Here is an 83,394-nt window from a genome sequence, read left to right as displayed (position 1 = left end):
GTTCGGCTCCTACTAGGACCTTCGGAACTTACCGGGTCCGATGGGATGATCTCGGACCCAATGTTCCGTTTTCGGAACCAAAGTTCGGTTTCATTCTAACCTAGAGTTTAACGAGGCCGCCTTGGAAACGAGGCGGCCTCGTTTACGTTTAAATGGTCCTCCTCGTTATTCCTCGGAGTCCCATCCCGTCGGCTCAGTGACCCGCGCCCAGGCACTCGCCGTGATCGGACAGGACCTCAATGACCCGGCACTCGCCGACGTGCCCGTGGCCGCATTCGCCGACCATCCGCGAAAGCTCGGTCCTCAAGGCGGTCAGGCGCTCAATCCGGGCGTCTACCTCGGAAAGATGCCGCCTCGCGATCACGTCGACCTCCGCGCAGGGAAGGTCCGGCCGGGCGGTGAGCGTGAGCAACTCGCGGATGGCGTCGACCTCGAAGCCGAGTTCGCGGGAGTGGCGAATGAAGTTCAGCCGCGCGACATCGGCCTGGCCGTAGCGGCGCTGCGCGCCGGCGGACCGGGGCGGCACCGGCATCAGCCCGACCTGCTCGTAGTAGCGGATCGTCGGCACCTTCACCCCCGTCCGCCGGGATAGCTCCCCGATTGCGATGTCCATGATTTTTCCGCTTGCACCTCTAGCCGCTAGAGGTTGTAGCGTCGCCTCCGACCGATGGGAAGGAGACGTGATGAGCGAGCATTGCTGCGGGACGACCAAGGCCGACGCCTGTTGCGCACCTTCAGGGCTCGCGCTCCCCGGCCCCCCCGTGCAGACGCCGACGCACGAACACGCCGGCGGCTCATGCTGCTCGGGCGGGGTGCCGGTCTTCGATGGCGTCGATCCGCGCTACAAGGCCGTCCTCTGGACTGTCATCGGCATCAACGGTGCGATGTTCGTGACCGAGATGGCGGCCGGCCAACTCGCCGGCTCCCAGGCCCTCAAGGCCGACGCCCTCGACTTCCTCGCCGACACCGTGACTTACGGCCTGAGCCTCGCGGTGATCGGCGCGTCCCTAGCCGTCCGCTCCAAGGCCGCCCTGTTCAAGGGGCTGTCCTTGTTCCTGATGGCGCTCTGGGTGTTCGGCAGCACCGTCTACGAGACGATGGTCCTCGGCGTGCCCAGTGCAGAGGTCATGGGCGTGATCGGCGTGATGGCGCTGGCCGCGAACCTCGGATCGGTCTTCCTCCTCCGGCGCTACAAGGACGGTGACGCCAACGTGCGCTCGGTCTGGCTGTGCTCGCGCAATGACGCCATCGGCAACGTCGTCGTGATGGTCGCCGCGCTCGGGGTCTGGGGCTCCTCCAGTGCATGGCCCGACCTCGCGGTGGCGGCGGTCATGGCCGGGATCTTCCTGACCTCCTCCGTCCAGATCCTTCGGCAGGCTTGGGCCGAGCATCGGGAAGGCACCGTCGCAACGCATCCCGCACCGGCCGAATGAGGCCTGCGCCAATCGGTCGAGGCCCGGCGGACCGGACCCCGGCCCTCGTTTTGCCGTATCCCCTCCGGGAGGATAGGATGCGCGGATGGAACACGCCTCGCACCCGGACATCGTCAAGCGCCTGAAGCGCGCCCACGGCCATCTGGCCGGCGTCATCGCCATGATCGAGGAGGGTCGGCCCTGCGTGGACCTCGCCCAGCAACTCCATGCGGTCGAAAGCGCGATCACCAACGCCAAGCGCGTCCTGATCCAGGACCACATGGAGCACTGCCTCGGCCATGGGATGGAGAACGGCGCCAAGGGTGCGACCGAGGCCCTGGCCGAGTTCAAGGCCATGGCGAAGTACCTGTGAGCCCCCGATGCTGAGCGTTCTCTCGAACCGTACCTACCGTCACCTGTTCGCCGCTCAGGTCATCGCCCTGATCGGCACGGGCCTGCTCACGGTCGCCCTCGGGCTTCTGGCATTCCGGATCGCGGGTGATCGCGCCGGTACCGTCCTCGGGACGGCGCTGGCCATCAAGATGGTGGCCTACGTCCTCGTCGCCCCGGTGGCCCAGGCCTTCACCGCCCGGCTGCCCCGACGCGCCTTCCTGGTGGCCACGGACCTCGCTCGGGCCGCCATCGCCCTGGCGTTGCCCTTCGTTGACCAGACCTGGCAGGTCTACGTCCTGATCTTCATCCTGCAGTCGGCCTCGGCGGCATTCACGCCGACCTTCCAGGCGACCATCCCCGACATCCTGCCGGACGAGCGCGACTACACCCGCGCCCTGTCGCTCTCGCGGTTCGCCTATGACCTGGAGAACCTCCTCAGCCCGACCCTGGCCGCCCTTCTCCTCACGGTGGTGCCCTACAATGCCCTGTTCGGCGGCACCGTCGTCGGCTTCCTGTTCTCGGCGGCCTTGGTGGTGTCCGTGACACTGCCGATCGCCACCCGGACCGACAGGGAGGGCGGCATCTACGACCGGACCACGCGCGGCCTCAGGATCTACCTGTCGACGCCGCGCCTTCGGGGCCTGCTCGCCCTGAACCTCGCGGTCGCCGCGGCCGGGGCCATGGTCATCGTCAACACCGTGGTGATCGTGCAGGGCCTTTTGGACCGACCACAGACGGACGTGGCGCTGGCCCTCGGCATGTTCGGCGGAGGGTCGATGATCGCCGCCCTGACGCTGCCCCGTGTGCTCGACCGGCTGTCCGACCGGGCCGTGATGATCCCGGCGGCGGCCCTGTTGGGCGGGGTCCTTCTGAGCGTTGCCGCCATGACATGCGGAGGCACCATCGGCTGGCCGCTGCTCCTCGAAACCTGGTTGGTGCTCGGCATCGCCTACTCTGCCGTCCAGACCCCCACGGGCAGACTCCTTCGCAGGTCGGCGACCCCGGGGGACCGTCCGGCCGTGTTCGCGGCGCAGTTCGCCCTGTCCCATGCCGCCTGGCTCATTACCTACCCGTTGGCCGGCTGGCTCGGCGCCTCCCTCGGGATGCCCGCCACGTTGACCATCCTCGGGGGCCTGACGCTGGCAGGCGTCGCCGCGGCGGCTTGGCTATGGCCGGCGTCCGATCCCGACGTGATCGAGCATTCCCATGCCGACCTCGATCCCGGGCATGCGCACATGCACGGAGACCTGCAGCACGCCCACGCCTTCGTCATCGACGACCTTCACCATCGATGGCCGGCCCGGGTGGGGTGAGCTTCCCGGCTTGACATCGTGGACGCGAACCCGGCGTATGACCCTATCGGGATGCGATCTCCCGACGAGGCCTCGGCCGAAGCATCGCGTCCAATCTGCATCGTTTGCAAGGACGCGCCGTGGCCTCACCCAACACCATCTCCCAAGAGAAGCTCGCCCGTCTGATCGGCACCTCCGCGTGCCCGATCCTGATCGACGTGAGACCCATGTCCGACATTCGGTCCGACCCACGCCTGGTCCCGGGGTCGCGCCCCCGCCCGTGGGAAGCGGTCGCCGAATGGGGCGGCGCTCTTCGCGGACGAACCGTGATCGCGATCTGCGGCGACGGGCGACAGCATAGCCATGGCGTCGCCGCCTGGCTCAGGGCCATGGGCGTGTCCGCCGAAGCGCTGGAAGGCGGGACATCGGATTGGGCCGCCGCCGAGCGGCCGATGATCCCCATCGACAGGCTGAGGAACCGCGACCCGCAGGGCCGGACGGTCTGGGTGACCCGCTCGCGGCCCAAGGTCGACCGCATTGCCTGCCCCTGGCTCATCCGCCGCTTCGTCGACCCGGATGCGGTCTTCCTCTTCGTGCCGCCCTCCGAGGTCATGGAAGTCGCCAAGCGCTTCGACGGCGAGGCCTTCGACATCGACGATGCCGGGGTGTTTTGGAGCCACCGCGGCGAACTCTGTACCTTCGACGTCATGGTGCAGGAACTGGGCCTGGCGACCGACCAGCTCTTGCGCCTCGCGACGCTGGTCCGAGGTGCAGACACCGGCCGTCCCGACCTCGCTCCCGAGGCGGCCGGGCTCCTCGCCGCCTCCCTTGGCCTCTCACGGATCCATGCGGACGATCTGGAGCAGCTCGACGCCGGGATGGTGCTGTACGACGCCTTCTATCGTTGGTGCCGGGACGCTTCGGAGGAAACCCACAACTGGCCGACCAATAGGCCCAAGGGAAGGTCCTGACATGGCCGGCGCAACGCTCACCCGGTCCGCCGTCTCCCCTGCGCCAACCGCCGCCCCGGTCCCCGTGACCCTGCGCGAGGCCATTCCGGTCTGGGCGCGGATCGCGTCGCTCTCGTTCGGGGGACCGGCGGGCCAGATCGCGGTGATGCACCGCATCCTCGTCGACGAGCGACGCTGGATCTCCGAGAACCGCTTCCTGCACGCCCTGAACTTCTGCACCCTCCTGCCGGGTCCTGAGGCGCAGCAACTCGCGACCTACGTCGGCTGGCTCATGCACGGCACCCGCGGCGGCATCGTCGCCGGCGGCCTTTTCGTACTCCCGGGCGTGATCGCGATCATGGCCCTGAGCTGGATCTACGCGCTCTACGGCAACGTCGGGGTCGTCGCCGGCCTGTTCTTCGGGCTCAAGGCGGCGGTGCTGGCCATCGTCGCCCAGGCCGTCCTGCGGATCGGGCGGAGGGCGTTGAAGAGCCAAGCCATGATCGCACTGGCGGCTGCGTCCTTCGTGGCGATTTTCCTGCTCGACGTGCCCTTCCCGGTCATCGTCCTGACCGCCGGGGCCATAGGCTATGTCGGCGGCAAGGCGGGCCTGCCCCAGTTTCGGGTCGGTGGCGGGCACGGCGCCTCGGGCAAGGTCGACACCGGTCCCTACCTGCTCGGTGACGATGAGCTTTTGCGCGAACACGCGACCCTCGGCCAGACGCTCAGCGTCCTTGCCGTCTGGGCGGCGCTCTGGCTGGTACCGGTGGCCCTCGTCCTCGCCCTCGTCGGCCCCGCGAGCGTCTACGGTCTGATCGCCGTGTTCTTCTCGAAGATGGCTATGGTGACGTTCGGCGGCGCCTATGCGGTGCTGGCCTATGTCGCGCAGCAGGCAGTTGAGCACTACGGCTGGCTCCGGCCCGGCGAGATGCTGGACGGCCTCGGCCTGGCCGAGACGACCCCCGGGCCGCTGATCATGGTGACTCAGTTCGTAGGCTTCATGGCGGCCTTCCGTAATCCTGGGGGCCTGCCTCCGCTGCTGGCCGGGACGCTCGGGGGCCTGCTCACCACCTGGGTGACGTTCGCGCCCTGCTTCCTCTGGATCTTCGTCGGGGCGCCGTACGTCGAGCGCCTGCGCGGCAACCGGCCGCTCGCCGGGGCGCTCTCGGCCATCACCGCGGCGGTGGTCGGCGTGATCCTGAACCTCGCGGTCTGGTTCGCGCTCCACACTATCTTCGCAGAGGTCCGCCCGGTGTCGGTCGGCCCGCTCCGGCTCGACCTGCCCGTCCTCTCCAGCCTCGACCCGTGGGCGCTGCTGCAGGCGGTGGCGGCGTTGATCGCGGTCTTCCGGTTCAGGGCGGGGGTCGTACCGACGCTGATCGCCTGCTCCGCCGCAGGCGTCCTCCTCCACCTCACGGGAATCGTCGCATGACCAAATTTTTCGGTCTTGCGCTGGCGGTGCTTGCGGTCGCCGGTGGGTGGCAGGTCCTCGCGGTCGCACAGACCCTCGACCTTTCGGATGCCGCTATGGGCTCGATCCCCGCCGGCTTCTCCGCCATGCAGACCGGCCCCGGCGATCCGGGTCGTTGGGAGGTCATCCCGGATGTGGAAGCCGCTGGTGGTCGTGCGGTCGTGCAATCGAGCGTGGACCCGACGGACGGACGCTTCCCGCTCCTGATCCGGATGGCGACCGCGCCCGCGGACGTCTCGGCCCGAACCCGGTTCAAGGCGATCTCGGGTAAGGTCGACCAGGCCGGCGGCCTCGCGGTCCGGCTCCTCGACACGAACAACTACTATCTGGTCCGTGCCAACGCCCTTGAGGGCAACGTCCGTCTCTACAAGGTCATCGCAGGACGGCGCGAGCAAATCGCCGGTGCCGACATGCCGGTGACGGCCGGGATCTGGCACGAGCTCGGCCTGAGCGTCCGGGGCCACCGGCTCATCGCGACGTTCGACGGGCACGAGCTCTTCTCGGTGAACGACGGCGCGATCACCACCCCCGGCAAGGTCGCGTTCTGGACCAAGGCCGACAGCGTCACCCGCTTCGACGGTCTCGACGTCCGGTCCCTGGAATGACGCGACCCGGCGTACCGGCCGTCCCCCCCAAGAAACCCATCTCGGAGCGACCTGCGATGAATACCGACCTGGACCGACGTCACCTGTTCCTGGCCGGCGCGGGCCTCGCCGCCATCGGCCTGGGTGCCGGACCTGCATCCGCGGTGGACGGGCCCGCACAACCGGCGCTCAAGCTGCCGCCCTATACGGCAAAACCCCTGCCGCTGGACCCGCAGAAGATCGCCGGGATGAGCGAGCGCATCATGATCAGCCACTACGAAAACAACTATCTCGGGGCGGTCAAGCGGCTCAACTCCATCGCCGATCAGCTCGCGACGATGGACTACGAGAAGACGCCCGGGTTCGTGGTCAACGGGCTCAAGCGCGAGGAGCTGATCGCGACGAACTCGATGATCCTGCACGAGCTGTTCTTCTCCAACCTCGGCGACCAGAGCAAGCCGGGTCCCGACCTGGAGGCGGCGATGATCCGCGACTTCGGCGGCGTCGAGCGGTGGCGGTCGCAGTTCACCGCCATGGGCCGCGCCGAAGGGGGCGGGTCGGGCTGGGTGCTGCTGACCTACAGCCCGAGGGACAAGCGACTGGTGAATGCCTGGGCGGCCGATCACACCACGACGCTGGCCGGTGGCACGCCCATCCTGGCAATGGACATGTACGAGCACGCCTACCAGATGGACTTCGGGGCGAAGGCCGCGAACTACGTCGACGTCTTCATGAAGGTCATCCGTTGGGAGACGGCCGACCGGCTCTACGGCGATCTCACTCGTGCCTGATCGAGGGCGGCTCGGTTTCGGGGCTGCCTCGGCCCGGCAGGTCGGCGACGGGCGATCCCGCCATCCTCGCGAGGATCTCCCCCAGGGTGACCGGCCGCCAATCCCAGCAATCGACGCCGACGTCGAGGCTCGTTCGGGTCGGCGGAATGCTGCCATGGGAATGGCCGTAGACGTGAAGGTCGCCGTGCCAGGCGTGGGGCCACGTCACGTGCGCGTAGTGGCTCAGCCAGAGTGCCTGCGGCTGGGGCATTCCCGGGTCCTGGACGAACACGCGCTTCACGTCGACGATGGGCCCCGCCCAGGTCAGGCGCTCCGCCAGTTCATCGTGGTTGCCACGGCAGAGGTAGATGCGACCGTTGAGGCGAGCCTGGACGGATGCGGCGTATTCCAGGTCGCACTTGTAGGCGAAATCCCCCAGGTGCCAGACGATATCATCCGGTCGGACGGCCTTGTTCCAGGCGGCGATCAGGGCCTCGTCATGAGCCTCGATGGTCTCGAACGGACGCGGTCGAGGCATGCGAGGGCTGAGTATGCTCTTATGCCCGAAATGGGTGTCGGCCGTAACAAGGGTTCTTGGCATTTCAGCCTCCGTAATGACGGAGGCCTTCTCGCGGTACGCGGCGCTCCGGGGTCAGGGGTGAGGGTGGGAGTCCCTGGCTTTCATCGGTCGCGCGCTCCTGGTGACGGTGGTGATCGCATCGACCCGCCCCGTCCGGCAACGGGCGGGCGCACGGGATCCACCGTAACGCCAACGCTTGGGCCGGTCCCGCATACGGTGACGGGTACCTTGCCGACGGCCCCGATGGAAAAATGGTCAAGGATTCCTTAATTCAAGGGAAGCGGACAAGGGGGAGCGCATCCCGCATTCCGTGTTCCTGCGGGTCGCATTCCATGCACCTCGACAGGGGTTCCCAGACCCTCCGGGCCAACCTGGTCCGCCCGAAACAAATGCGCTCCGTCGAGCGGCACTCCCATTCAGGTGATTGCCGACGGTTCCGCGTCCAAGGTGTGTGTCCGCGCAACGGTTCTGAGGACAACGGCGTTCTGGCTTCCGACCCGCGCCATCCTGGGTCCTAGGAGCACATCATGCTGGTTCGCCTTGGGTTTGGTCTCCTTCTCGCCACTGCCGCAACCAATGCCGCCATGGCCGCGCCGATGTCCGACGAGGACAAGGCCGTACTGCAGCAGCAGTGCGCCGGCGACTTCACAACCTTCTGCGCGGGTCTGCCGCCCGAGGACGGCCCCGAGACCCAGGCTTGTTTCCAGAAGAACATGTCAAAGCTGTCGCCGGGCTGCCAGAATGCCATTCAGGCCTACAAGAAGAAGGGCTGATCCCCAGGGGGCGACCCGCTGCGCGCGCCAGTCATTCCGTGGCGCGTCAAGGCCCTGAAGGGGGCTCCTTCCTCAAGCCCAAGCCGAACCTTCGCGCCGCCCGGACCGTAACCGGTTCGAGTCGCGAGGCTCCTGAAACCCGAAGGAAAAGACCATGTTTCGCAGATCGACGCTTATCCTGTTCTCCGCCCTGACGCTCACCGGGGGCATCCTCGGGACGTCGACGGCCGCCATGGCCGATCCGCCCTGGGCTCGCGGCGGCCGTGGCTTCGAACGGGGCGGTCCCCCGTCCTGGGCCCCCGCCCACGGGTATCGTCGCCATCGCGAGTTCGGCGGATACGAGCGGTCCTATCGCGGGACGCGCTACGACGAGGGCCGGCGCTACGGCGGGTACCGCAGCTACGACCGCTACGGCTACTGAGCCTTCCGATCCCGAAAACGACGTGAAGCCCGCCGGGACATCCCCCGGCGGGCTTCACGTCGAATAGGGTATCCGCATTCCGCTTTCGCCCTTTCAGGCAACCGGCCAACCGCCCGAAAAACCGGGCTCGGGCCGTCCATGTGTGCCGGCGGGAACCATGTCTGCCAAAACCGCTTCCGGCAGCCCTTGTGCCGACGCGATGAGCTAACCTCCTCGCGTCGGACAGATCGGATAGATCGGCGCTATTGCCCGACGGCGGAGTTGGTCGTGGTCGTGGACTTCACGGGCTTCGAACCGGGCTCATGCGTCATCGTCCTCGTGCGGGACCCCACGCTCTCGCCGTCCCGGACCTTTGTCTTGGTCTGCGACTTCGAGAAGGTCCCCCCGTCATGGGCCATGGCCTTCGCCTGCCCGTTCAGGCCGCCGTTGCCCGTCTCGCTGACGTGGGAACGGTCCATCGTCTTGCCGCCGGCCGCGCTTCCGCCGGTCGCGAGCGAGGAACCTGTTGTGCCATTGGCGCCCGTCGAGGTCCCGCCGGTGCCGACGGTCGAGGCGGATGTTCCGCCCACCGCGGCCGAACCCGCGGTGCCCCCGGTCGCGCTGCCCTTGGACTGAGCCAGGGCGAGGCCCGGCGAGAGCATCAGGCCGAGGACCGCAAAGGCGGAAAGCATCTTCTTCGTCGTCATGGGGACCTCACTTCCTGTCCTTGGGAACGGTGACGACGCAATCGCCGTCGCCCGTGGTGGTCATCGTGGTGCCGGAACCCGAGCTCGCCGTGGAACTGCTGGTCGCGCCATTGTTCGACCGGGTGGTGACCGAGTTGCCGCCGGTGGAGGAACTGTGAACGCCGTCAGGTCCGGCCGTGACGGAACTGGACACCGATCCGTTCCCCTTGCCGGCGTCCGAGTGGACGACCTTGCAAGGCTTGCCGTTCGCCCCCGTGGTGACCGTCGAGCTGCCGGAAACGCCATTCGGTCCTGCGGTCACGGTGCTGGTCTGGGCTTGGCTCACGACCACTCCGGGAAAAGCGAGGACGCCGACGAGAAACGGCAGGAAAAGGCGCGCCATGGCATGAGTCTCCTCGGAAGGGGATCGGGGGCGGCTCATCGAGCCGCCCCCGAGGGACCTTGGACCTGGCTGGGTTCAGCGCTTGTTGTGGCCGGGCGCGTTCTCCGAGTTGCCCGGGCCCTTCTTGTCGTGGCCGGCCGAGCCGGCGGATTTGCCGGCACCGTCGGACATGCCAGAGGACGAACCGCCGGTGCCAACGGTCGAGCCGGAGCCGCTACCCGTCCCGGCCGACGAACCGCCGGTTCCGACGGTCGAGGAACTCTTGCCGCCGCCAGCGGACGAACCGCCGGTGCCGACCGTCGAGGAGGTGCCCGAACCAGTCCCGGCGCCCGCCGACGAACCGCCGGTGCCCACGGTGGAGGAGCTGGTGCCGCCGCCTGCGGACGAGCCGCCGGTGCCGACGGTCGAGGAGGACTGGGCGAACGCCATGGCGGCTCCGCCGAGGACGAACGTCGTGGCGAGGGCGGCGACGCGAACGTGCTTCAACATGGTATTCTCCGGCTGCATCAGGCTGTACGAGGCGATAAACGGATGTTGTGGGAATACCGTTCCCAGGAAATTCAAGTTCTATCGGCAATCTGATGAAATGAACGTCAGATTAACAGGGTTGTCATTATTGACTTGTTGCGAAAACCAAAAAAGAGGCCTTGCAGGGGTAATGCTGCAAGGCCTCGCCTCTCAGTTTCTGAATTGATCGTCCGGGCCTTGCGAGCCGCGCGAGGGCAGCAGGATACCCGCTCCCCGGAGGCACTCAGTCCTTGCCGGCGACCTTGTCGGCGACGTGCTTGGCGCCGTCCTTCACGTCCCCGGTCGCCTTTTGGGCGTCGCCCTTGAGTTCCTGGGCCTTGCCCTCGGCCTTCAGCTTGTCGTTGTCCGTGACGTTGCCGATGCCCTGCTTGACGTTGCCGACGGCCTCGTTGGCGAGGCCCTTGATCTTGTCCGTCGTGCTGCTCATGGCGAGGTTCCTTAGTCGCGACCGGAGCGGTCCCGGGGCCCAGGAACGGCGGCCTGCCCGATTTCGTTGCAGCTCGGATATCCAGGGTAATCGCGGAACGGTTTGCAGACGCTGGCCATTCCAGAGCCCCGTTCCAAGACCAAAGGAGTTCCCCGATGCGTCGCCTCGTTCTCGCCCTCGCCGCCGTCACCGCCCTGACGGGACCCGTCCTCGCCAAGGACGAGGCGCCCACCCCGCCGGCCACCGTGAAGTTCGCCCCCGTTCCGCAGGATGCGGTCCTGAGCTACAACCTCATCGGCCTGAACGTGGTCGACGGCACCAACAGCAACGTCGGCGAGATCAAGGATCTCGTCATCGAGAAGGGCAAGCTCACCGGCTACATCATGTCGGTCGGCGGCTTCCTCGGCATGGGAGAGCGCTACGTCGTGGTGGATCCGTCCTCGGTGGCGCTGACCTACGACACCGGCGCCAAGAAGTGGAAGGCCTCCGTGAACGCCAGTAAGGACGCCCTGAAGGCGGCCCCCGAGTTCAAGTACGACGGCAAGTTCAAGCGCTGAATTCGGACACGGGAGCGCCTCGCGCTCCCGTCGCCTCAGGCCGTTTCGAGTTCGAGGGCGACGTCGTTGAGGTAGAAGGCGATCCGGGCCCCTGCGGCCTTGTCAGGTCCCGCAACGCTGAAGCCGACCGCCATGGTCCGGCGCTCGAACCGACGCAGCACGGACTCCGCCATCAAGGCGACCTCCCGCTCCGTCGATGCCCGCAAGGCGCGACGACCGTCCGGCGTCACCAACATCACGCAAAATGACCTGTCGTTCAGCATGGGCCCGTCCCCGGGAACGATTTGCCCGAGACCCGCTGGTTCGCGCAAGGCAAGGCAACGCCGGACCTGCGAAAAGCGATCCACGCAAATCCAGGACAAGATTTCATTCACTCGTGACCGAGCGGAGGCCAACGTCTCGTCGAGTGAGGACGGGGAGTGGCGCCCACTCTTCGTATCAACATGCCCGACGTCGTCTTTCGGCGCCATGGATCACGACCGAGAGGTTCCTGAAGTCGCCATGCCTCACTGTAGAACAGCGAATGAAAGCCGCGCAATAATCAACACGATTGCGTGATTACAGTTTAACTATCAATTTTTGTTTGGATTGTCTGATCGAAAGTAGGAGCATATGCTGGGTAGTAAGTCGATTTGACCGTTCGTTCCGTCGATGACTTGATGCTTGTCTCGTCCAGGGAATTCATCGACCTTCGGACGATTGACGGAGGCGACACCGTCGTCATCAACCTTGCGAGGGCCGACAGCCTGGTGGTCTCCCTCCTGATCCCACGCTCCGCGGTCGTCGGGATGATGCAGGCCTTCAGCGATTTGCCGGACGTCTCCAGAGCCTCGACGCCACCCTCCAAGGTGTAGGTGGCTCGCCTCGGTCCCGGTCACCCCCCGTCTGATCCCCGATAAGGGCGGCCCGGCCGTGAACACATCCTTCGAATTGGCTTCACGCCGGACCGGATTTTACGAGTTGTCCCGTCACGCCACCGCGATATCTGCGCGCTTCGCGGCGGGGTCACCGCGCTTCGGGAAGGCACGGCAAACACCGCTGCGGGGTCTTCGACGCCCGGATGCCGGGACAGTCGCAGGATGGGCGTTTGAACCCTTTTCCCGACTTTCGAATTACGTTTGTCCCGACCGAGCCGGAGGGGCGAGCCCGCATACGAGGGCGGCGAACGGACCGAGGAAACGCATGACCTTGCCCAGACTGGCGGCTTCCGCCCTGATGACGACCCTTTTCGCCATCCCCGCCGGCGCCTGGGCTGGTGAGGCTCCAAAGGCCATGCTGCACGGCAACTACTGCGGTCCTGGCAACAACGCTCCGCTCACGCCAATCGACGCCCTGGACGCGGCTTGCGCACGGCACGATGCCTGTACCCCGGACGACGGACCCGCCTCGAAGGCGTGCAACCTTCGCCTCCAGGCCGAGGCCGAGGGCGTGGCACAGGATGCAGGGCAGCCGGCTGACCTGAGGACGATGGCCGGAGTAGTCGCCTCGGGTGCCGCGATGATGCCGTCCGCCCCCGTCCCGCGGTCCGTCGCCCCTGTCGCGGCTCGTCCCGTCGATGACACCGCCACGGTGAGGCCGAACGGCGGCGCGGGCGACGACGTGGGCGAGGATGGGGAACCGCCCGAGTAACGCATGCCAATGTCGCATGCGGGTGAAGCCCGGACGAGAGCCTGGCCCGTTTCGAAAAATTTCGGCGCAACCGATTCCGGGGTTCCGGGTTCCTTCGGCGGAAAACCGGCGGCCAACCGTCGAAACGGAGGGGTTCGCCGTCCCTAAGGAAGGCCGCTTCCCGGCGGCAGAGGTTCTTTCAGGCGCATCAGGAGACGACACCATGTCCAACAAGCTTCTCTTCGCCATCGCCGCCGCGGGGCTGTTCGCCCTTCCGATGACCGCCCAGGCCCAGGGCACGCTTCGCGGTGCGGCCGAGGGCGCAGAGCGCGGAGCCGATGCGGCCGGTCCCATCGGCGGCATCGTCGGTGGCGCGGTCGGCGCCGCCGCCGGTACCGTGGGTGGCATCCTCGGCGTCGAGGACCGTCCGCGCTTCCGCTCCTACGTCCGCGAGCGCGGCGTCCGTTCGTACAGCTGGGGCGGCCCGGTCCAGGTCGGTACCGTGCTCCCCGACGACGAGGTCACCTACTACGACGTGCCCGAGGAGTACCGGGCTCGCCCTGGTTACCGCTACACCATCGTGAACGAGCGTCCGGTTCTGGTGGACCGCAGCCGCCGCATCGTCGAGGTCATCGACTGACGAGACCGGCTCCGGCGAGGCTCCGAGCCGACCTGTAAGGGGCCCGACCGGTCATGGCCGGTCGGGCCCCTGTCGTTTCGGTCCTTGGCGTTCCTCAGGTCGCAGCCGCATGGCGCGGCTCCATCCCGAGGCTACCGGCCAGGAAGGAGCGCGCCCGGCTGACACGGCTCTTCATGGTGCCGACCTGGCAGCCAATCAGTTCCGCTGCGGCCTCGTAGGTCATGCCCTGCGCCGCCACGAGCATGAGCGCCTCGCGCTGGGCGGCGGGCAGCTTGCCGAGATGCTCCCAGACCCTCCGCAGGTCGCTGCTGGCCTCCTGCGCCGCCGGCGCTAAGATCTTGCCGGCCAATACGCCGTCGGCATCCTCCACCTCGCGTTTCCGCTTGCGGCAGACGGTGTAGAACTGGTTGCGCAGGATGGTGCAGAGCCACGCCATCAGGTTGCTGCCTGACTCGAAGCGGTGTCGGTTGGCCCAGGCCTTCAACAGGGTCTCCTGCACGAGGTCGTCGGCCGCGGTCGGGTTGATGGTCAGCGATACCGCGAAGGCCCGCAGGCCCGGAAGGGCGTCGAGAAGCCCTGCACGGAAGGCATCCGGCACGGCCGGGGTGGCTGGGGTCGAGCCAACATCCAATTGAGCTATCAGTCCGAGGAGGGTCGGTGGCTGATCCTCATCGAGGATCGACGCATAAAGTGCCTTGAGCTCCATACCGAGATGAACCCTGACTGCCTCGGGTATCCCGCTCATGGACGCGACCTTGGTGGACGGCTTCGCCGGATCGTTTCCGGTGCGGTACGATACCCGTCCAAGGTTGCCAGCGATCATGCCTATTCCCCACCTCCACTTGACGGTGCGCAGCCCGGTCAATCCGGCAATGCGGTCGGGAGGTTCTGGCAAAATCTGCATGAATGCTGACTAACAAAGCCTTCATCCGATTGTCGGGAGAGCTTGGCCGCAACTGCCGCCACCGGTTGCGAAGTCGGGGTTCGGACCGATCACGCATCTTCGCGAAGCGGCGGATACGCTCCCCGTCCCTGCTCCATCAATGGGTTCCGTGATGTCCGTGAACCGGCCAGGGCTTTCGTAACCCTGGGTACCGATGGCTACGTCTCGCTTGGGGATGGCCGACCCGACCGTTACGAATAGGCTTCGCGTCCCATGTCGGTGGCGCAACGATGGGGCGACCTCATGGCCAAGGACGATCAGCCGGACCGGGTATAGCGGGAAACGACAGAAACGAACGGCAGGATCGCCGATGCCTTCGAAAAGCTGGCGACCAAGCTCCGGGGAAAATCCCGGAAGGCGGACGAGAAAGCACAGGCCGCCGCGAAGAAGGGAAAGCAAGAGGCCCTTCGCAGGCGTTCCGAGCTTTTCGCGCAGACGGCCAAGGAGCTTGAGGACAAGGGTGCCAAGCTGCGCAGGACCGCCGCCTGACGATATCGGTGGGTTAGAGGCCTGGGCGAGGCCGAAAACTTCCCGCGAGGCTCGGCGTCAGGTCATCGCGCCCGTTGCGCCGCCGTCGAGCCAAGATCCAACTCGGGGAGCGCCCGTAAGGTATCGGTATGCGGGTCTGAGACGAGAGCGGACGCTGAGCGGTCGCTCCCCTTGGAAATTTCGATAAGGAATCCGTTAACCATGATTCCATCATCTCGAACGCTTGGATAGGTTCGGCTTACCGCCGACCCATGATGACGCGCAGCTTGTCGGCGAGATCCTCGCGCCGGTAGGGCTTGCTGAGGAGCGGCAGGTCGGCCGGCACCCCGTCTGACCCGAGCGCTGAGGCGGTATACCCCGAAGCCAGCAGCACCCTAAGGTCCGGTCGCAGGCGCCGCGCCTCCACGGAAAGCTGTACTCCGTTCATCCCGCCCGGCATCACCACGTCCGAGAACATGATGTCGATGCGCTCCGGGCCTCGTAACCGCTCCAGCGCCGCCGCGGCGTGGGACGCGGTGACGGTCCTGTAGCCGAGTTCCCCCAGGCTCTCGACTGCCATGTCGAGTACGGCCGGCTCATCTTCAACAACAAGGATCACCTCGCCCTCCGTGGCGCGCCGCAAGGGCATGGGTCCTTCAGGACGAGCCGCTGCTGGTACGTCGGTGGAATGTGGCAAGTAGATCGAGATGGTGGTCCCGATGCCGACCTCGCTGGAAAGGACGACCTGGCCGCCGCCCTGTCGAGCGAAGCCGTAGACCTGGGACAGGCCGAGACCGGTTCCCTTGCCGACGTCCTTAGTGGTGAAGAACGGTTCGAAGGCCCGCGCCGCCGTGGCCGCATCCATGCCGAGCCCGGTGTCCGTCACGGAGACGCGCACATACTTCCCGGGGGCGAGATCCGGGAGTTCGGCATCGCGTTCCGTGGTGGTAGCGAGATTGTCGGTCCTGATGCGCAGCGTGCCGCCGGACGGCATGGCATCGCGGGCGTTCACGCCGAGGTTGAGGATCGCGCTCTCGAACTGGCCGGGGTCGAGGCGGACCGGGTCGAGGCCGGCATCGAGGTCGAACTCGACGGTGATGCTCTCGCCGACCGCGCGCTCCAGCAGCGTCCGGAAGTCCTTCAGCAGGCGGTTCGGGTTCACGGTCTCGGGCCGGAGCACCTGCCGGCGCGAGAACGCCAGCAGTTTTTCGGTCACCTCGGCACCACGGCGGGCGGCGGTCATCGCGGAGGTGGCGAGGCGTTCGACCCGCTGGGCGTTGTCCGGCCGCCGGACGATCATGTCTAGGTTGCCGACGATGATCGTCAGGAGGTTGTTGAAGTCGTGCGCCACGCCCCCGGTGAGCTGGCCGATGGCTTCCATCTTCTGCGCCTGGTTCAGACGCTCGTCCGCGTCGTGCCGGGCGGTCGTGTCCATGACGATGCCGGTCATTCCGGTCGCCGTGCCGGCCTCGTCGCGGTATGCCCTGCCCTTGAGGGAGATCCGGCGGACCGCCGCGTCGCCGGCCCGGACGATGCGGCATTCGAGGTCGAGGTCGCGGGTCGCGAGAGCCTGCGCGAACGCGATCTCGACGTCCGGCCGGTCCTCGGGCACCACATGGGCCAGGAACTCGTCCTTGCCCCACCGGGGCTGAAGGACGGCGTAGCCGAAGATGCGGTCGTGCCTGAGGCTGCGTCGGGATACGCCGGAAACGAGGTCGAACTCCCAATCCCCCATGTCGGCGGCGTCGAGGGCTATGGCGAGGTTGTCCTGCGCCAGCTTGAGCTCCGAACGCTGGCGCTCGCGCTCCTCGGCGGTCCGCTCCGCCCGCCGGTAGAGGTGGTCGACCTCGCGCAGGTAGACGCACAGGATGATGATCCCGGCGACGAGCGCCTCGATCCGGCCGGCGAACCATCCGAACGTCCCGCGGGCGGCTCCGGTCAGGGTTACCATGTTGTCGAGGAGGAGCAGGAACAGCGAGACGGCGAGCCAGAGCTGGAGCACGGTTCGCAAGCGGGTGGTCCAGCACACAGTCGCCAGAGCTGCGAGGGTGAGGACCACCACGGCAGGGCCGGTACCGGAGGTGGTGAGCGGCCAGTAGCTGTCGCCGTCGACGCTGGTTGGCAGCATATCGACGTATGCGACGACTCCCACCGTTATCGCCGCTACGGCCACGAAGGTCGCGACCGTGGTAGCGATGCCGATGGGGACGACCCTGTCGGGTGCAACGGGTGGATACCGGCCATCGCCTTCCAGGATCGCGTAGGGAATGGCGAAAAGCGGGGGGCCGATATGCCAAAGGGTCCAGAGCCACGTGGTGGTGGCCGGCCCGCTCCCAAGGATGCGGCCGACGCCGAAGACGTTCGGGAAGGTCAGCAACTGCGTCGCGACGATCAGGGTCGTGTAGAGGCTGCCGGCTCCGAGGATCAGCAGGGGCGCCGACCGGGTTCGCCGGTATTGCGAGAAGAACAGGTAGGTCGTGACCGCGTAGGTGACAATGAGGGCGGCTTGGTAGCTCGGGACGAAGCCAGGCATCGGCGCCATCGCAAGCGAGGCGAACGGGAGCATCGCGACGGACAGGACGGCGAACGCGAGGCAGACCACGACCGCGAAACGGCGCTGGCTCGATCCGGGGGCGGTGGTCGCGAAGGTTGTCGGTCGGGCGGTGAGGTCGTCCTGTCTCAACGTCGGCTCCAGACCATGCGGAGCCGAGGCGAGGTCGCTTCGGCGTCGAGGCGTATCTTGAATACTACAACTTCGCGTCACATCACACGTGAACCCTTCGGATCGCCGAGCCGAGGCCGGTCCGCGCCTATCTGGAAGCCCTTGTCACGAGGCGGATCGATCCATTTCGCCCATCTCGGCTCGCCCCCCTCCCGCAACAAGCAGGGGCGATCCGCTCATCCGATCCGGTTGCTTCCTCCGGTCGAAGCCCGATCTCGAACCGACGCGTCGAGACGAGTGCCTATGCCTGGGCGTGTCCGAAGTCCGATGTCTCCCTCCCGGGGCCCGTGCGTGCGCCGCGCCGAAGCGCCGACTGTATCCGGTCGATCATCTCGCTGCGCCGGTACGGCTTGCCGAGGACGTCCATCGCATGTGGCTGCGGACCGTCGATGGCCATCTCGTCATTGTAGCCGGTCGTCAGCACCACCGGCACGGCCGGATCGCGTTCCCTGACCTGCTCGGCGAGCGTGATGCCGTTGGCGCCGCCGGGCATGATCACGTCCGTGAACACGAGCTTGAACCCGTCGCCCGACGCCGCGGCTTCCTCGAAACGCTCCAACGCCTCCTCGGCGCTGGAGGCGATTACCACCCGGTAGCCGATGTCCTGCAAGGCCTCGCCCGCCATGTCCGCCGCCTCGCGGCTGTCGTCGACGACTAGGATCAGCGACGGTGCCGTCGTGGCATCGAGCGGCCTGGTCCGGTAGCCGGGCGCCACGCCCGTCCGGTCGCGGCGCTCGCCCTTATTCGCGTCCCGCGGGAGGATCATGCGGACCGTGGTACCGCGACCCACCTCGCTCTCGATCTCCAGCCGACCGCCGGACTGCTGCACGAAGCCGTGGGCCATCGCCAGGCCGAGCCCGGTACCCTGACCGTGCGCCTTGGTGGTGAAGAATGGCTCGATGGCCCGCGCCTGGATGTGCGCGGGCATGCCGACGCCCTCGTCGGAGACGCAGAGCACGACATAGTCTCCCGGCTCCAAGTGCCTTGCCGCGGCATTCCCGTTGAGGTGGATCTCGCGCGTGGTGATGGTGACCGCCCCGCCCTTGGGGGAGGCGTCCCGCGCGTTCACGACGACGTTGAGCAGGGCCATCTCCAGGTGCGTCGGGTCGACCTTCACCGTCGGGAGCCGGCGTTGCAGGTTCAGGTGCAATGTCGCCTTGTTGCCGACCGAGCTCTCCAGCAACTCAGCGACCGAGTTCACGAGCTCGCTGAGATCGACGCCCTTCGGCTCAAGCCGGCCCCGCCGGGCGAAGGCGAGCAATTGCTGGGTGAGCTTGGCGCCGCGCTCGGCTGCCGTCGTAGCAGCCGAGAGGTATCGCTCGAAGGCGCGGTCGTCCTGCCGTTTCGCGCGGAGCTGGTCCAGGCTGCCGGTGATGACGTGAAGCAGGTTGTTGAAGTCGTGCGCCATACCGGCCGTAAGCTGGCCGATGGACTCCATCTTCTGGGCCTGCCGGAACTGCTGCTCGGACTCCCGCCTCTGGGTCACGTCGAGCTGGCTTGCGAAGTAGTAGATCACCTCACCCTCGGGGCTGAGCACCGGGCCCATGAACACCGCGTTCCAGAACGGGGTGCCGTCGCGCCTGTAGTTCAGGATCTCGATGGCGACCGCCTCGCGCCGGTCGACTGCCTCGCGCAGCACCCGGACGTGTTCGGGGTCGGTCCGGGCCCCCTGCAGGAAGCGGCAGTTCCGGCCCACGACCTCGTTCTCCTCGTAGCCGGTGAGGTCGAGGAAGGCGTTGTTGGCAAACACGATGGGGATGTCGTCCTGGCGCGGATCTGCCAGGATCATCGGCATGCGGGTCATCTCGACGGCCGCGAAGAAGATGCTCCCGCGTTCGTCCAGGCTCTGGTCGGTGATCGTGCTCTGCCGCCAATGGTGCAGGCCTGACCGTCCCAGGGGCTCCGAGGCGCCCCTGTCCATGGTGCCCTGGGCCGGAATGCCCGTCGCCTCGTCCTCGACGCCGTGATGCCGGGGGTTATGATCCTCGTCCTTCATGGATGCCTCAACGCACAAGCTTCACGAATGGTCCGGATCACCACGGTCACAAGTCAGGGGGCGTGAGCCCTTCAGGGCCGAACCTCCGACGTGCCGACGTCGAGCGAGCCCTGAGTGCGTTCCAGCGACGGAACATCGAGGCTAAGGGCCAAGCCGCCTCACACCGGAATGTGCGTCCCCCGGCAAGCGTAGCCGCTATACGGAACCCGCCGAACGTGTTCTGCTTTTGTTCCTGGATTCGCGGAGGAGCATCATGCAGATCAGCGGCGTCACCATCGGCTTTCCCATGCCGGTGCCCCTTCTCGCCAAGCCCGTCCGGGCCGGCTTCCCCAGCCCTGCCGACGACTTCATCGAGGAGGAGATCGACCTCCAGCGCCTGCTGATTGTCAATCGCCCGGCCACCTTCCTGGTCCGGGTCGCCGGCGACAGCATGATCCTCGCCCGCCTGTTCGATGGCGACCTCGCGGTGGTCGACCGCTCGCTCACCCCGCGCAACGGCGACATCGTTGTGGTCGACATCGACGGCGAGCGCTCGTTTAAGGTCTGGAAGCGCCAGGGGCCGCGCGTCAGCCTCCATTTCGCCAACCCGCGCTTCCCGGAGTTCCAGCTCTCCCCCGACGCCGTCATCGAGGTCTGGGGCGTCGTCTCCGGGTCCGTCTGCGCAAAGCGCCGCTGCGAATGAGCGCCCGGGCCTACGCCCTCTCCGACGGAAACTCCTTCTACTGCTCGTGCGAGCGGGTCTTCGACGCGCGTCTGGCCAAGGTGCCGGTCATCGTGCTGTCCAACAACGACGGCTGCGCCATCGCCCGCACCAGTGAGGCCAAGGCGCTCGGCATCAGGATGGGCGAGCCCTGGTTCAAGATCCGTGACATGTGCAAGGCCCAGGGCGTCCGGGTCTACTCCTCGAACTACGCCCTCTACGGCGACATGTCGGCCCGGGTGAACGCCGTCTACCGGGACTTCTCCCCCCGCATCGAAATCTACTCCATCGACGAGAGTTTTCTCGATATCTCCGACGTGCGCGAGAAGGATCGGGAGTCCCTGGCCCGCGACATGCGGGAGACCGTGCGGGCCTGGACGGGCATCCCCACCTGCGTCGGCATCGGCCCCACCAAGACGCTGGCCAAGCTCGCCAATCACGTGGCGAAGAAGAACCCGGAGCTCGGTGGGGTCTGCGACCTGACTGATCCGGAGCAGTACGACCACTGGATCATCCGGGTACCGGTCCCCGACATCTGGGGCGTCGGGCCGGCCAACGCCCGGCGGCTGGAGGCGCTAGGATGCGACAGCGCCGCCGATGTCCGAGACCTCGATCCGAAGGTCGCCCGCAAGACGATGACCGTGGTCGGCGAGCGCCTCGTGCACGAGCTCCGCGGCACCCCCTGCCTCGACTTGGAGACGGTCGCCGCGACCCGGAAGGGATGCGCCGTTACCCGGTCGTTCTCGGAGCGGGTCGAGGATCGCCCGACCATGGAGCAGGCGATTGCCACCCATGCCTCCAGACTTGGCGAGAAGCTTCGGCGCGAGGGGTTGGCGACCAACCACGTCACGGTCTTCTTCCACACCTCGGAGCATGACCGCGACCGGCCGCAGCGATCGGTCTCGACCGTAGTCACGCTTCCCGAGGCGACCAACGACACCCTCGTGTTGGTCAAGGCCGCCACACACGGCGTCCGGAAAACCTGGCGGGACGGGTACCGCTACTCCAAGGCCGGCGTCGTCACCACCGACCTGATGTCGTTGGCCACGTCTCAGCGCGCCATGCCCGGCCTCGGCCAGCTCGACCGGGAGATGGGGGCCGCCCTGATGGAGGCTCTCGACACCTGCAACCGCCGCTTCGGGCGCGGGGCCGTCGTCCCGGGCGCAGCCGGGTTCGCCCCCAAGCGCGACTGGTCGACCAAGTTCGAGATGAGGTCGCCCCGGTACACCACCAGGCTCGACGAACTGCCTGTCGTGGCCGCGGCATGACGCGGCCTGAAGACAAGTCGCCCCGCCTTACCTGCCGGCACCGGCCATAAGAGGGGCGCGGCCAATGCTTTGCACTTTGCCGTTAATCAGGCGCGTCGGGACGTATCCCTATCGCCGAGCATCTTCGGATCGATCAACAGCAGCACGGTCATGACCTCGATGTTCGGCAGGGCGTAGGATTGCTCCAGTAGTTCATATCGTTGGGCTTCCATGCGGTCGAACCAGGCGTCCGCCCCGATCCGACGCGGGAAACTTTCTTCCGGACCCGCACCGAACAGAAGTGCGAAGGCACAGCTTTCGGGGTCGAGATCGTCCTTGGGGAACCACCGCGCGGGGACGCTGGCCGAGGCCTGGAACCAACGCCTGCCCTTAGGGCCATGGCACACCATCATCATGGGGTAACGGTCCGACTCGATGATCTTGATGAGGGTCGCGGTGAGGCTGGCATCGAACGCTATGGCGACTTCGCGAACGGCTTTCAGCGTCGGCTTCGGCACGCCTCGAAGCATCGGATCGAGCAGGTAGCGAGGCAACAGTAGGTCGGACGCATAGTCGTTCGCGACACGCTCCGGATCCGTCGATTGTCGACGGGAGGTCCCGATGTCCTCCGTGCGACAGATCAGGCACCTTCCGCGATGGTGGTGCCAGTGGCCAAGTTCGTGCGCCACCGAGAAACGTTGGCGCCTTGGGGTGACGCGGGTGTCGACTGTGATGATCGCTCGATCCTCGCGGCCGACGATGCGAGCCTCGCAGGAGTGAAGTTCCCGATATTTCACCTTGGCGCCGAGCATCCAGGCGATGGCTTCGACGTCGATCTCGCCGGGTCGTTCGACGCCACACCGTTGCAGGAGCCGCTCGGGAAGGGTCAGGCGGCGGCTCACCGTTCGCCCCGGTCCTCGTCGTCCCAGGCTTCGAGTTCTGCGAGATCCTCCTCAATGCCGGGACGGTCCGCCTCGTAGTCGGCGCCCCCGCTGCGGGCGGCCATCGTCAGCTTCTGGTCGAGTGTCCGGTCCTGCGCGCGTGCGGCCTTCAAGGCCGCCGCCCCACGTGCCTGATCGAGGGAGACGACTACGGGCCGGGCGCGGTCGATCACGAGGGAAGCCTTCGCATCCGCCATCCTGCTCTTGCCGGCCTTGATGCTCGCGGTGGTGATTTCCTGTCTCAGGGCATCGATCTTTCCGGGCGCGATCCCAGCGAGGATGACGTCGTCCGGCGTCGAGAGGATCTCGGCGAGTAAGAGATCGTCGAGGCGCGAAAGCTTTTCCCGGTCGTCCATGCCGCCGCCCCAGCTCATACCGACACCCCGTTCGGGAATGAGGCGGCCAGCCGTCGGGCCAACCGCTTCCTAACCGCCGCGAGTCCCTTGGTATCCTTGTCCAACAAGTCTTCGAGTTCCTTACCGCGTAATCCGTCGAACACCCCCTCGGCGAGGAGCTGCAACTCTTCGTCGCCGTCTATGCAGGCAAGGGCCTTCGCCAACGCGTCCCCGTGGTAGCGACGAGAGAGGGCTGCCTCCTCGGGTGAAGGCGCTTCGAAGGCCGGCTCCGGAACGCCGTTTGCGCCGAAGGCCTCCACGTAGACGACTTCTAAAGCTCCGTCCTCCCGCGCCTTCTTACGGGACCGGTAACCATCCGAGGCAATGCTTTTCATGATGCCGGCGAGGAAGTCGACCATTCCCGTGCCGACCTTGCAGGAGCGCGTCCCGAATGCACGCGCATAGGCCTCCTGGCGAAGATCCTCCGGCTGCATCGCACATCTTGGCGCGAAGTAGCGGGAGATGTCTTCGATCCGCGCCAACTCGGCGGGAGAGAGATGCCCAACGGCGTCGATGATCTCGTCCGGCGCGTAGCGGGGTACGTCCGCCCCGTCGTCGGCCTGCGCCTCCGGTCCCATCAGCCCCCCCCTGGGCCTTCCTTATCCTATGCGCGTGCCCGGCGATTCTCGGACGCAAAAAACTTTCTGCGTCCGAATCCGTCGCGGGCCCCGCAGATCCAAGCATGGCAGCTTCCCTGGCCGGTGCCAATCAAGGCGGCAGGTCATCGGAGGCGACGACAGCACGGCAATGGAAACGCGCCACCCGGTCACGGAAGGCCATGAGGAGTGGCACATGTTCGACACCCGCTCGATCATCGAGGCAGCTATCGCCAAGGAGCGCACGCGCTCTTCCTGGAACGACCGGCTTTGGCATTGGGAGCGGCCCCCGAGCGACAGCGAGGAGACGAAGATCCAGAGGGCCGCCGATGCGGCGAGGCTGGTCGTCGACGGCAATGCGACCTTGCGCGCGGAAAGCGTCCAGATCCGGCCGCAGGGAAGCTACTACAACAACACGAACGTGCGCCTGGAAGCTGACATGGACCTGAGGGTCCAACTTCCCGGGATCATCACCGTCTATGCGGAGGGGGTGGACCCTCAGCGGGCTGCTGGCGCCATGGGCTATAGCTCGACGGGCCGGTCGGCCTTCCAAATCGCAGGTTCGGTGAGGGATGCGCTGGCGTCGGATTGCCGTCGTCGGTTCGGTGCCGGGAACGTCACAGTTGGCAAGAAAGCCGTCACGGTCGACGGCCTGAGTGGCAGCCGAGCTGACGTGGATCTCGTTCCCGCTTTCCGTCTGCACCACGTCAGCGACGACGGATACGGGGGCTACGACTATTGCGAGGGCGTCGCGATCCTCTCCGCCGATGGCACGCGGACCTTCAATTTTCCGGAGCAGCACCATGAGAACGGGAAGGCGAAGCGCAGCCGCACGCAGCACCGCTTCAAGAAGGTCGTGCGGATGCTCAAGCGACTGAACTACGAGTTGTGCGAGCAGGGGGCGATCCCGAAGCGGGTCCCCTCGTTCCTCGTGGAATGCCTCGTCTACGTCGTGGAGGACACGCACTTCCTCTTCGACGAGGACCGCTACACCCGCTTGGTGCGCGTACTCCGTCGTCTTCAGGTGCAGCTGGGTGATGCCACCTGGACGGAAACTGCCACCGAGGTGAACGGGATCAAGTTTCTTTTCCGTCAGGCCCAGGCCTGGAGCCTCGGAGATGCGAAGGACTTCGTGGATGCTGCGCTCGTGCGTCTGGGAGCTTGAGATGTGGGCCCTTCTGACACGAGCCAGACAGGTTCAGGTCCTCGTCGCACTCACCATCCTTGCCGTCCTCGCGGTCCAGGGCTTCAGCGAGTGGTGGACCGGAAGTACCACGTCGCTGCCCAAGTCCATCTCGACGGTGACATTCATCGTCGGCACGGTCTTCGTTCTCGTCGCGAACTGGACATGGCGCACGGTGTGGCGCTGGCTGCCCTTCCTCGACAAGGTTTTTTTCCCGGACCTGAACGGCACTTGGACCGGAACCCTCCAGACGACCTGGAAAGACCCCACCACCGGGGTGACGCCGGGTCCAATCCCGACCACCGTGACGATCCGGCAGGGGCTCTTCGACATCACCATCAAGCAGGTGACGGGTGAGTCGACCTCCCATTCCAAGAGGGTCATCGCCGAGGCCGATCCGAACGCGGACCGATACAGGTTGTGGTACAGCTACGATAACATGCCGAAGGCCGAGTTCCACTATCGCTCAACCCAGCACGAAGGCGTCGCGTGGCTGGAGATCAGCCTGGCTGATGCTCCTGATACCTTGAGTGGGCAATACTTCACCGCCCGTCGCACAAATGGCGACATGACCCTGACGCGTACGCGGCCATGAACCGCATGCCGTCGCTTCGATGCGCCGAACCCAACCGGCTAGGGTTCGAGGCGTGATTGAGGGTTTCCGGGCCTGGAAATTTCGCGATCCGCGATGTTCGAGGCCTGGCACCGCAACCCGGGCCAGGCTCGCTCGTTGAGGTTTCACGAGCCTGTTTTGTTCTCATGCCTACCCTGTGCCCAAACGCCCATCACGTGCCATCGCCGATGCGCTCGGCCGCTTCGTCCGACGACCTTCCTTGGCCCCTGGTCGAGGGGCGTCACGACCCAAGAGAAGTCCCGAAGCCGTGCATCAGTCGATCATCCTGAAGGTCCAGTCCGATGCGCACGACCGCACTGTTCCGCTGGCCAGCATCCTGAGCCGGGCGCGTATCGCGGCTAGGCGCTTGGCGCTCCCGGGCGTGCCGGATTGGTTGGACAACGAAAGCGATGGCTACTCGGACGGCGTCGGATTGCCGTCCTATCGTATCGTCTCGGGCCATCACGAGTTCTTCAATTCCGCGCATGGTTGCTGGCGCCCGCTGATCCACGAGGACGGGCCACCGCTCCTTCCCCTCAGGCAGTCGGTCTACGATCTGGAGGAGCTCGTGCTGAATTCGCCGGCCGGCTTCCTGAGCAGTCCGTCAGGCCCCGTCGGTCTTTCGTCCTACGGAAGCACCCTGACTTTTCCATCCCGGTATCGCATTCAGAACATGGATGTCCTGCGTGCGCTCGGCTGCGTCCGTCGCCTGATCCTCGATTGGACGATAGCCCTCGAAAGTGCCGGCGTACTTGGGGACGGAACGTCATTTACAGCGTCGGAACGCATGGAGGCTTATTCGGTGACCCAGAATTTCATCGCCCAGAACCAGTCAATCGGCGTCGCCGGCAACATCACGGGCGGGACGAACACGATTGCCGTCAGCCAGGTGTCCGAGGGCGGCATGGACGTGCGCAAGGTTCGTGACTTCCTCTCGGAGACCTGGGGCCTGCTGGGACACCTGCCCGCGTCGGTCCGGGAGGAGATGCAGGAGGCGGTCTCCGAGGCTCAGGCCGAGGCTGGCAAGCCGAACCCCGACGAGCGCAAGGTCGGGAAGGCGCTAACCATCATCAAGGATTTGGGCATGCGCGCGGGCGGAAGCGTGATCGCGAGCGGGATCGTCGCGGGTGCACAGGCCTTGCTGGGCTGAGGTCGAGGCCCGTGCGTCGGCAGGAGCTCGGAACTGCGTTGGTTCGCCCGTGATCCCCCTTGGACATGTCGGCATTGCCTCGGCTAAGGCTCAGCTTAAGCGTTCGCGAATCGCGCATGTCGTGAAAAAATAAGCCCCGGGAGAGGCACTGCCTGTCCCAGGGCTTGGGGTGCCGGGAGCGCGTGTCCCAAGACCGGACAGAGGGGCTACACCGGCTGCTAGAGGGCCATATTGGTAGGGTTAGAATGGCCGAGAGTCAAGTTCCGTTCCCGTACACGCCTGCAGAGATGGCGGCCATCCGAGCTTCGGTTTCTGCCGATCGCTTCGCTACGTACCTGAAGGAGGCCAAGGGAAACGAGCGCTATGCCGTGGAGCTCTACCTCTACAATGCCCGCTTGGCCAAGGCGTTCCTGTACCCCCTCCACGTGACCGAGGTCACCCTCCGGAACGCCATCGACGACATGCTCGTCGCCCTGCATGGTCCGGATTGGCCCACGAACGCCGGGTTCCGGACCATCCTGACACCTGAGAGCCTGACGTCCCTCGACAGGGCCAGGTCGAGGGCCCGCGAGAAGCAACCCAACCCGCCGCGTGGCCAAGTCGTGGCGACGCTGACATTCGATTTCTGGTCCAATCTCTTCAGGCACGATTACGACCGCAGCCTGTGGCAGGTGAACCTTCCCCGGGTCCTCACGAACGCCCCCAAAGGCACGACGCGGGCCGGGGTGCAGGTGCTGGTGCGGGACATCAACCACCTGCGCAACCGGATCGCCCATCACGAACCGCTTCTGCACCAGCCCGTACGTGCACGTCATGCCGAAATTGTCGACCTTACCGGGCTGATCTCCCCCGTCATGTCGCGCTGGCTAAAGCACTTCTCGACCGTCGCGGCGGTCACGCGCAACAAGCCGGGCCCGAACCTCGTCGGCCAGACCGTCTTAAGCCGGTGCGATCCGAACTTCCAACCCGTGCGCCCTGAGGACACGCTCCGAGACGTCCTGGCAGCCTACAAGGCAGACCTGCCGTCGCTGGTCTGCGTCGATGCGGATGGATGCCCTATCAGCCTTCTCAGCGCCGCCGATCTCCTCGCATACACGGCTTCGGAAGCAGCGGCTCAAGGAGGGATCATCGACTTCAACGACCATACGGTCGGGTCGGTGCTCGACGCAGGCACGCTTAAGGGGCGCTGGGTTCAACTCGCGGGGGATGCGCCCCTGGCCGAACTCGTCGATGCCTTGAAAGCGCCAGCCGTGCGCGGTGTCGTCTCGGTGGACACCGTCGCCGGCAGGACCGTACCCCGCGGCGTACTGCTCCGGGCCCATCGACGCTACTGAATGCCGAGGGGGCCGACCCCGGGAGAGGCGCTGCCTAGTCCCGGGGTCACGATGCCGAGGACGCTTGCCCATGGAGGGACAGAGGGGCCGCATCGGCTGCTGGCTGACCTAGAGTGCCGCCGGGCCGGGAAAGTGTCAAAGGCCGTCGCCGACCCATCGGAATGGAGGCGGGCGATGGGATGGCAAAGGCATTGCCGCGTTGTCGTATCGGCCCAACACCACGCATGTTGCGGCCTGACGCGATCCAGTCGATTCGGTGCACATCACCGGGATCGAGAGACAGTGCACCGTGAAAAACTGGGCCGCGAACCAAGGCATCACCCGAACGGATCACCGATGGACGAAGGCACCGTGACCAACGAACCCGAGACCGACGTCCCCTCGCCACTGCCGACGACCCGGGAGGAGTACAGGGCCGCCTTGAAGGCGTTCGACGCATGCGTGTGCGAGGCTCTCGCGGTCGGGCAGGCCATAGGCCAGCAGGTAGCGGCGCCGCACCATGGTTACGGCACCCACGTCTTCACGAGGATCTGCGCCAATGCCGTCGCGCTCGTACGCGCGGCGCCGAAATCGAGATGGGTCCGATCCGACGCCGATTTCTGGGACCTGACCGCCGTTGCAGGCCACGCTCGCTCGCTCATGGAAGGACTGCTCCTCCTCCACTACGTGCTGAAGACACCGACTGATCAGGACGAATGGTCCGCGCGGATCAATCTCATGCACCTGAACGATTGCTGCCGCAGGTCCAAGATCCTAGGCGCAACGAGTAGCGAGGCTCAGGTCAAGGAATTTGCCGATGTGGCGGAAGGACTTCGTGACCGGCTCCGGGGAAACGCCTACTTCCAGGGCCTCGACCACAGGGTCAGGGAGCGGCTCCTGAAGGGCGATGCCCTGACAATTCCTACGCGAAACGAACTGCTCGACGAGCTCGAAATCGATAAGGAACCGTTCCACATGGTTTGGAACCTCCTGTCGCAGTATGCCCACGTGCTGCCGATGTCTTTCTATCGCATTGAGGCGAACGGGCGAGGCAGCGGCTTGGAGAACGATACGGACCGGTCTTACATCCGACTGGCGCTGGAGGTCGGGGCGACCTACGTGGCGACCGCCGTCGACCTCATCGTCGAGGCCTTCCCCGATGCCGCCGAGGCCCGCAAGGGACTGGACTCGAAGTTCTCGCCCGGCCCAGCGCGGAACGTGCCCCGGGAACGCCATCGACGACGGTCATGAGACGTCCGTCCCTCCTTGCGCAGGAAGCGGTCATCCATTCCGCACCGGGTCGCCGCCGCCTCGGTCGCGACGCAGGCGCGCAACGAAATCCGATGGGAGCCACTGTGGCCTTACCCTTGGAGAAGCCCCCTTCGAGCTCCCTCCTCCAACACACGGTAGTCCGACCGCGGCAAGCCGGCGGACCGGCTCATCCTTTGTCCCGATTGACGCTGTCCTAGTCACCTCGATCAACCAAGGGGGGCGTGAATGGTGCACCGTCACCCAGCCCTGCGACGGTACCACCGGCTCCCGTCCTCGCGGTCCTCGCTCTCGAAGTATTTCGTGTGCGTCACGCGGATGCCCATCTTCTTGTTGAGGCGCCCCCGTGTCAGGTCGTCCCCGCGTGTGATGGCCTCCCGGGCGAGCGACGGGGGCAGCAGCTTCAACACCTGCCTGTCGGCCACCCAGCCACCCTCGGGGAGAACGTCTGCGATCTCGCGCATCACCCGGTCCCAGAACTCCTCGGCCACCAGGTCGCTAACCCGCTCGCGTAAGGCCGCCGTCTCGACCTCCATCGCCGCCATGCGTGACTTCAGGGTTTCGTTCTCCCGGACGGCGATCTGCGTGTTGACGAAGGCCTCGTCCATCAGCTCGCGCGCCGCCCGGCCCTCGATCTCGACCTTCAGCCGGTCGTTCTCGTAGCGGAGCGAGGCCTCGACCAGAGCCACCTCCCAGACCCGCTCGACGAAGCCGACGAGCTCGCCCTGGAGACGCTCCGGCAACCCCTTCACCTCCAGCCGGGGCCGGTAGTTCCGAGCAACCTTCCAGGACAGAAGGTGCGGCCCGACCTGACGCGTCGACCCGCCCCGTCCCCGCTTCTGTAGGGCCGCGATCACCCGATCCTGCGTGACCCTCTCCCCCGTCTGGTGGACCTCGTCGGCCGCCAGCCAGACCTGCTTCTCAGATGGCATTCCGGCCCCCGCTCTTCGGGGGAACCATGCGGAATCATGGTCAAGGATTTCTTAATTCGAGGGAAGCGGACGGAGGGAAGCGCATCCCGCTTTCCGCGTTCCTGCGAGTCGCATTTCATGCGCCTCGACCGGGTTTCCCAGCCCCATCCGGACGGGGCGAGACCGGCCCTTTCGATGCGAGCTAAGCCTCGAACCGTCGCATCCCTTCAGGCGGTCCCGTGCAGGTCGGCGTCCACCGGATCCACAGCCCGGCGTTCTGATGGCTTTAGGCGATCAGTTTAAGCTTGCCCGAACACTTGCGCGTTCTTATGTTGTTCTCGCCCTCACAAGGGGGGTGGCCCGAAGCTCATTGTGGCCCTGCCCATGAGCCAACCTGAGGAGGACGCGTTCATGCACACCGAACGTCGCCTCATAGCCATGACGCGCGCGCCCTTCCTGGGCAGCCACCCGCTTCCCTACTCCGTCGACGAGGCCTGAACGGCGCACCTGCGCCCGCTCGCCTCCGTCCCGAGGCGACCGTCATGTCTTCCGATACCCCGACCGGACCTCTCAAGCCCTACCCCTCGTTCGAAGACCCGCCTCCGCGCGCGGTCAGCACAGACGCCCTGCTCGGCAGGGTGGTGCGACGGCTGTTCGAGGTCGGCGCACGCCACGAGGATGGCCTCGCCGGCACCCTGCACGCCATCCTTGCTACGCTTGATCACCGCATGACCGCGGCCGGCAAGCCGTCGCTCTGACGACCGGGAAAACCATTCCCACCACGACGCCCCCCACTCAGGAGACTCCCGGTGAAACCACGAAAACCAACCCGCGCACCCCTTTCCCGACACCCCCACGAGGCCTGACCGGCGCGCTCGATTGAGCCCGGCTGCCTCGAAATGGAGGCAGCCATGACGAACTTCCCAAAGCCCAACACCAAGTCCGCCGCCAAGGCCCCCGCTACCAAGGCCACCCCCGCCCCGAAGGCGAAGCGAGACCTGAAGGCGAGGCTCGCCCCAGGGATGCTGAAGCCCTCTGCCGACAGCTTCGACGATTTCCTCAACGACCTCCCGGACAACCGGGCGCCAATCGACCAGATGGAGTCCGAGATCCGGTCTTCGCGCTTCTACCTCGCCCTGCATTCGTTGAACGAGGTCGTCACGAACCAGGACCGCATGCGCATGCTGCGCTTCGGCGGGGCCGGGGTCGTGATCCAGGTGCCGAGCGCGGACTGGGTGCCGGCGATGCGCATGGCGGCGGAGAAGCTGACCCGCTTCAATCACGTCATCTTCAGAACTGGAAGTTCCCGCAACTCCGACAAGCCCGACCAGGGAAATGCCGAGGTGGCCGACTTCCTCGGGGCCTCTGGCCGCGTCCTCGGGATCTCGCAGGCACCCGACCTTTACCTTCCATCGGCCCTGGTCTCGGCCGCCGACGTGAGGATCAGGATCGGCACCCCTTCGAACGCGGTCATTCGCCGGGCCATTCTCAGCATCACCGGCAACAGGGCCGGCCGCATGCCCAAGACCATCGCCCAGGGCCTCTCCTTCGACGTCCTCGCCGCATGCCTGCGGAAGGGAACGTCCGCCGGGGCGTGCGTCCGCCGACTCGTCGCGGCCTCGAAGGCCAATGCCGCCATCGATCCAACCCTCGCCGACGTACCCCTCCTGAAGGACATTCATGGCTACGGGCGTGCAGGCGAGTACGCCCGGACGCTCGCCGAGGATTTTTCGGAGTGGAAGGCAGGGAGACGCGAGTGGAAGTCGCTCGAACGATCCGTACTTTTCGCCGGTGAACCTGGTACAGGCAAGACTACGCTGGTCAGAAGCATCGCAAAGACACTCAACATTCCGCTGATCAACACTTCTGTCGCCGGGTGGTTCGGGTCAACGAATGGCTATCTCAACGAGATTATCAAGGAGATCGACCGCGTATTCCTGGCAGCAGAACAGATTTCACCCGTTCTACTGTTCGTGGACGAATGTGACGCAATTCCTAACCGTGCCAATCTCGGTTCTCGCAACCGCGATTACTGGATGCCGCTGATTAATTACTGTCTTACGACTTTTGAGGCGGCGATTTCCGGAAGCCGAGGCAAGATCATTCTCATCGGTGCAACCAACTTCGCGGAGCTGATCGATCCGGCGCTGCTGCGACCGGGCCGGCTCGGCCGGGTCATCACCATCGAGAAGCCGGACGCCGCAGGCATGGCCGGTATCCTGCGCCAGCACCTCGGGCCCGATGCCCTCGACGGCGTCGACCTGACCGTACCGGCGACCCTGGGCGTCGGGGCGACAGGCGCGCAGGCCACCGCCTGGGTGGCGGGAGCCCAGCGGCGGGCTCGGGATGCGGGGCGAGCCATGAAGCTCGACGACCTCATCCGCCAGATCGCACCGCCCGATCCGCGTTCCGACGCAGAGATCCTCGCCGCCTCGTATCACGAGGCATCGCACGCGGTCGCAGTTCTGGGGCTCGGCGTCGGCGAGATCGTCTCCTTGTCTAACGTCCTGATTGCCGGCCAGGGCGGGCTGACCAGGACCAAGCTCAACCAGGCCACCACCATGACGCGGGGGTTCGTCGAAGCCTACGTGGTCTCCATTCTCGCGGGCAGGGCCGGGGACCAGGTCTTCGGCGAGGTCAACTCGGGATCGGGCGGCGCCTATGCCAGCGACCTCGGCATGGCCACGACGATGCTGGCCGCGATGCACTGCTCCCTCGGCCTGGGCGGAACGCTCCTGCATCTCGCAGCGGAAAGCGAGGCCCGGGACTTCCTCCGGAACGATCTCGATCTGAGGCGTCGGGTGGAGAGCGACCTGACCCGTTTGTTCAAGGTCGCCGTCGCCTTCGTCGAGGCCCGGCGGGAGACCATCGAGACCCTGGCCCGGCGGCTCGTGGAAGCCCGCATCATGCCCGGCGACGAGGTCCGGCGCGTGATCGGCTCGGGCTCGCCGAGCGACATTCGCGTCACCCTGGGAGGCCACGATGTCTAAGGTCGATCTGGATGAACTCACCGCGGAGATCTTCAAGAGGATCCTTCGGATGCGCAGTACCCTAGACGAGGAGGAGTTCGACCACCTCGCCGGCGAGATCATGATCTCCATGGGGGTCGCCGCCATGCGCAAGGCTGAGGGGCAGGCCCTGCGGAGGCAGGCCTTCCGCAGGGCTGATCGATCCGGGAAGGTGATTACGTTTCCTGACCGGGGGTCGCAGGACTCCCGCTGAAACGGTCTTCGAAAACAATCGAGGTCGGAATCGGAAATAGCGAAATGCCGACCGTTTCGACCCTGGCCCGTAAGCCTCCGTTAGGAGATCCCGGGCTAAAAGGATCCTGCGCAGAGTTTTGCGCGATGGCCGCCAGGCGGCCACAGACAGAGGAGGCCGCGATGATCAACGAGTTCGCAAACGCCCCTCTCGGCCTCGGCGCCGCGACGCTTTCGATATTACCGATAGCCTCGACCGCTCGCTGAGCACCGGCGCCAGGCGCGCCCGAACGACCCTCCCAAGAACCTAGCCCAGACCTTTCTGAAGCCCCCCCTGACGACGACAGGAGGAGGCCACCCTCGAACGGCGGGGACGCTCATCCCCTCCGACCCGGCGGCGCTTCCATAGCGATGCCTCCACGCCGGAACCGACCCTGGGCCCCTCAGCGGTGTCCCAACCTTCGCAATCATCCGAAGGCCCGCCCCTTCACGGGGCGCGGTGTCCCATGCCCGATCCCAGGGAGGTCCCCATGTCGTCCAAGAGCAGCCTCATCGCGTCCCGCCTCGCCGACCGTCGCGCCGAGCGCCTGACCGGAGCGGTCGTCGCCCCCAAAGGGTGACAGGCTGACCCTTGCCAAAGGGAGAGACCGGGCAAGCCGTACAAGCGGCCACCGGGCTCGTCGGCTACGACTGTTCGGAAACGGACCCGGACCGCACCCCCACCCCCAAGTGGCGCGGCCCCTCCGTCGGCACCATCGTCGATCCCTTCCGGGGCACGGTCTACTTCTACGAGAGCGAGGTCGAGCGGGCGGTCATGACCGTCCTGATCTCGCTCCCGGGGGTCCTCCGCATCCGCGAGCAGCGGTCGGTCCGGTATCGCCTCAACGGCGTCCCGCGCATCTACACCTTCGACATCCTCGTCGATTGGGTCGGCGGCGTGAAGGCGGCCTTCGCGGTCCGGCAATCGACCAAGGCCCTGCACTCGGACGAGACGGTCGAGATCATCCAGGCGATCTGTGCCCAGCACGGGGTCGAGTTCGCCCATGATTATCGCGCCGTCACCTACGAGACGCTGGACCCCGTCGCGGTGCTGAACGGGCGCCTCATCCTTCGGTGCGGTCGCGATCACGACCACCCCGCCATGGATGCGGTCCGCAAGGCGCTCGCCCGCCTCGGCCCGGCGACGAGCCTTCGACAGGTCGCCCTCGCGACCGGCATCGGACAACGAGGGGTCAGGGCCGCGGTGGCCCTCCTCCAATCCGGCATCCTGATGAACCCGCGCGGCAAGAGGATCACCCTCGACCTGCCGCTGGAGAACCGGGCAGCGACCGGAACCACCCCAGAACAATAACCATCCCTCTTAATCGGAACGCCAACTCCAGGCGGGAAGGTGACCTCAGTCGAGACCTTCCCGCCGAAGTGGCGATGGAGATCATTCATGTCCATTCAACCATACAAGCTCGGACGTCACGACCGGGTAACCATCGACGGTGTGCATTTTCGGCCTGAAGGCAGGAAGGGTCGCGTCAATCTACTGCGCCAAGTCGTCAACGATGCCGTGCTGGACACGATCCTCAAGCCGCTCAGCGACGAGGAGTTCACGCACCTCAATGCCAGCAAGCTCATCCGCATCGAGGAGGGCTACTACTCCCTGGCCTACCAGCTTCTCCGCAAGCGCGCGGACGGGACCGACCTCTCGGACCTGTCGGACCTGACGGACGAGCAACTGCGCACCATCGCCTGGAAGGTCGAGTGGTGCACCCGGTTCCGGCACGCCCAGAAGGGCCTCGCCGGCCACGAGGTGCGCAGGAATAAGACCCCCGACGATCTCGCGGCCTTCATCGCCGCGGAGCGGGAGGCCATGCACCAATGGTTCGTCGACACCTTCGGCAAGGCGCGCCCGCCCGGCAAGAACATCCCCGGCCTTCGTCGCAAGCCCTACGACTATCCCGGCTCCACAACGCTCCGCGGATGGCTCGCGCTCCTCGATGCGGGCGAGGACGAACCGGGCGTGTTCCGGCCGAACTACGACAAGAGCGGGAACCGAAATCAGCTGGACCCCCGGGTCCGGGGCATCGTCGAGAAGCACGTTCGGGGATACGCCACGGGTGCCCGCCTCAAGCCGGCGGATGTCTACGGCAGGGTCGAGGCCGACCTGCTCATCCTCAACCGCTCGCTCTCGCCCGAGAGCCAGGCCTCGGTCAGCGAGCCGGCCATCCGGCGACGGATCAAGAAGCTGCAGCCCATCCTCGTCGACATGGCCCATCTCGGCGAGAAGCGCACCTTCCTGAAGTACGCCCCCATCGGCAAGGGACTCGACTCCCTCGACGGCCTCACGCCGCTGGAGCGCATGGACCGCGTCGAGATGGACGACTGGGAGATGGACCTGTTCGTCGTCCTGAAGAACAAGAAGGTCCGCGAGGGCCTCGGCCGGAAGGCGAAGGACGAGGCCCGACGGCTCCAGAAGAACCGCGTCACCGTCCGGTGCACGGTCACGGTCGCCATCGACGTCGTGACCAAGTGCATCGTCGGCCTGCACGTGACCCCGTTCGCACCGTCCGCCGCCGGATCGAGGTCCGCGCTCCGCAGCATCGTCGTCGACAAGAACCCCTTGGCGCTGCTGGCCGGCGCCAAGAGCGATTGGCCGATGACGGCCCGGCCGCTTGAGATCGCCACCGATGGCGGCCCGGCGTTCCGCGGGGATTTCCATACCTGCCTTGGCAAGATGCGGGTCGAGCACCGCCTCCCCGGAGGCGACCCGCGCTCGCGCGGCACCATCGAGTCGTTCTTCCGCAACCTGAAGACCCTGTGCCGGATGTTCACCGGCCAGTGCTTCTCCAACGTGGTGGAACGTGGCGAGTACCAGTCGCAGGAACTCGCCAGCCTCCTCGCCGAGGACGTCCATCTCCGCCTCGTGCGGTACCTCGTCGACATCTACCACCACACACCCCATTCCGGCCTGGGCGGCATGCGGCCCTACGAGGCATGGAGGCGTGCGAAGAACGAGCTCGACCCGCCACCGGACTACATCAACAGGCACCTCGCCTTCGGCCTGGCGGTCCCCAACCGGACGCTCGCCGCCGACGGCGTCACCTATCTCCACACGCCCTACAAGCACCCGGACATGGGAACACTGCGGGCCCTGATCGGCGACCGGCGCATCGGCATCGTCACCGACCCGAACGACATGGGCAGCATCCTGGTGCGGGTCCCCCCCGATGCCAGGTCGCACTTCCCCGGCGCCGGCGCGTACCTCGTGTTCAAGGCGCCCGACCTCGATGGCGTCCCCCTGGCGGAATACCTGCGCGAGAACCGGGCCATGCTCCGCTTCGCCAAGCAGGAACGCCTCGCCGGCAATGCCTTCAGGCTCACCGCGATCCGGGACCTGATGAAGGAGGCCGACGACGCCCGCCGTCGCGCAGGCGTCCCGTCCGACATCGTCTCGGAAGACCAGCTCAACCGGATGCTCAAGTTCGTCGAGCGCAAGGGCGCGCAGGTGACCTCGACGCGGCCGGCTCCCTCCGGACCCGCCGCGAACGGAGACGACGCCCCTGACCGGTTCGGCACATCCATCGCCACGCCGCCCGGCGGTCGCCGGCCCACCCGACTGGTCATCGACGTCGTCCCCGGCGCCGAAGACCTGATGGATCCCACCGACGACGACTTCGGAGACCTCGAATGACCTACGACGCCGCGCTCGCCGAATCGGCCTTTCCCGACGTCCTCATGGACGACGACGAGGCCTACCTGCGCTCCCTCCGGGCGGACATGCCCCTGAAGAGCCAGGACATCATGGCCCGCATGGACAAGGTATACTCCGTCTACGTCGACCGGCGCCGCGACAAGATCCTCAAGGAGGCGTTCGACACCTTCATGGAGGATACCCTCGCGACCCGGGACGGTCAGCGGAAGGAGGCCAACATCTTCTTCGTCACCGGCGAGAGCGGGGCGGGCAAGACCGAGGCAATCGCGCGCGTGCTGGCGGGGCATCCTTCGCTCCAGCCGCGCAAGGCCTCCTTCGGCGTCATTCGCCCCTACGTCTCCATCAAGCTGGCGGGTTACATCCTGCCTCGGATCGCAGCCCTGCAGATCATCACCGCCTCCGGCCACCCCATCAACGCCAAGACGGGTCAAGGCGATGCATGGAGCGCAATGCCCGCAGCCCTCAGGAAGCGACGCGTCGTCCTCGTCCACATCGACGAGGTCCAGCACCTCATCGGCGGTAGTGGCTCCGCCAATGACGGCCAGCAACTCGCCGACGCAATCAAGGGCGTGTCCATCTCGACGCCCTGGCCCATCGCCTTCGTCCTTTCCGGATTGCCTTGCATCAAGGTCCTGGCGCAGAAGGACGAGCAGTTCGAGCGTCGCAGCCGATGGGTGCATTTCCCGGACGTGGACATCCAAACGCAGCGCGAGCTGGTGACCGACATCCTGAACAAGTTGTCGGAAGCGGCCGGCCTCGGCCTCGGTTCAATGCCGGAAACCGACATGCCGGAGCGCATCGCCCGCGCGGCCAACTACCGGTACGGCCGTATCTGCCAACTCGTCGTCGCGGCCATTCACCAGGCGCTCCGCGCAAAGAAGCCCCAGACGGAACTGCTCCGCGGCCACTTCGCACTTGCCTACGCCAACAGCTCCCGTGCCCGCGACGACAACCGGATGAACATCTTCATGGTGGACGGCTGGCAAGGCCTCGAACCTGGGGCCTTCCTCGATGCCGAGAAGCGCGGGGGACCGGACGGGGGCGAGGAAGCCAACGCATGACGGCCGGGATGGACATCGCCCTTCTCGAATGGCGCCGGCCACCCCGGCCTCGGGAGACTTCCGGAGGGTACGCATCAAGGCTGGCGGCCTTGAACGGCATGCAGCTCTGGGACCTGGCGTTCGCCTACGGTCTCTCGGCGCAGGCGATCAATGCCGGCTCCGACACCGCCGTACGGGTCGTGGCGAAGTTCGCAGGACTCGACGATGACCAGGAAAGGGCGATGGCCCTGGCCACCCCACGCCTCCGCGGGCGACTGGATGCCGAGCTCTGAGGCCAGAGGCTCGTCCATGGCGGCATCCACACGAGGTTCTTCCGGTACTGCCCCCACTGCATCGCGGCGGATCTCGAAGCCGGTCCTTCCGATATCCCGATGGCGGCACGTCCCTGGCTGCGCCTCGAATGGCTCGTCGAACAGATCCGCTCCTGCCGTGAGCACGGTGTCTTCCTGGAGCAAAGCAATCGCACCGAGCCCGGGCAGGTCCTGGATTTCTCCCGAACTGTGTCTGCCGAGATCCTGCCTCACCTCGCTCGCCTGAGGTCGGAGTCCGTTCCCGCGGGACCCAACCCCTTCGAGGAATGGGTGATGCGTCGCCTGGCGTGCCGGGACGGCGATACGTCATGGCTCGATGCCATGCCCGTGCATGCCGCCATCTCCACCTGCGAGGGCCTCGGCGTCTCCGCACTCCACGATGCGGGCGTGTCCATGCGGGGGCTCACCCTCAAGGACTGGTCCGATGCCTCCCTGGAAGGATTTCGCATCGCGTCCGGCGGTAGGGAGAGCGTGCATGGGTTTCTCACCACCCTGGTCGGGCGGGCCCGAGACCGCGGTCGCATCGGCCTGAAGGAGACGTACGGATACCTGATCCTGAGCCTCGGGCGTAGCGTGACGGACCCGGCCTTCAAGCCGATCAGGGACGTGGTCCGGGAGCACGCGTTCGCCCACCTTCCCCTGGAAGCCGGGATCAAGGTGCTGGGCGAGATCTTGGACCGGAAGCGCGTGCATACCGTCTTCTCGGCAGCGGTGGCGTCCAACACGACGTGGCCGACCATGAGGAAGTTGATGGCGCGCCGTGGCCTCGGACCGTCGTCCGACCTTGCGGAGCCCAAGGGTCGCTCCCGCGCCGCAGTCGACGTCGACAGGATTTCCAGCCTGATCGCGGATCATGCCGGATCGATCGGCAGCACCGAGGTGATGGGGCGCATCGGCATCACCCGGAAGCATCTCCTCGAACTCGTCGCCCGAGGGCTCGTCCCGACCCTGGCTGGTCCCGACAAGGCCGCCCGTGCCAAGAACCGCTTCCGTCCGGCCGACATCGACGCATTCATTGAAAACCTCTTCACCGGAGCGGTGGACATCGAGGTGCCGAATGCCCGCCAAGTCCCGCTCGGCGCGGCACGGGCGAGCGCAGCCGCGAACATCGGCGACCTGTTCGACGCCATCGTTGGCGGGAAGCTTGCCTGGAAGGGTTCCCTGCGCGGAGGTCGCCGCTTCACGGACCTGCTCGTGGATGCGGACGAGGTCATGCGCGTGATGCGAACCGAGGCGCCGAAGGCCGGACTCCAGAAGAACGAGGTTGGGTCGGTCGTTCCGGGATTGCGGACGGAGGTTGTGGCCGCCCTCATCGCAACGGGGCAACTGTCCGTGGTGGAGGAATTCTGCCCACGGAACCGCCGTCGCATCCCGGTCGTCACCCGCGAGAGCGTGGATGCCTTCCGGGACAGGTACGTGACCGTCGCCGAGGTCGGCAAGGTCATGGACGTCCCGGCGCGTATGGCGCTGCGCATCCTCAGGCAGGCCGGACGGAAGGCTGCCTTCGACGTTGATACTGCCAAGGCCTGGATCTTCGCGCGCTCCGAAGTCCTCGGCACCGGGTGGCCGGGCATCGCCTGACCGTTGGGGCGCTGACGATGCCGGACGGGCCGACTACATCATGCCGGGGGCGGTCGGCATGAAGTCGGCCCAGGTGCCGTCTTCGACCGAGAACTGCGTCCGGCCAAGCGCCATGGCGATGTGGCAGGCGATGACCAAGCGGGTGCGCGTCTCGTGGTCGGCCTCGGCGACGTTGTCCGCGTTGAGCGGCTCGTCGCCCGAGATGACGTGCCGGAGATACGCCAGACGGCCCTCGGCCTTCTCGACCGTGTAGCCCTCGCGGGCGAGCTTCGCCCGGGTCTCCGGAAGTTCGTCGGGGTCGACCGGGATCTCGATGTCGTCGATTACGAAGTACAGCATCGGGCTGTCGTTCCCGGCCAGGGGCACCTTCTCGCGCTCGACGCAAAGGGATAGCTGCCTGATGGCGCTCTCCAATGCCTCCTTCCGTGACCTCACCGGGACCGCGTTGCCCATGAGCGCCGGCACGCCAAACGGAAGGTTCTTGAACGCCACGTCGGCGTTCCACCCCTGCGCGACCTCGTAGACATGCACGCCGGCCACGTTTGAGATCCGCCAATGCGGTGACGCGGTCATCGCCTGCATCGTCATGGAATGCTCGACGGCGCCGCTCGCATCCACCAGCCGGCCCTTCAAGGCATCCAGCAGGGTGGCCGCCCGACGCCGGTTGGGCCTGCTTCCGTGATCGTAGTCCATCGGTCCATCCTCGCACGACGCCCCGGGGCGCCGGCTCGAATGTCATCCCAAGGCTTGCAAGCCACAAACCGAGGTCCTCGGTTTTGCCGCATCACGCCTATGGCGAAACGGAACTATGGCCCTGCCACGTCCAGAACTATGCGACGAAACCGGGGTTTTCCCTAAGGATGGAGAACGGAACTATGAGACGCGGTGCATGGGACTTCCGGGTTCGGCCTGAGCGTCCCCAGCCCCGATCACCTGGCCGCTCGAGTCGAGGCGACACCCCGAGGAGAAATCCTCGGGGTGTCGCTGTTTGTGCGATGGCGATGTCCCGACCGGTCCGCCATTCCGGACATGACCTGGGACGCGTGCTGGAACTGCGCCAGGTGTTGCTCAGAATGTCGGGCGGCTGTCCCCGGGTGCGCGTTCGGCCCCGGATCCCGATTCGAAGGTCTCGAGCTTGAGGGCGACGAAGATGGCGCGCCCCTTGCCACCGGCCAATCGGTCAGGGTGCCATAGCCTCAACAGCCGTGACCGGCGCATTGTCCATAATGGGACTCGCGCGTTCGGGGAGGGGGCGTTCCCCGAAATGAGGTCCGGCCCTCGGCCGCTGGCGTCTCGTCGAAGCCGTCCCGGCGTACCTTGGAGAACGCCCGCTGAGCCGTCCTGCTCAAAGCGGCCCCCCGCCGGGCCCCAGCGTTTCATGAGAGAGGCTTCGTATCTCTCACAAAACTCTCCGCCGCGGCGCCATGCTCTGAGCGGGAATCAGCGGGAATCGAGACTTTTGTAAAATGCACTTAGATGCCCCCGCCGGCCACCTCGCGGGCGACGGCACGGCGACCGATGTCCCTGCGGCAGAAGCCCTCCGGCCAATCGATGCGGGCGATCGCCGCGTAGGCGCGGGCCTGGGCTTCCATCATCGACGTGCCGAGGGCCGTCACCGTGAGCACCCGGCCGCCATCGGCGAGGAGCCTCCCGTCCTCCGCCCGCGTGCCGGCCTGGAACACGATCACGTTCTCGTCCGCCTCGGCCTCGGCGACGCCGCGAATCACCGAGCCGCGCATCACCGCGCCGGGATAACCCGCCGCCGCCATCACCACGGTCAGGGCCGCGCGGCTCTCGTCGAACGGGATCGCGATGCCCGAAACGTCGCCGTCGCAGGCCGCCAGGAGGGCCGGGACGAGGTCCCCGGCGAGGCGCGGCATGAGCACCTGGGCCTCCGGATCGCCGAAGCGGGTGTTGTATTCGATGAGCTTGGGGCCCTCGGCCGTGAGCATGAGGCCGGCATAGAGGATGCCGGTGAACGGTGTGCCGCGCGCGCGCATGCCGGCGAGGGTCGGCGCGATGATGGTCTCCATCACCGTGCGCTCGAGGGCGGGGGTCAGGATCGTGGCGGGAGAATAGGCCCCCATGCCGCCGGTGTTGGGACCGCGATCCCCGTCGAACACGCGCTTATGGTCCTGGGCCGTCCCCACGGGCACGGCGCGGGTGCCGTCGCACAGGGCGAAGAAGCTCGCCTCTTCGCCGAACAGGCATTCCTCGATGACGATCTCGGCGCCGGGTTCGCTCAACATCGCCCGAACCGCAACCTGCGCTTGGTCCAGGGTCTCGGCGACGACCACGCCCTTGCCGGCGGCGAGACCGTCGGCTTTCACCACGATGGGCGCGCCGCGGTCCGCGAGATAGGCGAGAGCGGCCTCGCGATCTGTGAAGCGCGCAAAGGCGGCCGTGGGGATGCCGTACTCGGCGCAGAGATCCTTGGTGAAGCCTTTCGAGCCCTCGAGCTGAGCTGCAGCCTTCGTCGGCCCGAAGGCACGGATCCCCGCCGCCGCGAGGCTGTCCACGAGGCCGGCCACCAGCGGCACTTCGGGCCCGATCACCACGAGGCCGATGGCCTGCTCCGCACAGAAGTTCAGAACCGCCCCGTGGTCGGCCACATCGAGGTCCGGACGGTTCTGCCCGAACGCCGCCGTGCCGGGATTGCCCGGCGCGGAAAACAAGCGCTCGCACAGGGGGCTCTTGGCAAGGGCAGAGGCGAGGGCATGTTCGCGCCCCCCGGAACCGATGAGGAGGATGTTCATAGGCTCAAGCTCTTCCCCAAAAGCAGGCTCTTGAAAAGAAGGATTCGGATGCCACACCCGGCTTTGCTTGGGACGAAACACGTTCCGTCGCCGGGACGGAGGATTTCTTTGCGGCTGGCGGGAACCGAATGGCCGGAGCGTTGTTTGAAAGGGATCATGCCAGGCTGTCGCAAATCCCTTCCGTATTCGATGGCCCGGCCCAGGCTTCGGGGCGTGAGCGCCGGGCAGTATGTGGTGCACGGCCGGATGCCCATGCGGGCATCGAACGACAACCGGCGCTCTCAGAATGCACCCGGCTGGTACTGGGCCCTCGCCGTTGGCGTCCTGCCCACCATGTGCGTCGCCTTGCTTCTCTCGGTTTTCCTCTAGAACGACCGGCCTGCGTCACCTCGGCGCAGCTTTACCCGCCCGGCGGCCTTCACTAGCGTCCGCCGCCATGGCCGTTCCTCCCCCGCCTCCCGCCGCAAAGGCCGGCGCTCCCCTGGTTTCGAACGTTGCCGAATGGTCCGTGGGCGATCTCGCCTCGGCTCTGAAGCGCACCCTCGAGGATGCGTTCGGTCACGTGCGCCTGCGCGGCGAAATCTCGGGCTTTCGCGGCCAGCACGGCTCCGGCCATGCCTATTTTTCCCTCAAGGACGGCACCGCCCGCATCGACGCCGTGGTGTGGAAGGGGACCTTCGCCCGCCTGCGCCAGAAGCCGCAGGAGGGGCTGGAGGTCGTCGCCACGGGGCGGATCACCACGTTTCCGGGCAAGTCCTCCTACCAGATCGTCATCGAGACCCTGGAGCCCGCCGGCATCGGCGCCTGGATGGCCCTGCTGGAAGAGCGCAAGAGGGTGCTTGCCGCCGAGGGCCTGTTCGCTCCCGAACGCAAGCGGCCGATCCCCTACCTGCCGCGTGTGGTCGGGGTCGTGACCTCGCCCACGGGAGCGGTGATCCGCGATATCCTGCACCGCCTCGCCGACCGCTTTCCCCGGCCGGTCCTCGTCTGGCCCGTGCGGGTCCAGGGGGAGGGGGCGGCCGAGGAGATCGCCGCCGCCATCCGGGGCTTCAACGCCCTTCCTCCCGGCGGAGCGATCCCACGCCCCGACGTGCTCCTGGTGGCGCGCGGCGGCGGCTCCATTGAGGATCTGTGGGCCTTCAACGAGGAAACGGTGGTGCGCGCCGCCGCCGAATCCACGATTCCCCTGATCTCGGCGGTGGGGCACGAGACCGACACCACCCTCATCGATTTCGTCTCCGACCGGCGGGCGCCGACCCCCACGGGCGCGGCCGAGATGGCGGTTCCGGTGCGCGCCGACCTCCTCGCCGAGGTGGCCGACCTCGGCCGGCGCCAGCGCGAGGCCGTGGAGCGCAAGCTCGACCGGGAGGGCAGCGACCTGCGCGCCCTCGTCCGGGCAATGCCGGGCGTCGATGCCTTCCTGGCCGGCAAGCGCCAGCGCCTCGACCTCGCGGAAGCCCGCCTCGGGCCGGCGCTCGCCGGCAATGCCCGCGTCCATCGCCTCAGGGTCTCGCGCCTCGTGGAACGCTTCGTGCGCCACCCGCCGACCCTGGCGCTGGCCAACGCCCGCGGTCGCCTCGCCCGCCTCGGCGACAGGCCGGCGGCCGCCCTCGGCCACGGCACCCGCCGCAGGGCCGAGGCCCTGGCCAATCTCGGCCGTCGCCTCGTCGTTGCCCGGGACGCCACCCTGGCGCGAGCCGGCGCCGAGGGCGCGCGCAGCCGCGTCCGCCTCGAGGCCCTCCAGGGCCGCCTCGACCGGGCCGGCGCCCGCCTCACGGAGCGGCGGCGCGACCGCCTCGAGACCCTCGGGAGCCTGCTGGGCTCCCTCAGCTACCGCGCGATCCTCGCCCGGGGCTTCGCCCTCGTGCGCGACGATGCGGGTGCGGCCATCCGCACCGCCGCCGCCGCGACGGCGGCCGAACGCCTGACCCTCGAATTCGCCGACGGGGTCCTCTCGGCCCGGGTCGGGCCGGCCGATGCCGGGCCGGACGGGGAGGGGGCCGCGCCGCCCGCCCCGGCCCGGCCCCGGCGCACGCCGCGAAAGTCGGCGGTCAAGCCCGTGGTCCAGGGTTCGCTGTTCGAGGGATGAGGCGCGCCGATCTTCAGCGCCGACCGGGCATGCCGCGCCCACGGGTTGACGAACGGCCCGGCGTTTGCGAACGGCGGCACGCCCTTCGCACCGGGGGGTGCGCGCAACGTTCGAAGGAGCCGCGATGACCACCACGATCGACAGCGCCCAGAAGCTCCACCTCGTCTTCGGCGGCGAGCTCGAGAGCCTCGACGGCGTGAACTTCCGCGACGTGAAGGGCCTCGACATCGTCGGCATCTTTCCCGACTACGCCTCGGCCCAGACCGCCTGGAAGGCCAAGGCGCAATCCACGGTGGACAGCGCCCAGACCCGCTACTTCATCGTGCACTTGCACCGCCTGCTCGAGCCGTGATCTGTGCAGGGGCAGACTGCGTGCAGGCATTGTGACGCCCCCCCGTGCGCTGATATGGACCCAATCCGAAAACGGCTCCCGGTTTCAACAACTTGGTTGAGGGTTCGGCGGGCCGAGGATCGCGAGAAGAAAACCCCGGCATGAAGTCCTCGATCAAGATCATCGCCGGCAATGCCAGCCGCCCCCTCGCCGAGGCCATCGCGGCGTATCTCGAATTGCCGCTGGCGAAATGCATGGTCCGGCGCTTCGCCGACATGGAAATCTTCGTCGAGCTGCAGGAGAACGTCCGCGGCGAGGACGTGTTCATCGTCCAGTCAACGTCGTTTCCCGCCAACGATCACCTGATGGAACTGCTCATCATGATCGATGCGGCGCGGCGCTCCTCGGCCCGGCGCATCACCGCCGTGATCCCGTATTTCGGCTATGCCCGCCAGGACCGGCGCACCTCGGGGCGCACCCCGATCTCGGCCAAGCTCGTGGCCAACCTCATCACCGAGGCCGGTGCCGACCGGGTGATGACCCTCGATCTCCATGCCGGCCAGATCCAGGGCTTCTTCGACATTCCCACCGACAACCTGTTCGCCGCCCCCGTGAAGGTGCGCGACATCAAGGAACGCCTCGATCCCAAGGACTGGATGGTGGTGTCGCCGGATGTCGGCGGCGTGGTCCGCGCCCGCGCCATCGCCAAGCGCATCGACGCCACCCTCGCCATCGTCGACAAGCGCCGCGAGCGCCCCGGCGAGTCGGAAGTCATGAACATCATCGGCGAGGTCGAGGGCCGTTCCTGCATCCTCGTCGACGACATCGTCGATTCCGGCGGCACCCTGGTGAACGCGGCCGAAGCCCTGCTCAATGCCGGGGCCAAGGACGTGTCGGCCTACATCACCCACGGTGTGCTCTCGGGCGGCGCGGTGTCGCGCATCGCAGCCTCGCGGATGAAGGAACTCGTCATCACCGATTCGATCCAGCCGACCCAGGCCGTCAAGCTCGCTCGCAACATCCGCGTCGCCACCATCGCGCCGCTGCTGGGCGAGGCCATCGGCCGGACGGCGACGGAATCGAGCGTGTCGAGCCTGTTCACCTGAGGACAGCGCCCCGGGGGCGCTCGGCGGTTCGACGGAGCGACGGCGGTTCGGCGACGGGCCGCCGGGCAACGAGGGATGATGCGCGCGATCGCAATTGCGCATTCCCCATCGCAAGCTGTATAGACGCAACTCCCCTATTGCAGCGTTGAGACGGGATGCTGCCGGCCAGTCCCAGGCCGGAGCGAGCGGCGCCACGTCGGCGGCGCCCCGACGCCCGTCCCGCCCCAACCGTTGGAGTTGCCCGATGACTCAAGGCCCGTTGATGCCGAAGGCCACCGCCGTCTGGCTGGTGGAGAACACCTCCCTGGCCTTCGAGCAGATCGCCGAGTTCTGCAAGCTCCATCCCCTCGAGGTGAAGGGCATCGCCGACGGCGAGGTCGCGGCCGGCATCAAGGGTCTCGACCCCATCACCACGGGCCAGCTCACCCGCGACGAGATCGAGCGGGCGCAGCGGGTGCCGAACTACAAGCTCAAGGTCGCCGTCTCGAAGGTGAAGCTGCCCGAGGTCAAGCGCACCACCAAGGGGCCGCGCTACACGCCGCTGTCGCGCCGCCAGGACCGGCCCAACGCCATCCTCTGGCTCCTGCGCAACCATCCGGAACTCAAGGACGCGCAGGTGATCCGCCTCGTCGGCACCACCAAGTCGACGATCCAGCAGATCCGCGAGCGCACCCACTGGAACTCCGCCTCGCTCCAGCCCATGGACCCGGTGACGCTGGGCCTGTGCACGCAGATCGACCTCGACTTCGAGGTTCAGCGCTCGGCCAAGGACCGGCCCGCCACGCTCCCCACGGATGGCGGCGCCACCCTGCTGCCCACCGAAATCTCCACGGCCACGGACTACACCGAGACCGACGAGCATCATCGCAGCGTGCGCGACGAGAAGCTTAACGCCGATTCGGTGTTCGCCAAGCTCAAGGGCATGCGCAACACAGATGCGGACGACGACGAGGACTGATCCTCGCGGCGCGACACCCGTATCTCCCGAGACCATCCGATCCGCGCCGGAGCCCCGGCGCGGATTTTCCTTTGCGAGCACTCGGTCGTCTTGGGGCCCCGGGGCGCCGTCTCGCCCCCGGGGCGTCGCCAAGTGGCGACATAATGGGAGATCCTTCCGATCCCCGGTCGCAAACCCGGAGAAAATGCGTAATATTGCCTCCCCTCGGCCGACGAGGGCGCATTCTCCAGGGACGACGATGACCGTGCAGGGCACCGGACAGGAGACGGGACCGGCATCGGATCCGCGGGAGGTTTCGGTCTCGGACCTCCCAGCGGACGATCTCGGACCGGTCGGCGGTGCCTTGGCCACCGAGCCCGTGACGCTGGCCGAATCCCTCATGGCGGAGGCCGGCTGGAGCTCGGCGAATTTCGGGGGCGACGGCCCGAACCCACCCTATCTGCGCATCGGCGGCAAGCTCTGGGTGACGCTGACCGAGTTCGAACCGTGCTTTTCCTCGTTCCACCGCGACCGGCTGCTGTTCCGCACCAAGGTTTCCATGACGGACCACCTGTCGCGCTACGATCAGATCATGGTCGATCCCCTGGCGTTCGAGGACCGCTTCGGTCCCCGGCAGGGAACCGACGCCACCTTTCCGTTCGGTGCCTGGCTCACGATCCGCGAAATCCGGTTCACCGGCATCGAGTTGCTGGGCAAGCGGCACGGGCCGGTGGTGCTGCCCCTCGAACCCCTGGCGGTGGCCTCCGCCATCTGGCTACGCAACACCGGGCGATCCGGCCGGGCTCCGGGGTGATCCGCCGCGGCTCCCCGGCCGCAGGCACCATCTTGCCGGGAACGGCGCAATCCGGTAAGCAAACGCCGTTCTCGAATCGGAATCGACGCAGCGCGGGCCTGTTCCCGGCTCCGCCCCGTTGGAGAATGGCCCTCGACCATCGCTCCAGAATGCGTCGGCCCTCCTCGGGGGGTGAGCCCATCAGGTCCTCGCAGGGATCGTGGGCGGCGATCGCCGGGGGTGCCCCGTCACACGAACCGCCGACGCCGGCCTCCGATGAGGCCTGTCAGGAGACAGAATGACCGCTGGTAGCGCCCTGCAGCGTAACCCGAGCCGCGACGATTTCGCGGCCCTGCTCGAGGAGTCCTTCCTCCAGCACGAGATCACCGAAGGCTCCGTCGTCAAGGGTCGCGTCGTCGCGATCGAGAAGGACGTCGCCGTCATCGACATCGGCGCCAAGACGGAAGGCCGTGTCGCCCTCAAGGAATTCAACGGCCCCGGCCGCGAAGGCGAACTCGCCGTCGGCGACGAGGTCGAGGTCTATGTCGACCGCATCGAGAATGCGCTGGGCGAGGCCGTCATCTCGCGCGACAAGGCGCGCCGTGAGGAGAGCTGGGTCAAGCTCGAGAAGGCCTTCGAGGCCAACGAGCGCGTCACCGGCGCGATCTTCAACCAAGTCAAGGGCGGCTACACCGTCGACCTCGACGGCGCCGTGGCGTTCCTGCCGCGCTCGCAGGTCGACATCCGCCCCGTGCGCGACGTCACGCCCCTGCTCGGCACGCCCCAGCCGTTCCAGATCCTCAAAATGGATCGCCGCCGCGGCAACATCGTCGTGTCGCGCCGCACCGTCCTCGAGGAGAGCCGCGCCGAGCAGCGTTCCGAGCTCGTGGCCAACCTCGAAGAGGGTCAGGTTATCGACGGCGTCGTCAAGAACATCACCGAGTACGGCGCCTTCGTCGACCTCGGCGGTATCGACGGCCTGCTCCACGTCACCGACATGGCATGGCGCCGCGTGAACCATCCGTCCGAGGTCGTGACCATCGGCCAGACGGTCAAGGTCAAGATCATCAAGATCAATCACGAGACCCACCGCATCTCGCTCGGCATCAAGCAGCTGCTCGCCGATCCGTGGGAGGGCATCGCCCAGCGTTACCCCGTCGACGCCAAGCTGAAGGGCCGCGTCACCAACATCACCGACTACGGCGCCTTCGTGGAGCTGGAGCCGGGGATCGAGGGCCTGATCCACGTCTCCGAGATGTCCTGGACGAAGAAGAACGTCCATCCGGGCAAGATCGTCTCCACCTCCCAGGAAGTGGAAGTGCAGATCCTCGAGGTCGATCCGGTCAAGCGCCGCATCTCGCTCGGCCTCAAGCAGACCCTCCAGAACCCCTGGGAGGCCTTCGCCGAGCAGCATCCGGTCGGCTCCGAGGTCGAGGGCGAGGTCAAGAACAAGACCGAGTTCGGCCTGTTCATTGGCCTCGACGGCGATGTCGACGGCATGGTCCACCTGTCGGATCTCGACTGGAACCGTCCCGGCGAGCAGGTCATCGAGGAGTTCAAGAAGGGCGACATGCTGCGCGCCCAGGTTCTCGACGTCGATGTCGAGAAGGAGCGCATCTCCCTCGGCGTGAAGCAGCTCGGCGGCGACCCCTTCACGGAAGCCGGTGAGCTCAAGAAGGGTCAGATCGTGACCTGCGAAGTGACGGAAGTGAAGGATTCGGGCGTCGACGTGAAGATCGTCGACACCGACCTCACCACCTTCATCCGCCGGGCCGAACTCGCCCGCGACCGTGGCGACCAGCGCCCCGAGCGTTTCGCCGCCGGCGAGAAGTTCGATGCCCGCGTGATCCAGTTCGACCGCAAGGCGCGCCGGGTCCAGCTCTCCATCAAGGCCCTCGAAATGGCCGAGGAGAAAGAGGCGATGGCTCAGTTCGGCTCCGCCGATTCCGGCGCCTCGCTGGGTGAGATCCTGGGCGCGGCCTTCAAGAAGGCCCGCACCAGCGACGACAAGGACGACGCTCAGGACTAAGTGTCCAAGCGCAAGACCTCCGGGATTTTTCGATGAATCCCGGAGCCCTGATCTGAAGACGCCCGCGCCAGGATCGAGCCTCGCGCGGGCGTTTTCGCGTCTGACGGCTGGAAACGGTTCCCGGGACTGTCGTATCCCGATGTGAAGACTTGGGAATTCTGCTGCCCCGCCGCCGTCGTGCCCCCTTGCCGGTCCGTGGCGGGCAAGGCTAGAACACCCACGCCGAGGATGCGAGGCGGGGCAAGGGCTTGAGGCCATCCGGCGACGGATGGTGCGGGACCTTGGATCCGGCTTCACGCCGCGTCGAAGCCGGGCGCCGCCAGCCCGGGCAATCCATCACGGCCGGGAACGGTCGGTGCGCGAGGGAGCGAACCATCGCATGGCCGCTGACGCCGAACTCCTGATCGATCGCCGGCGCCTGCGCCGCAAGCTCTCCCTGTGGCGGGTGGTGGGCATCGGCGGCCTCGTCCTCGCCGTCGGCGCCGTCGGCCTGCGGGTCCGCAGCGGCACCGAGCCCCTCGGCTTCGGGGCGGTCAAGCCGCAGATCGCGCGCATCTCCATCGGCGGCTTCATCGCCGGCGCCGAGTCCACCACGAAGCTCATCGAGCGCGTGCGCGAGGCGAACGCCGTTCAGGGCGTGGTGGTCTCGATCTCGTCGCCGGGCGGCACCACCACGGGCTCGGAGGAACTCTACCGCAACCTGCGGGCTCTGGCCGAGAAGAAGCCGATGGTGGCCTTCGTCGACGGCACCGCCGCGTCCGGCGCCTACATCGCCGCCATCGCCGCCGACCACATCGTTGCGCGCGAGACCGCCCTCGTCGGCTCCATCGGCGTGCTGTTCCAGTATCCCGACGTCTCCGGCCTCCTCGACAAGGTCGGGGTGAAGGTCGAAGCGGTGAAATCCTCGCCTCTCAAGGCCGAGCCATCGGGCTTCACCCCGACCTCGCCGGAGGCCCGCGCGGCCCTCGCCGCCGTGGTCGGCGACACCTATGCCTGGTTCAAGGGCCTCGTCTCCGAGCGCCGCAAGATGACCGACAGGGAACTCGCCACCGTGTCCGACGGGCGCGTGTTCAGCGGCCGCCAGAGCGTCCCCCTCAAGCTCGTCGACGGCGTCGGCGGTGAGCGCCAAGCCATCGCCTGGCTCGAAACCGAGCGCGGCGTCGCCAAGAATCTGCCGGTGCTCGACTGGAAGCCGAAGGCCCGAAGCGGCTTCCAGCTCTGGTCGGCCCTCGGCCTCGGGGCCGACCTCGTGGGCCTCGACGGCCTCGCCGCCCGCCTACGCCAGCTGGGCGACGAGACGGCACACGCGGCCGAGGGCGGCCTCCTCGCCGTCTGGCGCCCCGGTTCGGCCGACGCCGCCCGGTGAGGCGCATCCCGTGCGAAAACCGTTCATGACGTCATGAAGGCTGCAGCATGATCAAGTCGGAGCTCGTGCTCAAGATCGCCGAGCAGAACCCCCACCTCTACCAGCGCGACGTCGAGACCCTGGTCAACGCCATCCTCGACACCATCGCCGATGCCCTCGCTCGGGGCGACCGGGTGGAGTTGCGTGGGTTCGGCGCCTTCTCGGTGAAGCGTCGGGATGCGCGGCGCGGACGCAACCCGCGCACGGGTGCGGCCGTTGCCGTTTCCGAGAAGGCCATTCCGGTGTTCAAGACCGGCAAGGAGATGCGCCTGCGCCTCAACGAGGCCGGCATCGGCGCGGAGGAGGCGGCCGCCGCCGCCTCTTGAGCCGACAGACGATAGAGACGACTCGGAGTGCTTCGATGATCCGCTTCTTCAAGGGTTTGGTCCTGCTTCCCATCGCGGTGATCGTCGTCGCCCTGGCGGTGGCGAATCGGGAGGCCGTACGCCTGTCGTTCGATCCGTTCTCGCCCGACATGCCGGTCCTCAGCGTGACCCTGCCGCTCTACGCCCTCCTGTTCATCGCCGTGGGTCTCGGCGTATTGCTCGGCGGATGCGGCGCGTGGCTCGGCCAGTCCGGCACCCGCCGCACCAGCGCCGAGCGCCGCCGTGAGATCCGCCGCCTCGAAGGCGAGACCGCCCGGCTGAAGGCCTATGCGCCCCCGCCGGCCAACGAGGGCCCGAACGGCATCTACCGGAACGCCTCCGACCGCGTCGCCCTGCCGGCGCCGCGCTGAACCCGGGCTGCACCCATGTCCGCCGTCGCCGTCAAGATCTGCGGACTGAGCACCGGGCCGACCCTCGCGGCGGCCCTCGACGCGGGAGCCGATCTCGTCGGCTTCGTGCATTTCCCCAAAAGCCCGCGTCATGTCGATCTCGATACGGCGCGCGATCTGTCGGCCCTGGCCCGGGGGAGGGCGCAGCGCGTTCTCCTCCTCGTCGATCCCGACGACGCCCTCCTGGCGGCGGTGATCGCCGCCACTGATCCCGACTGGATCCAGCTGCACGGGCGCGAGACGCCCGAACGGGTCGCCGCCATCCGCAGCCTCGCCGGGCGTCCTGTGATGAAGGCGCTCGGCATCGCGACACGGCCCGATCTCGCGGTCCTCCCGGCCTACGCGGCCGTCGCCGACCGCCTCCTCCTCGACGCCAAGGCGCCCCCCGGCGCGGCCCTGCCCGGTGGCAACGGACACGCCTTCGACTGGGACCTCCTCGCCGGGGCCGATCTGCCGGACGCGACCCTGCTCTCGGGGGGACTCACCCCGGAGAACGTCGGAGCGGCCCTCGCCCGCACCGGCCTTCGCGCCGTCGACGTGTCGTCCGGCGTCGAGAGCAGCCCCGGTGCGAAGGATCCCCACCGGATCGCCGCCTTCGTCGCCGCGGCGCGGGCCGGCCAATGACGGCCGCCTGACGATTTCACGCGGCGGCGGGTTGGCCGCATTGTCGCTCCCGACGAGCGGGTCTAGATCAGACGGGTGTTTCGCCGCAGGCGAACGGCCGGGCCGATCCCGCTTTCCGAGGCGGTCGGTCCCTCCGAACCCTCTTCCGGCTGCCCGATCCCGGGCGGCCCGCCCGATCATCCAAGGACGCCGCCCGTGACCCTCGCTCCCCCTCCGAACTCGTTCCGTAACGGCCCGGATGCCCGCGGCCGCTTCGGTATCTTCGGCGGACGCTTCGTGGCCGAGACCCTGATGCCGCTGATCCTCGACCTCGAGGCGGCCTACGAGGCCGCCAAGGCCGATCCGGCCTTCCAGGCCGAGATGGACAGCCACCTGACCCACTATGTCGGTCGGCCGAGCCCGCTCTACGAGGCCGAGCGCCTGACGGAGTACCTGCGCGCCAAGGCGGCGCCGGGCCACGGCGCCCGCGTGTTCTTCAAGCGCGAGGAGTTGAACCACACGGGTTCGCACAAGGTGAACAACGTGCTGGGCCAGATCATGCTCGCCCGCCGCATGGGCAAGCCGCGTATCATCGCCGAGACGGGCGCCGGCCAGCACGGCGTGGCGACCGCCACCCTCTGCGCCCGCTTCGGTCTCAAATGCGTGGTCTACATGGGCGCCGTGGACGTGGCGCGCCAGGCGCCCAACGTGTTCCGCATGAAGATGCTCGGCGCCGAGGTGATCCCGGTCGAATCCGGGACCAAGACCCTCAAGGACGCCATGAACGAGGCCCTGCGCGACTGGGTCACCAACGTCGCCGACACGTTCTACTGCATCGGCACGGTGGCGGGCCCGCACCCGTACCCGGCCATGGTGCGCGACTTCCAGTCGATCATCGGCCGCGAGACGAAGGAACAGATGCTGGCGATGGAAGGGCGCCTGCCGGATTCGCTCATCGCCTGCATTGGTGGCGGTTCCAACGCCATGGGCCTGTTCCACCCGTTCCTCGACGATTCCAGCGTCGAGATCTACGGGGTCGAGGCCGCCGGCCACGGCATCGCTTCGGGCCTGCACGCGGCCTCCCTGTCGGGCGGCAAGCCGGGCGTGCTCCACGGCAACCGCACCTACCTCCTGCAGGACGCTGACGGCCAGATCGCCGACGCGCACTCGATCTCGGCGGGCCTCGATTACCCCGGCATCGGCCCCGAACACGCCTGGCTGCACGAAGCCAAGCGCGTCACCTACCTCTCGGCGACGGATACGGAGACCCTGGAGGCGTTCAAGCTGTGCTCCCTGCTGGAAGGGATCATTCCGGCCCTGGAGCCCGCCCACGCCCTGTCCAAGATACTGGAAATCGCCCCCCAGAAGCCGGACGACCACCTGATGGTGCTCAACCTCTCGGGTCGCGGCGACAAAGACATCCCGCAGGTGGCCGAGATTCTCGGCACACGCCTCTGAGCGACGGGTGCCCGGGAGTGAGTTCGGTCTCCCTCCGCGAAAACCCCGTTGACACCGCCAGGCGGATTTCCTATTCCGCCGATCTCGCCGCCGCAGCGCAATCTTCGCAGTGGCGGCGATAGGGCGGGGTAGCTCAGTTGGTTAGAGCAGAGGAATCATAATCCTTGTGTCGGGAGTTCAAATCTCTCCCTCGCTACCATCGAATTCAGTGACGTGAAGCAAAGCCCCGGCCAGGATGCCGGGGCTTTTTCGTTCCGGGGCGATATCCCGCGTGGTCCGTGGGATCAGGGCTTGGGCTCCGCCTTCTCGGCCTCCGCGGCGCGGGTCTCCACCGCCACCATGAAATCCTCCGGTGTCTTGTCGATGAAGTCCTGGACGCTCCGCTGCAGCTTCGGGGCGTCCTGCGTGGGCGGGCAGCGGGGTTCGGAACGCTTGTCGACGCCTGCCTGGAGTTCGGCCTCGAGGGGGCCCATCTCCTTGCGTAGGACCCCGAGTTTCTCCCCGAAGGCCGTGCGCTGCTTGCCCGTGGTGGGAACGTCGCATTCCTTCATCGCGGCCTCGAACATCGCACCGAGGAAGAACGCCTTGATGCGCGTCTCCGAGGGCTGCGGGGCGGCCGGGGCCGCCTTGGCAGGCGTCACGTCGCAGCGGCGCAAGCTCTCGTAGGCTTCCGGGAAGCCGGCCAGGTCGAAATCGGCATCCGCCCCGTCGAGCTTCAGGACCATCTTCTTGGCGGCGAGCATGTTCGGCACGATGCTGTCCGGGAGGACCGTGCTGAGTACCTTCCCATCCCCCGTCCAGGTGGACTTGGCGATGACGACGCGCTTGTCCAGCAGGAAGGGCACGCGGATCTTCTCGTCCTTGTCCCAGGTCCAGTGCTCGTAGACGAAGGTCATGAGCGCCTGGTCGCCCGCGAGCGCGAAGATCAGAGCGTTTTCCGCGTTGTCGTCGGCCGGGTCCTTGTACGACTTGCTCATCATGCAGGTCTGGGCCTTGGCGCTCGGGGCGGGACGCTCGATGTCCCAGCCCTTGGCCTTCTCGAACAGGATCTCGCCCGTGGCGAGCGCGGGCGCGGCGGGAAGGGCCAGAAAAAGGACGAGGCCCGTGAGGGTGGCGATGCGCGTCATGGCTGTCCTTCCGGCGACGGAATGCCGCCCTGACCCGTCCACCGGCGCGGTCGAGCGAGGCCCGGAAGGTGGTGTCCGCGGATCATAGTCCTCGCCCGCACGGAATCACCACAGCATGACGTCACGAAAGCTCGGCGCTCCCTGGAAAAGAGGGGCGGGCGCCGCCCGACGCCCATGAAACGGCGTAGCAGACGACAAGAACTTCACGCCCTCGGGGAAGCAAAAAAGGATCAGGCGATCTTCAGGGCCCAGATCAGGGACAGGCTGACGACGAGAAGAACGACGAGAGAGCCCGTCACCGCCAGGGTGACCCGGCCGCCGACCCGGGCCAGCACCCGCACGTCGACGCCCAGGCCCAGGGCCGCCATCGACACCACGGTGAGGAGGCTCGCCAGGCGCGTCACCGGCTGGGAGGCCGCCTCCGGGACGAGCCCGGCCGAGCGCAGGGTCGCCAGCGCCAGGAAGCCGAGGATGAACCAGGGCACGATCTTGAAGAAGCCGAGGCGACCGGGCCGGGCCTTGGCCGAGCCGCCATCCGCCGGCAGGTACGGGGCGATGAACGAGAACGCGACCACGACGGGCCCGAGCATCAGGACGCGCACGAGCTTGACCAGGGTGCCGACCTGGGTCGCCAGGATGCCGACCGGCACCGTGGCGGCGAGCACCTGCGGCACCGCGTAGACGGTCAGGCCCGCCAGCGTGCCGTACTGGTGCTCGGACAGGCCGACGAGGGGAATGAAAAGGGGCAGGCCCAGCACCATCAGCACGCCGAGCACCGCCGTGAAGGCGATGGCGGCGACCACGTCCTTGCTGTCGGCCCCGATCACCGGCGCCACGGCGGCGATGGCGGAGTTGCCGCAGATGGCGTTGCCGCAGGCGACCAGGATCGCCATGCGGGGCGGCAGGCCGAGCCCCCGGCAGATGGCGTAGCTGGCCACGATCGCCAGCGCCACCGTGGCGACGATGCCGACGAGGAGGCTCGTCCCGGAGGCCACGATGGCGCCGAGGCTGATCGAGGCGCCGAGGAGCGTGACGGCGAGCTCCAGCACCTGCTTGGCCGAGAACGCGATCCCGGCCCGGAAGCGCTCGCCGGGGCTCCACAGGGTGCGCAGCGCGATCCCGAGCAGGATCGCGATGACGAGGGCCTCGACGTAGGGATGGCCCGTGGCCCGCTCCTCCAGGGCCTGGACGCCCAGCGCCGCCGCCGTGAGGACGAGACAGACGAGGAGGCCGGGCACGAGCGAGGTGATCCGGCCGCTGGCGGCCCCAGGGCCCGCTCCGGAGGGGGCCGTCGTGATGCTCTTGACGCTCATGCGGCCTTTCCGCGAGGCAATCGGAAGGAACTTCCACCCCAAGCGCGTACGGGAGAACAACGCTCTCGCTCGGAGGAAATCTTCGCAAAACCCATCCATTGATCGGGGAGGGTCGAAGCGCGACATTCACGCTCATGAGCAAGCGTTCCAGCAGCCCGGCGATGGCCTACGATCCCTTCGGCGAACCCGTCGAGATCGTGTGCCAGGACGCCACCAATGCGGGCGACCGTCGGGCGCGCAACGTCGCCGTGATCGGCTTCTGGCTGATCGCCGCGACCCTGACGGCGAGCCGCGTCTATCTGGCCGACGAGCCGGTGTCGCAGATGGTCGCGAACGCTCATGCGCAGGTCGCCGCCTTCATCACCGCCATCCTGTAAGACCCCCGCCTTCAGAGTGTCCCGGCGCCGCCCGTCGCGGTGCCCGATATTGGACATGACGCTCAGTACGCCGCCGCAAGATAATCGGCGATGGCCTTGCCGTCCGCCTCACTGATCGGCGCGTGATAGACCTTGCGCATCTTCGTCACCTCGCTGGTCCAGAAGGCCGCGCCCTTTCCGGGCGGCTGCATCGCGATGTAGTCGACGGAGTGGCAGGCTTGGCAATTGGCCTCCGCCGCCGACAGGCCGGCCTCGTGGCCGGGCGCGGGACGCAGTTGGGCCGTCGGCTCCGGCAGATCGTAACGCCGCGGTTCGGCTTGGGCGGGGCGACCCGCCAGGAGGCCGGCCCCCGCGAGGGCGGCCGCGACGACGCCAAACGGGATTCCGGCTGTCCGCATCGTGATCCTCCTCATGCCGCCTGCACCCGGACGCTCTCGACGACGTTGCGCATGTAGCCCGGCGGGTTCCAGCGCGGCTCCATCGGCTGGGTCGCGCCGTCGTTGCCCGTCGCCCGGACCCGCAGGGCATGCGGGCCGGCGGGGAGATCGACCGACAGGGTCCAGGGCCGGAAGGCGTAGCGGCCGAGATCGGCGCCGAGCTGCGCCTCGGTCCAGCTGTGCCCGTCATCGGTGGAGACCGCCACCGCCCGGATGCCCGAGCCGCCGTCGAAGGCGATGCCGCGCAGGGCCGTCCGCCCGGCCGGGATCGCGGCCCCGTCGGCGAGATTGGTAACGAAGGAGCGGATCGAGAAGCGGTTGATCGGCACGGTGGTCTTGGGGGCCTGGCCGGGTTCAACGCAGGCGCAGGGGTTGTCCGGAATGCGATAGGCCGAGGTCATCCAGAAGCCCTCGTAGGGCTTGTCCAGCACGGTGATCGCGTTGAGGTGCTTGACCCAATAAGTGCCGTAGAAGCCCGGGACCACGAGGCGTAAGGGATAGCCGTTGAGCCAGGGCAGATCCTCCCCGTTCATGGCCCAGGCCAGCATCACCTCGCCGTCGCGGGCGTGATCGAGGCCGAGCGCCTTGGCGAAGTCCGGGGTAGCCGGAAGGACAGGGCCGTCGAGGCCCTCGAAGGCCACCTGCACGGCCCCGGCCTTCACGCCGGCCCGCTCCAGCACGGCCTTCAGGGGCACGCCGGTCCAGCGGGCATTGCCCATGGCGCCGTTGGCGAGCTGGCCGCCCGCGACGCGGGGCTCGACGAAGCCGCGCGAATTGCCCGAGCATTGATTGACCGCGACGATCTCGGAAGCGGGCATCGCCTTCAGTTCGGCGAGCGACAGGGCGACCGGCGCTCCGACATGCCCCGAAACCGTCAGGCGGAAAGCCTCTGGATCGACGACGGTCGGGATATCGGCGAGGTGATAGCGCACGAAGAAGGCGTCGTTCGGGGTGATGACCCCTTCGTCGAAAACGGAGAACGGCGTTTCCAGCTGCGGCGGCCGCGCGGTCATCTGCAGGAGGGGACGCTTGCCCGGATACGCTACGAGGGGGCGCTCGCCGTTGCCGAACGGAAGGGTGACGGCCTCGCCGGCCCGGGCCGCCCGGCTGGACCAGGGCGCAAGGGCCGCGCCGGTGGCGGCGATCAGGCCGGCCCCGGCCTGGCGGAGGAGGGTTCTGCGATCGGTGTCTGGCATTCCGGCATCTCCTCGACCGGCCGCGTCGCCCGCCCCGTCCGCGCGGTCACCGCAGCACGGAGGCGTAGTGGATGTCCTCGGTCAGGCAGGTCGACAGGCGCCACTCCACCGGCCGGTCCTCGAGATCGACGGCGACGCGGTCGACTTCGAGGACCGGCGTTCCGGCGGGCCTGCCCAGCAGCTCGGCCTTGTCAGCGGGCAGCGCGATCGCCTTCAGGCGCTCGTGCGCGGTGGCGATCGTGATGCCGAACCGGGTGGCGTAGAGGCTGTAGAGCGTGTTCGGGAGTTCCATGGCCGCGAGGCCGGGAAACAGGGTCGCCGGGACGGCGATCGTCTCGACGAGACAGGGCCGGCCGTCGAGGGCGCGCACCCGCTCCATCCGCACCACCCGCGCGTTGCGCAGAAGGGCGAGGCGGTCGCGCTCGTCGAGGGTGGCGGCGGCCTCCGTGGCAGAGACGACGCGGCTCGTCGGGGTGCCGGCGACCGCCCCGTCGGGACGCAGCTTGAAGAAGCGGAAGACACTCTGCTTGTCGTCGTGCTCGGCCACGAAGGTGCCGCGCCCCTGCCGGCGCACCAGCAGGCTGTCGGCGGTCAGGGCATCGAGGGCCTTGCGCACCGTGCCCTGGCTGACGCCGAGCTCGGCCGCGAGCACGCCCTCGCTGGGCAGGATCTGGCCCGGCTGCCAGACCGCGTCGGCGAGGCGGCGCAGGAGCGTGTCGTAGACCTGTCGATAGAGGGGGCGGAAGCCCACCGCATTGCTACCCGTGCGTTCCATGTCGGTGCGCCGCTGCTCCCCGGGCGTGGGAGGAGGAAAGGAGAGGTTTCCCAGCACGGTGTCCCGCCCTTCGTTAAGCCCGAGCCCAGCTCCGGGCAATCGGTCGATGCGCAGAGCCGGGGGTCGGAAGCGGATCCCGCCCGGGATCGCGGCTTTCATGGTCACAGCGCCTCGATCTCGGCCACGAGGGCGTCCGGGACGCTGAGCCCCTCGGCCTCGGCCCGGGCCCGCAGCGCGAGGCGGCGGGCACCGGGCAGCCGCGCCCCGTCCTGCGCCTCGATGGAGCCGGCGAGTTCCCCGAACCGCGCCAGGGCCCCGGGCCCGAACGCATCGGCCGCGAGGGCGATGACGAGCTGCCCGGTGCCCGGCGGATCGCCCTCGGCGTCGAGGAACGAGCTGGCCTCCCCGGCGAACCGCCCGCCGGTCAGGCCGGCGGCGAGGAGCTCCACCATCAGGGCCAGCGCCGTACCCTTCGCGTCGCCGAGCGGCACCATGGTGCCCTTGAGGGCCGCGCCGGCATCGGTCGTCGGCTGCCCGGCGGCGTCGAGGGCCCAGCCCTCCGGAATGGCCTCGCCGCGCTGGCGGGCGGCCATGATCGCGCCACGCGCCACCTTCGAGAGGGACAGGTCGACGACGATGGGGGCGCGGCCCGGCAGGGGGCAGGCGAAGGCGAGGGGGTTCGTCCCGAACACCGCCCGCGACCCGCCCCAGGGCGCCATGGCGGCGGGTGTGTTGGCGAGCAGGATCGCCACGAGCCCGGCCTCGGCCAGGGCCTCCACGGGCCGGCCGGCGGCGCCACAATGGTGCGAGCGCCGGATGCCGGCCGCTGCGACGCCCTGCTCCCGGACCAGGGCCGGAAGCTGCTCCAGCACGGCGTCGAGGGCCGGGTAGGCGAAGCCGTGGGCGGCGTCGACGGCCAGCAGACCGGGCCGGGGCCGCGTCACCGCGATCGCGGCATCGCCCACCACCTTGCCGGCCCGGACCTGGGCCGCATAGGAGGCCACCCGCGAGAGCCCGTGTCCCTTCAGCCCATCGGCTTCGGCCCCGACGAGGGCGCGGGCGACGCTGTGGGCCGCGGGCGCCAGCGTTCCGCAGCGGACCAGGGCGTCGGTGACGAGGGTGTGGGCGGCGGCGAGGCTCAGGGTCGGCATGGCTTTCAGCCCTCGGAGAGGTGGCGGCGCACGGCCTGCGCCGTGACGCGGGAGACGCGCACGTTGGATTCCTGCGTCACCCCGGCGATATGCGGCGTCAGGATGAGGTTGGGCAGATCGCGGAACGGGGCGCCCGCCGCGGCATCGAGGGGTTCTTTCGCGAACACATCGAGGGCGGCCCCGCCGAGATGCCCGGAGCGCAGGGCGTCGACGACGGCAGCGGCGTCCACCACCTCGCCCCGGGCGGCGTTGATGAGGATCGCCCCGGCCGGCATCCGGGCGATGACGGACGCATCGATCATCTCCCGGGTCTCGGGCGTCAGCGGTACGTGTAGGGACAGGACGTCGCTGTCGGCGATGAGGGCGACGCGGTCCGGCGCCCGCGCGACCGTGCCGCCGCCCATCCGCCAGGCCGGATCGTCGGCCGGCACGAAGGGGTCGTGGGCCGAGACCCGCATCCCGAGGGCGAGGGCGCGGTGGGCGGTCTCGCGGGCGATGGCGCCGAACCCGACGAGGCCGAGGCGCTTGCCCGAGATCTCCCGGCCCATCAGCGCGTTGCGCGGCCAGGACCCGGCCGCCACGGCGGCGGTGGCACCGTAGGCCCCGCGCAGGAGCAGCATCGCGGTGCCGATCACGTACTCGGCCACCGCGACGTCGTTGGCGCCGGTGGCGGGGTAGACAGCGATGCCGCGCTCCCGGCAGGCCGCGAGGTCGATGTTGTCGAGGCCGACGCCGAGGCGCCCGACCGCCTTGAGATCGGGCGCGGCGGCGAGGAGCGCCGCGTTCACCTGGGTGCGGTTCCGGACCACGAGGGCGTCGGCGTCGGCCAGCGCCGCCCGGAGGTCGTCCGGCCGGTCGACGAGGGCCGGGTCGTAGAGCGTCGTGAAGCCGCCGAGCTCGGCCGCAATGGCGGCCTCGTCCATGAATTCGGCGATCACCACTTTCGGTGGGCGGCCCGTCGGGGCGTGGGATGTCGGCATGGCCCTGGGGCTCCGGTTTGGGGAACGCGATCCGTCAGGTGGCCGGGATCACGGCGGGCAGCGCCCGGTGGCGGGCCGGGCTCGGGGCGGCGATGGGGGCGGGCGTGCCCTCGATCGCCTCATCCGGCTCGTCGAGGGAGTCGAGGTCGGGCTGGATGCGCCCGTCGAGGACGGCGCGGGCATGGGCGAGGTCGATCTTGCCCTCCCAGCGGGCGATCACCAGGGTCGCCACCATATTGCCGATGGCGTTGGTGATGCAGCGCAGCTCGTTGAGGATGCGGTCGACGCCGATGATCAGCGCGATGCCGGCGACGGGGAGGAGCTGCGACGCCTGGAGCGTCGCAGCGAGCACGAACAGGATCGCCCCAGCGACGCCGGCCACCCCCTTCGAGGTCACGAGGGCGATGGCGAGGAGCCCGAGCTCCTGCTCCCAGGTGAGCGGGATGTTGAGCGCCTGGGCGATGAAGCCGATCGCCATGGTGAGGTAGATGCACGACCCGTCCATGTTGAACGACAGGCCCGCCGGCATCACGAGGCCGGTCACGCCCTTCTCCACGGAGAGCCCGCCGAGCTTGGCCATCAGGCGCGGCAGGACCGATTCGGTGCTGGTTGTGCCGAGGAGAATGAACATTTCCTCGCGGACGTAGAGGAACAGCTTCCATAGGCTCAGGCCCACATAGAACCGCATCACGCCGCCGAGGAACAGCACGATGAACACGAAGAAGGTCAGGTAGAGCGACAGGATCAGCATCCCGTACTGGGCGAGGATGCCGAGCCCGAACTTGCCGATGGTGAAGGCCATGGCGCCGAATGCCCCGATGGGGGCGAAGCGCATGATGATGCCCACGACCTTCATCAGGATATCGCCGAAGGCATGGATCACCTTGAGGGGGAATTGCCCCTTCGGCCCCATGGCGGCCAGCCCCATCCCGACCAGCACGGAGAAGAACATCACCTGGAGGAGGTCGCCCTTGGCGAAGGCGTCGACGGCGCTGTGCGGGATGATGTTGGCGATGATCTCCATCACGCTCTGGGCGTGGGCCTTGCCGGCGATGGCGGACACGCTCTTGGCGTCGAGGCTCTCGATGGAGGCGTTGATGCCGTCGCCGGGCCGCAGGAGGTTGACGAAGAGGAGGCCGGCGGCCAGCGCCACCGTCGTCGACACCTCGAAATAGACCAGCGTCTTCAGGCCCATGCGGCCGACGCTCTTCATATCGCCGACATGGGCGATGCCGACCACCACCGTGCAGAAGATCACCGGACCGACGACCATCTTGATCAGGTTGACGAACATGTCGCCGAGGATCTTCAGGCCGACGGCGAACTCGGGAAAGAGCACGCCCACGACGATGCCGAGGGCGATTCCGATCAGGACCTGGCCGTAGATCGATCGCAGAACTCTCATGGGCGTTCCTCACGCGCGCTTCGAACGGGATGCGCCGCCTACGCGGTCTTCATCCCCTGGAAGTGTCCGCCTCGGCGAAGTTTCCGCCTTCGCGAAACCCCGATGGCGTCGGGGTGAGACGCCGCGTCCCAGGCCGGAACGCGGCGGGAGAAGTCGCCGGTTAGGCGCTCCGGTACAGTTTCGTCATGACGAACTCGCGGTGGCCGAGGGATTCGGCGGCCGTGAGCCGGCCATTCGCGGTGCGCACCACCATGTCGATCAGGGCGTCGCCCGCCTGCGGGATGGTCATCTCGCGGGTGAGTACGCCCGAGACGTCGACGTCGATGTGTTCGCCCATGGTGCGCACCGTGCGCGGGTTGCCGGTGATCTTAATCACCGGGACGATCGGGTTGCCGATGACGTTGCCCTGCCCGGTGGGGAAGGTATGGACCACGTAGCCCGCCGCCGCCATCAGGGTAATGCATTCGGCCGCCGCCGACGAGGTGTCCATGTAGTACAGGCCCGGTCCCTTGGCGGGCGCCTCGGCCGGCTGCAACGCGTCGATGTAGCGGCAATCGTGGCCGATCTTCTCGAGATTACCGAGCGCCTTCTCCTCGATGGTGCTCAGGCCCCCGAGGATGTTGCCTTTGGTCGGCTGGGAATCCGAGAGGTCGTCGGTCTTGTGCGCCTCGATGACGTCGTCCTGGTAGGACTTCCACATGGAAAACCACTTGTCGCCGATCTCGGGCGTCGCCGCGCGCTCCCGGCAGAGGTGCTCGGCACCGGTGATCTCCGAGGTCTCGCCGAACACGCCGTAGATCCCCTGCGGGATCAGCTTGTCGTAGAGGTTGCCCACGGTGGGGCAGGAGGACAGGCCCGTGGTGGTGTCGGACTCGCCGCACTTCGTCGAGATCCACAGGTCCGAGATCGGGCATTCCTCGCGGGGCAGCTCGGTCGCCCATTGCACGAAGCGCTTGGCCTGGTAGCTGGCCTTGGCGATGGTGGCGATGTCGCCGTACCCCTCGATGCCGAACCCGACCACGGGCTTGCCGGTCTTGGCGATGCCCTCGACGATCCGGTTGGTCCACTGGTCCTCGATGCCGATGACCACCACGGCCGCGACGTTCGGGTTGGAGCCGATGCCGATCAGGGTGCGGAAGTGGAGTTCGAGATCCTCGCCGAACTGCAGCCGGCCGTAGGCGTGGGGCAGGGCCATCGTGCCCTTCACGTTGTTGGCGACCGCCTCGCAGGAGGCGTTCGAGAGGTCGTCCAGGGGCAGGAGGACGACGTGGTTGCGCACGCCGACGCGACCGTTCTCGCGGCGCCAGCCCATGAAGGTGGCGGCCTTGGTGTCCACGGAGGCGCGGCTGGAGCCCAGCGCCGAGGTGGCGAACTGGTCGGGGGCTCCGCCGACGAAGGGGGAGGTGGTCTCGGGGGCGTTCATGATGGACTCTCCGGGCATCGCGACCTCACCAGCGCTTCGTCTTGAGGTTCTGGACGTGGACATGCTCGCCCTTGGCGACGTCCTTGATGATCTTGCCGATATCCTGGCCGTACTTAATGGCCGTATCGCCGGCCTTCAGGTCGGTGAGGGCGACCTTGTGGCCGATGGGGATGTCGTGGCGGACGTTCACCGCGAAGGTCGAATCGTCCTCGGTGATGACGCCGAACGCATCGGTGTCGGCCTTCAGGCCCTCGATGACGGCGACGGCGACGTTGTCCAGCGGGCTGTGGGCGAGAAGGTGCGGCTTCGTCCGCCCCCCACCCGATCCGGCGTGGCTGCTCATTCCGGGATCCTCCTTGGTGAAGCCGTCGGCTCTTTGCGGCGACTTAGTCTTGTATAAGACATCATAATTTCCACAGTCAATTGCGGTTCGTACCGGAAAGCACGAAGGCTTGGGTTCCAGATGCATCCGTTCGGTTTTTCGCAGAAAGGGCGCCGGGCGCCTGGTTGGGCGTGCCAAGGCGCTTGCCCAGTCATGAATCTTATATAAGACAAAGCGATCGGCGATGGATCCCGGCCTGTCGGCGCGATCCTGCCCCCGCCGATCCGCCCGAAGACCGAGACGCACGTTGAGCGAAACCCTTCAGATCGTCCTGTGCCTGAGCTGTGCCGGCCTCATCTCCGGGCTGACGGGCTTCGCCTTCGCGCTGGTGGCCTCCGGCACCCTGCTGTCGATCCGGGCGCCCATCGAGGCGACGGCCCTGGTGCTGACCTGCAGCATCCTCTCGCAGGTCCTGTCGGTGATGCGGCTGCGGACCCTGCCGCCGCGCGCGACGGCCCTGGCGATGATCGGCCCCGGTCTCCTCGGGGCGCCGATCGGGATCCATCTCCTCAAGGATCTCAATCCCGAGGTGGTGAAGGTGCTGATCGGGATCTTCCTGATCCTCTACAGCGCCGTGGTGGCGCGGCTGCGCAGCGACTACCGGATCTCGTTCGGCAACGCCTGGAGCGACGGCGCCGTGGGCTTCCTCGGCGGCATCCTCGGGGGCATCGCCGGGCTGTCGGGCGCGCTGCCCACCGCCTGGAGCCTCGTGCGCGGCTGGGAGCCGCGCATGCAACGGGCGGTCTACCAGAGCTTCACCCTGGTCCTGCAGGTCTGGTCCCTGGCGATCCTGGCGCTGTTCAATCCGTTCCCGCCCGAACTGATGGCCGACCTCGCCCTGGGGCTGCCCATCGTTCTCGTCAGCGTACTGGCCGGGCTGTCGCTGTTCTCGCGTATCGACCAGCGCCGCTTCCGCTCCGTCGTCCTGGCGCTGCTCGCGGCCATCGGCTTCACCACAACCGCCCTGGCGCTCCCCGGCCTGCTGCGCTGAGGTGCCGGGCGGGGGGTCGGCGGCACGGCTTGGCGTGGACCTCGGCGAGGAACAGCTCCCGCCGGTCCCGGGCGCCGACGGATCGTCTCCGGGCGCGCCATGACGGCGACGAAACGCGGGAACGTCGCGTGCGAACCTTCCGTTGGGGTGGAGCCCCGCGGGGGGCGGTCAGGCCGCCGCGTCGAGCAGGGAGGCGCCGGGGCGCACATGCGTGAAGGCGACGGGCTCCATGGCGACGTCGAGGCCGTCCCCGCCCTGGCGCACCACGGTGTAGTGCGAGGTCGCGAGATCCGAGGCGTCGGGGAAGTCCTCCCGGAAATGCGCGCCCCGGCTGTCGGTGCGGGCCAGGGCCGCGGCGCGGATCGACTGGCTGACGAGGACGAGGTTCTCGAGGTTGAGCCGGTCCATCCAAGTCAGGTTGTAGCGGCGGTCGCCGTCGGGGATGCCGGCCTGCGCCACCGCGGCGGCCAGAGCGTCGAGGCGCTCGCCGGCCCGCGCCAGTCCGGCCGCGTCGCGCAGGATGCCGACATCGTCCCACATCGTCGCGTAGAGGGCTTCCCGGATCGCCCCGAGATCTCCCGCCGGGCGTCCGAGGGGGCCGTAGGCCCGGGCCAGCCCCGCCTCGACCGCGTGGGGGTCGGGCTCGGCGAGAGCCCCCACGCCCCGGACCTCGCGGGCCATGGCCGTGCCGGCGAGGCCGCCGAACACCGTCGAGTTGGCGACACCGTTGCCGCCGAGGCGGTTGGCGCCGTGCACCCCGCCGGTATCCTCACCCGCCGCGTAGAGGCGCGGCAGCTCGGTGCCGCAGCCGGGGCGGAACTCGACCCCGCCCATCATGTAATGGGCGGTCGGGATGACCTCGACGAGGCCGCCCGCGAGGTCGAAGCCGCAATCGGCGCAGCGCTCGACCATGCCCTTGAACTTGCGCCGTACGTCCTCGGGGCCGAGATGGCTCATCTGGATGTAGACGCCCCCGTTCGGGGTGGCATGGCCGTCGCGGATGCGGCGCATGATCGAGCGGCTGACGACGTCGCGGGTCGCCCGCTCCGCGCGCGGATCGTAGTGATGCATGAAGCGCTCGCGGGAGGCGTCGAGCAGGTAACCGCCCGCGCCCCGCAGACCCTCCTCCAGCACCGTGCCGGTCATGCGCGTGCCCGCGCCCGCCAGCAGGCCGGTGGGATGGAACTGCACCATCTCCATGTCGCGCAACGGCAGGCCGGCACGAAGCGCCATGGCGAGGCCGTCGCAGGTCTTGTCGCCGGACGGCGTGTGGAACTTGTACATGGTCGGGCCGCCGCCCGTGGCGAGCAGGGTCGCCCGGGCGCGGACGAGGACGGGGTCCCCGGTGCGCATGTCGAGCATCAGGACCCCGGCGAGGCCGGAGCCGTCGGCCGCCGGGATCAGCTCGAGGGCGCGGTGGTCCTCCAGGCGCCGGACGTCGCGGCGCCAGACCTGCTCGGACAGGCGGTTGATGATCTCGATGCCGGTGAGGTCGCCCTTGTGCACGGTGCGGTCGAAGGTCTGCCCGGCGAAGGCCTTCTGGTGGACGCTGCCGTCGGGATTGCGGTCGAAGAAGCAGCCGAGTTCGGTCTCGAGTTCGCGGATGCGGACCTGCGCCTCGGTGACCAGGGTCCAGGCCAGCTCCTGGTTGTTGAGCCACTTGCCGCCCTCGATCGTGTCCATGAAGTGGCGCTCGACCGAGTCGCCTGGGGCGAGGGCGACGTTGTAGCCGCCCTGGACCATGCGGGTGCAGCCGCACTTGCCGAGCAGACCCTTCACCGCGACGGTGACGTCGAGGTCGGGCGCGGCCTTCTTGGCGTGCAGCGCCGCGAACAGGCCGGCGCCCCCCGACCCTAGGATGAGGATATCGGTCTCGACGGTGATTGGTACGGCGCGCATCAGGCGGCTCCCAGGCTCGCGATGACGGCGTCGCGCCGGCCGGCGACGTCGCGTTGGACGTCGGCGAAAAGCGAGCCGCCGTGGGAATCCATGCCGACGAGGAGGGGGCCGAAATCGCGGATCGCGAACTTCCACAGGCTCTCGGGATGGAGATCGTCGAGGTCGATGTCGTCGATCCGCTCGATCCAGGTGGTTTCCAGGGCGGCGGCGCCCCCGACGATGGCGAGGTAGGCGCCGCCCTGCTCGGCGAAGGCCGCGAGGGTCTGGGGGCCCATGCCGCCCTTGCCGACGATGAGGCGCACGCCTTCCCGCCGCATCAGCGCGTCGGTGAAGCGCTCCATCCGCATGGAGGTGGTGGTGCCGATGCAGAACGGGGCGTAGCCGACGGGAGCCTCGGCCGAGACCGGCACGCGGTGGACGTTGGGCGCGGTGTGGATGACCGCGTGGCCGGCTAGAGCGAGATGCGTCCGGCGCGCCCGGTCGAACATGTGGATCAGGGTCGCGTCGCGGATGCCGAACAGGGTCCTTCGCAGGGTGACGGTGTCGCCGACCCGCAGGGCGCGGGCCTGCGCGGCGTCGATCGGCATGTCGAGAACGTGGTGCATGGCTCTGCCCTCCCGGACGCCGCATGGATCACTCGAAGGCGATGCCGCCCGGGGTGAAGGTCGCCTTGGCGCGACGGGCCGAATGGCACTGGATGTTCACCGCCACCGGGTTCTGGGTGATGTGCGTCGCGGCGACCTCGACATGGACCGCGAAGCTCGTGGAGCGGCCGCCGAGCCCCTGTGGGCCGATGCCGAGTTCGTTGACGGCGCGCGACAGCTCGGCCTCGATCCGCGCGCCCTCCGGGTCGGAACAGGCGGTGCGCAGCTTGCGGGTCGCCGCCACCTTGGCGAGGTGCATGCAGAGGTCCGATGTGCCCCCGATGCCGACGCCCACGATGGTCGGCGGGCAGACGCGGCCGCCGAGCTCGATCACCCGGTCGATGACGAAGCGCTTGACCGCGTTGATGCCGTCGGAGGGCAGCAGCATCTGCAGGAACGAGCCGTTCTCCGAGCCCGACCCCTTCGGGATCATCTCGATGGAGAGCGTGTCGGGCCGGTCGTCGAAATCGACATGGATGATCGGCACCCGGATGCCGCACGAGGTCTGCTCGTTCACGCGGGTGATCGGGTGGACCACGGAGGAGCGCAGGGAATGCTCGGTGGTGGCCCGCGCGCAGCCGCGCCGGATCGCGGCCTTCAGGTCCGCGCCCTCGACGCGGACGCCCCGCCCGATCACCACGTTGTAGATCGGGATGCCGGTGTCCTGGCACAGGATGTTGCGGGTGCGCTCGGCCACCGCGATGTTCTCGACCATGGTGCCGAGGATCGCCCGGCCGGTGGCGCTGGTCTCCGCGCGCGCGAGGTCGGCGAAACCCGCCTTGATGTCGGGGGGCAGCAGCTTCAGGGCGCGGACGTAGAGGTCCTTGCACACCGCTTCGACTTCGGTGAGGTCGAGGTCCATGCCGGTCTCCGTGTGAGGGGTCGGGGCTCAGGCGCCGCCGAGGAGGAACAGCAGTCCCACCGCGAGCGCCGTCGCCACGCAGGTCGAGACGATGAGCGCCGTCCGCTCGGCAGTGGCGAACCACTCGAGGGCGAGCACGCGCAGCCCCAGCACCATGTGCAGGGCCAGGGCGCTGACGAGGCCCCATTCGGCCGTGCGCACGAAGCCGTTATGGGTCAGCCCGAGGAAGCTCTCGAGCCGGTCGGCGCCCTGGAGCGCGGTGCCGAGGGCGATGAAGTGCATCGGCAGGAACAGCGCCAGCGCGATCCCCGACAGGCGATGCAGGAGGGCGGCGGCGAAGCCGGCGTGCGGACGCGCGGCCACGCGCCGGGGCAGGGGGGAGGCTCGGGTCCCGGCGCTCATGCGAGGTAGACCGCGAGGGCGGCGCGCAGGCCGAGCACGGCGAGGAGCGCCGAGACGGCAAGCATCGCCCCATCGAGGGATCGGCCGCGCCAGGGCGTCCACTCCCGCAGGATGCTGCGCAGGCCGATGGGCGCATGGATCGCCGCGGCGACCACGAAGATCCCGTAGAACGCCAGGAAGGCGCCGTTGCCCTGGGTGCGCCCGAGGATCTCCCCGGCGGTGAGGCCGCCGCGCACGGCGTACAGGATGGTGCCGAGATGGACCGCCACGGCCATGGCCAGGATCACGGCGGTGCCGCGCTGGGCGAGGTAGAGCATCGGGCTCATGACGGCCTCCGGCCGGACGGGCCCCGGAAAGCCTGGGCCCCGAACCGCTTCAGGGCGGCCCGGGCGGTGGCGCGCTTGAGGCCCGCGATGGCGAAGGTCGGCGCCAGGGCCTTCGGGCAATGCTCGGTGCAGCTCATGTGGGTGTGGCAGGACTGGCACCCGGCATCCCCCGACACGGCCGCGAGGCGCGCGTCCTGGCCCCGGTCGCGGACGTCGTTCACCAGGGTCCAGGCCCGGTTGAGGGCGGCCGGGCCGAGATAGTCCGGGTTCCACGCCACCACGTCGCAGGCGGCGTAGCAGACGCCGCAATTGATGCACTCGATGCCGGCATCCACGGCGCGGCGTTCGGGAGACTCCGGCGCCACCACGGCGAAGTCGTCGGCCGGCACCGCGCCGGGCTCGAAGGCGCCGTGCGCCGCCGTCCATTTCGCGAAGAACGGCTCCATGTCGACGGCCAGGTCCTTGACCACCGGCAGGTTGCGCAGGGGCTCCAGGGTCAGGCCGTCGCCCTCCGCCACCGCCGCGACCCGCGTGCGGCAGGTCCAGCGCGGCCGGCCGTTCACCATCATGGCGCAGGAGCCGCACATGCCGACCCGGCAGGCGAAGCGGTAGGCCAGCGTCGGGTCCTGCTCGCGCTGGATCTCGGTGACGACGTCGAGGACCGTCTGCGCCGGGCGGCGCGCCACGGTGAAGGCCTGGAAGCCGCCGTCTCGCCGGATGCGCACCGTCAGCATCGCGCCGGGCGCGGCGTCGACCGTAGACTCCGTCGGGGACGGGGCGGGGAAGGGCGCGTTCATGGCTTCAGCGCTCCGCCTTGGCGGCGCCGGGAAAGAACAGCTCGCCCTGGTCCGCGGCCTTGGCGGAGACGAGGCCGGCGCGGTTCATGTAGTCGAGATAGGCCAGCATGTTCAGGGGCGCGCTGGTCCACTGGGTCTGTGGCGCGCGGATGATCTCCATGGCCTCGGCCTCGCTCAGCCTGGCATTCTCCGCCTTGATCCACAGGGCGGCGATCCGGGCCGGCTCGGCCTTGATCAGCGCCAGGCTTTCATCGAGGGCGCCCCGGAAGGCCGCCACGATCTTCGGGTTGGCGGAGACGAAGCGGCTGCTCGCCCAGACGAGGTTGAAGGTGTGGGGGCCGCCCAGCACGTCGTAGCTGTCGAGGACCTTGCGGGCGCGGGGATCCTTCAGCTCGACCTCCTGGAACGGCGGCGCGCCGAAATGCGCGGTGATCTCGGAACGGCCGCCGAGCATCGCCGTCTGCGCGTCGGGGTGTCCCATCGAGACCGTGAAGGGGTCGAGGCGGCCCTGCTGGCCGGGCCCGAAGGCCTTCTCGGCGGCCATCTGCAGGGTGATCGCCTGAATCGAGCTCTTCACCGTGGGCAGGGCGATCTTGTCCTTGTCGGTGAAGTCCTTGATCGACTTCACCGCCGGGTTCACGGAGACCAGCCAGAGCGGCATGGCGTTGAGCGCCGCCACGCCCTTGACCTTCAGGTTGCCCTGGGTGCGGCCCCAGATCGTCAGCATCGGCCCGACGCCGCCGGCGGCGAAGTCGAGGTTTCCCGAGAGAAGGGCCTCGTTCATGCCGGAGCCGCCGGTGAAGCGCAGCCACTCGGTCTTCAGCTCCAGGCCCTGCCGCTGCGCGTGCTTCTCGAGGAGGCGCTCCTCCTCCATCACGGTGAGCGGCAGGTAGGAGATGCCGAACTGCTTGGCGAGGCGCACCACCGAGGCCTCCGCCCGGGCGGCGCCCGCGCTCGCCACAAGGCCCGCAGAGACCAGGGCCGCGGCTCCGCAGAGCCGGATGAGACGACCGAGCGCCATGTGTTCCTCCTCGTCCGCCCGAATTCTCTGGTCCGGTGCCGAGGGCCACGATAGCCTCGCGTCGACCCCTGTCAATGGTCATATGTCATATATATGAGTTCATAATGTCGAGCCGTTCCCCCAGCGTCGCCCAACCCCACAACTCTCCCGAAGTGCCGGCCGGACCCTTGGCGAGCCGCCCGCTCTACCTGCAGGCGCGCGACCTGCTGCTGCGCCGGATCGTGGACGGGACCTGGAAGCCCGGCGGCTATCTACCGAGCGAGCCGCAGCTGGCCCTCGACCTCGGCGTCTCCATCGGGACCATCCGCAAGGCCATGGAGGACCTCGTCGGGCAGGGGCTGCTGGAGCGCCAGCACGGGCGCGGCACGCAGGTGGTGCCCCATTCGAGCGACCGCTCGCGCTTCCGCTTCCTGCGCTTCGTCCATGGCGACGGGCGGCCGCTGCGCCCCGTGGCCCACGTCCTCGCGGCCGCAACGGCACGCGCCGACGCGCGGGACCGGGCTGCCCTTGGGCTCGGAGCGGGGGCGAAGGTGCTGGTCCTCCTGCGCACCCGCAGCGAGGACGGCGTGCCGCTGATCTACGAGCGCATCGCGCTGCCGGCGGAACCGTTCGCGGCCCTGAACGCGGAGCCGGGCACCGACATGCTGGAGGAGATCTACGTGCTCTACCAAGCGCGCTGCGGCCAGACCGTGGCACGGGCACGCGACACGATCGCCACCGACCGGGCGAGCCCGGCCATCGCGGAGGCCCTCGGCTGCCCGCCGGAGACGCCCCTGCTCCTCGTGTGCCGGGTCGCCGTGGCCCTGACGGGCGCCCCGATCGAGTACCGCCAGAGCTGGACGGCGGCGCTCGCCTACCGCTCCGACCTCGATTGAGCACACCCGACCGGACCACGCGTGCCTCGCAAAGCGCCCGGTCACGATCGGTGCTCGCCCTGAGCCCGGCCGTGCCGCGGGCGTTTCGTGAGAGCCCCTACGCCTGCATGCCCCAGCGCTGCAGGGTGCGCCGCTCGATGGTCTGGAAGATGAGGTTCTCGACGCACAGGCCGATGAGGATCACCGTCAGCAGTCCGGCGAAGACGTTGGGGATGTCGAGCATGTTCTTGTTCTCGAAGATGAACCAGCCGAGGCCGCCCGAGCCCGAGCTGACGCCGAAGACGAGTTCCGCCGCGATGAGCGTGCGCCAGGCGAAGGCCCAGCCGACCTTGAGGCCCGTGAGGATGCTCGGGAAGGCCGCCGGGATCAGGATCTTGGTGATGAGCCGGCTGCCGCGCAGACCGTAATTGCGCCCGACCATCTTCAGGGTTCGGCTGACCGAAAGGAAGCCCGAATGGGTGTTCAGGGCGATGGCCCAGGTCACCGAATGGACCAGCACGAAGATGAGGCTGCCGTTGCCCAGGCCGAACCAGATCAGCGCCAGGGGCAGGAGCGCGATGGCCGGCAGGGGATTGAACATCGACGTCATCGTCTCGAGGAAGTCGGTGCCGATGCGCGAGCTGATGGCGATGCCGGTAAGCAGGGTCGCCAGGAGAATCCCGAGGGCGTAGCCGATCAGCAGGACCTTGATCGAGCCCCAGGCCCGCAGCACCAGCGTCCCGTCCGCGACGCCGTGGGCGAAGGCCGTCACCGTGGCGGAGAAGGTCGGGAACAGGAGGTCGTTGTCGAGGAAGCGCCCATAGGCCTCCCAGATCAGGGCCAGCACCGACAGGATCACGAGCTTACGCAGCCACGCGTGGTTGTAGAGGCGCTCGACCGTCGAGAGCGGCTTTTCGACGATGGCGCCGCCATAGGCGCCCCCGGTCTCGCGGACGATCTCGGGGCGGGCGGGGCGGAGGATGAGGGGGGACATGAGCACCTTCGCGGTCCTAGACATTCTCCGCCTCCTTGATCTCTTCGGAAAACAGCATCTGGTGGATGCGCTGCTCCAGCAGCAGGGTTTCCTGGGGCGAGCCAGCGGTGTTGAGCTCGGCCTTCACCTCGCCGGGATGGGGCGAGAGCAGCAGGATGCGCGAGCCGATCTTGATCGCCTCGGGGATCGAGTGCGTGACGAACAGCACCGTGAAGCGCGTCTCCTCCCACAGGGCCAGGAGCTCGTCCTGCATGCGCCGGCGCGTCAGCGCGTCCAGGGCCGCGAAGGGCTCGTCCATCAGCAAGATGTCGGGCTCCATCGCCATGCCCCGGGCGATGGCCACGCGCTGCTTCATGCCGCCCGAAAGCATGTGCGGATAGCTGTCGGCGAAGGCCGAGAGGTTGACCTTGTCGATATAGTGCATGGCCCGCTCGTCGGCGGCCCGGCCCGTCAGGCGCCCCGAGGCTTCGAGGGCGAAGGCCACGTTCTGGCGCACGGTCTTCCAGGGCAGGAGCTGGTCGAACTCCTGAAACACCATCATCCGGTCCGGGCCGGGCTCGGTGACGGCCTGGTTCTTGAGGCGGATCTGGCCTTCCGTCGGCGCCATGTACCCGCCGACGGACTTCAGGAGGGTGGATTTCCCGCATCCCGAGGGCCCGAGGAGGACGAACCGGTCGCTCGGAAAGACCTTGAAGCTGACCCGGTAGGTCGCCGTCACGAGGTGATGGGGAGTCTTGTATTGCAGCGTGACGCCATCGACTTCAAGCAGAGGCTCAGCGAAGTTCGATGGCAAGCCTGTTGCCAAGCTCATTACATCCTCCCTTAAGCCACGCGCATGGCGGCGATGCTGATTTTACGAGCGGTCTTGAGCCGCTTTTCGATCGGACGCCTGTTCCACCGGCGCCCAGGGTCCGGGCAGGGGCGGAATCGTTCGTCGCACTCCCTGGATACCAAGCACGATCCTTCCTGTAAATATAATAGCTATCTTTTATAAGACAGGAAATTAAACCTGAGATGACCGGATTTATCGTTCGCCATCGCCCGGGAGGACGTCCGCGCCGGCTGTTCGGGATCTCCCGTCGCCTCGTCGTGCATGATCCGGCGGCGCCCCCCACGACGGCCCGCGTTTTCCACGGCCCCCGACCGGGACGGATCGCTGCGCATGTCGGGACGCGTCGTCCTTGATCCAGCGCAAAGTGGCGGGTGACGGAGTGGGTCAGCATTCCCGGGAACGATCCGGGCGCGTGTCCGGGACGCCCGGAGAACCCGATGCCTTCACTTCCCCTGCCGAGCGCGGTCGACCTCGCCCGCGCGCAGTTCGCCCTGACCGTCGTCTGGCACTTCCTCTTTCCGGCCTTCACCATCGGTCTGGCGAGCTTCCTCGCCGTCCTGGAAGGCCGCTGGCTGTTCACCGGCAAGGCCGTCTACCTCGACACCTACCGTTACTGGCTCAAGGTCTTCGCCGTCGCCTTCGCCATGGGGGTCGTGTCCGGTCTGGTGATGTCCTACCAGTTCGGCACCAACTGGTCGGTCTTCGCCGACCGCACGGCACCGATCCTCGGCCCGCTTCTGGGCTACGAGGTGCTCACCGCCTTCTTCCTTGAGGCCGGCTTCCTCGGCGTCATGCTCTTCGGCCTCGCGCGCGTCGGCCCGCGCCTGCATTTCGCGGCCACCTGCCTCGTCGCCCTCGGCACCCTGACCTCTGCCTTCTGGATCCTCTCGGCCAATTCCTGGATGCAGACCCCGACCGGGCACACGATGGGGGCCGACGGTCGGTTCGCCCCGGCCGATTGGTGGGCCATCATCGTCAATCCGTCGTTCCCGTACCGTTTCGCCCACACGGTGACGGGCGCCTACCTGACCACGGCGATGATCGTGGGCGCGGTCGGGGCGTTGCACCTCCTGCGCGACGGCAAGAATCCCCGCGCCCGGGCGATGTTCTCCATGGCCATGTGGATGGCCGCCCTCGTCGCGCCGGCGCAGCTCGTCATCGGCGACATGCATGGCGCGAACACCTACGCGCATCAGCCCGCCAAGGTCGCGGCGATGGAGGGGCACTTCGAGACCCGGAGCGGCGCCTCCGCCCTGCTGTTCGGGTGGCCCGACGCCGAAGCCGGGGAGACGCGCGGGGCCCTCGGCATCCCGGGCTTGGCGAGCCTCTACCTCACGCACGACCTGAACGGCACCGTGCGCGGGCTCAACGACATGCCGCGCGCGACCTGGCCGACCAACCTGCCGCTCGTGTTCTGGTCGTTCCGGGTCATGGTCGGGCTCGGCCTCCTCATGATCGCCCTCGGGCTCGCCTCGCTCTGGCTTCGCTGGAAGGGCCGGCTCTACGACGCCGCCTGGTTCCACCGCCTGGCGGTCGCCATGGGTCCGTCCGGGCTGATCGCCGTCACGGCCGGCTGGACCGTGACCGAGACCGGGCGCCAGCCCTTCACGGTCTATGGCCTGCTGCGCACCGCCGACAGCGTCTCGCCCGTCGCCGCCCCCGCCGTCGCCGCCTCCCTGGCCGCCTTCGCGGTGGTCTACCTCGCCGTGTTCGGCGCGGGCATCTGGTACCTCCTGCACCTCTTCAACCAAGCCCCCCACGTCCACGAAGCGGGACCGCCGACGGGCGTGCCGACGCGCACCGCCGGCATCACCCCGGCGCCGGCCCTCGACGCCCCGGCCCACGGCGAGAGCCGTCCCGCCCTCCAGCCCGCGGAATAGCGCCGATGACCCTCGATCTCACCCTCATCTGGGCGCTCCTCATCGCCACCGCCGTGTTCCTCTACGTGGTCATGGACGGCTTCGACCTCGGGATCGGCATCCTGTTCCCGGCCATCCGCGAGAAGGTGGACCGGGACGTGATGGTGAACACCGTCGCGCCGGTCTGGGACGGCAACGAGACCTGGCTGATCCTCGGCGGCGGCGGGCTGTTCGCGGTGTTTCCCCTGGCCTACGCCACGCTGCTGCCGGCGCTCTACATCCCCCTCACCCTGATGCTGCTCGCCCTGGTGTTTCGCGGCGTCGCGTTCGAGATGCGCTTCCGGACGGCCAGTCCCCTGTCCCAGACCGCATGGGATATGGCCTTCTCGGCCGGCAGCATTGTCGCGGCCTTGTGCCAGGGCATCTGCCTCGGCGCCCTGGTGCAGGGCGTCCGGGTCGAGGACCGGGCCTATGCCGGCGGCTGGTGGGACTGGTTCTCGCCGTTCTCCGTTCTCACCGGGTTCGCCCTCGTCGCCGGCTACGGGCTTCTTGGCGCGGGCTGGCTGATCTGGAAGACCGAGGACGCGCTGCAACTGCGGGCCTATCGCCTCGCGCGGGGCTTCGGCGCGGCGACCTTCGCCGCCATCGTCGCCGTGTCGCTGGCGATGCCGTTCCTCAGTCCCGCCTTCCGCGACCGTTGGCTGACCTGGCCGGCGGTGATCTTCGTCGCCCCGGTCCCGGTCCTGGTCGCACTTCTCGGCCGCCGCCTGCGCGACGCCCTCGACCGGCGGGAGGAGGTCGCGCCCTTCCTCTGCGGCCTCGGCCTGTTCCTGCTGTCGTATGTCGGGCTCGGCATCAGCCTCTTCCCGATGATCGTGCCGCCCGCGGTGACGATCTGGGATGCGGCCACGCACCCGAGCAGCCAGCGCTTCCTCCTCGTCGGGACGGTGGTGCTGCTCCCGATGGTCCTCGCCTACACCGCCTACGTCTACTGGCTGTTCCGCGGGAAGGTCACCGCCGGTACACCGGGCTACCATTGAGGGGACGTGGCATGCCCATCCCGAGCGTTGCGCGTCGCCTCGCCTGGTTCGTCGCGCTCTGGGCCGGCGGCATCGCCGGCCTCACGGCGGTGGCCCTCCCCCTGCGCTGGTTGCTGAAGGTCGTGTGAGCGCACCCAGGCGAAGCGGTTCGATCGGGCAGCCCCCGGACGACACGCTCCCGGGAAGCCCTACGGCCCACGCTGCGGCTTTGATCCGGCGCAATGCGGTTCGACCGCCCCGTGCGAGGTTGAGGGCGCGGTCACGACACGGGATCAGCGCGCGCATGACGACGGCAGAGGCGGCCTTGCCCGCGATCGAGTCCGGATGGATCGCCCTTGCCGGCCGGGTGGCTCGCCTGCGCGAATGGCTGGCGACGCTGCCCCTCGCGGGCCTGTGCATCGGATTGGCGGCGCAGGCGCTCGACGAGCCCGGCATCGCGGCATGGGCCTGGATGCTGCCGACGCTCGCCGTCCTCGCCATCCTGGTGATCCAGGTCGTGGTCAGCCTGGCCCAGGGCAATGTCGGGCTCGACCTCGTCGCCGTGCTCTCGATGGCCGGCGCGCTCGCCCTGTCGCAGAGGCTCACCGGCGTCGTCATCGCCCTCATGTATGCCGGGGGGCAGGCGCTGGAGGCCTACGCCGCCGGACGCGCCGGCCGGGCCATGACGGCCTTGCTCGCCCGGCAACCCCGCACGGCGTTGCGCGAGGAGGCCGGCACCGTGCGGGAGGTCGCCATCGCGCAGTTGGTCCCCGGCGACCGTATCCTCGTCCGCGTGGGTGACATCCTTCCCGTCGATGGACGCGTCGCCTCGGGGCGCGCCATCCTCGACCAGTCGACCCTCACGGGGGAGGCGAGGCCGGTGACGTTCGAGGCGAACGCCGCCGTCCTGAGCGGAACGGTCAACGTCGGAACGCCCTTCACGCTCCTCGCCGGGCGTCGCGCCGCCGAGAGCACCTACGCGGGCATCGTCCGTCTCGTCGAAGCGGCCAGGGCGCAGAAGGCGCCGATGGCGCGCCTCGCCGACCGCTACGGCCTCGCCTTCCTCGCCGTCACGCTCCTCCTGGCCGGAGGCGCCTGGGCGGCCACGGGCGATTCCCTGCGGGCCCTGGCAGTGCTCGTCGTCGCCACGCCGTGTCCGTTGATCCTTGCCGTGCCCGTCGCCCTCGTGTCCGGTCTCTCGCGGGCGGCCGGCATCGGCGTGCTCGTCAAGGGCGGCGGTGCCCTGGAAATGCTGGCGCGGGTGCGCGTCCTGGTGATCGACAAGACCGGCACCCTCACCCACGGAACGGCCCGCCTGACGGCCACGAACGTTCTGCCCCCCTTCGCGGAGGCGGAGGTCCTCACCCTGGCCGCCGCCCTGGATCAGGCGTCGGGCCACCCGACGGCCCGGGCCCTCGTGGGGGAAGCCCTGGCACGCGGCCTCGCCCTGCCGCAGCCGAGCGCGGTCACCGAGACGCCCGGCGAGGGCATCGCGGGCCTCGTCGCGGGACGGGCCGTCAGGGTCGGCGGTCCCCGCCTGATGCGCAACCTCGGCCTGCTCTTTCCGGCGCCCGGACCGGTCCGAGCCGTCGTCGCCGTGGCGGCCGCCACCGTGATGGTGACCGTGGACGACAGGCCGGCGGCGATCCTGGAATTCGCCGACCCCGTCCGGACGGACGGCGCCGCCGCGCTCGCGGAGCTGCGGGCGTGCGGGATCGCGCGTGTCGTCCTGGCGACGGGGGACCGGCGCGGGGTCGCAGAAGCGCTGGTCGTCGGCTTGCCCATCGACGTGGTGGAGGCCGACCTCGATCCGGCGGACAAGACGCGGATCGTGCTACAGGAACGCGCCTCCGGCGCGGTGATGATGGTGGGCGACGGTGTCAACGACGCGCCCGCCCTGGCCGCCGCCGACCTCGGGGTGGCCCTCGGCGCGCGTGGCGCGGCGGCGGCGGCGGAGGCGGCCGACATCGTGCTGCTCGCCGACACCCTCGCGCCCCTGCCGCCGGCCATCCGCATCGCCAGGCGCGCCCGCGCCATCGCGCTCCAGAGCGTGGTGGCGGGCCTCGGCCTGTCGCTCATCGGCATGGTCGCGGCGGCATTCGGATACCTCTCCCCGCTCCAGGGCGCCCTGATCCAGGAAGGCATCGACGTCGCCGTCATCCTCAACGCCATGCGGGTCCTCGGAGGGCCGGATCCCGTCGTCCCGTCGGGCGAGCGAAGATCGGCCCCAGAGGACGGCCTGGAGATCGCGTCCGACGGGACGCCAGCGGAAGCCGCCGCCCCACGGCGGGCGTGAAGAGGCCGAATCGATGACAGGCCTTTCCGGAGTCGCTATCCGGCGGCTCAAGGTTCTTACTGACGAGCAGAAGGCGATGGAGCGATCCCTGATCTACGTCAGCCACAGGCGGGCCTCCGCCGCCGACGTCACCGATATCGTGGACATCTCACGGATCAGGAACGCCCGGCTGCAGGTCACCGGCGCGCTGATCGCCACCGAGGCGCGGTTCGCCCAGATCCTAGAGGGACCGCGCGGCGCCATCGACGAACTCATGGACAGTATCCGTCGCGACCGCCGCCATGAGCGTGTCGAGGTGGCCCAGGACCGCAGCGTCGCCGCACGGCAATTCTCCCACTGGACGCTGGCCTATTCAGGCGCCTCGGTCTTCGCCGACCGCCTGATCGGCGCCCTCGCGACGGGGGGTTCCGAAAAGCCCGCCGCGCATGATCTGAAACGGCTGGTGGACTTCATGCGGGAATTCGCCAGGACCGCGCCTTAGCGTGCCTCACGAAACTCCCGGCCCGTGTCGATGCGCGCTCTGCGCATGGCGGCCCGACAGGAGTTTTGGAAGAGACGGGATGGGCTGCCCGGTCGGGTCACTCGACGAAGCTCCAGGCGGCTTCCAGCGCATGCCGGTCGTCCTCGCCCAGGGGCTCCATCCAGTCCGTCTCCTCGGGCCGAGGCCGCTCGACGGGTTTCGTTCGGATCGCAAACCGCTCGCCGCCGCGGCGCGTTCCCGGTCGGGGCTGATTGTTCATGCGCGCCACCCTGGCCACCACGTTGCGGCCGGACCGCCGTCTCGGAATCATGATCGACTCTCCCCTCAATGCACCAGAAACCGCGGGGCCGACTGAAGCGTGGAGTGGCCCCCGGCGGCGTTGGACAGCCCGTAGCCGATGGCGGACGAGGCGTCCTCGCGTGTCCCCTTCACCGTCGTTCCGACGAGGACGTCGCGTCGCGCCGCCACGGCGGATGGGGATGTCCTGGGCATGGGCCGTCTCCGGAGGACACCGTCTCAGGGTGCCCCGGCGCCGGCGATCGGCCTTGATCCACCTCAATCGACCGCCAGCATCCGCGAAAGGACACCCCATCGAGCCGCTTTTCGGAGCCGGGCAAAGCAGGTAACTGACGAATCGCGGTCTAGTGAGGCGATGGCAGACGCAAGAGCCGACCTTCTTGTCAGCCAGGCCTGCATCGGTCGACAGTATCCGGACGCGCCCTTCGCGGCACCGTCGACTGTCGCCGTGACCTGAAAGTCTTTCCGGGGGTGAACGATGACGAGCCCCACCGCCTCTCCACACCACGGCGCCGATGGCGCGCTGGCCGTCGACGACCTTCGGCAGACCCTCGACGAGGTCGGCATCTGCATCTGGTCGCTGGATATCCCGACCGGTCGGGCGACCGTCTCGCCGACCTGCGGCCGCCTGTTCGGCGTTGCCCCCGAGCGGCTGACGACCTTCGCCGCCTCGCAAGCCCTCGTGCTCCCGGACGATCGCGAGGCCCGGGCCGACGCCATCCAGCATGCCCTGCGCGAGGGCGGACGCTACGAGGTCGACTACCGGGTGGTCCGGCCGGACGGGCATGTCCGCTGGCTTCGCTCACGCGGCCGGGTGGCCCTCGATGCGAACGGCAGGCCCGCCCGCCATCGTGGAGTGGTCCTCGACATCGACGACCAGAGAAGAGCCGAGCAGGAGCTGCGCGCGCGCGAGGCGCACCTGCGCTCGATCCTGGACACCGTCCCGGAAGCCATGGTCGTCATCGATCAGGCCGGCCTGATCCATTCGTTCAGCGCGGCGGCCGAACGCCTGTTCGGCTATGCGGCCGACGAGGCGGTGGGACGGAACGTCCGGATGCTGATGCCGGAGCCGATGCGGGCCGAACATGACGGCTACCTCGACCATTACCGGCGCACCGGCGAGCATCGCATCATCGGGACCAACCGGGTCGTGACGGGACTGCGGCGGGACGGCACGACCTTTCCGATGGAACTCGCCATCGGCGAGATGCGCTCCGGCGACGATGTCTACTTCACCGGTTTCATCAACGATCTCACTGAGCACCACCGGATGCAGGCGCGCCTGCAGGAACTGCAGTCGGAACTCGTTCACGTCTCGCGCCTCAGCGCGATGGGCGAGATGGCGTCGGCGCTCGCGCACGAGTTGAACCAGCCCCTTGGCGCCATCGCCAACTACACCAGCGGCTGTCGTCGCATGCTCGCCCGGCCGGATGCCGGCGCCGTCGCCAAGACCATCGAGGTCCTCGACAGGACGGCGGAGCAGGCCTTGCGGGCCGGCCAGATCATCCGCCGCCTGCGCGAGTTCGTCGCCCGCGGCGAGACGGAAAAGCAGGTCGAGCCCGTCGCACGGCTGATCGAGGAAGCCAGCGCCCTCGCCATGGTGGGTGCCCGCGAACAGGGGATCACGATCCGCATCGCCGTCGCTCCCGAGACCAACCCCATCCTGGTCGACCGGGTGCAGATCCAGCAGGTTCTGATCAACCTCATGCGCAACGCCCGCGAGGCCATGCGCAACCACGACCGCCGCGAGTTGCGGATCGAGGCACGCCCCGACGGATCTAAGGCTGTAGAAATCGCGGTGTCGGACACCGGCCCCGGTATCCCGGACGAGGTCGCGGACCGCTTGTTCCAGCCTTTCGTCACGACGAAGCCGGACGGGATGGGCGTCGGGCTCTCGATCTGCCGCACCATCGTCGAGGCGCATGGTGGGCGCCTGACGGTCGAACGCAACGATGCCGGCGGCGCGACCTTCCGGCTCGTCCTTCAGGCCGCGCAGGAAGGGAACCCCATCCATGACGCCTGACCTCGTGCACGTGATCGACGACGACGCCGCGATGCGGGATTCCGTCGCCTTCCTGCTCGGCACCGAAGGCTTCGCGGTGCGGCAGTACGACTCCGGCGTGGATTTTCTCGAGCGTCTGGAAAAGCCGGCCTCGGGCTGCATCCTGACCGACATCCGGATGCCCGTCATCGACGGTCTCGAACTTCTCCGCCGCCTGCGGGCGGCGGGCCACGCGGCTCCGGTGATCATGATGACGGCGCATGGCGACGTGCCGCTCGCCGTCGAGGCGATGAAGCTCGGAGCCTGCGATTTCATCGAGAAGCCATTCGACGACGAGACGCTCCTCCACGCACTCCGCTCCGCCCTGAGGCGCGGCGGCCCCGTCGGCACGGTCGATCCAACGATTCAGGAGTTCATCCGCCGCGTCGAGACCCTGAGCGAACGCGAACGCCAGGTGCTGGACCATCTGGTCGCCGGCGGAACCAGCAAGGAGATCGGCCGGACGCTCGACATCAGTCCCCGCACCGTCGAGATCTATCGCGCCAAGCTCATGGCGAAGACCCAAGCGGCCAGCCTACAGGAACTGGTGCGGTGGTCCGTGCTGGCGGGCCTTGCTTGAGCGGCGTCCGCGGGCGTCGGCATTGAGGCATCTCAATGCGCTGCCCTGTCTCGCGCCGATGATGCCGTCGCGACCCCTTTCGAGATGCGCTCCACTTCGCAGGCACCATGTCCCAGGATCGATCCGCTCCTCTCTTCGTCGTCGTCGACGACGATCCGGCGACGCTGCACTCGACGTGCTTCCTCCTCGAGAGCAGGGGCCACCGGGTCGAGGCCTTCACGGATGGCGAGGATCTGCTGGCGTCGTTCCCCGGTCCGAAGCCGTGCTGCGTGCTTCTCGACCAGGTCATGCCCGGCCTCGACGGCCTTGATGTCGCCGGCAGGCTGCGCGCCCTCGACGCGCTCATTCCCGTGATCCTCATCACGGGGCACCCCGCCCCCGGAATCCGCAGGCGGGCACGCGCAGCCGGGGTTCCGCTCATCGAGAAACCGTTCGATTACGAGACCTTGCTCGGACTGCTCGCGGCCCCCCCCGGCTCCGGGGAACGCGCCGTCCCGTCCTGAGAGAGGGCGCGCCCCGGAACCTTGCCAGCGGAACCTCACGTGCGTGCGCTGGCGGGCGGGACCTGGGCGGG

At 68.1% G+C, this 83,394-nt stretch carries 86 protein-coding genes, 1 tRNA gene and 1 pseudogene; 51 read left to right on the top strand and 37 right to left on the bottom strand.

The features are described 5' to 3' along the window. Positions 1-193 precede the first annotated feature (193 nt). Complete coding sequence (locus MFF01_RS11280) at positions 194-613, bottom strand: MerR family transcriptional regulator (protein WP_238225364.1); 420 nt, start codon at positions 611-613, stop codon at positions 194-196. Positions 614-683: 70 nt separating this feature from the next. Between MFF01_RS11280 and MFF01_RS11275 the strand changes: the two genes are divergently transcribed. The 7 genes from MFF01_RS11275 (at position 684) to MFF01_RS11245 (ending at position 6,893) form a co-directional block, all read left to right on the top strand. Beyond that, entirely contained in the window at positions 684-1,433 is a 750-nt protein-coding gene (locus tag MFF01_RS11275) for a cation efflux transmembrane domain-containing protein (RefSeq protein ID WP_238225362.1), read from the top strand. Between the two features lie 85 nt (positions 1,434-1,518). Continuing rightward, positions 1,519-1,785, top strand: a complete 267-nt coding sequence (locus MFF01_RS11270) for a metal-sensing transcriptional repressor (RefSeq protein ID WP_238225360.1) — start codon at positions 1,519-1,521, stop codon at positions 1,783-1,785. Between the two features lie 7 nt (positions 1,786-1,792). After that, entirely contained in the window at positions 1,793-3,118 is a 1,326-nt protein-coding gene (locus MFF01_RS11265; protein WP_238225358.1) for an MFS transporter, read from the top strand. Between the two features lie 119 nt (positions 3,119-3,237). Further along, positions 3,238-4,068, top strand: coding sequence for a chromate resistance protein ChrB domain-containing protein (locus MFF01_RS11260; RefSeq protein ID WP_238225356.1), 831 nt, complete (start codon positions 3,238-3,240; stop codon positions 4,066-4,068). Position 4,069: 1 nt separating this feature from the next. Beyond that, positions 4,070-5,479 carry a chromate efflux transporter gene (gene chrA / locus MFF01_RS11255; protein ID WP_238225355.1) on the top strand — a complete coding sequence of 470 codons (1,410 nt, stop codon included), beginning with the start codon at positions 4,070-4,072 and terminating at the stop codon, positions 5,477-5,479. Continuing rightward, entirely contained in the window at positions 5,476-6,123 is a 648-nt protein-coding gene (locus MFF01_RS11250; RefSeq protein WP_238225353.1) for a hypothetical protein, read from the top strand. The genes chrA and MFF01_RS11250 overlap by 4 nt, the downstream gene beginning before the upstream one ends. Before the next feature lie 227 nt (positions 6,124-6,350). Further along, on the top strand, positions 6,351-6,893 hold the full coding sequence (locus MFF01_RS11245; protein WP_238225371.1) for a superoxide dismutase: 543 nt from the start codon (positions 6,351-6,353) through the stop codon (positions 6,891-6,893). Here MFF01_RS11245 and MFF01_RS11240 read toward each other — a convergent pair. After that, positions 6,880-7,473, bottom strand: coding sequence for a metallophosphoesterase (locus MFF01_RS11240; RefSeq protein WP_238225351.1), 594 nt, complete (start codon positions 7,471-7,473; stop codon positions 6,880-6,882). The genes MFF01_RS11245 and MFF01_RS11240 overlap by 14 nt on opposite strands. A 506-nt stretch (positions 7,474-7,979) precedes the next feature. Between MFF01_RS11240 and MFF01_RS11235 the strand changes: the two genes are divergently transcribed. After that, entirely contained in the window at positions 7,980-8,225 is a 246-nt protein-coding gene (locus tag MFF01_RS11235; RefSeq protein ID WP_238225349.1) for a hypothetical protein, read from the top strand. 154 nt (positions 8,226-8,379) lie between these two features. Further along, complete coding sequence (locus MFF01_RS11230; RefSeq protein ID WP_238225347.1) at positions 8,380-8,646, top strand: hypothetical protein; 267 nt, start codon at positions 8,380-8,382, stop codon at positions 8,644-8,646. Positions 8,647-8,888: 242 nt separating this feature from the next. On the opposite strand, the gene MFF01_RS11225 is transcribed toward MFF01_RS11230, so the two are convergent. The 4 genes from MFF01_RS11225 to MFF01_RS11210 all read right to left on the bottom strand — a co-directional run bounded on the left by MFF01_RS11225 (position 8,889) and on the right by MFF01_RS11210 (position 10,669). Next, entirely contained in the window at positions 8,889-9,332 is a 444-nt protein-coding gene (locus MFF01_RS11225) for a hypothetical protein (RefSeq protein ID WP_238225345.1), read from the bottom strand. A 7-nt stretch (positions 9,333-9,339) separates the two neighbouring features. Beyond that, positions 9,340-9,714 (bottom strand): glycosyl hydrolase, encoded by a 375-nt coding sequence (locus tag MFF01_RS11220; RefSeq protein WP_238225343.1) that lies wholly within the window; start codon positions 9,712-9,714, stop codon positions 9,340-9,342. A gap of 75 nt (positions 9,715-9,789) precedes the next feature. After that, on the bottom strand, positions 9,790-10,203 hold the full coding sequence (locus MFF01_RS11215; protein ID WP_238225341.1) for a hypothetical protein: 414 nt from the start codon (positions 10,201-10,203) through the stop codon (positions 9,790-9,792). Positions 10,204-10,465: 262 nt separating this feature from the next. Further along, a complete protein-coding gene (locus MFF01_RS11210; protein WP_238225339.1) occupies positions 10,466-10,669 on the bottom strand; it encodes a CsbD family protein in 204 nt (67 codons plus the stop codon). 155 nt (positions 10,670-10,824) lie between these two features. Between MFF01_RS11210 and MFF01_RS11205 the strand changes: the two genes are divergently transcribed. Beyond that, on the top strand, positions 10,825-11,226 hold the full coding sequence (locus MFF01_RS11205) for a PRC-barrel domain-containing protein (protein WP_238225337.1): 402 nt from the start codon (positions 10,825-10,827) through the stop codon (positions 11,224-11,226). A 35-nt stretch (positions 11,227-11,261) separates the two neighbouring features. On the opposite strand, the gene MFF01_RS11200 is transcribed toward MFF01_RS11205, so the two are convergent. Continuing rightward, the gene (locus MFF01_RS11200) at positions 11,262-11,489 is read right to left on the bottom strand and encodes a hypothetical protein (RefSeq protein WP_238225335.1); all 228 of its coding nucleotides are present in this window, start codon (positions 11,487-11,489) and stop codon (positions 11,262-11,264) included. 919 nt (positions 11,490-12,408) lie between these two features. Here MFF01_RS11200 and MFF01_RS11195 point away from each other — a divergent pair. Beyond that, positions 12,409-12,855 carry a phospholipase A2 family protein gene (locus MFF01_RS11195; protein WP_373319731.1) on the top strand — a complete coding sequence of 149 codons (447 nt, stop codon included), beginning with the start codon at positions 12,409-12,411 and terminating at the stop codon, positions 12,853-12,855. 202 nt (positions 12,856-13,057) lie between these two features. Then, entirely contained in the window at positions 13,058-13,474 is a 417-nt protein-coding gene (locus MFF01_RS11190; protein ID WP_238225333.1) for a DUF1236 domain-containing protein, read from the top strand. 94 nt (positions 13,475-13,568) lie between these two features. Here the strand turns inward: MFF01_RS11190 and MFF01_RS11185 are convergent, their stop codons facing one another. From MFF01_RS11185 to MFF01_RS11175, 3 genes are all read right to left on the bottom strand, one after another. Further along, entirely contained in the window at positions 13,569-14,297 is a 729-nt protein-coding gene (locus tag MFF01_RS11185; protein ID WP_373319730.1) for a sigma-70 family RNA polymerase sigma factor, read from the bottom strand. Between the two features lie 847 nt (positions 14,298-15,144). Further along, positions 15,145-17,568: an MASE4 domain-containing protein gene (locus tag MFF01_RS11180; RefSeq protein WP_238225331.1), complete on the bottom strand. Its 2,424-nt coding sequence runs from the start codon at positions 17,566-17,568 to the stop codon at positions 15,145-15,147. Positions 17,569-17,848: 280 nt separating this feature from the next. Then, complete coding sequence (locus tag MFF01_RS11175; RefSeq protein ID WP_238225330.1) at positions 17,849-19,402, bottom strand: ATP-binding protein; 1,554 nt, start codon at positions 19,400-19,402, stop codon at positions 17,849-17,851. Between MFF01_RS11175 and MFF01_RS11170 the strand changes: the two genes are divergently transcribed. The 3 genes from MFF01_RS11170 to MFF01_RS11160 all read left to right on the top strand — a co-directional run bounded on the left by MFF01_RS11170 (position 19,401) and on the right by MFF01_RS11160 (position 21,571). Next, the gene (locus MFF01_RS11170) at positions 19,401-19,574 is read left to right on the top strand and encodes a hypothetical protein (protein WP_238225329.1); all 174 of its coding nucleotides are present in this window, start codon (positions 19,401-19,403) and stop codon (positions 19,572-19,574) included. The two genes, MFF01_RS11175 and MFF01_RS11170, sit on opposite strands and share 2 nt — an antisense overlap. 282 nt (positions 19,575-19,856) lie before the next feature. Continuing rightward, complete coding sequence (locus MFF01_RS11165) at positions 19,857-20,285, top strand: LexA family protein (protein ID WP_238225328.1); 429 nt, start codon at positions 19,857-19,859, stop codon at positions 20,283-20,285. Next, positions 20,282-21,571, top strand: coding sequence for a Y-family DNA polymerase (locus MFF01_RS11160; RefSeq protein ID WP_238225327.1), 1,290 nt, complete (start codon positions 20,282-20,284; stop codon positions 21,569-21,571). Before MFF01_RS11165 ends, MFF01_RS11160 begins: the two co-directional genes overlap by 4 nt. A gap of 86 nt (positions 21,572-21,657) precedes the next feature. Here the strand turns inward: MFF01_RS11160 and MFF01_RS11155 are convergent, their stop codons facing one another. The 3 genes from MFF01_RS11155 to MFF01_RS11145 are packed head-to-tail and all read right to left on the bottom strand — an operon-like array spanning position 21,658 to position 23,464. Then, positions 21,658-22,452, bottom strand: coding sequence for an ImmA/IrrE family metallo-endopeptidase (locus MFF01_RS11155; protein WP_238225326.1), 795 nt, complete (start codon positions 22,450-22,452; stop codon positions 21,658-21,660). Further along, positions 22,449-22,865, bottom strand: coding sequence for a hypothetical protein (locus MFF01_RS11150; RefSeq protein ID WP_238225325.1), 417 nt, complete (start codon positions 22,863-22,865; stop codon positions 22,449-22,451). Before MFF01_RS11150 ends, MFF01_RS11155 begins: the two co-directional genes overlap by 4 nt. Further along, positions 22,862-23,464 (bottom strand): RNA polymerase sigma factor, encoded by a 603-nt coding sequence (locus tag MFF01_RS11145; protein WP_238225324.1) that lies wholly within the window; start codon positions 23,462-23,464, stop codon positions 22,862-22,864. Before MFF01_RS11145 ends, MFF01_RS11150 begins: the two co-directional genes overlap by 4 nt. 214 nt (positions 23,465-23,678) lie before the next feature. Between MFF01_RS11145 and MFF01_RS11140 the strand changes: the two genes are divergently transcribed. From MFF01_RS11140 to MFF01_RS11120, 5 genes are all read left to right on the top strand, one after another. Then, on the top strand, positions 23,679-24,647 hold the full coding sequence (locus tag MFF01_RS11140; protein WP_238225323.1) for a nucleotidyltransferase-like protein: 969 nt from the start codon (positions 23,679-23,681) through the stop codon (positions 24,645-24,647). A 1-nt stretch (position 24,648) separates the two neighbouring features. Further along, positions 24,649-25,260, top strand: coding sequence for a Cap15 family cyclic dinucleotide receptor domain-containing protein (locus MFF01_RS11135; RefSeq protein WP_238225322.1), 612 nt, complete (start codon positions 24,649-24,651; stop codon positions 25,258-25,260). Between the two features lie 286 nt (positions 25,261-25,546). Continuing rightward, on the top strand, positions 25,547-26,428 hold the full coding sequence (locus MFF01_RS11130) for an AbiTii domain-containing protein (protein WP_238225321.1): 882 nt from the start codon (positions 25,547-25,549) through the stop codon (positions 26,426-26,428). Positions 26,429-26,673: 245 nt separating this feature from the next. After that, positions 26,674-27,762 carry an Abi family protein gene (locus tag MFF01_RS11125; protein ID WP_238225320.1) on the top strand — a complete coding sequence of 363 codons (1,089 nt, stop codon included), beginning with the start codon at positions 26,674-26,676 and terminating at the stop codon, positions 27,760-27,762. Positions 27,763-28,098: 336 nt separating this feature from the next. Beyond that, a complete protein-coding gene (locus MFF01_RS11120) occupies positions 28,099-28,992 on the top strand; it encodes a hypothetical protein (protein WP_238225319.1) in 894 nt (297 codons plus the stop codon). A 257-nt stretch (positions 28,993-29,249) separates the two neighbouring features. Here the strand turns inward: MFF01_RS11120 and MFF01_RS11115 are convergent, their stop codons facing one another. Beyond that, positions 29,250-29,942: a DNA-binding protein gene (locus MFF01_RS11115; RefSeq protein WP_238225318.1), complete on the bottom strand. Its 693-nt coding sequence runs from the start codon at positions 29,940-29,942 to the stop codon at positions 29,250-29,252. 521 nt (positions 29,943-30,463) lie between these two features. On the opposite strand from MFF01_RS11115, the gene MFF01_RS11110 reads away from it, so the two are divergent. From MFF01_RS11110 to MFF01_RS11075, 8 genes and pseudogenes are all read left to right on the top strand, one after another. Further along, positions 30,464-30,679, top strand: a complete 216-nt coding sequence (locus MFF01_RS11110) for a hypothetical protein (RefSeq protein WP_238225316.1) — start codon at positions 30,464-30,466, stop codon at positions 30,677-30,679. Positions 30,680-31,102: 423 nt separating this feature from the next. After that, positions 31,103-32,911, top strand: a complete 1,809-nt coding sequence (locus tag MFF01_RS11105) for an AAA family ATPase (protein WP_238225309.1) — start codon at positions 31,103-31,105, stop codon at positions 32,909-32,911. Continuing rightward, on the top strand, positions 32,904-33,143 hold the full coding sequence (locus tag MFF01_RS11100) for a hypothetical protein (RefSeq protein WP_238225307.1): 240 nt from the start codon (positions 32,904-32,906) through the stop codon (positions 33,141-33,143). The genes MFF01_RS11105 and MFF01_RS11100 overlap by 8 nt, the downstream gene beginning before the upstream one ends. 609 nt (positions 33,144-33,752) lie before the next feature. Next, positions 33,753-34,472, top strand: a complete 720-nt coding sequence (locus MFF01_RS11095) for a PDDEXK family nuclease (RefSeq protein WP_238225305.1) — start codon at positions 33,753-33,755, stop codon at positions 34,470-34,472. Positions 34,473-34,559: 87 nt separating this feature from the next. Next, the gene (locus MFF01_RS11090) at positions 34,560-36,803 is read left to right on the top strand and encodes a TnsB C-terminal domain-containing protein (RefSeq protein WP_238225303.1); all 2,244 of its coding nucleotides are present in this window, start codon (positions 34,560-34,562) and stop codon (positions 36,801-36,803) included. Then, entirely contained in the window at positions 36,800-37,885 is a 1,086-nt protein-coding gene (locus MFF01_RS11085; RefSeq protein WP_238225301.1) for an AAA family ATPase, read from the top strand. The genes MFF01_RS11090 and MFF01_RS11085 overlap by 4 nt, the downstream gene beginning before the upstream one ends. Before the next feature lie 296 nt (positions 37,886-38,181). Continuing rightward, positions 38,182-38,274, top strand: a pseudogene (locus tag MFF01_RS22160) (hypothetical protein); the annotation flags it as partial. A 195-nt stretch (positions 38,275-38,469) separates the two neighbouring features. Continuing rightward, complete coding sequence (locus MFF01_RS11075; protein ID WP_238225297.1) at positions 38,470-39,777, top strand: hypothetical protein; 1,308 nt, start codon at positions 38,470-38,472, stop codon at positions 39,775-39,777. 33 nt (positions 39,778-39,810) lie between these two features. Here the strand turns inward: MFF01_RS11075 and MFF01_RS11070 are convergent, their stop codons facing one another. Continuing rightward, the gene (locus MFF01_RS11070; RefSeq protein ID WP_238225295.1) at positions 39,811-40,470 is read right to left on the bottom strand and encodes a hypothetical protein; all 660 of its coding nucleotides are present in this window, start codon (positions 40,468-40,470) and stop codon (positions 39,811-39,813) included. Positions 40,471-41,249: 779 nt separating this feature from the next. Beyond that, positions 41,250-42,533, bottom strand: a complete 1,284-nt coding sequence (gene purD, locus MFF01_RS11065; protein ID WP_238225293.1) for a phosphoribosylamine--glycine ligase — start codon at positions 42,531-42,533, stop codon at positions 41,250-41,252. 436 nt (positions 42,534-42,969) lie between these two features. Between purD and xseA the strand changes: the two genes are divergently transcribed. From xseA to MFF01_RS11005, 12 genes are all read left to right on the top strand, one after another. Next, entirely contained in the window at positions 42,970-44,622 is a 1,653-nt protein-coding gene (gene xseA, locus MFF01_RS11060) for an exodeoxyribonuclease VII large subunit (protein WP_238225291.1), read from the top strand. 124 nt (positions 44,623-44,746) lie between these two features. Then, a complete protein-coding gene (locus MFF01_RS11055; RefSeq protein ID WP_238225282.1) occupies positions 44,747-44,974 on the top strand; it encodes a DUF4170 domain-containing protein in 228 nt (75 codons plus the stop codon). 140 nt (positions 44,975-45,114) lie between these two features. Further along, positions 45,115-46,059 carry a ribose-phosphate pyrophosphokinase gene (locus MFF01_RS11050; protein WP_056097113.1) on the top strand — a complete coding sequence of 315 codons (945 nt, stop codon included), beginning with the start codon at positions 45,115-45,117 and terminating at the stop codon, positions 46,057-46,059. 244 nt (positions 46,060-46,303) lie between these two features. Beyond that, positions 46,304-47,017: a DUF1013 domain-containing protein gene (locus MFF01_RS11045; RefSeq protein ID WP_238225280.1), complete on the top strand. Its 714-nt coding sequence runs from the start codon at positions 46,304-46,306 to the stop codon at positions 47,015-47,017. A gap of 238 nt (positions 47,018-47,255) precedes the next feature. After that, entirely contained in the window at positions 47,256-47,810 is a 555-nt protein-coding gene (locus tag MFF01_RS11040) for a hypothetical protein (RefSeq protein ID WP_238225270.1), read from the top strand. A gap of 277 nt (positions 47,811-48,087) precedes the next feature. Continuing rightward, positions 48,088-49,818: a 30S ribosomal protein S1 gene (gene rpsA / locus MFF01_RS11035; RefSeq protein WP_238225268.1), complete on the top strand. Its 1,731-nt coding sequence runs from the start codon at positions 48,088-48,090 to the stop codon at positions 49,816-49,818. Positions 49,819-50,197: 379 nt separating this feature from the next. Then, positions 50,198-51,184, top strand: a complete 987-nt coding sequence (gene sppA / locus MFF01_RS11030; protein WP_238225261.1) for a signal peptide peptidase SppA — start codon at positions 50,198-50,200, stop codon at positions 51,182-51,184. A gap of 47 nt (positions 51,185-51,231) precedes the next feature. Continuing rightward, entirely contained in the window at positions 51,232-51,549 is a 318-nt protein-coding gene (gene ihfB / locus MFF01_RS11025) for an integration host factor subunit beta (protein WP_238225259.1), read from the top strand. A gap of 35 nt (positions 51,550-51,584) precedes the next feature. Further along, positions 51,585-51,959 (top strand): lipopolysaccharide assembly protein LapA domain-containing protein, encoded by a 375-nt coding sequence (locus MFF01_RS11020; RefSeq protein ID WP_238225257.1) that lies wholly within the window; start codon positions 51,585-51,587, stop codon positions 51,957-51,959. 15 nt (positions 51,960-51,974) lie between these two features. Continuing rightward, positions 51,975-52,622, top strand: a complete 648-nt coding sequence (locus tag MFF01_RS11015; protein ID WP_238225255.1) for a phosphoribosylanthranilate isomerase — start codon at positions 51,975-51,977, stop codon at positions 52,620-52,622. A 195-nt stretch (positions 52,623-52,817) separates the two neighbouring features. Beyond that, the gene (trpB, locus tag MFF01_RS11010) at positions 52,818-54,059 is read left to right on the top strand and encodes a tryptophan synthase subunit beta (protein ID WP_238225252.1); all 1,242 of its coding nucleotides are present in this window, start codon (positions 52,818-52,820) and stop codon (positions 54,057-54,059) included. A gap of 122 nt (positions 54,060-54,181) precedes the next feature. After that, positions 54,182-54,258: transfer RNA gene (locus MFF01_RS11005), tRNA-Met, on the top strand. Positions 54,259-54,343: 85 nt separating this feature from the next. Here the strand turns inward: MFF01_RS11005 and MFF01_RS11000 are convergent. Both MFF01_RS11000 and MFF01_RS10995 read right to left on the bottom strand, forming a co-directional pair. Beyond that, positions 54,344-55,186 (bottom strand): hypothetical protein, encoded by an 843-nt coding sequence (locus MFF01_RS11000; protein WP_238225250.1) that lies wholly within the window; start codon positions 55,184-55,186, stop codon positions 54,344-54,346. A gap of 230 nt (positions 55,187-55,416) precedes the next feature. Beyond that, entirely contained in the window at positions 55,417-56,499 is a 1,083-nt protein-coding gene (locus tag MFF01_RS10995) for a YeiH family protein (RefSeq protein WP_238225242.1), read from the bottom strand. Between the two features lie 134 nt (positions 56,500-56,633). On the opposite strand from MFF01_RS10995, the gene MFF01_RS10990 reads away from it, so the two are divergent. Then, the gene (locus tag MFF01_RS10990; RefSeq protein WP_238225229.1) at positions 56,634-56,876 is read left to right on the top strand and encodes a hypothetical protein; all 243 of its coding nucleotides are present in this window, start codon (positions 56,634-56,636) and stop codon (positions 56,874-56,876) included. A gap of 62 nt (positions 56,877-56,938) precedes the next feature. Here MFF01_RS10990 and sorB read toward each other — a convergent pair whose 3' ends face one another. From sorB to MFF01_RS10950, 8 genes are all read right to left on the bottom strand, one after another. Then, a complete protein-coding gene (gene sorB, locus MFF01_RS10985) occupies positions 56,939-57,274 on the bottom strand; it encodes a SorB family sulfite dehydrogenase c-type cytochrome subunit (protein ID WP_238225220.1) in 336 nt (111 codons plus the stop codon). Between the two features lie 11 nt (positions 57,275-57,285). Continuing rightward, the gene (sorA, locus tag MFF01_RS10980) at positions 57,286-58,509 is read right to left on the bottom strand and encodes a SorA family sulfite dehydrogenase catalytic subunit (protein WP_238225217.1); all 1,224 of its coding nucleotides are present in this window, start codon (positions 58,507-58,509) and stop codon (positions 57,286-57,288) included. A 46-nt stretch (positions 58,510-58,555) separates the two neighbouring features. Then, positions 58,556-59,284, bottom strand: coding sequence for a GntR family transcriptional regulator (locus MFF01_RS10975; RefSeq protein WP_238225215.1), 729 nt, complete (start codon positions 59,282-59,284; stop codon positions 58,556-58,558). Positions 59,285-59,445: 161 nt separating this feature from the next. Continuing rightward, positions 59,446-60,435: an Ldh family oxidoreductase gene (locus MFF01_RS10970; protein WP_238225206.1), complete on the bottom strand. Its 990-nt coding sequence runs from the start codon at positions 60,433-60,435 to the stop codon at positions 59,446-59,448. 5 nt (positions 60,436-60,440) lie between these two features. Then, positions 60,441-61,415: an NAD(P)-dependent oxidoreductase gene (locus MFF01_RS10965; protein WP_238225204.1), complete on the bottom strand. Its 975-nt coding sequence runs from the start codon at positions 61,413-61,415 to the stop codon at positions 60,441-60,443. 34 nt (positions 61,416-61,449) lie between these two features. Then, on the bottom strand, positions 61,450-62,820 hold the full coding sequence (locus MFF01_RS10960; protein ID WP_238225201.1) for a cation:dicarboxylate symporter family transporter: 1,371 nt from the start codon (positions 62,818-62,820) through the stop codon (positions 61,450-61,452). A 160-nt stretch (positions 62,821-62,980) separates the two neighbouring features. Further along, positions 62,981-64,243 carry a UxaA family hydrolase gene (locus MFF01_RS10955; RefSeq protein ID WP_373319729.1) on the bottom strand — a complete coding sequence of 421 codons (1,263 nt, stop codon included), beginning with the start codon at positions 64,241-64,243 and terminating at the stop codon, positions 62,981-62,983. Between the two features lie 25 nt (positions 64,244-64,268). Continuing rightward, positions 64,269-64,586, bottom strand: coding sequence for a UxaA family hydrolase (locus MFF01_RS10950; protein WP_238225199.1), 318 nt, complete (start codon positions 64,584-64,586; stop codon positions 64,269-64,271). Positions 64,587-64,872: 286 nt separating this feature from the next. Between MFF01_RS10950 and MFF01_RS10945 the strand changes: the two genes are divergently transcribed. Continuing rightward, complete coding sequence (locus MFF01_RS10945) at positions 64,873-65,616, top strand: sulfite exporter TauE/SafE family protein (RefSeq protein ID WP_238225197.1); 744 nt, start codon at positions 64,873-64,875, stop codon at positions 65,614-65,616. Between the two features lie 168 nt (positions 65,617-65,784). Here the strand turns inward: MFF01_RS10945 and MFF01_RS10940 are convergent, their stop codons facing one another. The 7 genes from MFF01_RS10940 to MFF01_RS10910 all read right to left on the bottom strand — a co-directional run bounded on the left by MFF01_RS10940 (position 65,785) and on the right by MFF01_RS10910 (position 71,567). Continuing rightward, positions 65,785-67,515 (bottom strand): L-aspartate oxidase, encoded by a 1,731-nt coding sequence (locus MFF01_RS10940; protein ID WP_238225195.1) that lies wholly within the window; start codon positions 67,513-67,515, stop codon positions 65,785-65,787. Then, complete coding sequence (locus tag MFF01_RS10935) at positions 67,515-68,120, bottom strand: fumarate hydratase C-terminal domain-containing protein (protein WP_238225187.1); 606 nt, start codon at positions 68,118-68,120, stop codon at positions 67,515-67,517. The genes MFF01_RS10940 and MFF01_RS10935 overlap by 1 nt, the downstream gene beginning before the upstream one ends. A gap of 28 nt (positions 68,121-68,148) precedes the next feature. Then, positions 68,149-69,021: a fumarate hydratase gene (locus MFF01_RS10930; RefSeq protein WP_238225182.1), complete on the bottom strand. Its 873-nt coding sequence runs from the start codon at positions 69,019-69,021 to the stop codon at positions 68,149-68,151. Positions 69,022-69,048: 27 nt separating this feature from the next. Further along, a complete protein-coding gene (locus tag MFF01_RS10925) occupies positions 69,049-69,423 on the bottom strand; it encodes a succinate dehydrogenase, cytochrome b556 subunit (RefSeq protein WP_238225180.1) in 375 nt (124 codons plus the stop codon). Then, on the bottom strand, positions 69,420-69,749 hold the full coding sequence (locus tag MFF01_RS10920) for a succinate dehydrogenase/fumarate reductase transmembrane subunit (protein WP_238225178.1): 330 nt from the start codon (positions 69,747-69,749) through the stop codon (positions 69,420-69,422). The genes MFF01_RS10925 and MFF01_RS10920 overlap by 4 nt, the downstream gene beginning before the upstream one ends. Beyond that, positions 69,746-70,483 (bottom strand): succinate dehydrogenase/fumarate reductase iron-sulfur subunit, encoded by a 738-nt coding sequence (locus MFF01_RS10915; RefSeq protein ID WP_306421589.1) that lies wholly within the window; start codon positions 70,481-70,483, stop codon positions 69,746-69,748. Before MFF01_RS10915 ends, MFF01_RS10920 begins: the two co-directional genes overlap by 4 nt. A gap of 67 nt (positions 70,484-70,550) precedes the next feature. Further along, positions 70,551-71,567 (bottom strand): ABC transporter substrate-binding protein, encoded by a 1,017-nt coding sequence (locus MFF01_RS10910; protein ID WP_238225174.1) that lies wholly within the window; start codon positions 71,565-71,567, stop codon positions 70,551-70,553. Positions 71,568-71,671: 104 nt separating this feature from the next. On the opposite strand from MFF01_RS10910, the gene MFF01_RS10905 reads away from it, so the two are divergent. Further along, complete coding sequence (locus MFF01_RS10905) at positions 71,672-72,442, top strand: GntR family transcriptional regulator (RefSeq protein ID WP_238225172.1); 771 nt, start codon at positions 71,672-71,674, stop codon at positions 72,440-72,442. 97 nt (positions 72,443-72,539) lie between these two features. Here the strand turns inward: MFF01_RS10905 and MFF01_RS10900 are convergent, their stop codons facing one another. Beyond that, positions 72,540-73,439, bottom strand: a complete 900-nt coding sequence (locus MFF01_RS10900; protein WP_238225170.1) for an ABC transporter permease — start codon at positions 73,437-73,439, stop codon at positions 72,540-72,542. Continuing rightward, the gene (locus tag MFF01_RS10895) at positions 73,432-74,226 is read right to left on the bottom strand and encodes an ABC transporter ATP-binding protein (protein ID WP_238225167.1); all 795 of its coding nucleotides are present in this window, start codon (positions 74,224-74,226) and stop codon (positions 73,432-73,434) included. The genes MFF01_RS10900 and MFF01_RS10895 overlap by 8 nt, the downstream gene beginning before the upstream one ends. A 458-nt stretch (positions 74,227-74,684) precedes the next feature. Between MFF01_RS10895 and MFF01_RS10890 the strand changes: the two genes are divergently transcribed. The 5 genes from MFF01_RS10890 (at position 74,685) to MFF01_RS10870 (ending at position 79,902) form a co-directional block, all read left to right on the top strand. Beyond that, positions 74,685-76,127, top strand: a complete 1,443-nt coding sequence (locus MFF01_RS10890; RefSeq protein WP_238225158.1) for a cytochrome ubiquinol oxidase subunit I — start codon at positions 74,685-74,687, stop codon at positions 76,125-76,127. 5 nt (positions 76,128-76,132) lie between these two features. Continuing rightward, a complete protein-coding gene (gene cydB / locus MFF01_RS10885; RefSeq protein WP_238225149.1) occupies positions 76,133-77,146 on the top strand; it encodes a cytochrome d ubiquinol oxidase subunit II in 1,014 nt (337 codons plus the stop codon). An 11-nt stretch (positions 77,147-77,157) separates the two neighbouring features. Continuing rightward, positions 77,158-77,274: a DUF2474 family protein gene (locus tag MFF01_RS10880; protein WP_238225148.1), complete on the top strand. Its 117-nt coding sequence runs from the start codon at positions 77,158-77,160 to the stop codon at positions 77,272-77,274. A gap of 155 nt (positions 77,275-77,429) precedes the next feature. After that, positions 77,430-79,421: a heavy metal translocating P-type ATPase gene (locus tag MFF01_RS10875; RefSeq protein ID WP_238225146.1), complete on the top strand. Its 1,992-nt coding sequence runs from the start codon at positions 77,430-77,432 to the stop codon at positions 79,419-79,421. Between the two features lie 13 nt (positions 79,422-79,434). Further along, positions 79,435-79,902: a BLUF domain-containing protein gene (locus MFF01_RS10870; RefSeq protein ID WP_238225144.1), complete on the top strand. Its 468-nt coding sequence runs from the start codon at positions 79,435-79,437 to the stop codon at positions 79,900-79,902. Between the two features lie 97 nt (positions 79,903-79,999). Here the strand turns inward: MFF01_RS10870 and MFF01_RS10865 are convergent, their stop codons facing one another. Both MFF01_RS10865 and MFF01_RS10860 read right to left on the bottom strand, forming a co-directional pair. Continuing rightward, positions 80,000-80,212 carry a hypothetical protein gene (locus MFF01_RS10865; protein ID WP_238225141.1) on the bottom strand — a complete coding sequence of 71 codons (213 nt, stop codon included), beginning with the start codon at positions 80,210-80,212 and terminating at the stop codon, positions 80,000-80,002. A 14-nt stretch (positions 80,213-80,226) separates the two neighbouring features. Beyond that, entirely contained in the window at positions 80,227-80,394 is a 168-nt protein-coding gene (locus MFF01_RS10860) for a hypothetical protein (RefSeq protein ID WP_238225138.1), read from the bottom strand. Positions 80,395-80,677: 283 nt separating this feature from the next. Here MFF01_RS10860 and MFF01_RS10855 point away from each other — a divergent pair, with 283 nt between their 5' ends. The 3 genes from MFF01_RS10855 to MFF01_RS10845 all read left to right on the top strand — a co-directional run bounded on the left by MFF01_RS10855 (position 80,678) and on the right by MFF01_RS10845 (position 83,323). Beyond that, positions 80,678-82,222, top strand: coding sequence for a sensor histidine kinase (locus tag MFF01_RS10855; RefSeq protein WP_238225136.1), 1,545 nt, complete (start codon positions 80,678-80,680; stop codon positions 82,220-82,222). Further along, entirely contained in the window at positions 82,212-82,820 is a 609-nt protein-coding gene (fixJ, locus tag MFF01_RS10850) for a response regulator FixJ (RefSeq protein ID WP_238225134.1), read from the top strand. The genes MFF01_RS10855 and fixJ overlap by 11 nt, the downstream gene beginning before the upstream one ends. A gap of 107 nt (positions 82,821-82,927) precedes the next feature. Beyond that, positions 82,928-83,323 carry a response regulator transcription factor gene (locus MFF01_RS10845; RefSeq protein WP_238225131.1) on the top strand — a complete coding sequence of 132 codons (396 nt, stop codon included), beginning with the start codon at positions 82,928-82,930 and terminating at the stop codon, positions 83,321-83,323. The last annotated feature ends 71 nt before the right edge of the window (positions 83,324-83,394 follow it).

It is taken from the genome of Methylobacterium adhaesivum (assembly GCF_022179065.1).
Taxonomy (GTDB): Bacteria; Pseudomonadota; Alphaproteobacteria; order Rhizobiales; family Beijerinckiaceae; genus Methylobacterium; species Methylobacterium adhaesivum.
Note: the sequence above shows the minus strand (reverse complement) of the source record. Positions and strands in the feature narration are given on the sequence as shown.

Excerpts from the sequence above, each read along its gene's own strand:
- MFF01_RS10845 (WP_238225131.1), top strand. The coding sequence starts at position 82,928 with ATGTCCCAGGATCGATCCGCTCCTCTCTTCGTCGTCGTCGACGACGAT.
- MFF01_RS10890 (WP_238225158.1), top strand. The coding sequence starts at position 74,685 with ATGCCTTCACTTCCCCTGCCGAGCGCGGTCGACCTCGCCCGCGCGCAG.
- MFF01_RS10920 (WP_238225178.1), bottom strand. The coding sequence starts at position 69,749 with ATGAGCCCGATGCTCTACCTCGCCCAGCGCGGCACCGCCGTGATCCTG.
- MFF01_RS11175 (WP_238225330.1), bottom strand. The coding sequence starts at position 19,402 with ATGCCGATGATCCTGGCAGATCCGCGCCAGGACGACATCCCCATCGTG.
- MFF01_RS11040 (WP_238225270.1), top strand. The coding sequence starts at position 47,256 with ATGACCGTGCAGGGCACCGGACAGGAGACGGGACCGGCATCGGATCCG.
- MFF01_RS10935 (WP_238225187.1), bottom strand. The coding sequence starts at position 68,120 with ATGCACCACGTTCTCGACATGCCGATCGACGCCGCGCAGGCCCGCGCC.
- cydB (WP_238225149.1), top strand. The coding sequence starts at position 76,133 with ATGACCCTCGATCTCACCCTCATCTGGGCGCTCCTCATCGCCACCGCC.
- MFF01_RS11115 (WP_238225318.1), bottom strand. The coding sequence starts at position 29,942 with ATGCCATCTGAGAAGCAGGTCTGGCTGGCGGCCGACGAGGTCCACCAG.
- MFF01_RS11165 (WP_238225328.1), top strand. The coding sequence starts at position 19,857 with ATGCAGATCAGCGGCGTCACCATCGGCTTTCCCATGCCGGTGCCCCTT.
- MFF01_RS10965 (WP_238225204.1), bottom strand. The coding sequence starts at position 61,415 with ATGCCGACATCCCACGCCCCGACGGGCCGCCCACCGAAAGTGGTGATC.
- MFF01_RS11045 (WP_238225280.1), top strand. The coding sequence starts at position 46,304 with ATGACTCAAGGCCCGTTGATGCCGAAGGCCACCGCCGTCTGGCTGGTG.
- MFF01_RS11170 (WP_238225329.1), top strand. The coding sequence starts at position 19,401 with ATGCGGGTCATCTCGACGGCCGCGAAGAAGATGCTCCCGCGTTCGTCC.
- fixJ (WP_238225134.1), top strand. The coding sequence starts at position 82,212 with ATGACGCCTGACCTCGTGCACGTGATCGACGACGACGCCGCGATGCGG.
- MFF01_RS11105 (WP_238225309.1), top strand. The coding sequence starts at position 31,103 with ATGCTGCGCTTCGGCGGGGCCGGGGTCGTGATCCAGGTGCCGAGCGCG.
- MFF01_RS10905 (WP_238225172.1), top strand. The coding sequence starts at position 71,672 with ATGTCGAGCCGTTCCCCCAGCGTCGCCCAACCCCACAACTCTCCCGAA.
- MFF01_RS11195 (WP_373319731.1), top strand. The coding sequence starts at position 12,409 with ATGACCTTGCCCAGACTGGCGGCTTCCGCCCTGATGACGACCCTTTTC.
- MFF01_RS11190 (WP_238225333.1), top strand. The coding sequence starts at position 13,058 with ATGTCCAACAAGCTTCTCTTCGCCATCGCCGCCGCGGGGCTGTTCGCC.
- ihfB (WP_238225259.1), top strand. The coding sequence starts at position 51,232 with ATGATCAAGTCGGAGCTCGTGCTCAAGATCGCCGAGCAGAACCCCCAC.
- MFF01_RS10940 (WP_238225195.1), bottom strand. The coding sequence starts at position 67,515 with ATGCGCGCCGTACCAATCACCGTCGAGACCGATATCCTCATCCTAGGG.
- MFF01_RS11185 (WP_373319730.1), bottom strand. The coding sequence starts at position 14,297 with ATGATCGCTGGCAACCTTGGACGGGTATCGTACCGCACCGGAAACGAT.
- MFF01_RS10895 (WP_238225167.1), bottom strand. The coding sequence starts at position 74,226 with ATGAGCTTGGCAACAGGCTTGCCATCGAACTTCGCTGAGCCTCTGCTT.
- MFF01_RS10875 (WP_238225146.1), top strand. The coding sequence starts at position 77,430 with ATGACGACGGCAGAGGCGGCCTTGCCCGCGATCGAGTCCGGATGGATC.
- MFF01_RS10955 (WP_373319729.1), bottom strand. The coding sequence starts at position 64,243 with ATGAACGCCCCCGAGACCACCTCCCCCTTCGTCGGCGGAGCCCCCGAC.
- MFF01_RS11280 (WP_238225364.1), bottom strand. The coding sequence starts at position 613 with ATGGACATCGCAATCGGGGAGCTATCCCGGCGGACGGGGGTGAAGGTG.
- MFF01_RS10915 (WP_306421589.1), bottom strand. The coding sequence starts at position 70,483 with ATGCTGACGGTGCGCATCCGGCGAGACGGCGGCTTCCAGGCCTTCACC.
- MFF01_RS11135 (WP_238225322.1), top strand. The coding sequence starts at position 24,649 with ATGTGGGCCCTTCTGACACGAGCCAGACAGGTTCAGGTCCTCGTCGCA.
- MFF01_RS11235 (WP_238225349.1), top strand. The coding sequence starts at position 7,980 with ATGCTGGTTCGCCTTGGGTTTGGTCTCCTTCTCGCCACTGCCGCAACC.
- sorA (WP_238225217.1), bottom strand. The coding sequence starts at position 58,509 with ATGCCAGACACCGATCGCAGAACCCTCCTCCGCCAGGCCGGGGCCGGC.
- MFF01_RS10910 (WP_238225174.1), bottom strand. The coding sequence starts at position 71,567 with ATGGCGCTCGGTCGTCTCATCCGGCTCTGCGGAGCCGCGGCCCTGGTC.
- MFF01_RS10930 (WP_238225182.1), bottom strand. The coding sequence starts at position 69,021 with ATGGACCTCGACCTCACCGAAGTCGAAGCGGTGTGCAAGGACCTCTAC.
- MFF01_RS10970 (WP_238225206.1), bottom strand. The coding sequence starts at position 60,435 with ATGCCGACCCTGAGCCTCGCCGCCGCCCACACCCTCGTCACCGACGCC.
- MFF01_RS11275 (WP_238225362.1), top strand. The coding sequence starts at position 684 with ATGAGCGAGCATTGCTGCGGGACGACCAAGGCCGACGCCTGTTGCGCA.
- MFF01_RS11100 (WP_238225307.1), top strand. The coding sequence starts at position 32,904 with ATGTCTAAGGTCGATCTGGATGAACTCACCGCGGAGATCTTCAAGAGG.
- MFF01_RS10990 (WP_238225229.1), top strand. The coding sequence starts at position 56,634 with ATGAGCAAGCGTTCCAGCAGCCCGGCGATGGCCTACGATCCCTTCGGC.
- MFF01_RS10900 (WP_238225170.1), bottom strand. The coding sequence starts at position 73,439 with ATGTCTAGGACCGCGAAGGTGCTCATGTCCCCCCTCATCCTCCGCCCC.
- MFF01_RS10865 (WP_238225141.1), bottom strand. The coding sequence starts at position 80,212 with ATGATTCCGAGACGGCGGTCCGGCCGCAACGTGGTGGCCAGGGTGGCG.
- chrA (WP_238225355.1), top strand. The coding sequence starts at position 4,070 with ATGGCCGGCGCAACGCTCACCCGGTCCGCCGTCTCCCCTGCGCCAACC.
- MFF01_RS11240 (WP_238225351.1), bottom strand. The coding sequence starts at position 7,473 with ATGCCAAGAACCCTTGTTACGGCCGACACCCATTTCGGGCATAAGAGC.
- MFF01_RS11210 (WP_238225339.1), bottom strand. The coding sequence starts at position 10,669 with ATGAGCAGCACGACGGACAAGATCAAGGGCCTCGCCAACGAGGCCGTC.
- MFF01_RS11000 (WP_238225250.1), bottom strand. The coding sequence starts at position 55,186 with ATGACGCGCATCGCCACCCTCACGGGCCTCGTCCTTTTTCTGGCCCTT.
- xseA (WP_238225291.1), top strand. The coding sequence starts at position 42,970 with ATGGCCGTTCCTCCCCCGCCTCCCGCCGCAAAGGCCGGCGCTCCCCTG.
- MFF01_RS10860 (WP_238225138.1), bottom strand. The coding sequence starts at position 80,394 with ATGCCCAGGACATCCCCATCCGCCGTGGCGGCGCGACGCGACGTCCTC.
- sppA (WP_238225261.1), top strand. The coding sequence starts at position 50,198 with ATGGCCGCTGACGCCGAACTCCTGATCGATCGCCGGCGCCTGCGCCGC.
- MFF01_RS11140 (WP_238225323.1), top strand. The coding sequence starts at position 23,679 with ATGTTCGACACCCGCTCGATCATCGAGGCAGCTATCGCCAAGGAGCGC.
- MFF01_RS11015 (WP_238225255.1), top strand. The coding sequence starts at position 51,975 with ATGTCCGCCGTCGCCGTCAAGATCTGCGGACTGAGCACCGGGCCGACC.
- MFF01_RS11265 (WP_238225358.1), top strand. The coding sequence starts at position 1,793 with ATGCTGAGCGTTCTCTCGAACCGTACCTACCGTCACCTGTTCGCCGCT.
- MFF01_RS10880 (WP_238225148.1), top strand. The coding sequence starts at position 77,158 with ATGCCCATCCCGAGCGTTGCGCGTCGCCTCGCCTGGTTCGTCGCGCTC.
- MFF01_RS11085 (WP_238225301.1), top strand. The coding sequence starts at position 36,800 with ATGACCTACGACGCCGCGCTCGCCGAATCGGCCTTTCCCGACGTCCTC.
- MFF01_RS10950 (WP_238225199.1), bottom strand. The coding sequence starts at position 64,586 with ATGAGCAGCCACGCCGGATCGGGTGGGGGGCGGACGAAGCCGCACCTT.
- rpsA (WP_238225268.1), top strand. The coding sequence starts at position 48,088 with ATGACCGCTGGTAGCGCCCTGCAGCGTAACCCGAGCCGCGACGATTTC.
- MFF01_RS11075 (WP_238225297.1), top strand. The coding sequence starts at position 38,470 with ATGCGTCGCCTGGCGTGCCGGGACGGCGATACGTCATGGCTCGATGCC.
- MFF01_RS11250 (WP_238225353.1), top strand. The coding sequence starts at position 5,476 with ATGACCAAATTTTTCGGTCTTGCGCTGGCGGTGCTTGCGGTCGCCGGT.
- MFF01_RS11215 (WP_238225341.1), bottom strand. The coding sequence starts at position 10,203 with ATGTTGAAGCACGTTCGCGTCGCCGCCCTCGCCACGACGTTCGTCCTC.
- MFF01_RS11145 (WP_238225324.1), bottom strand. The coding sequence starts at position 23,464 with ATGGGACCGGAGGCGCAGGCCGACGACGGGGCGGACGTACCCCGCTAC.
- MFF01_RS10870 (WP_238225144.1), top strand. The coding sequence starts at position 79,435 with ATGACAGGCCTTTCCGGAGTCGCTATCCGGCGGCTCAAGGTTCTTACT.
- MFF01_RS11050 (WP_056097113.1), top strand. The coding sequence starts at position 45,115 with ATGAAGTCCTCGATCAAGATCATCGCCGGCAATGCCAGCCGCCCCCTC.
- purD (WP_238225293.1), bottom strand. The coding sequence starts at position 42,533 with ATGAACATCCTCCTCATCGGTTCCGGGGGGCGCGAACATGCCCTCGCC.
- MFF01_RS10960 (WP_238225201.1), bottom strand. The coding sequence starts at position 62,820 with ATGAGAGTTCTGCGATCGATCTACGGCCAGGTCCTGATCGGAATCGCC.
- MFF01_RS11245 (WP_238225371.1), top strand. The coding sequence starts at position 6,351 with ATGAGCGAGCGCATCATGATCAGCCACTACGAAAACAACTATCTCGGG.
- MFF01_RS10925 (WP_238225180.1), bottom strand. The coding sequence starts at position 69,423 with ATGAGCGCCGGGACCCGAGCCTCCCCCCTGCCCCGGCGCGTGGCCGCG.
- MFF01_RS11225 (WP_238225345.1), bottom strand. The coding sequence starts at position 9,332 with ATGACGACGAAGAAGATGCTTTCCGCCTTTGCGGTCCTCGGCCTGATG.
- MFF01_RS11070 (WP_238225295.1), bottom strand. The coding sequence starts at position 40,470 with ATGGACTACGATCACGGAAGCAGGCCCAACCGGCGTCGGGCGGCCACC.
- MFF01_RS11125 (WP_238225320.1), top strand. The coding sequence starts at position 26,674 with ATGGCCGAGAGTCAAGTTCCGTTCCCGTACACGCCTGCAGAGATGGCG.
- MFF01_RS11090 (WP_238225303.1), top strand. The coding sequence starts at position 34,560 with ATGTCCATTCAACCATACAAGCTCGGACGTCACGACCGGGTAACCATC.
- MFF01_RS11055 (WP_238225282.1), top strand. The coding sequence starts at position 44,747 with ATGACCACCACGATCGACAGCGCCCAGAAGCTCCACCTCGTCTTCGGC.
- sorB (WP_238225220.1), bottom strand. The coding sequence starts at position 57,274 with ATGCGGACAGCCGGAATCCCGTTTGGCGTCGTCGCGGCCGCCCTCGCG.
- MFF01_RS11110 (WP_238225316.1), top strand. The coding sequence starts at position 30,464 with ATGTCTTCCGATACCCCGACCGGACCTCTCAAGCCCTACCCCTCGTTC.
- MFF01_RS11200 (WP_238225335.1), bottom strand. The coding sequence starts at position 11,489 with ATGCTGAACGACAGGTCATTTTGCGTGATGTTGGTGACGCCGGACGGT.
- MFF01_RS11120 (WP_238225319.1), top strand. The coding sequence starts at position 28,099 with ATGGACGAAGGCACCGTGACCAACGAACCCGAGACCGACGTCCCCTCG.
- MFF01_RS11230 (WP_238225347.1), top strand. The coding sequence starts at position 8,380 with ATGTTTCGCAGATCGACGCTTATCCTGTTCTCCGCCCTGACGCTCACC.
- MFF01_RS10975 (WP_238225215.1), bottom strand. The coding sequence starts at position 59,284 with ATGGAACGCACGGGTAGCAATGCGGTGGGCTTCCGCCCCCTCTATCGA.
- MFF01_RS10995 (WP_238225242.1), bottom strand. The coding sequence starts at position 56,499 with ATGAGCGTCAAGAGCATCACGACGGCCCCCTCCGGAGCGGGCCCTGGG.
- MFF01_RS11020 (WP_238225257.1), top strand. The coding sequence starts at position 51,585 with ATGATCCGCTTCTTCAAGGGTTTGGTCCTGCTTCCCATCGCGGTGATC.
- MFF01_RS11220 (WP_238225343.1), bottom strand. The coding sequence starts at position 9,714 with ATGGCGCGCCTTTTCCTGCCGTTTCTCGTCGGCGTCCTCGCTTTTCCC.
- MFF01_RS11160 (WP_238225327.1), top strand. The coding sequence starts at position 20,282 with ATGAGCGCCCGGGCCTACGCCCTCTCCGACGGAAACTCCTTCTACTGC.
- MFF01_RS11270 (WP_238225360.1), top strand. The coding sequence starts at position 1,519 with ATGGAACACGCCTCGCACCCGGACATCGTCAAGCGCCTGAAGCGCGCC.
- MFF01_RS10855 (WP_238225136.1), top strand. The coding sequence starts at position 80,678 with ATGACGAGCCCCACCGCCTCTCCACACCACGGCGCCGATGGCGCGCTG.
- MFF01_RS11150 (WP_238225325.1), bottom strand. The coding sequence starts at position 22,865 with ATGAGCTGGGGCGGCGGCATGGACGACCGGGAAAAGCTTTCGCGCCTC.
- MFF01_RS11205 (WP_238225337.1), top strand. The coding sequence starts at position 10,825 with ATGCGTCGCCTCGTTCTCGCCCTCGCCGCCGTCACCGCCCTGACGGGA.